This is a genomic window from Paraflavisolibacter caeni (genome assembly GCF_025628885.1).
Lineage (GTDB): Bacteria > Bacteroidota > Bacteroidia > Chitinophagales > Chitinophagaceae > Flavisolibacter > Flavisolibacter caeni.
This window is the reverse complement of sequence record NZ_JAOTIF010000008.1, coordinates 115,343-222,457: the sequence shown is the minus strand read 5'-3', so window position 1 is coordinate 222,457 and position 107,115 is coordinate 115,343. Positions and strand designations below refer to the sequence as shown.

Below are 107,115 nucleotides of genomic sequence, written 5' to 3'. Positions count from 1 at the left end.
CCTAAACAGGCTGGCATACAGCCGCCTAAAACACAAAATTAAAGTAAAAATCTCTTGACTTTTAACACAGAATCTCTATAAGATCACTGCAATGGGGTGGGAAAATGTTTGGAATGACGAATGAATCGAATTACGATTAGGACAAAGGGAGTAGAAAAGATGATAGATGATGGTCGATAGATGGTAGGTGAGAGATGATAGAAGGGATTTAAGGGAAAGCAGTTGCTTAATTTTAAAATTATTATACAGATGGAAACAACAAAATTCAGTATTCAGATCAACGCACCTAAGGAGAAGGTGTGGCAAACATTGTGGAGCGATGACACTTATCGCCAATGGACTGTAGTATTCCATGAAGGCTCGTATGCAAAGACAGACTGGAAGGAAGGCAGTAGTGTGCAGTTCCTGACGCCAGAAGGCGATGGTATGTATTCGCGCATTTCAAAACTGATTCCTAACACACAAATGACTTTTGAGCACCAGGGCGAGGTCAAAGGTGGAGTAGAACAACCTCAAAGTTCCTGGGCCGGTGCTAAGGAAAGTTATTATTTATCAGAAAACAATGGCGTTACGGAGCTTACTGTAGAAATGGATACAGTAGAAGAATTCATTCAGTATTTCAAAGACATTTTTCCTAAAGCATTGCAATTGATAAAGAGTCTATCTGAAGCCAAGTCTACGGCAAACGCCGGCTAAGCTTTTCATTGAAAGCAATGAAGGCTTGCAGGAACTGTGCATGGAGGACTTCAGGCCCTGTATAAAAAGGGATGGTTTTGGCGATTTCATTGGAGTGATCGATTCGGAGTAGAGAAAATTTAAAAATACGGGAGATGGATAAAGGTTCGATATTTGCTAATCGCAGATATTTAATAAATTCCATCCTTAATACCGTATATGAAAAGACTAGGCTATTTGCTTTCGTTTTGCGTGATCTGTTTTACTTCTTTGGCACAAAATCAATCAGAAATAGCAATCATTCCTCAACCTGTATCGCTCACCAGGAGTTCCGGGCAGTTTACCCTGCCGGAGGTGGTGGTGATTGAAGCGCCTGCAAGGCAGGATGTTAAAACCGTAGCTCCTTATTTGCAGGAAAGGCTGATAAAAGCTACCGGGCGGAAAGTGAATTTGAGTAGTACTTCGTCAGGTGCTTCTATAAGGCTTTTGCTGAACCAGCATCAGAATACTGCTATTGGCCAGGAAGGCTACCAGTTGTCTGTGACTCCACAGATCATCACGATCAAAGCAAATGCACCTGCTGGTCTTTTTTATGGCGTGCAAACCTTGATACAGTTATTCCCGAAAGAGATCGAAAGCGACAGTACCGTTCAAAATGTATCCTGGCAGGTGCCCTGCGTGGAAGTTACAGACTATCCGCGTTTTGGGTGGCGGGGTTTGATGTTTGATGTTGCCCGTCACTTCTTTACCAAAGACCAGGTGAAGGACTATATCGACCAGATGGTACGCTATAAATACAATCTTTTGCATTTCCATTTAACCGATGATCAGGGTTGGAGGATCGAGATCAAGGGGTTGCCCAAACTGACGGAGGTGGGTGCCTGGAATGTAAAGCGGGTGGGCTATTTCGGTACTTTTTCACCGCCTACACCTGATGAACCCCGAAACCAGGGTGGATTTTATACGCAGGAAGATATCAAAGAGCTGGTTCAATATGCTAAAGAGCGCTTTGTGAATATCCTCCCGGAAGTGGATGTGCCGGGGCATAGCCTGGCAGCCATTGCTTCTTACCCGGAACTGTCCTGTACGCCAGGTGCTGAAAAATACACAGTTAATTCAGGAGAAAACTTTATGGACTGGTCAAGAGGTCATCCGCCGATTGCGTTGATGGATAATACCTTGTGCCCTGCTAATGATAAAGTATATGATTTTTTAGACACGGTGATCACCCAGCTGACCCAGTTGTTTCCATTCGAATACATTCATATGGGAGGGGATGAATGTCCCAAGAATTACTGGGAAAAAAGCCCGCAGATCAAAGCCCTGATGCAGAAAGAAGGATTGAAAACCATGGACGAGGTGCAGAGTTATTTTACCAAAAAGGTGGTCAAGATGGTGATGTCGAAAGGGAAGAAGTTCATTGGGTGGGATGAGATCCTGCAAGGAGGTCTTGCGCCTGGAGCTGCCGTTATGAGCTGGAGGGGAATGAAAGGTGGCATTGAAGCCGCGAAGATGGGACATGAAGTGGTGATGAGTCCTACAGACTTCGCGTACCTGGATTATATGCAGGCTGACGCCATTATCGAGCCCCGTGTGTACGCATCACTCCGTTTGAACAAAGCCTACCAGTTTGAGCCTGTACCTGCAGGTGTGGATCCCAAATACATTAAAGGTGGGCAAGCCAACCTGTGGACGGAGCAGGTATACAATATGCGGATAGCCCAGTACATGACCTGGCCAAGGGGGATGGCCATTGCAGAAAGCTTATGGTCACCTAAGGAGAAGAAGAATTGGGATGACTTCTTCAGCCGGGTAGAGCAACATTTTCCACGGTTTGACGTAGCCGAAGTAAAGTATGCGCGTGCTGTTTATGATCCTATATTTAAAATCAGCCGGGATGCACAAAAGCAGTTGAAGATTGAGTTGATTACAGAGGCCCCGGGACTGGATATTTATTACAGCTTTGATAATTCATTTCCGGATCGTTTCTATCCTAAGTATGAGGAACCGTTGATTCTGCCCAAAGATGCAGTCATGCTTAAGGTGATCACTTATAAAGGCAACCAACCTGTTGGACGCATGATTGCCATGCCTGTTGATGAGATGAAGAAACGGGCTGATGGGAAGAAGTAATTAAATTTGGATGCACCCGCTAAATTAAAATCAATGAACAAACAAAACCGGCGAAATTTTTTAACTTCAACTGCTATGGCTACTACAGGACTAATGGCTTCTGCACTTCCAATAGATACACCCAAAGAGAAAAAGCAACTGCTGCACCACGTTTTCTTCTGGCTTAAGAATCCTGCTTCCCAGGAGGACCGGGACAAGCTCATTGCGGGTTTGCAAACCCTGAAGAAAATAGAAACGGTGCGCAGAATTCATATAGGTGTGCCAGCCTCCACAGAATTGCGCCCAGTGGTAGAGGCCAGCTACAGCGTTTCCGAGCTCCTGTTTTTTGACGACCTGGCCGGGCAGAAGACGTACCAGGATCATCCTATTCACCAGCAATTTGTTAAGGACTGCTCTCATCTGTGGGAGAAGGTGCTCGTGTATGACTCCATGGATGTGTAAGGAGGAGCAATAATGCATTACTGATCTATTTATCCGAAATAGGGAAAAATGCATTAACTTAATAGAGTCATACGAAAACCTGAAACGATTTGCTGCCATACTATTTCTAAGCCTGCTGCTCTTTAACTGGTTTGGATATAAACTGGTGCTGAGCTATCTGCAGCAAAAAGCTGATCTTCAGCTGGAGGCTCGTATTGACATCAATGACTACGATGAATCGCAGCTGGTCGAGGTCCGGGCGCCGCTTCAACTGCCTTATCAAATCACCTGGGATCAATTTGAACGTTGTTATGGTACCATTGAAATCGACGGTAAGTCCTATACGTATGTCGAAAGAAAGATGGTAGACGGCTACATGATCTTCAAATGCATTCCAAATACTGCCAAAGAGGTGATTAAAAGTACTGAGCATATCCTGGCAAAAGCAGTGCAGGGCGCGGGACATGAAAGTGAAAGAGCATCTTCTTTTGTCAAGGCCATGAAATGTTATATCGGTGACTTTGACCAGGAAAAGCAAACATCTGCACTTCAAGGGCTGAGTTCCCTCAAGCATACCTATTGGGAATTGAAAACTGCTTTTATGGAAAGCGGTTTTACTAGTTCCATTGATGAACCGCCGGAGTGAAATTTCCAACAAATCACATCCCCAGCCCCTAAAGGGGAGTTGCCCACGCACGCGTTATGGCGGGCAGGCAATTACCGGGCGTTTTCTTAATGCTGCTTCTACTCTTTAAAAGACCAGTCATGAAAAGAATGTTAACAGTCTTAGTCGTGATACCATTCATGCTCCTGCTTGTGCCTGCACGTAGCCATGCACAAACAGACCTGGATGCCATCATGATGAATAAATATCAATTCTGCAACGGTTTTATGTACAATTATGCTTCCTGGGATCATTACTGGGAAGGGACCTTCAAACGAGATAATAAAAACATGGGAACGGTAAGTACCCAATCGGTCATGTATATGGCCAATTATGGCATTACCGACCGCTTGAACATCATGGCAGGCGCTCCTTATGTATGGACAAAGGCTTCTGCCGGAACATTACACTCAATGAAAGGCGTGCAGGACCTGTCCCTGTTTGTAAAATGGAAACCTGTTACCTGGACCTTCGGGAAGAATAAAATCTCGCTATTTACCATAGGAGGCTTCTCTACTCCTTTGGCCGATTATGTTATTGATTTTTTACCCATGTCCATAGGACTGGGCTCCACGAATATTACGGCAAGAGGCATGGTCGATTACAAACACAAAAGATTTACCGCTACCGGTTCTGCGGCTTATGTATGGCGTAGTAATGTAAAGCTGGACAGGGATTCCTATTATGATACCGAGTTGCACCTCACCGATGAGATAAAGATGCCTAATGTGGCTAACTACCAATTGCGAACAGGCTACCGCGGAAGATACCTGATAGCGGAAGCGTTGCTAACCAACATGACGACACTGGGAGGCTTTGACATCACCAAAAACAACATGCCCTTTCCCAGCAACCGCATGAATGCAACGACTGTAGGTGTGAACCTGAAGTACACGGTGAAGCAACTGGCCAACCTGGATGTGTATGCCGGCGGTAATTATACAATAGCAGGGAGGAACGCGGGGCAGGCGACAGCCTATAATGCCGGCCTGTTCTATGCTTTTTACTTCTGCAAAAAGCCAAAATCCTGAACTTTTAAACATGAAGTCATGAAATCACTCTTCCTATATACGTTCATTATGGTTGCCGGATCCCTCTTGGTGACCTCCTGTTCTAAAAGCATTGATGAAAGAACCAACAATGCTCCTGCCTTAGCACCAGCTAATATGGATATCGATGCCGGAAGCTGGAAACCTGTTTTACTGGCAAGTGCCTCTGAATTTAATGTGCCGGCACCTGCACCCACTAATACGCCCGATTATGTAGCCCAGGTGAATGAAATCAAAGCCTGGCAGAAAGATCTGACCGGTGAGGAAAAAAGCCTCGTCAACTACTGGAGTGCCGGGGCTGTATTGCGTTGGAACGAAATCCTGCGCGAACTGGTGGCTAAATACAACCTGCCCCCGTATCAGAATCCTGATGGCACCTATCCCATTCCCAATGCCAGTAATCCGTTAGCCTATCCACAGTTCCCATTTGCCAATCCTCCCTATGCAGCCAGGGCGTATGCCTATTTCAGTGCAGCGCAATACGATGCCCTGGTAGCTGCCTGGTACTATAAAAAATTATACAACCGGCCAGCACCCTATAAGGTGGACGCTAATTTAAATGTATTGATTCCTAAGTCGGATCTGCCTTCCTATCCGTCAGAGGATGCTGTGATCGCCGGTGTAGCCACTGAAATGCTGAAGTTGCTATTTCCCGGTGAACAGGATTTTATCCAGCAAAAAGCAGATGAACATAAGCGATCACGGATCATTGCAGGGGCCAATGTACGTAGCGACCTGGAGGCAGGTGAAGCGCTGGGCAAGTTAGTGGCGCAAAAGTTTGTAGCCCGTGCCCGGACCGATAGGGCTGGAGCAGCCGTAGGAACGGCAGCTGTATGGGACCAGATGGAAAAGGATTGTATCGCCAAGGGTGAAGGTTACTGGATTAGCCAGGAAGTACCCAAGCGTCCGCCCATGTTGCCCTTGTTTGGCAAGGTGAGAACCTTCTTGTTCGATTCGTTGACTTTGGTGACCCAGATCCGTCCCGGTCCGCCGCCATCTACTTCCTCCCAGAAGTTCAAGGAAGAGACTGAAGAAGTATTGTATTATAGTGAACATCCCACCAGGGAAAGGATGCGGATCATTCATTTCTGGGCTGATGGTGTGAGTACGGTCACGCCACCGGGTCACTGGAACAGTATTGCCGCGGAAGATTTCATCAAAGAAAATTTAAGTGAGGTGCGTTGGGCCAGGAATTTTGCATTGCTGAATATGGCGATGATGGATGCGGCTATAGTGTGTTGGGATGCCAAGTTCACGTATTATAATCCCAGGCCTTCACAGGTGGATCCACGGATCAAAACATTAACGGGTTTACCCAATTTCCCATCCTATGTATCCGGGCATTCCACTTTCAGTGCTGCTGCGGCCACTATTTTAGGACATATCCTCCCTTCCAGGGCCACTGATTACGCCCAGATGGCCGAGGAAGCCAAGATGTCGCGCCTGTATGGAGCCATTCACTTCAGGAGTGATTGCGAGGTAGGGTATACCTGTGGTCAGAAGGTTGGTGACTTTGCCATACAAAGGGCGAAGGCTGATGGAGCGGAGTAAGTTCAGTTGTCATTCATTATACTGCTTCCATTACTTCTGCTACAGGTAAATATATTTCGAACAGTGAACCTTCACCGGGCTGGCTGGATGCCAGAATATGGCCGCCATGAACCTGAACGATCTTTTTACAGATAGCCAGTCCAAGTCCGGTGCCTGGGTATTCATTTTGTGTATGCAGGCGCTGGAATAATTCGAATATCTTATCTGCGTACTGTTGCTCAAAGCCAATGCCGTTGTCTTTGAAGCAGATGTGATGATATTCTGTACCCGGCTGCAAGCCTAAGTCGGTATCTTTGCCAGCTAATACTTTATGGCTGGTAATGTTGATCACAGGGGTATTACCGAGGCTACAGTATTTCATGGCATTGCCAATGAGATTCTGAAACAACTGCTGCAATTTGAAAGCAACGCCCTGCACAACAGGTAGTTCACCGGCTATAATGGTGGCACCTTTTTCATTGATGGCATTTTTCAGTGAAGACGTAGCGGCTGTTAAAACCCTATTGAGGTCTACCAGTTCCTGTAATTCGCTTTCCATCTCGACCCTTGAGAAGGCAAGCAGGTCTTTAATCAGATTGCGCATACGGGCGGCAGCCAGTTGCATTCTTTTCACGCTGTTTTTGCCCTGTTCTGATAATCCCGGCTCTGATTCTTCCAGGAAGTTGGCAAAGGTTTGAATTTTACGCAGCGGCTCCTGCAGGTCATGGCTGGCCACATAGTTGAAGGAGGTGAGTTCTTCATTGCTCTGCAGCAGTTGTTTATTCTTTAATTTCAACTCTGTATTGACTTCTTCCAGTATTTTGGCAGCCCTTTTCCTTTCTGTAATGTCGTGCGAAACTATGAGCAACCCTGTAACCTTGCCTTCATTGTCCCTTAAAGGAGTATGGCTGGTTTCTGCGGTAGTGCCACTCCTGTTATCTATATACTCAATTCTATAAGAAGGGTGTCCTTTGAGACCTTGTTGGATCAACCTGAAATTTGGATGCTTTTCCACTTCAGGAAAAACTTCCAGCAGCTTTTTACCGATGACATCTTCTCTTTGCAGGCCAAGCGTATTTTCAATGGTTTTGTTCCAGATCATGTAGCGCATATCGGTGTCGACAGCGGAAATAAGGTTATCGGTATTTTCAATGATCGATTCCATTAAAGCGGTCCGTTGTTCCAGTTCCTGTTTCAGCATTTCTTCTTCGGTAACATCCAGGATGCTGCCATAAATCACCGTTTGGCCTTTTTCGTTCCGGACAGGGATGGCTGAAGCTTTTATATACCGTATGGCGCCATCTTTCCTGATGATCCTGCAGCGGACAGGAGCAATAACACCGGTAATAACATTTCTATGAACGGCTTCAATTGTCTTTAGCTTGTCTTCCGGATGCAGAAATTCAAAAAAGAGTTCAAGGGAAGGTGTCACACTGCCCGGTTCAACACCAAACAGGCGATATAGATTGTCAGATATAGTAGCGTCACCCGTTTGCACGTTGCGGCGGTAAGAACCAAGATTTCCAGCCTGTTCGGCCTGCTCGAACCTGATGTTGTGATCCTGCAGGAGTTCAGTGGCCTGTTTTAGTTCTGTAATGTCGTGAACGATGAGCAGCATTCCTTCAAAATTGCCCTGGCTATCTCTTAGGGGAATAAAGCTGATCTCCCCGGTTCGCTGGTCTTTCAGGAAGCCGAGCTGTTGCCTGATGGTTTCTTTTCCTTCCAGTGCTTCTTTTATCAGGCTTAATTTGACATCCCCGATATAGGGGAAAACTTCTGTCACCTTTTTTCCCAGCACCTCGCTTCTTGTTGTTCCAAAAGCTTTTTCGTATGACTTGTTGAATAGTGTAACCCTTAATTCTGTATCCAGCACCAGGATCAAATCCTCATTATGCTCCACCACCTGTTCCGTTAAATAAGCACGTTTTTTTGCTTCCTGTTTTAAAAGGTATTCTTCGGTGATGTCCTGGGTGGTACCAGTTATGATCTCTTCACCCTTTTCATTTTTACTGAACCAGGTAATGCATTGAAAATACCTGCGCTCACCATTTTTGCAGGTAGCCCAGAACTGGCAGGTACAAGTACTGATACCCTGGACGCGGCACTGCTCTATCTTTTGCAGGGCGTTGTCACGGTCTTCTTTGTCCATCAATTCTAAAACGTAGCAGGTGTCGGTTTTAAAACTGCCTGGTTCATAACCAAACAAGCGATACAGGTTATCGGAGCGATCTATGTATTGGGTTGCCAGGTTCCATTCCCAGGAGGCTATGTGCGCACTATGCTCTGCATTTTCCAGGAGAGCGCCAGCCTTCTTTGCTTCCTTCCCGGCCAGCTGACCCTCCTGATTAGAAAGGTTTAGCTGCTTATCCAGTTTCATAATTGCAAACAAGATGATGAGCAGGGCTGCTGTGGTTAATAGGATAGCGTAGAAGGGAGTGGTGAACACATAGTGTTTATTCGTTGTGATATGCTGTTTCAGCAGTTGCTTCTCTATGTTCTCCATGATCTGCAAGCGGTCTTTCACTGCATCCATCACCTGTTTCCCGGTTAGAAGGTCTGTTGTCAGGCTAGGACCAAAGGGAGCAACTTTATTGCCATAGTTAGCCCTCAGCGTCTGAAGCAAATCAAGCCTTTTGTTTACCAGGTTATTCAGGGTATCTGCCTGTTTTAACTGTACGGGGTTGTCGCTCACCAGCGCCCGCAGGGTGTCGAGGTGTTTCATGACACGCTCTTTGTTCATGTTGCTATTGTCGAGGAAGGAAGAGTCTTTGGACAGCAGGAAGCCACGCTGGTCGACTTCGACGTCTTTGAGCTTTGAAAGGGTTTCGGATAAAGACAGCCGCACCACGTTGGTTTGGTTTACCCAGTTTGCAGCCTGGTTCATATAGCTTATTCTTTTTATCAAAAGAAAAGTCAGGCTGCACAGCAACAATAGGGCAACGGCAAAAAGTACCTTAAGGGGTTGCTTTTTGATGGAAAACACTGTAGTCGGTTTCATATGGATCTTCACCAAATCTTTATCATGTTATTAAATAAATAAGCAGTTTTGGTACGATCTGTTTTAAGAGAGGAAATAATAACCCTAGCCAAAAACAAACGTTCGTGGTCTTTTCAAGCAGGGTAGCATGATGATTCGGAGACTGGATTTTCTTTTGTCGGACGGCAATTTGAAATGCCATACTTTGACTCCATTATGAAGATGAAGAAAATACTAATGTTTCGCGAGATTTTACGACGGGTGTGGGCATTCTCCAGTTGAACAGGGGTGTTTGGGCGGCAACCATTGCCAGTTTCCTTTTATTTTGCAGGCTTATCTAATACTGCTGCTTATGCATTATAGGAACTATTTTGTAGCCATCTTATTGTTCAGTTTATTCATTCAAAAGGTAAGTGCCCAGGATCTTACCGCGGTCATCGGTGCCATGCCGCAGGAAATAGCTGCTTATGATGGCATGATTGAAAACAGGCATGAAGTAAACGTAGGCGGTATTCAATTCATCAAGGGGTATATCAAGAAAAGGAATGTGGTTTTTGTCGTATCAGGTATTGGTAAGGTCAATGCCGCAATGACCTGTACGATGTTGTTGCAGCATTTCAAGCCGTCGAGGGTGTTGTTTACAGGTGTGGCAGGGAGTATTGACCAGGATATCCATATTGGTGACATCGTGATTGCTGACAGCGTAGTGCAACATGATTTCGGCACTTTGACTGATGGTAATGCATTCCAGTACTGGGGTGCCCAGAATCCTATAGATCAAAGTAAGAACCCGGTTTTCTTTAAGGCTGACTCTTTGTTGTTAAGCACGGCAAAGTTACAGTCTGCCAGCATTATGCTCGAACCTATCGTCATTCAACAGTTGTCGAGGGCGCCTGTTATTACCAACGGAATCGTTGCCACCGGTGATCAATTTATTTCTTCTGTTCAAAAGAAGCTGGAGCTCAAAAAGACACTCCATGCACAAGCTGTTGAAATGGAAGGAGGGGCTGTTGCCCAGGTATGTCATCAGCAGAAAGTGCCCTTTTTGATCATCAGGAGTATCAGTGACCTGGCGGGTAGTGATGCGGAGGTAAACTTCAGCCAGTTTTTACAGATTGCTTCTAAAAATGCAGCCAAATTTGTTGGGTGTATCATTGAGGCTTTGCCTAAAGCCAGTCATCAGCAAGCCAAGGATTATTATAAGACGGAACTCTATTTTGGAATGAGCTATGATGGCAAAACAGTTACGGAACAACAATGGCAACAATTCTTAAGCCGTTATATTACGCCTAAGTTTCCTGATGGCCTGACTGTCATTGATGGTTATGGGCAGTGGTATAGTGAAAAGCAAAAGAGAATTGTACGTGAACGGTCAAAGGTTGTTGTTATTTATCACCAGGACGATCCAGGCTTTGAAACTTCCATACAATTTATCACGGGGAGTTACTGCAAGCAGTTTCACCAGGAGTCGGTGATGAGAGTGGATTCAAAGACAGAGAAGGTGACTTTTTGAACGCAGGTTATCATTACTTCATCCATACCCTTTTCAAAAACCTTAACCAGTTGTTGTGCATAATGTTTTCAATGTCTGTTTGTGCATAACCTCTTTTAGTTAATAACTGCGGTAGCTTTTGCAGGTCGGCTATAGTTTCGAGGTCATAAGGACATTGTTCTTTGCCAAAGGCACCATCGAGGTCTGATCCGATACCTATATGCAGAGCATTGCCAGCCAGCTGGCAGATATGGTCAATGTGATCGATCAGTATTTCGAGCTTACAGTTCATGGCCTCAGGTGTTGATTGCCCTCTGATCCAGTTGGGCACCATCATCCAGGCATCCAATGCGCCACCAATGACAGCATCGCGGTTGATCAGTTCTTTGATCTGTTCATCACTAAACTGGCGGTTATGGTTTACTATGGACCGTACATTGTTGTGACTGGCCCATACAGGTCCGTTAAAATGATCCAGTGCTTCCCAAAAACTGTCATCGCACAAATGTGTCACATCCAGGATGATGTTCAACCGTTCCATTTCCCGGAGCAACGCTTTTCCTCTTGCGCCCATGAATCCATGCGCGTCTGTGCCTTGAGCATAACGGCCGGGGCCATAGTGTGCAGGACCTATCGCACGTAATCCATATTGCCAGGCTTTTTCTACGTATGACAAGTCGATCAATGAATCGGCACCTTCCAGGCTCTGGATATATCCAACGGGCTTTTCTTCATTGGGTTCACCATTCATCCACAAAGCCAGGTGTTTTTCCAGCGTTTGCAGATCTGTTATTGCGACCATTTCTCCCTTTGCTTCCATTACCTTATACCAGGCTAATTGCCCTTGTGTCTGTGCCCAGGCCTGCTCCGCCGAATGCCAGCCAGGCAAAGGATTGTCCGGTGCTACATAGCGGGCAATTTGTGTTGCCACTACCAATCCCACATTGCCTTTGCGTAATTCAGGCAGTGAAACAGTAGCCTTACCACGATCCGGTTTATCGGTCAGCCCTGCTTCACGGGCATTGATCTCGTTGACAGGTTTGCTCAAGTCCCTGTTCCATTCCATAGCATTCATGGCCAGGTCCAGGTGGGCATCGATAATAAACATAGGGTTATTTATGGCTTAGAATAAAATTTTACGGTTCCTGGAAATAATGGGCCACTCGTTTGTGACGCTTCCATTCTCCACTACCAAACCCTTTTCATAGAGTGCACAGGTAGGACAAATATGATAGGGCAGGCCATACAATACGTCTCCAACCTTGTAGTGATGCCCTTTTTCTGCCTGCAGTACCAGGTGTTCTTCACTTTGGCTAATTACCTTGAGATCCGGAGCATTGAGAAAGGAAACACGATTACCCAATGGATTCTCGGCTGCGATAGACTTATGCCCGAGGTCAGTACACAACATTGTTTCAGAAGGCAGGGAAATGATGCGCGTCAATACCAATGCTGCAGTCTGGAATGGTTGTTCTGAAAGCTTTTGTGTATAGCCGTCGTCCCAGAAAATAAAAGTGCCTGGACTGCATTCCACTTTTTTCCTTTGCGCATGGATCGGAAACGTTGGTGAGCCTCCTGCGATGATGATGGGTTTTTCAAGACCGGCTTTCATCAGTTGTTTTTTCAGTTCTTCAACCAGTGCATAGGCCTCATCGCACTGCTGTTTTCTTTTTTCAAAATCTTTATCACCAATATGCCCATCGTATACATGCAGACCTATGGGCGTAATCCCTTCCAAATAGGAGCAAACAGTATACAAGTCGATTGCTTTGTCCGGAATCACTCCGGTCCGGTTCATGCCTACGTTCACATCTAGATAAACCGGGATGTCAAGATTGGCCTCAACTGCCCGTTCGGAGAGCTGCTGTGCCACCTTATAATCATCAACCAGGCAGGAAAACCTGGTTGCAGGAAAAGTGATGACCAGGGATATGAATCGTTCTATTTTGGGACCAACAGGCTGATATGCCAGCAACACATCCGGGGCTTCAATATCAGCAAGCATTTCTGCTTCGGCTATGGTGGCGCATTTGAATTTGCGGATGCCAGCTTCCATTAACAACAATGAGGCTTCTTTTGTCTTGTGAGTTTTGACGTGCGGACGCAATCTTGCCACATCATCGATCATGCCTTTGATCTGTGCAATGTTATTTTGCACGCGATCCAGGTAGATGAGCAGCGCCGGTGAATCAAATTCGCTGATATTGTTGATGGTGTACCAGTTTGGGTTTTCAGTCATGAAGATATTGTATATGAAACCTCTAATGTAATTCAAATAGTGCTTCTATTTCAACAGGGATGTTGTCGGGCAGTGATCCCACACCAACAGAACTTCTCACGCCTATGCCATCGCTGCCCCAGATGTGTGCAAACAGCTCGCTGCATCCATTGATGACATAAGGGTGTTTTTCAAACTCCTGTACACAGTTGACCATGCCCAAAACCTTGATCACCCGTTTTACCCGGTCAAGGCTCCCAAGCTGTGCTTTGATGGTTGCCAACATGGCCAGTCCCACTTGCCGTGCAGCTCTTTTCCCATCTTCCTGATCCATATCCTTTCCTATGCGGCCCTTGATGAGACTTTTGTCGTTGAGTAAGGGACCATGACCCGATAAATACAAATGATTGCCCACGACCAGGCAGGGCTTGTATACACCCACGGGCGTAGGTGCAGGCGGAAGTGTAAAGTTCAATTGTGCTAAACGTTGTTCAGGTGTATGCTGTTCCATCTTGTTGAATGATTTACCTAAAATTATTCAAAGTTGAGGAGGAAATGCTATTCTATGTAAGCCCCCTTCAGATACATGGTTGGCCATACTCATATTGCAGCATTCCTATGCTACTCATTTGCTGGAATCAAGAACAAACATTCCTGCCATATAGAGCCCCTTTGGACATGCTGCCACTGTAAGAAGATTATTTTCCTTGTTTTCAAATGAGCACTACGGATGAGCTCATGCAAATTGGACAACAAAAGAAACGAAACAAAAAACTCTGAAAAACTATAAAAGGCAGTCAGTTAAAGAGGTTTTTTAAAATTCAGTTGCATTGATCAGCTCGGTTCGTAAATTTATCTACTGTTGTGCGTCATCTAAAGAAACTTCATGGGACTATTTAACTTTTGTAAGAAGAGAAAGACTGTGGTTCACGAACCCTCAGTTCCCAAGCCACCAGTTGATGAACAAAACTGGACTGGTAAAGATTTTGAGTTCCTCATCACAGGTGTCACTGATATTTCACCTGATGTCTACGACAACATTATGACGCCTAACTCCCTTACTTGGTCAAAAATCCTATGTGACGAGTGGCCATATTATCAAGTTGGAGAAGATGAGTATAGCTATTCATGGGAACTACCAGGTATTCAAATGACCTTTAGTGACGACTTTCCATATGACAAGGCGAAAGCCGTAGCCGATGAAGTCATCAGCAACCTGAGAGCAGCAGGACAGGACGCAGAGCTAATCATATTAGATAAACAACAACTCTACCACTTCGAATGAGTGTACACGAACGCACAACGCAGGTTTTTCTGCACTGGCTACTAATTACCGATAACCTGCTTTGGAATCACTTTAAAGCACCATATCTTTAACCTGGCAGTAGTACCACTGACTTTCGCCAGTGACAAAACACCTAAAATCGTTACAGGCAATTTAAAATGACACCATCCGTACAACAATATAATCTTGAGAAGAGCATATGGACAGAGGCCGACTTCAAAGTTATGGGCTGGCATGATGCTGCCATTCATGCGATTTCGTTTCAGTGGAACAATGGCGAGTGGACTGGTGATTTTCTTTTAGACATTGACTATATTTTCAAGTGGGTAGATCCCGTGAAAGGCAAGGGGCACTTTTCTTACTGGATAGCTCCGTGTACATTAATTTTTAAAAAAGCATTTAAACTGGACGTAAACATCAAGACGGATCTTTTCGGCATTGATGCACAACAGATAGTTGAAGTGGTACTTGCTGATACAACGCAAAATCAAGAAGGTACTATAACTTATCAATGGGCAATTGAACTAACGGCGGGTCATATAAAACTGACTTCTGAAGGCTTTACTCAGATAGTTAGACAATTACCTATCCACACGGACTTTCTATTGCTGACGCAGGAACAACGGGGAGGCGTTTCTTTTTCTGAACAGCCTTGTAAGTTGGACGACTAAACAGCCTGTAACAAGTCAGTTTTGCCAAAGCAGGGTATCAGTATTATCTTTAAACCATAAAATACTATTCAGCGTTTTGCAATAGTAAGGAATAATAACCCAGACTACCCTGCCTTAGCAAAGCTGCAAGAACCGAAACCGTCAGCTACAACAATAACAAGATTCTCTATGCGATTTATCCTTTCTGTACTATTCCTTTTAGGATCGTTCATTTCTTTGGGACAAAAACCTTCCTTTAGCAAACCGAGTATAAACTTAGATATAGATTCATTATTCGAAGCAAGGAAAAAAGAAGCAATAGGCAAACCTTTTCCTGTTTTTAAAGCCACGAATGAAACTGAAAAGATCAACAATGAAATCCTCAAGGGAAAAGTAGTTTTAATCAATTTTTGGTTTGAAGGCTGTCCTCCTTGCATGGCTGAGATGGATGCCCTCAATGAACTGTATCAAAGACTGAAGAACAACAAGGACTTTGAATTTATTTCTTTTACAATGGATCAAGCAGATGCCATAAAAAGAGTACGGCAGAAGTTTAAACTTCAGTTCAAGGTATTTCACTTGAAAGATGAAGAATGCAACCGGCTAAATCAAGCCTTTGGCTATCCCACCAGTATTGTATTAGACAGAAGTGGCAAGATAACATACCTGGTTAGTGGTGGCGCTACCGATAAAGACAAAGCAAGGGAGTTTATACTGACCAAACTGCTTTCTGAAATCACTAAGGTGTTATAGCTGCAGCCAACTTTAAGCTTTCCAAAATGGCAGAAATCTGCAGGTTTCGACAACGTGGAGCATTACTCAGAAAATGGGATTTATATTAAGGCAAATAAATAAACAATGCCAAAACATTGCAAACTCAAACCAACTCACAAGAAATGATAGCCACAGTAGAAACTTTAAAGGAAATCCTTGATGCATTCAATCGCCATGACCTAGACGCTATTATGGAATTCTTTTCCGATGACTGCTCCTTTGATATGCCAAGGGGCACTGAACCATGGGGACAACGCTTCATCGGCAAAGCACAGGTGCGTGAGGCTCTTGCCGGACGCTTCAAAGGTATTCCGGATGTTCATTATGGTGAAGACCGTCATTGGATATCCGCAGATGGCAATATGGGGGTGTCAGAATGGACATTGACAGGAACAACAACTTCAGGGGTTAGCTTGAAAGTGCGAGGTTGTGATCTTTGGGAGTTTCGAAACGGCAAAATCACACGAAAGAATTCCTATTGGAAAATAGTCGATCAACCTACATCGAAATGATTAAAGAACATTTAATAAAGCGTTGTAATGAATGAACACTACTCATCTTCGTGGCTCGACAAACAAATAGGCCGTACGCAACAAACAGTTTTCTACAATAGCGATTGAAGAATAGTGGCTGAAATATAGTACTCCTATTTAAACTTTCAATAAATTTAAACTACTGGTACACAGACTGCCACTCTTGTAAGCAAACAGTGAATTCCTCAATAAGGGAAGCAATTATCATTACGGCTTTTAATAAATTAAAATTCACAACATGAAAATCTCCTATCCACATATTATTGAAAATTGCCTCGGCGAAAAAATCATTTTCCATGCTGTGCAAAAAGAACCAGGCGGCGACAAAGTCATTGTGGAGAATTTAGTTACACCAGGGCACGGGCCTCTCATGCATACGCATTTCCTTCAGGATGAGGAATTAACAGTTATAAAAGGCAAAATAGGGTATCAAATTCTTGGACAAGAGGCACAATACGCAGGAGGGGGTGAAACTGTTTTGTTCAGGCGGGGGACTCCTCATCGTTTTTGGAATGCAGGAGAAGAAATCCTTAATTGCAAAGGGTGGATTAAGCCGGCCAATACGATTGTATTCTTTCTTTCGGCAATTTACGCAGCACAGAACAAGTCAGGAAAAGCACAGCCAGAAACATTTGATGGCGCTTATCTTTTGACACGTTATGCCAAAGAATATGACCTAACCGAAATTCCTATGTTGGTTAAAAGAACAGTAATTCCGCTGACTTATTTGCTCGGACGTATTTTAGGAAAATACAAGCATTTCAAAGACGCACCCGAACCCCTAACCCAATAGGAGTTCATACGGCTAACAAAATATGGTTCTAGAAGCTTTAATTGCCAGTGCCAAAATTATGCGCGATGCGAAATAAATTTTTGCGCTAAGTAGACTAGGATTTGTTTTATTTTTTTTGCATTTTTATTAAATAAATTAATAACAAAAAAATTAACCATGCCAACTGTAGTAGTCCGACACAAAGTAGGCGATTTTGAAACATGGCTGAAAGGCCATGAAGACAGGGTAAAGATTTTTGCTCCTGCCGTATCAAGCTTTAAAACATTTCAGGATCAGGATGATCCTGAATCGGTGGTTTTGGTTTTAGAAGTAACAGATATGGAAAAGCTTGGAGCTATCATGAATGATCCAAATGTACAGGAGGCGAAGGACCGGCACACAGTAAAGGAACCCATCCTTCTTTCAACGGAGGTAGCTGTCTAACCGTATTGCCTTTCGTTTAAAAATCAGAGCATGGGCATGATGTGTGCACCAGCTGTGTTCATTAATCCCTAAATCGTTTCAAACGCTTTAGGGATTTTCATTAAAAAGCGATACTGATCCACCTTGACATTAAAAGTTCAGCTGTAGTATATATCATCAACTTTTTATCTTTACTCAGCATTAGTCAGCCGAGTCTCAGGGGCTCGGACGCCTGAAATGCAAAGTAAGCTCTTCACCGTTGTGCCTCATGCTTTGGCGACTGTGCAAATGATAAAGTTCACTGCGAGAAAATAAACAGAGACAAATCATGTTTGAAGGAAATCCATTTGTTGTTCAAGGTTTTGAAATACCTTCTGACAGCCCCCTCTTTTTAACAATCCTCTCAATACATATTTTAGCCGCATTGACCTGTGTAGTGGCCGGACTGATGGCAATGCTTGCAAAAAAACAAATCGGACTCCATCCAAAAGCTGGGACTGTTTATTTCTGGTCTCTGTTAGTTGTTTTCATAACTGCAACTATTATTGCGGCAGTTCGGTGGAGGGAAGATTATCACTTATTTATTTTAGGTTTTATTTCTTTCAGTTCGGCATTTATTGGCAGAAAAGCCCGAAGGAATCAATGGGAAAAGTGGAGTATTATTCATATCACAGAAATGGGAGTTTCTTATATTTTATTACTAACTGCTTTTTATGTTGACAATGGAAAGTTTTTACCAATATGGAAAAATTTTCATCCCTTGATTTATTGGTTATTGCCAGCAGTAATTGGAATCCCAATTATTATCAGGACTGTATTTACGCATCCTTTATCAAGAAAATATTTTGATAGAAATTAAAACATTGTAAACTTAAATTCAGACCACGATGTGAAAACTTAGCACGAACGCAACATCAACGTGGGAACAATCTACGCAACATATTAGAATAATAATTTCAGGGGGAAACTTGTTTAATTTTGGTTATCCTTAAAGTTCAGATATGATAAACGTGCTGGATTTTATATGGAAAACAGACCTGTATAAAAAATTTCAGGTGGATGAGCTGCTTTTTGTGGAATTCAAATGTCCTGCCGACGATTACACAAGCGGTATCTGGTGGCATAACAATTTTTTTGCTTTTGTACTGGCAGGAGAAACCTTGCTGAAAACGCCACAGCATGAGCATACGCTTAAACCGGGCGATTGCTTTTTTGCTAAAAAAGGCTCAGTTCTTTCCTTAAGTGAAACCCAGGAAGACTTTTGCGAACTGTTGATTTTTGTACCGGATGATTTTATCAAATCCGTCATTCACAAATACAAAATTACCTTACCCAAAGACCCTACCCCTAACAAGCCAGATACCATAATTCCCCTTGTAGCCGATGATGTACTATTGATTTATTTTCAATCCCTGCTTAGTTATTTCTCTATGCCGTCCCCGCCACCAATCGCCCTTCTCAAACTAAAGTTCGAGGAGCTGATTGTGCATATTGTTTCCAGCCATCATTACAGCTCTCTGAAGTACTATTTCGATGAACTCTGTGCAAGGGCAAAGCCATCCATCAAAGAGATTATGGAAGCAAATTTTTTTAGTAATCTTTCTTTAAATGAATTTTCCCGCTTGTGTGCCCGAAGCCTCTCCGGTTTCAAGCGGGAGTTTATGGAACTGTTTCATACCACCCCTGGCAAATGGCTGCTGGAAAAGCGCCTTGAATACAGCAAGTATTTATTGGAAACCACCAATTTAACGATTGATGAAGTGTGCGTGGAAAGCGGATTTGAAAACCGTTCACATTTTATCCGTGTATTTAAAAACAAATTCAGTCTTACGCCCGGCAAATTTATCCTGCAGAATAAACTTCAACATTAATAAACAAATCGCTGAACGTTACAGTATCGCTTTTTGCCTTTTCAGCAACTTCATCTCACATGGCCCGTTCTAATTTTGTTTTGGAATAACAACAGTCATGAGGCGCCTCTTTGAATAATTCTTTTAACCATTAAATCATTAAATTATGGAAGCTGTAAAGGAAGTTGATCCCAGTAAAGAAGAATTAAGGCAAGCCTGGGGCCAAATTGCTGAAGGCTACGACCAGTTTGTTACAGATACTGAAATATGGCTGGCTAATGAAGCACTGAAACGTGTGGGTTTGCAAGCAGATCACGCCTTTCTGGATGTTGCTGCCGGCTGTGGCGGTTTAAGTTTACCGGCTGCTCGTCTGGGAGCAAAAGTGCTGGCGACTGACTGGTCACCGGAAATGATCAGACTTTTTGAAAGGCGTGTTCGTGAGGAAGGCCTTTCGAATGCAAAAGGGCAGGTAATGGATGGACATCAGCTGGAATTGGAAAATAACCTGTTTGATGTTACAGGTTCGCAATTCGGAGTGATGCTCTTCCCCGACTTGCTAAAAGCGCTGAAGGAAATGGTAAGAGTGACAAAACCCGGTGGCAGGATACTTTTAATTGCTTATGGTTCGCCGGAAAAAATTGATTTTCTGAATTGTTTTATTAAGGCAGTACATTCAGTTTCGCCACATTTTGAAGGATTACCTACCGATCCTCCGCCATTGGAATTTCAAGTGGCAGATCCTGCTGTATTATATCAGCGGTTGGCGGATGCAGGATTGAAAGACATTCAAGTAGAAACTGTCACAGAAAAGCTGGAATTTAGCTCTGGGCAGCAGTTATGGGATTGGACCCTAAACGGCAATCCGATCGTAGGGCATGTTCTCGCTGAATTGAATGTCACCAATGAACAGACCGAAACCATTAAAGAAAAATTAGAACAAATGATTCGTGAGCGGGCCGGTGCAAATGGTACGGCAATACTGACTGACCCGGTAAATATTGGCTTTGGAACAAAATACGGACATAATGAACCATAAACTGTCCATTTAAAAGCCTGATTTATCCATTTTAGATTGCTTTCAATTAGTTCATTTTTGTTCTGTCAATTATGATTCATAACTATAAAACAGAAAGAAATGAATACGGTGCATTTTAAGACAATACAGGTTGACGGCGTTGATGTTTTTTACCGCGAAGCCGGCGATCAAAATAAGCCAGCCATGCTCCTGCTTCATGGTTTTCCTTCATCCTCACACATGTACAGGAATCTGATCAATGATCTTTCAGGCGATTTTCATTTGTTAGCTCCTGATTATCCAGGCTTTGGGCAAAGCAGTGCGCCATCACCATCCGATTATACTTACAGTTTCGATAACCTGGCTTTGACCATTAGCCATTTTATTGATGCGCTGGAATTAAAGAAATTCGTTTTGTACATGCAAGATTACGGCGGTCCCGTAGGCTTTCGTATCGCTTCACAAAGACCTGAATTGATACAGGCGTTGATCGTGCAGAATGCGAACGCTTATACTGAAGGATTGGGAGATGCCTTGAATCCGCTTGTGGCCTACATTCAAAACCCAAATGCAGAAACAGAAAAGGGTGCCAGGAATTATTTATCACCAGACACTGTCAAATGGTTATATACAGATGGCACTGAAGATCATTCAAAAATCAGCCCGGATGGGTATACGATAGACCAATATTATTTAGCGCGTACGGGCAATGATGAAATACAACTGGCGCTTTTCAGGAATTATGGAACCAATTTGCCGTTGTATCATACCTGGCAAAGTTATTTTAGAAAGCACCAGCCGCCTACCTTGGTGATATCCGGTAAGAATGACAAGCTTTTTTTGGCAGTTGGAGCTGAAGCTTTCAAAAAAGATATAAAGGATGCACAGATAAGTTTGTTGAATGGTGGTCATTTTGTGTTGGAGGAAAAACATACCGAAGCAGCTTCAATTATTAAATCATTTCTCTTTAAAAATGGTGTCGGGTACGATCCGGGACACACGGTTACATCTGATGCATTCGGGAACATGTCTCCGGAAGTGAAACTAAAAGAAGCTTAGTGACAGTGCCGGTAATAAATAGCGCTATAATAGTCCACCAGAAGAAAGGTTTGCTTTTCAAATGCTTAAATTAGAGTAAAACTTACGCAAATGGCAGATCAGAATTCATTCACCTTGGTGAATGAGCAAAACGGAAACCTGGCATTTAAATTATTTTTCTTTGAGGACAATAGTTACTTCGACCATTTGCAACGGAATAATTACTACTCTCTCATCTGGATAAAAGAGGGCGCAGGGAAGTTGAAAACCGGTTTCTCTGAATACAATTTTGAGCAAAACTCTTTGTTTTCGTTTGCTCCTTACCAACCATTCCTGTTTTCATCCAAGTTCATAAAGGGGGTTGCTATTTACTTTCATTCAGACTTTTTTTGCATCCATAAACATCAGACAGAAGTAACCTGCAATGGTGTTCTTTTTAACAATATTTATGACATACCATTTTTTTCGGTGGATGAACATTTAGAAGCTACCTTAAACGGGGTTATAGAACAAATTAAGTCAGAAATTCAGAACCCTGGGATCGCACAATATGAATTATTAATCTCCTTCATGAAGATCTTTCTGATCGCTGCATCCCGTTCAAAAAGCCAGCAACAGCCACATACCCTGCAATTGAAACAGGTCAAAAAAGAACCTTTTATTTTACAAGACCTGAAAGATGCGATCGAGAAGGAATTTAAATCGAAACACGCGCCAAGGGATTATGCCGTTTTATTGAACATTTCGCTTAATGCATTAACTAAGATCACAAAAACACATTTTAATAAGAATCTTACCAATTTAATTACTGAACGAATTATTATCGAAGCCAAAAGAGAGTTGTATCTGACGAATAAATCAGTAAAAGAGCTAGCCTATGAATTAGGCTATGAAGATGAATATTATTTCAGCCGCTTTTTTAAAAAGAATGCCAGTATCTCACCACAGATGTATAGAGAGACCGTAGGTTTTGGAAAAGCTGAAATTAATTAAATCTTACAATTCCCTTCTGAATAGCAAACAGAACCAATCCTACCCTGCTTTTTACATTGAGCTTCTCAAAAAGCTGGTCCCTGTATCCATCTATGGTACGCGGGCTTAAAAACATTTGTTCCGCAATTTCCTTATAGGTCATTTCTGTACAGGCGAGTTTTAAAAATGTGATTTCTTTTTCATTGAGGCTTAACAGCAGTCGGTGGTCATTTGCATCGTCTTCATCCATTTCCTGGATGCTATGCACGAGCTTTCCCGTTACTGTTTCCGAGTAATAAAAGCCTTTTGTCACCACCGCATCTATAGCGGCCTTTAATTCTGAAGGCTCACTTTCTTTTAAAATATATCCTTTAGCCCCATTCCGTAACATACGTATGATTGCATTATCATCATCATACATACTTAAGGCCAACACTTTAACAGATGGATAATTCTTTTTGAGCCATAGGGTTGCTTCAAAACCATCCATTTCCGGCATGTTGATATCCATCAAAACAATGTGTGGTAAATCGTCCTTGTTCAACTTGTTGACCAATTGTTTACCATTGTCACATTCTAAATGAATATCAAATCCCTGGATGCTGATCAGGTTCGCCAGTCCTTTACGTAAAAGAACGTGATCATCTACAAGGGCTACTTTTATGTTATTCATACAATGCGTTTTTGATAGGAACCGTTAACTTGATGCATGTCTGATTAGCCTTGCTATAGTGAACCTGCAATTTGGCGTTGATTAATTCAGCTCTTTGGTGTAATGGCAATCTCTTTAGAGAAAAGCTATCATCAGGCATATTCCATTGTGTCCGTTCGATGGGTTTTCCTGCATGCTTTACTATAAAAGTTACACCATTTTTCTCATAAGCAACAGTTACTGAAATGGGGTGTCGCTTATGCTTTTTTATAAGGCCAAAAAGCATTTCCTGCAGCATACGGAATACGATCAATTCTATGCCCGCAGGCAGTGAGCAAGGTTCACCCATTACTTCAATTGCAGAACTTTCCTGATCACTGTTTAATAACTTTAACTCATGTTCAAGAAGCCGGATCATTCCTGAATTGAATAATAATTCTGTTTCAGGATGAAAGCTTTTACACATATTCTTTAGATCCTGGATTACCCTGCCTACTAAATGACTTGGTTCAGTTGCCTTTTCCTTTGCCACATCGTTATTATGCGTTAGCAAACTTAGTTGTAAGCGTACAAGGCTTAAAACCTGTCCAATATTTTGATAAACTTCCTCAACAATTTCATTGAGATAATGGTCCCTAATATCATACCTCGCCAAAAGCACTTCATATTGGTATCGTAACTCTTTATATTGATTTGAACTGACCATGATGCAATTTAGTATGGCTGCTCAAAAGCAAAAACCGTGAAAACACCTGTTTATTCAAGAGTTTTGCGGTTTAGAATCTTCAAAAGAGACCAAGGCTCATCAGCGATTTACTCCTTTTGAAAAAGTTGTACGGGTAGTATAATTACATTAAATTCATATGTATAAAACAGCACAATTTTTATTCGCTCTTTTATTATAGTTGATAAGAAAGGCTCTGAGCTTTTGTATGTAATGATCCACCTGATGAAGCGTCTTGTAATCCTTCCCTTTTACATTGACCTTAAAAAGGTGTTTTATGAAAAAGCTAACACACATTTCCTTTCTTTTTTTCATGTTGAGTCTTCTAGTAATCGATATAAAAGCTCAGGATTGCTCTAATTGCGGGAATGGATGTACTAGTGAAATTGTAAATACAAAAAAAATATCATTTAGTAAGAAAGCTCCTGCTCCATGGGCTATCGATGGAAGAATTTCAGATTGGGAAGAAATATTAGGTTCAAGGAGTGAAGATGATGTTTTAAAACCTTTCGAATTACCTAGTGGAACTGCTTTTAACTGGGCCCTTGATGCCGATAATGAGGAAGAGTTGACTACAGAGTGTTCATCTGATTTTTCTTCTCATATTTTTGATGATCCCTTTCCTAAGCCAGACCAAAATATAAGACTAACTGCTTTTACACATGATGATTTCAACGTGTTCTTTTATTTCCGCCGGCTTGCTCATAGTAATTCCATCAATAGTTTCTATTATTTCTGTGATGTGAATGCTGATGGCTATATGAATGAAGGGGAGCCTGTTTTCCATGCTGCACTTAAGGAAAACAACAGTCTGTCTTTAACTTTAAGCCGTTATTTGCCTGATATTCATCGCAATTTCATTAAAGGCAAGGGAAATCCTTTAGCAATTGTCCAGGAAGATAGCAATGGAATTCGTAGTGGCGGACCCATTGTCCAAAACTATCCTATGCCTGGAAGACTAGAAAAAGTGTTTGATTCAAAGAACGTTCCTCATAAGGAACGCTTAAAAAAGAATGAAACATTTGCCGCTGCCTTTACTGAAGATGGCTATGGCGTAGAGCTTGCTGTCCCATGGCAGTATTTAAAATTATGGATTGTTGATCATAAGAAAAAGAAGCAAATAGAAAAGTTAGAAGACGAATTAGAAAATCTATCAAACAATCAACAATGGCTGAATTCATGGCTTGATCCGTTTGTAGATCAACTTGAGGACATATTTGTGGATCGGTGGAAGAAGACTAAGTCCCTAAAGGCCGGAGAGATTTTTTTCTATAAATTGTCCTTGAAGCGAGGTGGTGGAAAATATACAGATAACGATGTGGCAGATAATGTAGGCAACCCCTGTGATGGAGTTGGGAAGTCTGGAGATGTAGCCTTTGACACAAGCATTTCCACTCCGGTCTTCATTCCCGATTCTGGTTATAGGTTTAAACTAAGCTATACAAACCGAACCAATGCAACTGAAACATTTGATATCACTGGTATTGTCTTCAATGAAATAAAATTTGATCATGAACTACCGCCTAATGACGAGGAAGAAGATATTTCAATCAAGATTTATTCAGATAGAAATTGTAATGGCATACCAGAGCAAAATGATTCGATGGTAACTGTGCCCCTTGGAGGCTCAGTGCCATCTGTGTGTTCGGTAAATACGTTTGCCAACATCCAAACAGAAACGGAACCGAATGCTAAGGCCTGTTTTATCATAGATATTTTGCCGCGTGATCACGCAATGATTGTGAGTGGTGGGGTGAATTTTCAACCTACTGTTAATTTTATACCTGCAGACCCTTGTATCTTTTGCAGTGCCGGTAGGACTATTAAACAGATAGGCATCATGAGATCAAGTTTTTCTTCATTGTTTTTATTTACTAATAATGGTCTGATCAATAAAGCAGAGCAGCATTCTAATCCATCGCAGGTATTAGTATATCCTAATCCTAACAGAGGTTCGGCCATGGTATACTTACCTGCCAAAGAAGGTGCTGCTACTATTGTTCTTGAAGACTATTCAGGAAGGAACCTGCAGCAATGGAAGAACTATGCATCTACAAACCTTCAGATCAACAACCTGAGGCCCGGCTTTTATCTGTTACGCGTATACTATCCTGGTAAAGTGGAAACTAAAAAGATTGTCGTTCAGTAAACTATGAGAAAGCTCATTGCTATTCTTTCAATTTTAAGTAGTGTCTTTATCCTTAAGGCTCAAAGCCAAACTATTGATAGCCTGCAAAGAGTTTTGAAAATCACTACTGTTGATACGACGCGTGTGTTTACTCTTTTAAGGATTTGTCTTGAATATTATTATGTTGTTCCAGATAGTGCCATGTTGTTTGCTCAACAAGCATATCATTTAGCTGAAGAAAAAGAATTCCCATTAGGAGCAGCCCAATCCCTTGCTATTATTGGCGATTTGTTTTTTGAAAAAGGTAACTATGTAAAAGCACTTGAAACCCATGTAAAGGCCCTGGAGATATACGAAAGAATTAAAAGTCCGCTGGGTATGGCAGCCTGTTACAATAATATGGCAATGGTATACCAGGAACAGGAAGATGACCGCAATGCAGTCCGTTATTATCTTAAAGCAAAGGATATTTTCCAGGCTAAGAACAAGAAAGACGATCTCGTAAAAACCTTTATCAACCTGGGTTTTAATTATGAAAAAATGAACCTGTTAGACTCGGCACTATTTTACCAGAATAAAGCCTACGAGTTGGGACTCCAGGTAAAGAATACCGGTGATATTGCTGCCGCCCTTGTAAATCTTGGTGATATTCATCACCGATTGCATCAAGATGAAGTCGCACTAGACCATTATAGAAGGAGCATTCCTTTGGCGTTACAGGAGAATGACAAGCAACTACAGGCAAAAGCCAAATACGGAATCGCCAGAATTTATAAAGATGCTGATGCGACGGATTCGGCTATACTTTATGCAAAGCAATCATTAGCCTCTGCTGTGGATTGTTCTTTTTCCAAAGGGGTCGTGAATGCTGCTGATCTTTTGTCTCACCTCTATGAATCACAAAATAGAATGGATAGTGCTTACTGGTATTTTAAAAAATCGGTGAGCACAAAAGATACCTTATTCAATTCGGAGATCGTAAGAAAGGTACAGATCATCAATCAAAATGAGCAATTGCGTGAACAGGAGAAAAGGGCTGCACTGCAGCGTTACCGGAACAATTTAATCAAATATGCCATCTTAGGGGGCGTTCTTATATTGCTCATTGCAACGGGATTCTGGCTTCGTGTGAACCAATTGAAGAGAGAACAAATGATCAGGACCAAACTCTCCAAGGACCTGCATGATGATTTGGGAAGCACGCTCAATAGCATAAAAGTCTATACCAACCTTGCACTCATTAAAAAAGAAGACGTGCACCTGCTGAAAATAAAAGAGAGCACCCAGGAAGCCATCAGTGGTGTACGGGATATTATGTGGGTATTGGACGATCGTAAAGACGTTATATCCGATTTGCTGCAGCGCATCAGGCAGTTTGCTGTGCCTTTATGTGAGGCCAATGACATCAAATATATCCAGCAAATTCCTGAGGAAGTTTTATACTACAAGTTGGATCAAGAGGAAAAAAGAAGTTTATACTTGATCGTCAAGGAGGCCATCAACAATACGGTCAAGTATGCCAAGGCTTCTGAAGTCCATCTCACGATGGAGCTGTACCTAAAAGGAAAATTATGTATACAGATCAAGGATAATGGACAGGGTTTTGATGTAACAGAGCCTGGTGAGGGTAATGGATTGAAGAACATGAAGTACAGGGCTGAACGGATCGGATACTATTTCAATATCAACGCTGTTATTGGCCAGGGTACGATTATTGAGCTTAAAAAGCATTAATAAAGGATGATAAATTGTTGTTGGAATCTCCACTTGCACTACATTTTCAATCCTTCACCCTTATAAAACTCTAAAACCTTCATTTTAAATACATACTCGTACTGTGCTAACAGCTCTTGTGATTTTGCATTGTACCAATGGTTTTGAGCTGTAATGACGTCAAAAGTGCTCAACAGTCCTAATTCGTAGCGCTTCATTGCAGCATCAAAGGCTTTTTTGGCTGCCTCCTGGCTTTTCTTTTCAGCATTGAACTTTTGTAAGGAAGTAATGGCATCTGAAAACGCTTTGTAAATTTCCTGTTTCAATATCATGTCGTCCTGCTGTTGCTGCAATTCAACCGCCTTTATTTTTAATTTGGCTCGTTGAAAACTAGTGCGGGCCGAGCCGCCATTAAAGATGGGAATGGTCATACTTAAACCAAAGTTATTTCCAAAGTTGTTGGCTAACTGGGTACCGAACGGATCGGCATAGAAGCGGTATTGAGTTGAACGGACAGGAACAATTACTGAGTCTTTCGTGCGTTCTACAATGCCGATCCTGGTATAGCCATTTAGTTTATAGCCATTAGCCTCTGCTTTATTCCTGGCATTAGAATAACCTGTCTGTAAGTTTCCATATAATGATATGGACGGATACATAGTCGCTTTTGCTGCCTCTACATTTTTATGAGCAGCTTTTAACCGGAGCCTGTTTACTTGCTGTTGAGGGAAATTGTTCAAGGCCAACTGGTAAAGGGCTTCGGGCTGTAAATATGAAAGCGGCTCTAACTTTATGGAATCAACTGGCGGTGTTTGAATATCGAATGGCATGGCTGCGTCCAGGTTGAGCAATGCTTTCATGTATAGAAGTGACTTTATTTCAGCTTCTTTAGCAGTTATAAAACTGGCACTGTCCTGGGCGAGTTGTGCTTCCAACTGCACTGCATTCAGTTCTGGTAATAAGCCCGCCTTTATCAGCTTTCTTGTATTGGATAACTGCGCTATTCTTTGTTGGATCTGAACAATGTTGACTTTCACCTGTTGCTTATTCAATAAGGCCTGCAAATAGGCTCCTACCACATTTAAGGAAAGATCGTTTTTCAGTCTTTCTATAGATGCCTCTGAGGCTTCTGCCATATAACGGTCTGCTGCTATTGTATTACGCTTACTATAAAAGTTAAATACTTCTACGGAGCCTTGTAAACTAAAAGTAGAATAAAAAATACTTTGCGTGGTGAACTGATTCGTCGTGCGATCTATAGAACGGCCTGATGTTAATCCTGTTGAATTAGAAAAGTTCACTGAGGGATATTGTGACAGTTTGCTTTGCTGATAAATTAGTTGGTCATAACGAGCCTGTATCTCCTGTTGTTGAACAGAGGTATTATGATCAAGTGCGTATGCAGCACACTGCTTTAGATCCCACTGATCCTGGGCCATGCAAAGATGAAACGAGGCCGTCATGATCAACAGTAAATAAAAGTTATGTTTTTCCATATACCTATATTTTAAATAAGCATTATTAGTGGGGTATAGAGTGTATGATACCAGGGAATATCAGGAAGCTAAAGAGTAGCTGTTCTGTTGCCACAATTGATGATAATGGCCTTGTAACTGTATTAAGTCCAGGTGCGTTCCCATTTCGATCAGTTTGCCATGGCTCAGGACCAGGATAGTGTCGCATTTGCAAACAGTAGATAGCCGGTGTGCAATGATGATGATGGTTTTACCTTGCTGCTTAAAATGCTGTAAGGCTTGCTGAACTTTCTGTTCACTGATGACATCCAATGAGGAGGTAGCCTCATCCAGGACCAGTATTTCAGGATTACGGTACAATGCCCTGGCAATGGCTATCCGCTGACGTTGTCCACCTGATAGGTTAATGCCTTGTTCATTTAAAGAGGTGTGATATCCATTGGGTAATTTTTCTATAAAGTCAGTTATACCCAGCATATGGGAAAGCTCAATAATCCTTTTCATATCTGGTTCCATATCGCCCAAGGCAATATTTTCAATGATCGTACCGGCAAAAAGGTCAATGTGTTGAGGAACAATGCCTATCATACTTCGTAAACTATCATTTGATATTTGTTTGATGTCGATATTGCCAATATTGATCTTTCCTTTCTGTAAGGGATAAAGATTTTGAAATAAGGAAAGTAAGGTTGATTTGCCACTTCCACTTTCTCCTACAATAGCTGTAGCTTCTCCTTTCCGGATTTCCAGGTCCAACCCTTTAAAAACTTGTGTACTGGTGCCATACCGGAAATGAACATTGATGAATTGGATGTTGTCAACAAGTTCAGGGGTTAGCGTAAGCTTATGTTCATCTGATTCCTCCGTTTCTAAATCTATGATCTCAAACAAGCGATCGGCAGCGATCAAAGCATCCTGGATGCTGCGATTGGCAGTAATAAGGGAAGACGCGGGACCTGTAAAATATCCTATCAAAGCATAAAAGGAAAGTAGTTCGCCCGGAGAAAGTTCGTGGTTGATCACAAAATAGCTACCACTCCAAAGAATAATTATGGTAAATAAACGTGTGATCAATTCCAGGCTTGTTCCTGAGTACACGGATAAGATACTTGATTTATAAACTGTTCTCAGTAGACTAACAAAACGGTTTTCTATTTTTGAGTTTGCATATTGTTCCAGACCAAAACGCTTGATGGTACCCACAGCATTTAAACTTTCTACTAAATGGGTGCCTAATTCGGCTCCATCTTCCATTAACTTTCGACCCCATTTTCTGTTGATTCGCCTGGACATCCTGTAAATGGCCAGGTAAAATGGAATGATGGCAATGATAATAAAAGCCAACTTCCAGTAGTATAAAAACATAATGGCTATGGAGAATCCTATAATCAGGGTGTTCACTACTAAACTTACAGCTACCTCATTGATGACCACACGAATCTTTACAGCGTCATTGATCCGGCTCATGATTTCACCGACTTTCATGGTATCAAAAAAGCGTTGAGGCAAGGAGAGTAAATGTTTGTAGTATCCTAAGATCAGTTTGGCGTCAATGTTTTGTGCAGTCTGCAGGGCAAAAATTCTTTTAATCACTCCAATAATGAGCTGAAAAAATAACAAAGCAATCATGATCACACTCAATAAATTGAGTAATCGGATGTTGCCCTCCACCAGTACAAAGTCAATTAGCTTTTGAACATAAATGGAGCCGGACAAGCCTAAGAGCGTATAGACTAACGCTCCGAAAAAAGCTTGAAACATCATGCCTTTATGGGGTTGAACCAGTTGCCAGAACCGGTTGAAGTTGCTCGTTTTCCGGTTTCCTTTTTCAAAGCTTTCACCCGGTACAAGTAATACCAAAACACCCGTCCATTCTTCTTTGAATTCATCATGCGTTTTCTTATAAATACAACCATCTGCCGGGTCCATGATGATTATGTGACTATGTGTCGTATTATAGATGACCACATAGTGATAAAGACCATCTTTAAAAACTACATGCGCAATGGAGGGCTTAGGGATTTCAAATAAACTTTCGAAGGTGCCTTTTACTCCCCTTGCTTCAAAACCCAATTGTTCGACAGCTTCCAACATGCCTAGCACATTTGTGCCTCTTTTGTCCGTGCTAGCCAATTGCCTGATTTGGCTTACTGGTAAATGCAAATTATAAAAAGCTGCCACAGAAGCGATACAAGCAGCTCCACAATCTTTGATATCGCGCTGTCTGACTTTTATTCTTTTCGGTAGCATATGTATATTTTATATTCGTGAAGTGATGGAAAGAGATGCTCACTGTTCACTTGCTGATGGATTTGTCCAGTCGTCGATTTTATCAAAAAGCAACTGCCAGAGACTTCTTTGGGTAAGGATAAAACGGGCCTGGATGGTCAATCCTTTTTTTAACTGACCTGTGAAACCATTTTTTAAATGCAGTTGCTTTTGATCGAAGGAACAACGCACCTTAAATGTGGACTGATTGTTTACAAGCGTAAAATCATTATCTATTGATATTAGTTTGCCTGTAACTATGCCAAAATATTTATAATCAAACGCATCTATTTGGAACTTTACTTCCTGTCCCTTCCTGAGCAGTCCTGCATCTCTTGTGGGTATATAACATTCAGCTACCAGTTCAGTTTCCGGAGAAAGTGTGCCTAAGGTTTCACCTGCCTGCAGAAGGCCGCCTATATATTTAGCATTAATTCCTTGCAAGGTTCCTCTTACCGGCGCTTTCACCTCGTAGTATTTGGCGTCTTGTGTTAATTGCTGTTGTTGTGCCTGTAATTGGGAAAGTTCCAGCCGGTATTTCTCCAATTCCCCTTGCCATATACTTAACTGTTCTTGCCTGAATGCTTTTGTAGCAGCCTGCAATTTGTCATTCTCAATTTTTTTGTCCTTTAATTCGTTTGGAGCCATAACGCCTTCTGCAGTCAGCTGGGTATAATTTTTTAATTCGCTCTTTATTTTTTTAAGGGCTGTAATTTGTTCGGCTTGCTGGTATGAAAAGCGGCTAGCCTGTTGTTTGTAAATGGGGGAAATCAAAGTGCTGTAAATATGCTGTGTGACTGCATTATTTGAAGTAAGCAATTGAAGGTCGTGGATGAACTGCTGGCGATGAGCAATTTCAAAGTCGGTCTGCATCTTTTGATTACCCGTACTGTTATTTTTTATCCTTAGAATCACAGCCTCTTTGGGTACCACCTGGCCTTCTGCATAATCAATACTTTCTATAATGCCACTAACGGCTGCTTTGATTTCGGTACGTTCGTGTAATGGCCGGATGATTCCTGAAGCTTTTACAGCAATATCGAAGTAAAAGAATGGAAGCGCTGCCAAGCCTAGCATCAGCATGAATAGGATCACCCAATATATACTGAGCACATTTTTATTCAGGCGGCATAAATAAACTTCTTTGCAATTTGAGTCAAAAGGAAGAATCATATATCGATGTTGAATATTCCTGATATTTTGAAGCATAAGGTTTAGCTTATGACTGCTAAACCTTATTACCAGTCCATCATTTATCCGAGAGCATGGGACTGGATTTGGCCAGGGCGGCGGATCTGGAACGGGCGTTGGCGCTAGAGTAGAAAATTGTGCAAGACTAGTTATTGTATGCATCAGACAAGAAGAGCCAAGGATCAATGGAGTGTTTTGTTTCCGTCAACAAGCCGGAATCACTCAATTGAATTTGCAATAATGATTGAGCTTGACGTATATGCCAGATAAAGTATGTTCTACCCGGTTTCGCCGGTTGCATCATTTCTGGAAAAAGATCATTCAACAAGCCATTCCAGCAAGCTTGTACCAACTGTTCTTCAGCAGATAAGTTATCGCTTTCTTTTGAAGTCTCTTTTTCACACAATTCCCGCCGGGTTAAAGAGGTGCTGGTGACCAGCAGTATTTCGAGTTGATTGTTATCGTTTTTCATGATCATTGTTTTTAATCGACGATGTAAAACTACATTTGGCGGATGCCCCAAATCAAGGGTGAAAACACCTGTTTTCAGAGGGTGATTACCAGGTGTAAATAATGGTATAGATAATTAATTGGAGCCTGGTTTTGTAAGCAATAAGGCTTCACCATGAAGGCCAAGCCTTATTGTGTTCTCCTGATTGAATGTTTCAATCGCTTTACTGTGATTGCCGAGTCTAACACGAATACCCATCAATTTCTGGCTCCTGGGAAACAGGCTGAGGTTGAGGTTCAGGCTCAAAGCAACCGCTTTCAGAAGCACCAACTGCTGCTCCAGCTAAAAAACCGATTGCTGCTCCTACTCCTACTACTAATGGCGCTGCAACACCAAAAGCCGGGGCGACTTCAGCACCTGCTGCAGCGCCTGCTATAGCACCTGCAGTTGCATATCCTGCTGTTCCAGTAACGCATTGCGCATCAACATCGCCACCATAAGTTTCTTCCATCTGTGTTAGTGATAAAGCTGTAGTTGTTTTTTCTAATTGTGCGAATGCTTCAATTTGTTTCAGATTAATTGTTGACATAAATAAAAGTTTAATTATTGATGTACTCGTCTTTAGCATGTGCGCCAATGCGGGCTTACAGTACATTGCTCCCATGCGTTGATCTGACGCAATTATTTTAAGTTGTAGGATTGTTTATCGTTTATGCATCCAGGTATTCCGTTTTGGCGTATGAATACCGGAGTTTGGGTTTGTGATGTAAGCTTCTATAAAATTCAGACCTCTTTCAAAGCTATCATTCTCCAGGCATCTTGCCTTCAGGTTTTTTATATTTGATTTGAACGTGCTCTCCTGCAATACCTTTTCGATTTTACTGTCAATTTCCGCTTCCGTATCTTTTATCATGTTTCCCCTGACACCTAAACCATGATAAACGACTCGTGCTGCATTTCCTTCCTGATCAAGTTCAGGGTTTAACGGATACACCAGCATAGGGACTTCTTTTAAAATGCATTCCTGGATCGATTGCATGCCCCCCTGGTTGATCATTAAATCACATTTTGAAAGTATTTCCAGTTGAGACAGGTTTTGGTATAGATATATATTGGGTGCATTAAAGTTGAACCAGGCGGGATTGATATCTCTACCCGTAGATGCCAGTAAGAGATAATTTCTTTTTTTCAAGAATACGTTTAACAATTTAATCAGAAACATGATTCTTGTCATTTTATATTTTGAATCATAACTTCCAAATGAACAATACACAATTTTTTCAAAGCTATTCTTCTCAGACTTCAACAGAATTTCCGAAATATGATGGTCCATTGGTAGTTCATTTCTGGATAGGTTTACACAGGGACACATATAGAGTTGATTATTCTCAATTTCCCTGGGAAAGTCAAACTCCTGCAGGGAAAGTATGATCTCCGGCGCTATTTTTATTCCAAAATGTGTAACGCGGTTTTGATTGATGATTTCTTTCGGAGCGTAATTATTTCTTTGGAGGTATTTCTTTGTCAGTTCGAAGTTGGATGCTCCAAAGAACTTTATCCTGTCAATTAGTTTTGCATATTGGTTTTTGAGCAAACGACCTTGCCATAATAATGCTACTTGTATTCTACTCCATATATTGTTTTTCGGTATGAAGGAAGAAGTAAAAGGAGGGACCAGTGGCGCTTTATTTAGGCTCACTTTGGTAGTGAAAACCATGAACTTAATTTTCTTTTCGAGAAGAATAGGAAATAGTGCGCTTAATGAAACGTCCAAGATCATTAAGTCAGGTTTAAACTTGCTAATTGCTGCTTCTAAAGGCGAGCCATTTAAAAAATAGTTCTTGTACTGTTGATTGATCTTATACCTGAAAATCAATTTCTTTATCCAATTACCTTCCGGAGCTTTTTCATGTGTAGTAAAGTTTGCATGATTATAAAACTCGAAACCTTGCCTGATGATTGTTTCCTTGAAACTTTGATGCCCTAAATATATCACTCTATGGTTTCTATTCATTAGTTCCTGGGCGAGTTTATAAGTTGCATTGTAATGACTAGCAGTGTCAAGACATTTAAATATTATTGTGGACATAGCTTTAACATTAAGTTTCTACTACACATATTTCTTATTATCGGTGAAATGATTGGTATAAATTATCTGTATATCTTTTCATGATATACTGGATTAAAAAATCGTTGATTATTACTGTTGTTTGTATCAACGATGTAAAACTACATGTGACAGATGCCCCGTATCAAGGGTGAAAACACCTGTTTTTAGAAAGGGATATTCTGGTGTATAAATCAGCCGCTATTTATTTGGTATTCAGAGTGTCAATGATGAAAGGCCAACGTGGATACAGTATTATATCAATGAATAACGTAATAATTATACCTTATCCACATAAAAATATTGCTTGACTGGATCATCCTGGTTCGTAAATTAGTACTGTTAGGTTGTTCAATAAAAATTTGCCTCGATGCGAGTCCGGCTTTACTTAGTTGCTTTCGTGTTTTTATCTTTTATAAACATGCAGTCATTATTGTGTCAACAGAACAAGGATAGTACACTGCATAGCCATAAAAACACGAAGGACTCCATTTATATGATAAGGTTAGATACCTTACTGCATTTGCAATCATGGATCAGTGCCAACCAGATGAAGTACACTCTTGTTTATAACGAGGATTTCAAATTGGTTCTTGCACCAAATGAAACTAACAATTTGTCTTTCGGTTTCAGCTACCGTTATTTAGATCTCGGCCTGAGCTTTTCGCCGCAGTTTCTAAATGCAGACCAGGATAATGATCAAAAAGGAGCATCAGAACAATTCAGCTTCAGAACCGGGTTCGGTATTCACAGGTTCTATTTGAATTTTGACCTTAGTTCGGTAAAGGGCTTTTACTTAAAAAACAGTGTTGATTTTTCCAGGGGCAGTCTCCCTGATTCGCCTTATCTCGTTTATCCGGATCTCACCATTAAGAATTTCAGCACAATGGTAAGATATAATGCCAATCAAAAATTTTCTACGGCTGCGCTTGCTGGAGGAACTCAGGTACAGCGGCGATCGGCCTATACCATATTACCTTCTTTGCAATTTGCAACATTTAATTTTCATGATGATTCAAAAAATACCGGGGTACAAAACGAAAGTACATACAGTACGGATCTTAATGTATTGCTTCCGGTGGCGGGTACTCTTGTTATCTCGCCAAAATTTTCTGCAAGCCTGGTAGTTGGTCCCAGCTTCGGAGTGGATTTTTTTAAATCTGTTTCTATTGATGATTCTAACAAAGTAGTATTATCAAAAGGAACAAAATTCACGACAGGTTATAGTTTACAAACATCGATCAGCTATCATTCAAAGAGGTTTTTTGCCGGTTTCGAATCCCGGAACAGAAGTTATGGACATAAAATTGAAGATATTTCCAGGCTGATCAAACAATACTCCTATTTTCAGGTGTTCATCGGGTGGCGACTGACTGCTCCTCGCTTTGCAAAAAGATCTCTTGACTGGGTCAATAAGATATCTCCCATTAATTTTGATTAACGGAAGTTGGCTACATTCAATATCAAAGGCATCTCATATCTAATTGAGTAATAAGTGATATTCATTACTATTCAATAGGGAGTTTTGTCCGGACAGGGAAGAAGGTAGTTGCTGTACTATCCTGATAAAATTGTTTCTCATCAGGACAGGGCGGGGGTGGCAGATTGTTATGCTTGTTTTGCCGATAAAAGATGGGTATTTGTCGAAAGTGAGGTAAAATAGCCGGATGTCTGAATTAGTTTTACATCATCAAATCAAACACAAAGGCTTTGCAAAAAGCTTCTTTATAAACGACTTGGTTTCGTATGGTTAAGGGTGAAGCCCTGCTATTCCTAGCGGGGCACTTTTTTTTACTGCCGGTAAACAAACAATTTGCGCAGTTCTCTTTTGTCTTTTAAATCTGATGTATCACTAGGATTCTTTATTACCATTTGTTCTAAAGCCTTGTTCAACCTGGTTACGGCTGTATTACTCAATATCCAGTTCATCGGGAATTTCCTGGTATTTAAAGGAAGGTACAGGCTGATAAACGCTCCATTCAGTTCCTTTACGTATTGTTGTAAATAGTACTGAGCCACATTTGATCGGCCTGAACGTGTATTGTAAATGCCTCCCACTACTTCCATCACTTCACTGAATGCTTTTACACTTTTGCTTTTAATGGTTGTGTCGTCATCTCCAAAGTTGAACTGAAGGACATAAGGTTTAATGGGTTTATTATTTAGTTTCAAGGCTTTCATTACTTCCAACAAAGTTTCAGCACCTGTGTTTTCATAATAGCCGCCATCAATAAAATGTCTTCTTATCCTATTCTGTTTGTCATAGATGGCTGCACCCGGTGAAATCAAAGGAAAGCGCGTACTCAGGTTGATCGCTGTGCTATAAGCGATGTCTGTTTTTACCCGTCTCGATACATCTCTTTGTTTGCTTAAAGGTAAGCTATCGATGATGGTGTTGCTCCAGATGCATTGAAGTCCGGTTTCTACTTCTGTTGTATTGATAAAAACTGCTGGTAACCTATTATTTACAGTTTGATTAAACGATCCTGCCAATACGTTTTTCTCCTTGTCTATTTGGTGCCAGCCATCTTCCCAAGCTTCTTCCAGCGCAATGGCCCTGTCCAGCCGGTTGATGTGAAAAGGTATAAAGTAGTTGATGATCTCGCCAAAGACCAGCTTCCCGGTTACAGCTGCCAGAAAGTCTGTTTTGAAGAATGTTTCTGTTGCCGATGCAAAACTTACTGTGTCGCTATTGATTTTGCGGTTCAAGTAAACAGCATTGAAGAAGTTGGTTCCGAGAGTTCCGCCCGATACACCGCTGTAACAGTAGATGTATTTACTGAATGAAGGGTATTGGTCAGCGAGCTTGGCCAGGATCATGGCGGTAAATGCGCCAGTGCGCAGGGCTCCTCCTTCTGCGGCAATAAAAACTACGGGCACAGTGTCTTTTTTCAGACCATCGCGGTAAGTCCTGTCTGCTATATTTCTCCGAAGTGTGTCTGCCTGCAGGTAGTGAAACCAGTCATCAAAGTGTTGGGTGAGCTGGGGTCTTTTATCAACGGCAGCTTCATTTAATATTCTTACCTGGTGATCTTTATTGAAAAAGGTTGTGATCAGAAACATCACCATCAGAAAGAAACGAAAGGGGAATTTGGACTGGACTTTGTCCAGGTAATGAAGGCCTGTATATATGATCTGCCAGCAAGCAAAGGCCAGGCAAATCATGGCTGTAGCACCAAACAGCATGTATGCTTTGACTTCTACAATGAAGGCAAATGTGATGATGAATAGAAATGCCAGAACAGATAATACGAACAGTTGTCTGAACAAGCATTTATAGAAAGACCTGGGTATTTTAAACATCCAGATGTATAAATTGTTATCCTGGCGCGGGTTGTTATTATAAGCCAGGAATTCCTTTGGTAAAGTCATGCCATTGGGTAATGTTGTTTCACGAGGCAAGTCGGGCCCGTTGTATGCAGAACCCTCCATATTGGTGTATATATCCGGGATATCCACTCGTACGTCATTTAAAATGCCGTATAGTTTTCTTACCCATTGATCCTCCCTGGGGCTAATGGCCAGCCATTGAAGGCTTTGGTATTTTTGAGCCGCTTTCACTATGCCATTTCCTACATACAACCAGTATAAGAGTAATCCCAAGAAGCATAAAAGAAGAATGATCAATCCAAAAGCCAGGTTGATGGAAGGTGTATAAAAATCCTTGTGGTTAGAAAACCAGGCCTTACAAAAGGCCAGGATCATTAATACAAGAGGAAAAAACAGGGAAACACGGGCGATGACCTTTTGAAGATGCTTTCGATAGTCTACACGAACCTTTGCAAGAGATCTGCCTGAGTTGTCTGATAGGTAAATAATAAACCGTGAACAGAATTCTGCTGCAATGCTCCAGAAGAATAGTGTTACCAATAACCAAAACAGGGGGATTATCCTGAATTGGTTGGCTGCATCTTCAGCTATGGATAATAGAACATCAGTGCCTTGGTCTACGAATAGGAAGGCGAAGATGGCCAGTAAGTCGAAGAGTATTAGCAACCATAGGCCTCTTATTGTAATTGTTGTATCACTTACTTTTTGAAATAGGGTATATCTGAACTTCCCGGTAACAAGTTTATCAGCATCTGGCTTCATGCTCATAATGTGGTGTTTAAGGTTATTCCTTTGTTTGGGTTTGTTTAAATAGGGGAGGGGAAAATGAGAGGGTAAAGTGATTGTAAAATATAATAAATTTATAAGGTGTGCAAGGGGTGTGTATAATGTGTGAATTCACCTCTATCATTCGTAGATTCAGTATACATACAGTATACTTAAAGTAGGGCTAAAGTATTCCAACAGCATTCCTCCATTCCCTCTACTTACTCCATGCTGAATGGATACTTACTCCCTGTCTACTCCGTACATCAGCCGTACTTTAGCTATACTTAAGCCGTACCTAAGCCTAGGCTACTTCGACCATCCTTCGATCATCCTTCGACTATCCTTCGACCATCTTTCGACTATGCTTCGATCTGAATTGAGCAAATGCTCATAAATAAGGGGAAAACAACCTACAGGCAGAACGCCCAAAAAGCCCTGAACGGAGTCAGTGGAGCTGGGCCTAAAGGTACAAAACCAACCCCCACCTTCCAAGTTTTGAACCCCCTCATTGTACACTTCCCTTTATTCCTCATTCTACCCCCTTCTCTCTTTCCTCCAATTCACCATTCCTCATTCCCAAGTCCCTCCATACCCAGGGCCCTGTGCGCTGATGCTCTCCGCCTCAGGCGGACCGGGGGTGTGTATGATAACGATATTCAACAGATAATGATGTCATCTTCTGACCTATGCTTCTGAAAGTTGCATGATATTGGAAGTACGTATTTCAGAAAGTTGTTAGAACTTTAAAGAAGCTTTCAGCTTTTCATGATGTGATTTAGTAACCGTATCAAAAATGAAACCGTTGTATGAGTGAAGTAAAGAATCCTGGTATTATCATGAAAGTTCTTGACTGGGCTTATGAAAAGGCAATCAATGGAGCTGGATTGGTTGAATCGGCGTCCATGCTGGCAGGAGATTACCAGAAAATGAATAGTGATCGGGAAAAGGCCATTGACAGCCTTATTCAATGGCAAACGACAAAGTGTGCTACGGCCGGATTTATCACGGGGATTGGAGGCATGCTTACGTTGCCTATTGCTATCCCGGCAAATATTTCGAGTGTTCTTTTTATGCAACTGAGAATGGTGGCTGCTATTGCCATTATGAGGGGGTATAATCCCAAAAGCGACCAGGTGCAATCGCTTGCTTATATCTGCCTAACGGGGAGCGCCGCAACTGATCTTCTTAAAAGTGTTGGCATTCGAGTTGGACGACAAATTACTGAAAGTGCGATCCAAAAGATTAGCAGCAACACCATTGCGCAGATCAATGAAAAAGTGGGTTTTCGTTTATTGTCAAAGTTTGGTAGTGAAGGCCTGATCAATCTTAGCAAAGCAGTTCCACTTATCGGCGGCGTGGTCAGCGGGGCTGTTGATGCCGCTTCTACCAAGGTTATTGGAAAGACCGCTAAACATACGTTTGCTTATTAGTGGATGAAGTTTGTCCATTTCACTGATAGGTTGATGACCCGGCCTTCAATAAGGCCCCAGATGGGAAGAAAATCGGGATTGGTTATGTTTCCGGCATATAAGGGTTCATTCTTTCCTTGTCTTTCATCGAAGAGGTTTTCACCGTTGAGTACGAGGCTCAGGTGTTTCCCCAGGTTTCTTTGGATCATGGCGGCCCAGAACCAATAGTCGGGGGCTTTTTTAGTGGGCTCGATGTACTGGTTGCCTACCCATGCGGATTCGAGACCCATGCGCCATTTGCCGTCTATTTCGTAGGCGAGGGTAGAACCGAACTTGTCCTGGGGAGCAAACAGGATGTAGTTGTTTTTGTCGTTGGTGTAGCGGGCAATGGTATGGTTGTAGCCTGCATAGAGTTCGAGAGCGCCATAGGCCAGCAGGACATAGGTGTCGGTACCAGTGCTCTTTGAATTAAAGGGCTGGTTGGTGAGGCTATACTTGCCATTGGATTGCAGGACCGGTAAAACGGTGTTGCCGATGTGGGTATAATAGAGCGCCTGGTTGATGGTGAACTCCCAGTCGTTCCACTTTGTGTGGTAGTTAATGTCGCAGTTGATACCCTTGCTCCTTTCTGCTTCCAGGTTGTTCACTGAGGGATTCATTTCGCTTAGATCAACCTGTTCGCTTTGCTGGGTAAAGACATTGGGGACCTTATAACCAGCGCCGGCACTCAGGCGGATGGATAGTTCGTGAATAGGTTTGTAGGCAAAGGCAATACGGGGGAGGGCAAACCAGCCCCACTCGCTGTGGTAATCGGCCCGAATGCCGCCTTCGGCTATGAATTTGTCGGTGATGTGCCAATCGTCCTGTACAAATACACCGATGGTGTTGTAGTTATAATCAACGAACTGTGATGTGTCCTCCTTTTTCTTTGTAAAGCTTTCTGTGAGGTAATTGATACCTGCCACCAGGTCGTTGGAGCCGATCTTCTGGTTGTAGGAGGCTTCAGTGTAGGTATTGAACTGCTGCCCGTGTAAAGAGAAATCAGGCTCCGTATTGTCCAGGTTGAACAGGCTGCCTGCGCTTTTGATCACCAAATTGCCGTTGTTGGAGAACCGGTTGTTGTATTGCAGGTCCATACTGTGGCGGTTACTCTTTGCCGTTTCTGTATATTGGTGTTCGTTGGTTTTTTCATGTTCCAACACGTACATATCGCCGCCCTTCCTGTCTTCTATAGTGCCATTGTAGCCTATGGTCAGCGTTTGCCGGTCGGTGGGATAGATAAAGAATTTAGGGTGCAGGTTGTATTGCCTGAGCCTGGGCACGTCGCTAAAGCCGTCATCGTTGACATCATTGGCATCCTGGATGGTGGTGCCGGCAAAGAGGGTGAGACCGGTCTTCTTCCACCTTTGCGCGTAGTATAAGTTTGCATTGTTTTCCTTTAGCGTTGAGCGATTTAGCAGGGCCGTTAGTTCCGGTTGTTGTTTGGGTGTTTTGGAAATGAAGTTGATCAATCCCGCTATGGCACCGCCGCCGTACAAGGTAGATGCAGAACCCTTTATGATCTCCACCTGTTTCAGGTCAAGGGGCGGAATGGAGAGGATACCGAAGTTGGTATTGAGCCCTTCATAAACAGGCAGGCCGTCTCTCAGGAGTTGGGTATACCTTCCATCAAGGCCCTGGAGTCTTACAATGCTACTACCGGTAACAGAGGAAGTGTTTTGTATGTGGATGACGGACAGGTCGCCCAGGAGGCTTGCCATATTGCCAGGCTTGATGCCAGATTCTTCCGCCAGTTCTTCCGTGCCGAGGACTTCCACGCGCAGGGGGAGGTCTGCAATTCGGTTGTTGGTGCGGGTGGAATTGATGATCACCTGTTCTTCTTCCTTAACGGCAGGTTGCAGTTCGATGAAGAGGGTATCGCTATAGGGCAGTGAGAGGGAGAAGGAGGTGTCCTGGAAGCCTACATAAGATAGACGGGTTTGATAATTGCCTGCGGGCAGGTTGTTGATGGTGGCTACGCCATTGGCGTTGGCTGCTTTGGTTATTTTCAGTTGCGGGACACTTATGGTAGCGCCTGCTAAGGGTTGATGGGTATCGGAGGAGGTTACTTTGGTTATCAGGGTATTTTGGGCCCAGGTGGATTGGGTGCATAGGAGCACGAGGATTGCTAATAATTTTTTCATGTTACAAGGTTAAGAGCAAAGAGCGCACCATTGTGTTTGACTTATTGAAGGAAATGCAAAGGTAGAGGTTAGATGTGTATACAATTGAACTGTAGTGATTAATTTCAGGATCACATAAGACCAACGAATATGAAGCTTGAATTACATATTTCCCATAGCAACCAAAACAATATCTGCGTTACCTGTGGTACCCGTTATGCCACTGCTAAAAGCAGTACTGATGCCTGCCCTGTTTGTAATGATGACCGGCAATACATTGGTGACCAGGGACAACAGTGGACCAGTTATGAGCAGCTTGCTAAGGTTTATGCGATCCGCTTCAGTAAACTGCATGATAACCTGTATGACCTGCGCATGATGCCATCCTTTGCGATTGGTCAAAGGGCGCACCTGGTGATTGCTTCATCGGGAAACATTTTGTGGGATTGCCTTCCTTATATCAACGCAGAAACTGTGGCTTATATCAATGCTCTTGGCGGATTGAAGGCCATTGTCATTTCGCATCCGCATTATTACGGATTGATGGTGGAGTGGGCCGGGGTATTTGACTGTCCCGTGTACCTGCATGCCAATGATGGGGAGTGGGTAATGGATCATGACCCGCATATACAACTGTGGGAAGGTGCTGAGCTCACCTTATGGGATGGCGTCCGGATTGTTCATACAGCTGGTCATTTTCCAGGCAGTGTTGTTCTGCATATCCCTAATGGAGCAGGTACCCTGCTTACTGGTGATACCATTTATGTGTCCAGGGACCGGAAGCAAGTGAGCGCGATGTACAGTTATCCCAATATGATCCCTTTGAGCAAAAGTGCTATTGAACACCTGGTGGAGCAGGTGAAGCCATTAGTGTTTGACCGTTTGTATGGAGCATTTGAATTCATGAATATCCATGAGGGTGCAAAGGATATTGTTGACCGGTCGTTCAACAGGTATCTGCAGATATTGGAAGGATAATGGATCTGTATAAAAATTGTTTACAATGCATTAGTGATGATGCTGTTGTGCGCTGGTTACATCAGCATTTGTGCTTTGTCCATTAGAAAGTTTGGTCATTGCCTGTTTCAATTCCAGTAGTTCATTCTTCAGTTCATTAATCACTTGTTGTTGCTCCTGCACGGCTTTCACCAGTAAAGGGATGATCGCTGTATAGTTGATTGATTTTATTTCTTCTGCATTGCGTTCGCCATTGCTGCTGTCCCTGGTCTCTTCGGTTGATGTGATTACTAATTCAGGGATTACTTGTTCGAGTTCCTGTGCGATAAAACCATATTGCTTTTTGCCAGACAAATTAAGCTTGTTGTACTCATTGGTTTTAAAGAAGTATGTCCTGGGTTTCAGTTTATTGATGATGTCCATGGCATTGGACATGTCAGCAATGTTATTTTTCAGCTTAAGGTCAGAGGCTTGCCAGACACCCCCACTGGCTAAGGCATTACCATAAACCGTGAATTTATAAGTATCCGAACAGTTGCTGAAACGCGCGATATCGCAAAAGCTGGCGAAATCATTTGTGGAAGCACTTATATAAAGATAACTGCCGGCGCTGGAATGTTCCAATCTATAGTCCGGAGCTGAGGCGCCAGGTTTGAGAAATTCCAGGTAACGAGGTGAAGTTGAAGATGTCAATCTTTGATCTCCTGCAAGTTCGAATGTTCTGAATGGTGTGGCTGTACCAATGCCTACACTTCCAACTACATACAAACCATTGGCCGGGCCTGCAGTAAAGCTGCCAATGGATGTACTGCCATTGCCATTGACTATGAGTTTGGTGCCGCCTGCAATCTGTGCCCTGAAAGGACTGACGCCTGAAGCACTGTTGACGGTGAATTTGGAAGGGGTGCCGGTGGAACCGATGGCCCAGTTACCGCCATTGGTGATGCGGCCGCGTTCAACACCACTGGTTTCAAATAGAAGGGAATGACTGGAGTTGGTACCGATGGTTCCATTGGCAGAAAGAGTATTGCCTCCGTTGACCCAGCTTTGAGCCTTTGGGTTCATAGTGGCAACGGTAGTACTTAACAGAAAGAATAGTAAGGTGTTTCTCATGGCAAGTGCTTTTAAAGTGAAGAATTACTTTATGGGCTATATGGTCTTTCAGCGTGAATTGATATAGTTGCAGAGGGTAGCGTATAAAAGCGATACATCCTTAGGTGGGAGCGGTATAGGAGATATGTTCCTCTAAGGTAGAAACATTTTATTGCCAGGCAAAGCATATAAGGTAGAGGTTGGTAGTATTATTGCTTGTACATACCTATGGATTTCTTTTTCATCACTTATATTGTTTTGTTGCTCATCATTTGTTTTTTGGTGATGGTGGCACAACGATTAAAGATATCTTATCCCATTGTGCTGGTGCTGGGTGGATTGCTGTTGAGCCTGGTGCCGTCTGTAGGGGTAATAGAAATTAAGCCGGAGCTTATTTTCCTCATCATACTACCTCCTATTTTGTATGAAGCTGCCTGGCAAACTTCCTGGAAGGATTTCTGGAAGTGGCGGCGTATCATATTTAGCTATGCATTTTTTATCGTGATCCTTACGGCCAGTGTTGTGGCCTTTGTGACGAGCAGTCTTATTCCCGGGTTTACACTGGCTCTCGGCTTTTTGCTGGGTGGCATTGTGTCGCCACCGGATGCTGTGTCGGCTACTTCTATCATGCGGGACCTGGACGTGCCCAAACGGATTTCGGCTGTTATTGAAGGTGAGAGTTTGCTGAATGATGCATCGAGTATTGTGGTGTTCCGGTATGCTTTGGCTGCTGTTGTCACCGGTACGTTTTCGTTCCAGGCTGCTGCCACCAATTTTTTGCTGGTGATTGTGATGGGTGCATTGATCGGACTTGCCGTTGCGCTGGTGTTTTATGCCATTCACCGCTGGATGCCGACAACGCCGAATGTAGATTTTGTGTTGACGTTTGTTTCTCCTTACATCATGTACATTGCTGCGGAGCATTTTCAGTTTTCCGGTGTGCTTGCCGTGGTTACCGGAGGTCTTTTCCTGGCGCAGCAGCGGCAAACCATCCTGAGCCCCATGAGCCGGATACGGGGCATCAGTGTGTGGTCGATCATCGGCTTTGTTTTGAATGGGCTGGTGTTCATGTTGATTGGGCTGCAGCTGCCCACTATTGTGCATCAATTGGGCAATATCAGTTTGTGGGCTGCCATCAAATACAGCCTGATTGTTGCGGCTGTCCTCATCGGGTCGCGGCTGTTGATTGCCCTGGGCACACCGATCTTTACCCAGTTTGTCAGCCGCTTTATCAAAACCGCTGATGCCAGTCCAGGTTACAGGGCGCCACTGGTATTAGGATGGGCCGGCATGCGTGGTGTGGTGTCGTTGGCGGCTGCTTTGTCCATACCGGTTTACATGGCCAATGGGGAGCCGTTCCCGCAGCGGAACCTTATTTTGTTCATTACGTTTTCAGTGATCCTGGTGACGTTGGTATTGCAAGGGCTGACACTGCCCCTGGTGATCCGGATGGCGGATCTCAAGGATCCAGACTATAAATTGCCGGAAAACGAACAGGACCTGCGGTTGCAGAGGGGCCTGGCCCGGTGTGCGTTGCAGAAGATCGAGCGCCGGTACAATGACCAGTTGGCTCAGAATGCTTTGATGCAGGCTTATTACGACCGGCTGCGAAACAGTCTTCACCTGTTGGAAAACAGCGATGTTATGATTGCCGAAAGTGAAAGCGACAATAACAATAGTGAACGTGCTGCTTTTGAAGTGATGCGTAAGGATATTATAGAGACGCAGCGGGAACTGTTGCAAAGAACCAATAAGCGTGCGGCGGTTTCGGATGATGTGATCAAAAAATACCTGCTGGCGCTGGACCTGGAAGAGGAGCAGCTGAATGGTCAGGTGAAGTTGTATTGAGGCGGCTCGCGGATGGAATGTGTCTTTGTCAACGGACCGTCAATGAAGCCATTAAAGTGAATACAAGCGCCAGCCGACCTAAAACCGAGAACAGGCCCAGAATGGCAAGTGTCCATGGATGTTGTATCAGGAAGTTGGTGTAATTTAGTATCTCTTTCCTTCCCCTTTTGAAAGTAGCTCCAGATCTGTGAAGATTTCTTCGCTTGCTATTTCACTTAAATGCTTGCAATATGAAAGACAATCTACTCCTGAAGAAGTGCTTGCTTCTAGTGTCTTTGTTTCATCTTTCTACTTTAGGCTTTTCACAGGTTACAGAGCAATGGGTGGCCAGGTATAATGGTCCGGCGAATGGTAGTGACCTTGCCCGGTCGCATTCCCTGGCTGTTGATGTTTCGGGGCATGTTTATGTAACCGGCGCCAGCGAAGGTGTTGGAACCAGTGTTGACTATGCTACGATCAAATATGATGCAGCGGGAAATGTAGTATGGATCAAAAGATATGATGGTCCCGGCAATAGTACGGATGCCGCCAATGCGCTTGTAACAGATGCTGCAGGCAATGTTTATGTTACGGGTTCAAGTATTGGCATTGGCACCAGTTCGGACTATGCTACGGTCAAGTATGATGCCCAGGGCAATGAAGTGTGGGTTAGGAGGTATAACGGACCGGGAAATGCAGACGATGTTGCGAATTCGCTGGCGGTAGACGTCAATGGCAACGTGTATGTAACAGGATGGAGTCCGGGTTTTGGAACCAATTATGATTATGCTACTATTAAATACGATGCAGCAGGTAATGAAGTGTGGGTAAAAAGATACAACGGACCTGTAAGTGATCTTGACGCGGCAACATTCCTGGCTGTGGATGGCTCCGGAAATGTTTATGTAACCGGGTATGGTTATGGTGATGGGACCTTTTTGGACTATGCCACGATCAAGTATGATGCAGCAGGAAATGAGGTATGGGTCAAAAGGTATCATGGCACAGGGAGTATTATGGACCAGGCGTTTGAAGTGGCTGTAGATGCCAAGGGAGATGTTTATGTTACTGGCATTAGTGATGGGCATGGATCTGATTTTGACTATGCTACGATCAAGTATGGAACTGATGGCACTGAATTGTGGGTCAAAAGATATAATGGAACAGGCAACAGTTATGATGCCCCCAATGCGCTGGATGTAGATGGCATGGGAAATGCATATGTGACAGGACAGAGTATTAACAGTAATGGTACCAGTGATTTTACCACTGTCAAATACGACGCTTTGGGGAATGAGGTATGGGTGAGGAGGTACAATAACTTGGGGAGTAGAATCAATGTAGCGAGTGCCCTTGATGTATCTGCCAATGGAAATGTGTATGTTTTTGGATATAGTAACGGCAGTGGAGGTGATCTGGACTTTGCTACTGTGAAGTACGATGCCGGCGGCAATGAAGTATGGGTCAAAAGATATAATGGTCCGGGGAATGCTTTTGAACAAGCGCATTCATTGGTTGTAGACGCTTCAGAAAATGTGTATGTTTTTGGATCGAGCAACGGCGTTGGGACAGGCCCTACTGATTATGCCACTATTAAATACACACAGAGTTCTGTTACCGATATTAGTTGCGGTCAAAATGGGGATAAGGTGATGGTGTGCCATAAAGGAAAGACATTGTGTATTGCGCAAAGTGCTGTTGAAGCACACCTGAAGCATGGAGACCAGTTGGGTGGTTGCAATGCTGCTCCTGGTTTGAACAGTATTACAGAAGGTGGTGGGGCATTGCAGATGCCGGAAGAAGTGGGTGAGCGCTTCCGGATTGTGGTAGCACCGAATCCATTCAATAGTAGTGCACGTCTGCAATATGAGTTGCCAGCTGGTGGAACTATTTCCATCAAGGTTTATGATGTTGTAGGCAGAGAAGTGGCTATGGTGGTGCAGGGAGAACGGAAAGCAGGTGTCTACAGTTCAGACCTGAATGCTGCCGGAGTTGCCAGGGGCGTGTATTATTACCGGGCATTGTTGACCACCGGGCAGAAGACGTTTATGCAGACGGGGAAAATGATGATAATCAAATGATAATGACGCACCTGATCTAATAGGTGTAATAAAAAATTAATTAAATTAGTAGGGTCTTACTTCCCTGACGAATGTTATTTCCTAGTCTATGAGGAATCTTTCTCTTTTATTGTCAGCCTAAAACCTGGGTCATGGGAACTTATTTATCTTATCAGAAGGCATTACTCCTGCTTTTTCTATGCCTGATTTCGTTTTTATGTTTTGCGCAGGTTAAGGAACAGTGGGCAAAGAAATACAACGGGCCGGGCAATAGTGGTGACGGGGCCTCTTCTATGGCAGTGGATGCCGCGGGGAATGTGTATGTAGCTGGCCTAAGCAATGGAGGTAAGACACTTGAGGACTATGTCATAATCAAATATAATGCGACAGGAAAGGAGCTATGGGTAAGGAGATATAATGGACCGGGGAATGGTTATGACAATCCATCTTTTATTGCCCTGGATCTTCAGGGCAATTTATACGTTACAGGAGTTAGCTTAGGTAGTGGAGGCGAATCTGACATGGATTATGCCACCATCAAGTTTGATGCTGCAGGCAATGAACAATGGGTAAAAAGATATAATGGGCCGGCGAATCAGTGGGATGAAGCAACCTCCTTAGCGGTAGACGGGTCGGGGAATGTGTATGTTTCGGGCATGAGCTGGAGCATTGAAAATAATTATGACATTGTTACCATCAAGTATGATCACAATGGCAACCAGTTATGGGTTAAAAGTTACAATGGACCGGGTAATGATATGGACAGGGCAAGTTCCATGGCTGTAGATGCTTTGGAAAATGTTTATGTGACAGGCAACAGTTCCCTGAACGGAGCATTGGACTTTGTAACCATTAAATACGATGTAAATGGTAAGGAGGCCTGGGTGAAGAGTTTCAGTGGTTCTTCAGATTCTTTTGATGCCGGACTTGTTATTGTTACAGATGCCTTTGGGAATGAGTATGTAACTGGTTATAGTATAGGCAGTGATACTGATTATGACTTTGTGACGATCAAATATGATCGTAATGGTCACCAGCTTTCGATTTGGAAGTTTGATGGGATAGACAATTCTATGGATATACCCGTTTCGCTTGCTGTTGATGCTTCAGGAAATGTTTATGTAGCTGGTACCAGCAGGAGTAAGGGAAGTGGTGATGATTTTCTTACGATCAAATACGATGCAAATGGTAATGCGGTATGGGCAAAAAAATATAATGGGCAGGAGAATGGTGCTGATAATGCCGCTTCGCTTTGTGTTGATATCTATGGCAATGTGTATGTGACGGGAACTACCCAGGTGGGCGCTGGTCCGTTTGATTATGATTATGCCACTGTTAAGTATGATGCCAATGGTAATGAGCGATGGGTGAAAAAGTTTAATGGATCACAGAAATTGAATGATGGGACAAAATGCATTGGTGTTGATGGGAATGGCAATGTGTATGTTACCGGGTACAGTGCTGTTAGTGATGGCAGTACTGACATTGTCACTATCAAATACGGGCAGACTTCTGCCTCCGATTTCAGTTGTGGGCCAAAAGGCGACAAAGTATTGGTATGTCATAAAGGAAAGACGCTGTGTGTTGCAAAGAGTGCTGTGGCTGCTCACCTGAAGCATGGCGACCAATTGGGCAATTGTAACGCTTCAACTTTCCTGAGCAATAAAACAGAAGATGCAGCGGGAGCTTCATTGGGGGAGCAGGAGGTGGGTGGTTTCCGGGTTTCCGTATCACCGAATCCATTCAGCACTAGTGCCCAAATGAAGTATGAATTGCCTTCGGCCGGAACGGTTTCTATCAAGGTGTATAATATGTCGGGTAAGGAAGTGGCTACGGTGGTGCAGGGGAAACGGAAGGCGGGCATGTATCGTACAGACCTGAGTGCTGCGGATCTTGGCAAGGGGGTGTATTATTACCGGGCGTTGTTGAGTACGGGGCAGAATACGAATACGCTGACGGGGAAATTCGTTGTGGCTCAATAATGCAACCGTTCCACCTGATGCTAAAGACCTAACTAAAGGAGTGTATTACTATCGTGCTCTGCTGACTACCAGGCAGAAGACCTATATACAAACGGGAAAAATGATCGTTATTAAATAAAGGTTTGTTTTCTGAGGAGTAAAGAGGTGGCTGAAGTTTCGGCCACCTCTTTTATAATCATATTACCTGGCGATGACCAGTTTCTTGCTGTCTGTTTGAGTGCCATTGATGTAAAGGGTATAGGTGTATGTTCCTGCGGTCCATGCAGCCGTGTTTACATTGAGTTGGCCATCCCCTTTATTGCTGATGGTGATGCTTTTGATGATAGCTCCTTTCATATCAGTAAAGACAATGTTGGCGGTGCGGCTATTCTGGGGAACATAATATTGAATCAATGCTGTGCCCTGTGCAGGATTGGGAATGCTGGCTTTTAGAAAGGCAGTGGTGAGATTATTTCCATTTAGGTTTAGTGTGTTCAATAGCCTGTCTACTGTTTCTTTCAAATCATTGATCTGCTGTTGCTGTTGTTCTATTTGTTGCTGATGTTCATCATTTAGTGTTTTAAGTTCCTGTACAGAAGCGACCAGGACTGGGATGAGTCCCTGGTAGTTGATGCCTTCGTATTTTATTTCAGGGCTTAGTTCTTTCCTTGTGTCCTTGTCCAATTCGGCGGGATGTACTGCCTGTTGTACTAGTTCAGGGAATACCTCTTTGACTTCATCGGCGATCAGGCCAATCTGCTTTCCTGTGGGCAGTTGCATGCTTTTGTAAGCTTCTTTATTAAACAAATAGGTGGCAGGTTTGAGTTTCATTAGTTGTTGGAGGGTATGTTCTAAAGGAACAATGTCTTGTTTGAATTTTCTATCGGACACAATATAATTGTAAGAGGTTGCCCAGACAGCTCCGTTGAAGTATCCTGCAGCGTTAAATGAACCACCAGAGGCAGTGCCATAAATGCCATAACGACCTCCGGTAGTACCATAAGCTGCAGCACTTACTCCATAAGCACTTCCGCTATAACTACCTGCTTCTGCAGTAGCAAATACTCCTACATCGCCACCCGTTGCTTGAATACCATATCCATAGCCAGGATTGTTCACTGAGCTGGCTATAATACCGAAACGATCCGAATTCCCAGTAAAGTTGTTAGTAACTCTAATGCCTGCAGACGAGCCTGGATTTAGGATATTCAGAGATGCGCCAGTCATTGCGGTACCGATGCCTACAGTGCCGGCTACGTACAATCCATTGGTTGGGCCTGCTGTAGTACTGCCAATGGATGTACTGCCATTGCTATTTACTATCAATTTAGTAGAACCATTGACCTGGGCTCTGAAAGGACTGACACCTGAAGCACTATTGACGGTGAATCTGGAGGTGGTGCCGGTGGAACCAATGGCCCAGTTGCCGCCATTGGTGATGCGGCCCCGTTCAACACCACTGGTTTCAAAGAGAAGGGAATGACTGGAGTTGGTGCCGATAGATCCATTTGCAGTAAGGGTATTGCCACCATTCACCCAGTTTTGGGCACATAGTTCCGTAATGCCGATACAAGCTGTGCTCAACAACAGCAATAGTTGTTTTTTCATGATTAGTTGTTTAGTATGAAGGATTGCTTCACAGGCAGTACGGCCCATCCACAGGGAGCAGAAAGGGGGCTGGTGTCGTGTACTGCTTTTTTAGGGAACGGTATAAGGAGAACTGTTCCTCTAAGGTAGATACATTTAGAAGACAATCCATGCTCTATAGCATCTTATCAACTGGTGCTGATGCGCTTACAAGCTGGTGCTGTTGAGATTGCTATCGGGCAGGCAGGAAGGGGGAGAAGATGATGGGTTCGTTTGTGACCGTTATTGCCTCAACTGGTAATTGTTGGGAGGCCGGGTCTGTTACTTTTATGAATTCAACTTCCGTAATGGCATTCCAAAGATTTGAACTATTGCCATGACATACAATGCGTATATACCGGGTGCTGACTGGTGCAATGGTATAGCTTTCAAATGTTGTGGTTTTGCCGCTACTTTGTCCACTGTAAACTGTTGTCCAATGGATACTGTCCTGAGACACTTGCAGATTAAAAGAGTGACTTCGCTCATCACCCCTGTACCATGCTATTTTCACATTATTAAGGGTGACTAAATCTGTAAAATAATACCTGATCCACTGATTGTTTCCATAAGCTGACCAGCGTGTGAGATAGTTACTATCCAAAGTATTTGCAGCAACATTGCTATCCTGGGCACTGCTTGCCAATACAGCGGTAATCGTCACTCTTTGCGGACTGGTAATACTTACCGGTGTATAGGGTTGAAGGGATATGGTGCGTCCATAAATCACTGCGGTTACATCTGTGTCTGTTTCCACGTTGGTAATTTCTCCCATATTCAACTGAATTATAAATCCCGTATTGGTGCTAAAAGTAGCTTCCGGTATTGCGTCATTATTAATGTCAATACTCGTTCCCTCCCCTCCTGCAGAGGTTCTTCCTATATACATATTTCCTATTACTTTGCCTAATACAGAAGTGAAATCATTGCCTGACCTGACAAAGCTTTTCCGTACAGTTTCTGCAGTCGGATCTGAGGCATTACGGGGATAAATAAAAGTTACATTGCTGGTAGTGCCAGAGACCATTCTTACAGGGCGCAGGTCTCCATAAGAGCTCCTTCTGGTTTGATCTGTAGTTGAAATGGTAGGTGATGAATGCAGGGCAATAAAATTCTGTTGATCTGAGGTGCTGCTGAAAGATGTACTTGCTACAAAAGATGTGATGCTAGTAATCAGTGTAGTGGCACCATCATATGTCAACAAGGGCCATGTATTACCAAAGCTGGTAGTGGAGGAAGTAAGAATAGAGAGAATGCCATCCGGTGTAATGGTAAAGTCATTGTTAAAGGTTGGGCCTGTTTTGCCAGCTTTTGGTTTATACTCCACGCGACAGCGGACCAGTAATGGATGCACGAATTGGGTGGAGAAAAAAGCTTCGTAGCGATCCGGCACACTGGCTAGCCGGATCCATGTTCCGTTTTCCAGGAAAGTAGGCGCAAAGGATACTCCCTGATTACTGGATGTTTCTCTTATACCATCGGAAGGGCCCAAACGTGAATCCCAGCCGGGCCTGGCAAAACGGACTACGCCTAATGTAGTCCAATAACGGTCATTTGTAATGGCAGTTGAACCTCTTAAACAAACTTCCATGTGCATGCCACCTGCATTAGCTACGGCCGTTGCAAATGAGTTATCACTTGCAATCGTGTATCCTCCTATTTCATTTGGGGTAGGTTGTTCTGAAATGTTGGTCTTATGCCTTAAGTAATTTTCAGCCATATGGTACATCATATTGCCATTATAGTTAGTGAAATAACTATAGCTGGCATATCCTATTCTGCTTGCAGGAGAAAAATGGTTTTTGGTTACATAGTAAGTTCCATCAGATCTTCTCCATCTTTGTACACTATTAAATGCAAGAGCAGCAGCATGGCGATACTGGCCTGCCAGCCTGGTGTTGCCTTCCAGGTTGGCTAATTCCGCCATGATCTCATAACCGTTGGCCAATAATATATCATTCCACGTGTGATTGCCACTACGGCCTCCTGCCACCCCTTGCCCTGAAGGGTCTTGCAGCAGCAAACTGGATTGAGTGCCCCTTTTTAGCAGCGTCAGCATTTCATTTTTGGATGCGCCATAATAACCATCCGCAATCATGTCCAATAAATTACTCCTGGCAACCGATTCATAAGGCCATGTATCCGGGTCACTGGTTTTATCATGATAAAAATTCCAGGTATTATTTGTGAACCTGCTTTTTTGTGTATTGATCCAGCTACTTTCAAGCCAGGAGATGGCATTGGTTTTATTGACATATCCATTCTGCGCGCGGTACCATTCACCTTTCATGGCATAGGTTCTCCAGTTGTTGGTGCTTCCGCGTAGTATATCCTGTATCGGTTTCGCCATACGACTTTTCCAGGTTTGTACTTGTGTGGCGGAGACAAAAGGTGTATAGAGCGGGATGGCACTCGCCAGCGGTGCCAGGAAGAATTCTCCATGATTGTCCGGGATTGATGAGGCTCCTTCTGCAACGTCGATGGTTGCTTTATTCATAGCAGCTACTCCTGCATTCAGTAAGTCTTTAGCTCTGCCTGCGGACAGCAAAGTGGCTACAGCATTGGCAAAGTAAGGAGTAGCATATTGGACTTCACGATTAGCATAAGGGTCAATAATGGCGCCACTGGAATTTTGAAAAGTAACACACTTACGGACAATACCCTCCACCCTGTCTAAGTAAGCAGTTCTTGAAATGTTTAATGGTTTCCATGGCCTTGCTGTCAGATGATAATTAATGGTAGGTAAGTTATTATTATAATTAACAATTAATGTGGAGTCGGCTTCAGACGATTGGGAATAGCCGATTTGTAAATAACAAAACGATACTACAAGAGTTGAAAAATGTGACTTCATCTGGTGTTATTTTCAGGGTTATGACTACCGTTTTATCCAACAATTGTAAAGAGCAAGGATGATGTTAGCAGAGGGTCCGAATGGAGTGAAGCAGGTGCAAATATATAGATAAATCAATGGGTAGAATTCTCAATATTAACGCTTAGGCGCAGTTGACCTGAAAATGTGATGGGTGTATTTTATTTTATCGGTCGTTCTTTCCCGTTAAATATTATTATAGAAAGAAGTAATGTGTTGCCATGTGATATATGAATATTTATACTTATTATAAAAAAGTTTGTTTTGTTTGATCATTGATTATAAATATCTAACTTTAACAAACACGTCCTTAATTTCCAATTTCCCTGAAATTGATCGAAATCCTATGATAGCCTGGAGAGCAGGCTAAAGTTTTAGCTTCCACTTTTTTAAACCGTATAAATATTCGCTATGTATAGTGCGTTTCTTGAAAATCAAGTACCTACAGCATATGGCTATGATGCAGAAAGATTGAAAGGGCTTCTATCAGCAGTGATTGTGCAAAACGTACAACCTGGTGTATGGGATTGGTTGCAGGAGAAAGCCGGTACTACTGCAAGTGTTGGCCAGTTCAATACTGCTTTTGTGCTTATACCAAGGAAAACCGGTAAGGCGGTGATTCAACTTACAGAAGAACAAAATCAAAATATACAGTCCACCAGGAAAGGTTTTTCTATCAAAGGGTGGACGATTGACCGGCTGGCCAGGGTTTGGCTGGTCCTCCAGCTGGATACCTCTGACCAGGACCGTTATTTCCGTATGATTGAGAACCTGTTCCTGGCTGCGGAAATGAATGAGCTGGTGGCCCTGTATTCTGCATTGCCTGTTTTGGCGTACCCTGAATTATGGAAAGCACGCTGTTCTGAAGGGATCAGGAGTAATATCGGGGATGTTCTGTTGGCCATTATCTGCAATAATCCATATCCATCCGAATATTTGAGTGATGCAGCCTGGAACCAGCTGGTGATGAAGGCTTTTTTTACAGAGAAGCCTATTCGCCAGATCTATGGGTTGGATCAAAGGGCGAATCAGGAGCTGGCCAAGATCTTAACGGATTATGCGCACGAGCGGTGGGCCGCTCACAGGCCAATACACCCCCAGTTGTGGCGTTGCGTGGGAAAGTTCATCAATGAAGATAATTTCAATGATATCAAACGTGTGGCAGGTTCTGCAGATGAAACAGAGCAGAAGGCGGCGTTGCTGGCATGCCATGACAGCGACTTTTTGCTTGCCAAAGAGTTGCTGGAGCAGCACCCGGAGGAGAAAGCGGCGATTGAGGGAGGAGTGTTGACGTGGGAGGGAATCGAGTGAATGAGAAATGGATGGGGCGTAAGAAGGATAAAAGAGGAGTGGTGGGGGATGATGGAGGAGAAATGATGGATGAATAAGCAGTAAGCTGTAATGAGCCAGTAATCATTAATTTAGTCACCTTAAATTATAAATAAACGATGTGTTGTAGCCATAATTTCAATGAAGAGGGATTGGCAGCTGGAAAACGTGAAACTTTTTCCATTGAGAGTGTTAAAGGCATGCAGTTCTTTGATCCGCATGTGCATATGACTTCCCGTACCACGGATGATTACCAGGCTATGGCGGATGCCGGTGTGGTAGCCATTATTGAACCCGCCTTCTGGTTGGGGCAGCCCCGTACCGGTATCGATACTTTCCGCGATTATTATAGCAGCCTGGTGGGCTGGGAGCGTTTCCGTTCTTCGCAGTTTGGAATCAAACACTATTGCACCATTGGCCTGAACTCCCGCGAAGCCAATAACGAGCCTTTGGCCGAGCAGGTGATGGAGATCCTGCCACTTTTTATTTACAAGGAAGGCGTAGTAGGGATTGGCGAAATTGGTTTTGATGACCAGACCGCGGCCGAAGAAAAATATTACCGTTTGCAGTTGGAGCTGGCCAAAGAAGCTGGTCTGCCAGTGCAGATCCATACACCGCACCGGGATAAGAAAAGGGGTACTACCCGCAGTATGGACATTGCTTTGGAACACGGTCTCGATCCTCACATGGTGATCGTGGATCATAACAATGAAGAAACCGTAAAGGAAGTATTGGACCGTGGATTCTGGGCTGCCTTTACCATCTATCCATTTACCAAGATGGGGAATGAGCGTATGGTGGAGATTGTGAAGCAATACGGTTCGGAACGCATCATGATCAATTCTGCCGCTGACTGGGGCATTTCAGATCCTTTGGCTGTACCCAAGACCGCAGCGCTCATGATAGAGAAAGGCATCAACTATGGAGACATCCGCCTGGTTACCTATCAGAATGCCATCACCGCATTCGGGCAGAGCGGGCAGATCAATGAGGCTGATTTTGCCGCCGTGAAAGAGATAGACCAGACGCAGAAGTTTGCAGGCAATACGGTGCTGAGGGGCGGCCAGCAACCAAGAGTAGATAAAAGTTCAATGATTATCCGATAAGATCGAGGATGCAAAAATTAGTAGGATTTCTCCGCTTGATGCGGTTGGCAAACGTGATTACGGCTGTTTCTGATATTATGGCCGGAATTGCCATTGCCGGGTATTTCAATACCATGGACGGACATATCAATTCATTCCAACCGGCGGCATTGTTGATCATTGCCACCGTTGGTCTGTATGGAGGCGGTGTGGTTTTCAATGATGTATTCGATGCGGAGCTGGACAAGGTGGAGCGGCCTGAGCGACCCATACCCAGCGGGTTGATCTCTAAAGGCGCGGCGGCTTTCTTTGCCTCTTTATTGATCATTATGGGCATTGCTGCTGCGGCCATGATCCATCCGGAAGGTTTATTTTCCGTATCAGGTTTGATCGCTGTGGCGATTGCAGTTGCAGCGATTGTGTACGACAAGTGGGGCAAACATTATGCGGTGTTGGGTCCTTTGAATATGGGATTGTGCAGAGGGTTGAATCTGTTGTTGGGCATGAGCATTTTGCCGGAGGTATTATCCCAATACTGGTATATCAGCCTGGTTCCTATCGTGTATATTGCGGCCATTACGATGATCAGCAGGGGGGAGGTGCATGGAAGCAGCAGGAGTACGTTGTATGGAGCCGTAGCCTTATACGGCATTGTGATTGCCAGCATCCTGGCAGTAGCTTTTACCAACAACAACCTCTGGTATGTGGTTTGCTTCCTGCTATTGTTAGCACTCATGATCTTTCCGCCGTTGCAGAAAGCTATTCGTGAACCTAAAGGACCCCTGATCGGTAAAGCGGTAAAAGCGGGTGTGATTGCACTAATTGTGATGAATGCAGCATGGGCTGCAGCTTTTGGAACCATTTATTATGCGTTGCTGATCTTATTGCTTTTGCCGGTTTCGATATGGCTGGCAAAGTTGTTTGCAGTAACCTGAAGATATTTTTTCTCATTCTGATACTATATTGTTAACGAGGACATGGATTTTATAGAACAATCATTTCGCGTACAGTTTACGTACAAGGTTTATTTCACAGAGCATTTGTTTGCTCCAGGCAATTCCCTTTTCAGGGATTTTTTATACAGCCAGAAGACTGATTTCAAGAAGAAGATCTTTTTTGTTATTGACGAAGGTGTGGCGGATTGTCATCCACAGCTGCAGGAGCAGATCAGGGATTATTTCAGGGATGAAACCGCTTTTAGTTTGGTCGAGAACATCCTAGTGGTACCAGGAGGTGAAAAGGCTAAGAATGAAGAGGACCTGTTTTATCAGATCGTGAAGGCGGTAGATGAATATGGCATTGACAGGCATTCGTATATAGCGGCGATAGGAGGAGGTTCTGTATTGGATATGGTAGGCTATGCGGCAGCTGTCAGTCACCGCGGTATCCGTCATATCAGGATCCCGACCACGGTACTCTCGCAAAATGATTCAGGAGTCGGTGTGAAGAATGGTGTGAATTATTCCGGTAAGAAGAATTTCCTGGGCACCTTTGCGCCACCTGTAGCCGTGTTCAACGACTTTGATTTTTTAACGACACTTACCGATGAAGACTGGCGTTCGGGTACGTCTGAAGCCGTTAAAGTGGCGCTGATCAAAGACAAGGCATTCTTTCACTGGCTGGAAGAAAATGCTCTTGCTTTGGCCATCAGGAATATGGAGGCGATGCAATACCTGATCAAGCGGTGTGCGCAATTGCATATGGAGCATATTGGTGGTGGTGATCCGTTTGAAATGGGTTCTTCGCGGCCACTGGATTTTGGTCACTGGAGTGCACACAAAACAGAGCAGCTATCCAATTTCACCATCAGGCATGGTGAAGCCGTGGCCATGGGCATTGCACTGGATAGTGCTTATTCATACCTGTTCGGACGTTTGGAAGAAGAAGCGTTCCGCAGGATTATCGATGTATTATTGAACCTCGGGTTTGAAGTCACCCACCCGCTGATGGAGGTCAGGGATGATGAAAGCCCCGTGCTGCAAGGATTGAATGAATTCAGGGAACACCTGGGTGGAAGATTAACGATCATGTTGCTGGAGGAGATCGGAAGAGGAGTGGAAGTACATGAACTGGACGTACCTATTCTACGCCAGGCTAGTGATTGGCTAAAAGATTACACCAATATAAAACTAAGAACATGAAGACGCCATACGGACACCTAACTTATTGCAGCAACATTCATGCTGGGGAAAGCTGGAAGGATCATTTTGCACAACTGAAGAAATACATTCCGCACATCAAACAAGAAGCTTCGCCACACCAACCCTTTGGTATAGGGCTGCGCCTGTCGAATATTGCCAGCCTGGAACTGGAATGGGAGGAAAACATGGAAGCTTTCAAACAATGGCTACAGCAGGAGGATTGCTATGTGTTTACGATGAATGGCTTTCCATATGGCAGCTTCCATCATACGAGGGTCAAAGACCAGGTGCATGCACCGGACTGGACCAATTATGACCGCTTTCAGTATACCTTACGGATGGCATGGCTCTTAGCTGAATTATTACCTGAAGGCATGGATGGCGGTATCTCCACCTCGCCATTGTCGTACCAGTTCTGGCATGAACCAGAACAAATGGATGAAGTGTTTGTAAAGGCTACGAAGCATATTTTAGGAGTGGTAGAAGAGCTGATCCAGATCAAAGATGTGACCGGTAAAATGATCCACCTGGATATAGAGCCGGAGCCCGATGGACTATTGGGAGAAAGCGAGGCCTTCTTTGAATGGTATACGCAGTACCTGCTGCCTATGGGTATCGATTATTTGCATGACCAGTTTGGTTACGGTGAAACACAGGCCGTTGCAGCCATTAAAGAACATGTGCAATTGTGCTATGACATTTGCCATTTTGCGGTTTGCTATGAAGACCATGCGGCCGTACTGGAAAAACTCCGAAAGCTTGGGATCAAGACCGGTAAGATCCAGATCAGTGCTGCACTGAAAGGGGCATTTTGCCAGGATCTTCAAATGAGAGGGGCCGTTGTTGACGCCTTTGAAGACATTAATGAATCGACTTACCTGCACCAGGTAGTTGCCATGCAAAAAGATGGCAGCCTGATCAGGTATCCTGATATCCCAATTGCCTTGAAGGATGCTGCTAATGAATTTACTACGGAGTGGCGGGCGCATTTTCACGTTCCCCTGTTTGTAGATCATTATGGTGTGCTTGGTTCTACGCAAAAGGATATTGAGCAAGTATTACAGCTACACCAGCAGCAACCGTTTACCACACATTTAGAAATTGAAACCTATACCTGGGAAGTATTGCCAGGTGATATGCGCTTACCTATAGAAGATTCTATTGTAAGAGAGCTGGAATGGGTACAAGGATTATTGAAACGAAAATCAACCAGCGCTGCTACTAACCAGGCTGCCAGCAACCAGACGTACCATGCATAAGACTGTTGTTATAGACATTGTAGGATTATCTTCTACTTTGATTGGTGAACACACTCCATTTCTGAAAAGCTATATTAGTAAAAGGGTGCTGCAAACCATTGAACCCATGTTGCCGGCGGTGACCACCTCGGTGCAGTCCACCTATCTTACTGGCCAATGGCCATCGCAACATGGTATTGTAGGCAATGGCTGGTATGATCATGAGGATTGCGAGGTTAAGTTCTGGAAGCAGTCTAACAAATTAGTGCAGGGAGAGAAAATATGGGAGCGGGCGAAGAAGCTCGATCCCCAGTTTACCACATCGAAGATGTTCTGGTGGTACAATATGTATTCCAGTGCGGAGTTTTCTGTAACACCGCGACCTAATTATTTAGCCGATGGCCGTAAGATGCCTGATTGCTATTCACATCCGGCAAGTTTAAGGGATGAATTGCAAAAAGAGCTGGGGCAGTTTCCTCTATTTAAGTTCTGGGGGCCGGGGGCTGATGTCACTTCCACGCAATGGATCGCTGATGCATCTGTATTTACAGACCGGAAGTACGATCCTACGCTGACCCTCATTTACTTGCCTCATTTGGATTATTGTCTGCAGAAGTATGGGCAGGATCTTTCCAGGATCAGCAAGGACCTCAACGAGATCGATAAGATTGTAGAGCAATTGGTGAACTATTATTCGGGTGTGGGTGCGAAGATCATCCTGTTGTCTGAATACGGGATTACCAATGTGAGCCGGCCTGTACATGTGAACAGGGTGTTGCGTGAACATGGATTGTTGGGGATCAGGGTAGAACGGGGATTAGAATTGCTGGATGCCGGTGCCTCGAAGGCCTTTTGCGTGGCGGATCACCAAGTGGCGCATGTTTATGTGAATGATGTTTCTGTTATGAGTAAGGTGCGAAAGATACTGGAAGATATTCCAGGTGTTGAACTGGTGTTGGATAAGGAGGCGCAGAAGGCGTATCATATTGATCATGAAAGGAGTGGTGATTTTGTGTTGATGGCTGATGAGCAGAGCTGGTTTACGTATTACTTCTGGATGGATGATGCCAAGGCTCCGGATTATGCAAGGGTGGTGGATATTCACAAAAAGCCGGGGTATGATCCTGTGGAGTTGTTTATGACCTCTAAGGGAAGGGCTGCTTATAAACTGCTACGTAAGAAACTGGGTTTCCGGTATGTGATGGATGTGATTCCGCTGGATGCTACGTTGGTGAAAGGATCGCATGGGAGGATTGTGAAGGAGGCTGGTTATAAGCCGGTGTTGATTACGGATGGAGGGTTTGGTGAAGGGATGTTGCAGGCGGTGGATGTGTATGATGTGATTTGGGAAAGTTTGGTGGGGAGGAAGGAATGAGGAGCGCACACCCCCAGCCCCTAAAGGGGAGCATCTGCGCACATGATCCTGGTTATGGATGGATTTTGAGATGGGAGTGACGAATGTTTTGAATGGCGGATGGCGAACGGGGGACAGGGAGATGGATGTCTGAAAATAGGAGTTGAGACAGGATTTTGGGTATGGGAAGGAAATGTAAATGCATCATCAAAAATGTAAAATATAAAACTGGGAAGGCTGGGAAGGAGTTGCTTGGAAGGGAGCAGCCTTTATCCTATACGGAAAAAAGAAAGGGATGTTTTGAGGCATCCCTTTCTTTTTAGATGGGGAGGTGTTATTTGACTACGTTCATTTTGCGGGTGGAGATGATTTTATAGTTTACAATTAGAGAGCAATTGTAAACACCATTGGCTAAAGAAGATGCATCAATGTTGATGATGCCGGAGCCAGAGGTGTTGATGGGTACCTGGCGGACGCTTCTGCCTAAGGCATCTGTAATCAGCAGGTGCACGTTACTCATTCCTTCGGGGACTGAATACTGAATATTTGCTGATCCTTTTACGGGATTGGGACTTACTTCGCCCAGTTGGGCACTGGTTAAAGAAGTATTGATGTTTTGGCCATTGGAAAGCATAGAGATGGCTTGTTTGAGCTCAGCCAGTTCATTCTTTAAGGCAACCAATTCATGTTTTTGCTGTTCTATTACCTTTTGTTGTTCCTGGATTGCTTTGACTGTTATAGGAATGAGTTCTGTGTAGTTTACAGCCTTAGTGGTTATTTTTTCTGCAGTTTCTCTTTGCGGTATGGGGGGCGCAGGTGTTTGTGTGCCTGGTGATGAAGATAATCCGGCATTAGATGCTGCTTGAATGGGTTTAGATATTTCATTTTCTACTTCCATGACAAGGTTGGGTAATACTTCTTCAAGGTCTTGTGCCAGGATGCCGTAGTGTTTTCCTTGTGGCAGATTTAAGTTTGAAAGCTTTCCATCATGGCGGAAGTCATAACTTTTGGGTTTCAGTTGTTCAATTACGCTCAGGGCATCTCCGAGTTCTTCAATGTTTGTCTTCAGGTTTTTATCGCTGGTTTGATAAACACCAAAAGCGTAAACGTTCCCGTCAAATACGCCTGCCCAGTTTTTATCGGCCCGGTCAGTCCTTGCCCTCAATCCGTAATAAGACGAGGAAATAAAGTAGCCACCTAATGAATTTGAGCTAATACCATATACCCCATAGCTGTTGGTACTTGTGCCGTAAACGCCATAGGTAGTACCAGAGCCCACAACACCATTATTACCAGAACCATATACTCCAGTGCTACCAGAACCATATACTCCATAGGTGCCACCAGAGCCATAAATTGCATAGGAACTACTAATACCATAAACACCATAATTATTGCCATTGCCAACAACACCCAAATAAGTACTGCTACCGTAAATGCCAGTGCCACCATTCGTGTTGTTTGCATATATCCCATTGCCGGTACCAGAGTTATTGACATAAATGCCGCCGGTACTACCAGAAGCTAATACATTTAGTTTATAACCACTAAGTGTGTTCGTGCCAATACCCATACTGCCAGTAATGTAAGTGTTGCCTGCTACATGCAACTTTTGGGCAGGGGCGGTGGTGCCGATACCTACATTGCCTGAAGTAGGATGAATATAGACCCGGACTGCATTGTTGGTAAAGAGCCGCAGGGGAATGGCATTGGTGGTGCCCAGTTTTGAAGTGGTGGAAGATGCGTTGGAGTTGCCCGCCAGACTCCAGTATGGAGAAGTGTTCTGGGCGCTTGAATGCTGCGTGCCTATCAGGATAGCCAGTACTACCAACGAGGTTAGATGTTTGCTCATGGTTGTCGCTTTAAAGTGATGAAATATTGTAGGGTATAGGCCATTCCACAAGGGGTAGGAAGCGTATAGGAGGATAGAAAACTACTTAGGTGGGAGGGATGTTTTATTTGACTACGTTCATTTTCCGGGTGTGTATGGTTTTATAGTTTACAATGAGGGAGCAATTGTAAACGCCACTTGCTAGAGAAGATGCATCTATGTTGACCACGCCAAAGCCGGAGGTGTTCAGGGGAATCTGGCGCACACTTCTGCCCAAAGCATCTGTAATCAGTAACTGAACTTTATTCATTCCTTCCGGTACTGAGTACTGAATAGTAGCAGATCCTCTAACTGGATTGGGACTTACTTCACCCAGTTGGGCACTGCTTAAAAAGGTATTGATGTCCTGGCCTCCAGAAAGCTTGTAAACCAATTGTTCCAGTTGCTCAATCCGTTGTTGCTGTTCCTGCATGGCTTTGACCATTATTGGAATCAATTCTGTATAGTTTACTGCTTTAATGGTTATTTTTTCTGCTGTTTCCCTTTGAGGTGCCGGTGTAGTAGGCGTTTGTGCATCGGGTGATGAAGGTAATACCGCATTAGATCCTGCTTGAATGGGCGTAGATAATTCATTTTCTACTTCCATGACGAGGTTTGGTAATACTTCTTCAAGTTCCTGAGCCAGGATTCCATAATGTTTTCCTTGTGGTAGATTTAAGTTTGCAAGCTTTCCATCATGACGGAATTCATAACTTTTGGGTTTCAGTTTTTCAATTACGCTCAAGGCATCTCCAAGGTCTTCTATATTAGTCTTCAGGTTTTTATCACTGGTTTGATAAGCACCGAAAGTGTAGACGTTCCCTTCAAATACGCCTGCCCAGTTTTTATCAGTTCGTTCTGTTTTTGCCCATAGGCCGTAGTTATTGGCCGAATGAAAATGGCCACCTTGGTAATTAATGCTATAGCCATAAACGCCTGTTCCATTTACGCTATAGCCATACACGCCATAAGTACTGCCAGAGCCATAAACACCATAAGAACTACCAGATCCAATAACTCCATAAGTACCGCCGGCTCCATAAACGCCAGTATAGCCAGTACCATAAACGCCATAATTATTAGTTGAATTACCTCGAACGCCATAAGTATTGCCAGAGCCGTAAACGCCAGTACCACCAGTGCCGTATACTCCATAAGTAGTACCAGCGCCGTAGACGGCATAAGTACTAGCTGTGCCGAAAACACCATAAGTATTGCCAGAGCCATATACGCCATATGAATTCCCACTGCCGGAAACACCCATAAAAGTACTGACCCCAGCAACACTAGTGCCGCCAGCAGTGCTGTTAACATAAAGCCCATAACTGGTACCAGGGTTATTGATAGAAATGCCGAGGGTACTACCAGAAGTTTGTACATTCAGTTTAGAGGTAAGCGTGTTCGTGCCAATACCTACATTACCTGTAATATAGGTGTTGCCTGCTACATGCAGTTTTTGAGCAGGGGAGGTGGTGCCGATACCTACGTTGCCTGAAGTGTTGATATAGACCCGGGTGGCATTATTGGTAAAGAGCCGCAGCGGAATGGCATTGGTGGTGCCCAGTTTGGAGGTGGTAGAAGATGCATTGGAGTTGCCCGCCAGGCTCCAGTAAGGAGAGGTGTTCTGGGCACTTGAATGCTGCGTACCTAACAAGATAGCCAGTGCTATCAACGAGGATAGATGTTTGCTCATGGTTATTGCTTTAAAGTGATGAAATATTGTAGGGTATGGGCTATTCCAAAAGGTGTAGGAAGCGTCTATGAGGATAGAAAACTGCTTAGGTGGGATAGGCTCAAAAGAAAAGTTCCACTAAGGTAAAACCATTTATAAAATATCACAGCAGGATCTCAATTATTGTATGCTCATTGGGATCAAGTAATGTACAGACACAACAGTTTACTGGATGCTGAGGTTCTTCTTCAATGGTTTTGTTTGATGGATTAAAGAAGCGTTTTCCGGAATACCAGTTGGAAACCATTGATGGATACTATGACCAGCATCAGGATTTTTGTTTTACCTGGTCATTGGAAATCTGTGGATGCCCTGAATATCTTTATTGAAACGGGTGTTCATGGAATCCTCCATCAACAAAGTGGGCTTCTGGTCAGGAGTTGTAGCATTTGCCGCCACGGTATCCTATTGCATTGTTCAGCTGTTGCAGCTTTATGGTGGGCTTACCTATCCCATGGATGAAAAGCTCATTTACGGAACTTCCCTTTGTATCGTGATTCCTTTTGTTTTGGAAATGCTGGCGTTACATTACACAGCACCTGATCACAAAAAGTTCTGGAGCCATGCTGCGCTGATCTTTACTACTTTATATGCTGTGTTTGTGACCGCCAATTACGTGGTGCAATTAGCGACGGTGATTCCGATGACCATGGGAGGGCAGTTGGATGAAGTGCGCCTGTTACAGCAAACGCCACATTCTTTATTCTGGGACTTTGATGCTTTAGGATACATCTTTATGGGTTTGGCCACAGCAGTTGCTATCCCGGTATTCAAGAAGCAGGGTTTTGAAAAATGGGTGAGACTTTCCTTCATTGCTCATGCCCTTGTGACTCCATTGATCAGTATTGTGTATTTCTATCCCACCTTTTCCTACAGGTTATTGGTGCTTGGTTTTCCCTGGGCCATTACAGCGCCTTTGTTTATGTTGCTGCTTGCTATTATGTTCCGGAAGAAGGACAAGAAGGAAAAAGGAATAGAGGATAACCTTGGAAGTGTACAAACGACGGCCAGAAAGACTTATATGAACTCAGTTACATCGGACGATTAAAAAGAAAGGAGCTGTTTAAAAAGGCAGCTTCTTTCTTTTTCCTTTTCATCTCATGTGAGTAGTTTATTAAATCTGTATACCTTATTAAGACTACTCTTTCCTATCATAACCCGCTCCCTCTCTAAACAAAGTGCTGGGGAAACCAGCAAGTTGTTATTCATCTTTAAAACTGCTTTTTATGAAATCAATAATTATAGCTTTATGCTTACTCTTCTGTTTACATACTTTTTCTCAGGCTATTTACTATGTAAACGACAATGCAACAGGAGCCAATAATGGTAGCTCCTGGACGAATGCTTTCACAAAACTGCAGGATGCCCTGGCAGTGGCGGTGAGCGGGGATCAGATCTGGGTAGCTGCCGGCATTTATTATCCCGATGAAGGAGGAGGATTGACCAATAACGACCGCACGCACTCCTTTCACCTGAAAAACGGTGTCGCTCTCTATGGTGGCTTTGTGGGTACCGAAACCCTGCTCAATACGCGCAACTGGCAGACCAATGTAACTACTTTGAGCGGAGATATTAGCCAGGATGTGAACGGCAACAATGCAAACAACTCCTTTCATGTGGTGCAAAGTGCTTCTGTTGGCAATACGGCTGTTTTGGATGGCTTTACCATTACTGGCGGTAATGCTAATGGTCTTACTTTGCCGGATAATCTTGGTGGAGGAATGTATAATAATGAATCTTCTCCCACACTTACTAATTGCAGCTTTTCAAAGAATAGTGCTGATAAAGGTGGAGGTGGAATGTATAACAATGAATCTTCTCCCACTCTTACTAATTGCAGCTTTTTAGAAAATTCCGCTTTTTTGACTGGCGGCGGCATGCATAATGAATTATCTTCTTCTCCCAGGCTCATCAATTGCAGCTTTTCAGGAAATATGGTTGATACCGACGGAGCAGGTGCTGGAATGTATAATAGTAGTTCTTCTCCCACACTCACTAATTGCAACTTTTCTGGAAATCGGGCTATTGATGCAATTGGTGCAGGAATGTTTAACAGTAGTTCTTCGCCTATTCTTATCAATTGCATCTTTTCAGAAAATGAGTCTTTACACTGGGGTGGAGGTATGTATAACTATAATTCCTCTCCTATACTCACCAATTGCAGCTTTGTAGGAAACAATGCAGCTTATGATGGAGGTGGAATGTATAACAGCAGTTCTTCCCCTGTTCTCACGAATTGCAGCTTTTGGGGAAATAGTGTTGAATTTGATGGAGGTGGAATGTATAACAGCGGTTCTTCGCCTACACTCACCAATTGTATCCTCTGGGAAAACATAAACGGCCAAATTTTTGGTAATGCTGTAGTTACCTATTCTATCGTGCAGGGTGGCTTTACCGGCACAGGTAACCTGGACCAGGATCCTTTGTTTGTGGATGCAACTAATGGGGATCTGCACCTGCAGGCGGGTTCTCCGGCGATTGATGCCGGATTGACCAGTGCCAATACGACAACTGTTGATCTGGAGGGCAAGCCTCGTGTGGTGAATGGGATTATTGACATGGGAGCTTATGAGTTCCAAGTTACTGCTGCTCCTGTAGTGATTACTTCTGTGACTGCCAATCCATCAACACTATGGCCTCCTAATCACAAGATGAAGGAAGTAGAGGTCACTACTGTAACTACCGGTGGCAGTGGCAGCACAAGTTGTCAAATTACAACTGTAAGCAGCAATGAATCACAAAACGGAGGTAGTAAAGATGATCTTTCTCCTGACTGGCAAATCATGGGTAATGACAAAGTGCTGTTGAGAGCAGAACGGGATGGTAAGGGTAGTGGACGGATTTATACCATTACGGTTACCTGCACCGATGCCATTGGTAGTAGCGATTCCAAGACCGTACAGGTGAAAGTGCCTCATGACCAGGGTAAGTTTGAGATTACCCAATCAGAGCGCAGTGAAAGCATAGGTGATATTTCTGGTGCGTTGCACATCACGGCATCACCCAATCCAAGCAGTAATGCCTTTAATTTAACTATCAGTGGTGGTGTAAATGAAAACATAACGTTAAGGGTGATGAATGCTTTGGGTAAAGTGATAGAACAAAGACAAAACATCAAATCCGGTCAAACATTGCAAATAGGACAGGGTTATGCTGCAGGTATGTACATTATCGAAATTTTGCAAGGCAGTGAACGGAGCACCATTAAAGTAGTGAAGCAGTAAGCTGCTGTGCAAAAAACTGCCTTTGAGGTATGTGAAGGGGTGAATTGTGAATGGGCAATTGGATACTGTAGTATATGAAAAAGGTGATACCTAGTGGTATCACCTTTTTCATTTTGGGAGGAAGAGGCGGGTTTATTTGACTACGGTCATTTTCCTGTTGTGTATGGTTTTATAGTTTACAAGGAGGGCGCAATTGTAGACACCGCTGGCTAAAGAAGATGCATCTATATTGATGACACCGGCACCGGTAGTGCTGATGGGTATCTGGCGGATGATCCTGCCCATAGCGTCTGTGATGACCAGTTGTACGTTGCCAGATCCTTCGGGTATTGAGTACTGGATCGTGGCTGATCCTCTTACGGGGTTGGGACTAACTTCGCCCAGTTGAGCGCTGCTTAAAAAGGTATTGATGTTCTGACCATTGGAAAGCATGGAGATTGCCTGTTTGATTTCGGCTAATTCATTCTTTAATGCATCCAATTCCTGTTTTTGCTGATCAATCACCTGTTGTTGTTCCTGAATCGCTTTGACTGCTATAGGAATGAGTTCTGTATAGTTTACTGCCTTGAGCGTGATCTCTTCGTTTTGTTCATTCCTCTTTTCCTTATAGAGTCTGTGTTGCGTTGTCTTTACCAGGCCTGGTAATACCTTTTCCAGATCCTGCGCCATAAACCCGTAGTGGTTTCCTTTGGGCAGGTTCATTTTGGCATATTTCCCGTCGTTGCGGAAGGTATAATATTTGGGTTTCAGTTGCCCGATAACGGCCAACGCTCCACCCACTTCTGAAATATCCTTCTTCAGGTTCTGGTCGCTGGTGGTGTATTGTGAAGTACTATACACTTCTCCATCGAAGAATCCGGCATAGTTATCAGCGCTGTAGCCGTAAACACCGACGCTGCTGCTGTTGAGACCAATCCCGTAAACACCATAAGTGGAACCTCTCCCGATTACGCCATATTCATTTCCTTCACCCCAAACGCCTATGTCGCCGCCGCCATAAACGCCCTGGCCATTTCTGTAGGTTGCATAGCCTTCAACGCCGCTATAATCGGCAGTTCCTTTGATGCCGACTTCTGTAGTGATTTCATAATCCAGATACGGGTCGCCTGTGACCACATTGGCCGTTACATCCAGTCCTACATAGTCTTTACTTTGAATTTGTGAATAACCCTGAAACAGCGTGTTGCCTACAACGTGCAGTTTTGATGTAGGAGAAGAGGTGCCAATGCCGATGTTGCCGGAGCTATGGATCTTCATGCGTTCAATATTGTTGGTCACGAAGCGCAGAGAGACATTGTTGGTTGTGCCTAACTTTTGTGATAGGGTAGCATTAGAGTTGCCGTTCAGGCTCCAGTAAGGAGAAGTGTTTTGTGCGTGCATGGACAAGGTTGTCAGCACACAAAAAAGTGTGGATAGTAAAGGTGTCCTCATGTTCAAATGTTTTATATGATCAAGCAATGAAATGTTTTCCCCCCGAATTCTACAAACACGCTATCAATGGATGTTTAGGAGTGATGTATTATGATTAAGTGTTAAAGATTTCTAAATAAATGTAGAGTATTATTTTGAAATTGCATTCACAACTCAGCATTTTTTTTAAAGATTTATTTTAAGGGGATAAATGCCTGGATCAGGCCACGGGCGTGACTTTTAGAAGATGAGGATGATTGGAAATAGTTATAGTAATTGTTATAGAAAAGAGGGCCAGAAGTGTAAGCTTCTGGCCCGTTACATTTCATGGGCATTTTGCATTTACCTGGCAATTACCAGCAACTTTCTATCGGCCTGTTTGCCATCGATGTAGAGACTGTAGATGTAGGTGCCTGCAGGAAGGGAAGAAGTGTTGATGGAGGTCTGTCCGGAGCCTTTATTCAATATGAACTTTTGAACCACATGGCCATTCAGGTTGGTCAGTATTAATTGTGCGGTACCGGCCTTCGCAGGTATATAATAGCGAATTAGTGTACTGCCTTGTGCAGGGTTGGGTATGTTTTGTTCCAGGTGGGCAGAAAGGCCTTCCAGTTGATTTTGTTTATCCTGATTGAGTTCTAAAGAACCAAGTGCCAGCCGTTGTGAAGGATCTGTAACGGTGATGTTGATGATGGAGGACGTAGTTGTCTTTCCTAAGTTGTCATAGGCTTTGGCTGTGACCTTATAGGTGCCGGGGGGAACATTATGCACCTGGCGGTAGTAGGGGGAAGCCCATTCTGTAAAGACTAGCGTAGAACCGTTGTAGAATTCTACTTTGTTGATGGTGCCATCCGGGTCTGAAGCCAAAGCCGTAATGTTGATGGTTGCAGGAGCGACGAAAGAGTTGTTGTTTGCAGGCGATACGATGTTTACTACTGGTGGCTGATTGTCTTTCAAAAGAGCAGCGGAAATAGTGGCGAAAGACTGTGGAAAGCTGGTGAAGCTACCTACCATATACAGCCTTTTGTTTCCTATAGCAATATCATTTATTTGAGAAAGGCCTTTATCAGTTCCCTGAAACGATGGATCTACAGAGCCATTCATCAAATACCTGCTCACATAGGGGCCGGCAGTTAAAATGATTCCACCGTTTTGAAAATCGATCAGCACTTTAGGATTGGCTCCTAACCTGAAATCAATAACACCAGACGCACCATAATACTCCGACATTGCAAAAGACTCGTCTAAGGAACCATCGGTTTTGAGCCTGGTAATACCGTGATAGACAGGAGAGGGCTCGTAACGGAGCTCTTGCCATTGCTCCACGGCAACCACGATCTTCCCATCTGGTTGTGTGGCTATAGCACCTTTTGCCTCCGGCCATCCGCTTAAGAATGTACTCCAGCGAGCTGCAGGAAGCGCTTTTCCCTCTTCACCAAAAGTTTTGTCTAAAGTTCCATTGCCGTTGTAGCGTGCAAGAGCTAGCTGAGTATTGTAGTCATACCCGAAAGCAGTTCCTGAGACAACTACCTTTCCATCTTCCTGGATGGCCACAGCTTTCGCAAAGTCTGCCGGCGATCCGAAATCGGTAGTTACATAGCCGTCGTTGCTATAGGTAAGGTCCAGTGTGCCATTGCTGTTGTAGCGTGTTACTGCGAAGTCATAATCACTAGCAGTTCCGCCATTGCCCGCCACGATGATCTTGCCATTGGCATGTATGGCCAGTGCCACGATCGAAGAGTTTTTGTGTTCGATCTTTCCACCATTTCCGAATGTGTGGTCCGGTGAACCATCCTGATTGTAACGCGCGATCAGAGGGGCCTTGGTGCTGTTGAAATAATCGCCGCCAGCCACGATGATCTTCCCGGTCGGCTGTATCGCAACAGTCTGTGCAGCGGAATCTACCGGCTGCATACCATCTTCACTAAAAGTCTTATCCAGTTCGCCTTTGCTGGTATAGCGGGTCAGGAGCTTGTCATTGTATTTGCCATTGAAGCTTTGTGCCAGGGCCAGCAGTTTGCCATCCTTTTGCAGGGCCGTGGATAAGAATGAAGCATAGCCTACCTGGTAAAAAATAATGGCCTTGCCATCCCCGTCCAGTGTTGGGTCTGGCGTTCCATTGCCGTAATAACGGGCAAGAACAAGGTCCTTATTGACGCCATTATGGATGTATCCTGTAATCCCTATCCTGTTGTCGGGCAGTAGTGTAAAACTGCTGGCCCCGTTGATACCCGGAACCAGCTTTCCATTTCCGGCAAAAGTGATCTCTGGTGTGCCTGTATTGCTGAAACGCAAAATGTTTAAAACAGGATTGTTACCTCCAGATGTTCCTGAAGCCAGGATCCTTCCATTGGACTGTAGGGCGACTGTGAATGCACCATCCGGAGATACAACCGTATTTGTGACCAGTTTTCCATCACCGCTAAAGCTTCGATCCGGAGTACCGTTGCTGTTGAAACGCCTTAGCGCCAATTTATAAGAGCTGCCTGTAAAAGCGGGACCAGCCACCAGGATCTTTTGATCCGGTTGTATTACCAGTGCATGTACCGGGAAGTCAACTTCCACATTGCCTTCTTCGCCCCATGAAGGATCGGGGTCGCCATTGCTCTTGAAGCGCGTAAGAAAGGCGCTATTATGGTCGCATACTACTATTTTACCATCGCTTTGAACGGCAATAGAGGTTGGGGATGTATAAGGGCCGACAGGATCGCTGGTGATATATCCCCCGGTACCGAAGCTGCCATCTGGAGTGCCATTGTTGTTGTAGCGGGCTATTACAAAATATGGACTGTCGAATGGATACTCCACAAGGGCATATCCACCCACCAGTATTTTCCCATTTGGTTGTATTGCTAAAGAAGTGGAGAGGAAGTCATGAGGTTCAGAAATATGGACTGTGCCAAAATCCGTATCCCGGGAACCATCCGTGTTGTAGCGAACGAGGAATGAGGCATTGAGCATGCTTATAAAATCATCCACATTCCACGCGATCACTACTTTCCCGTCTGGTTGCATTGCAACATCAACATAATAAGGATCTAAGATGGTAGGAAAGGAATAATTAAAGAGTAAGGGTTCGGAGTAGCCATTGGTTCCATAAGTTTTATCGACGGAGCCATCGGTATTATAGCGGCATAATACGAGTTTCCCTTCCAGTCCGGCAACCGAAATGATCCGTCCGTCGGGCTGGACGAACAGTTCGGTGCCTGATTCGTTGCCCAGGTTTCCTGCTTTAAACTGGGTTTTTAAGATGCCTTGTGTACCGAATGTAGGGTCGAGGTCACCGGCCTTCTGTGCTTGAATAGGAGGTAGAAGATGCGAGAGTAGCATGCAAAGTAGAAGTACCTTTTTCATGGTAAGCGTTTGTTGGTTAAGGGATAGTTTAAAGAATCAATAATGAGTTGTTGAACGTAGCTTTCCTAGTTTACAGGAAGTTAGTCATCAAGCGGGAGGGGGGATACAGTAAAAATAATAATTATATATTTGTATTTATTTAGTTTTATTTACATATATTTAATCTGCTTCGACAAAAGACTGGACAGACTGCTCCGCTTCGATTTGTATTTTCAACTTTTGCATTGGCATGTAATAAACGGGAATGATAGTGTTGGTGAAAGGACATTAGTGAAAGGTGGATTGGAATGGATGTGTGGGATTGATGGTTTCTCATCATAGATCAAATAAACCCAGTTTATGGAACAAAATACATTAGATATCGTTTTAGAATTAGAGCAAGCCGATTTGAAGGAAGAACGGAAAGTAGCCGATGAGGTAAAGTATAAAATATCGGATGACGTTAAAGAAGTAGACATTGTTTCTGATTCTTTGGAACCTGCAGGTTTTATAGAACCTGTCTCTGTTGCTATTACCATCACAATAACTTACCTAATCAAGAGGCTGGTAGATTTCTGGCTCAAGGATAAAGAAAGAGGGGTTCAAATTGATACCCGGGAAATTCCTCCTACTGTTTCAAGGCTAGCAGGGGTACCTGCCGGGTTTTTGGTGATCATCGATAAGAATGGTAATGTGATCACCCAAAAGGCAGAATATGAAAAGAGTGAGAACCTGACTGAACTTGTATCTAAAGCACTGAGCGGAAAATGAGAACACATTCTTTCGATTATATCACCGGCACTATGCGTGTGCCTGTTGCCGCACCCGAGTCGTGGAGCATTGATGGATTGGATGCCTTTTATAAGGATCCCAATCATCCCGAATGGGGAGGAACGATTTGCAGGATCCTATATCATGAAAGTATTCACTTCTGGCAGTTTTTCTCTTCTGGTTACCTCGCTAATTTGCTGGCAGAAGACTGGATCAGGGTCAAGAAGTTTGATGAAGAAAAAGTGATAACACCTACCAAAGGGCATATTGAAAAGCATTTTACAAAGGCAGATTCATATCCTTTTTCTGCTGCAGAACTTACAGAGTGTTGGGCCAGATATTGGGATGTTCATACGCGTAGTCCTCTGCAGATCATTCAAGAGGATGAAGTCCTTTCGCGTGATCCACAGGTTCAAAAGGCTTTGTCAACGATAGATCCCCGATATCCCACCAGGTATACCGGGGTTATGTTTGACACCTTTATGTCGGAAGGGAAAGATAGCAAAAGCTATGCACAGCCCTATCGATGGATGCTCGAGGTGTCAACAACTGGAAGCCGTTTTGTGAATTCCCTGTTTCCTGCCCTGGTGACTACTGCATTTGGCAGCCCGGACCCGGTGCGTGTTTTTTGCGAGACCTTTTACCTTATCGAACACAGTCCTCAATTGAAAAATGGGCTAATGGCTCATATGAATTCGAACATTCATTTTAACTGGTTTTATAACTGGGGCAACATCATTCATGTTGTCAACCAGTTGATGCATGAAGCCAAAATGCCTTTGTTTACAAGCGGGGTGGATGTGATTGAAAGAGGGCCCCTGAAGACCCATCCCATCTATCAACTCTATGCTAAGCGGATCAAGAAGCTGTTTGCGGGACTTTTACTATTTTCATTTGGAGCAGAATCACCCGGAGCGATCACTATCAAAGAGGAAGATTCGACCAAGTTTGTCGATTTCATGGAACGGGATGTCTATTCAAAGCATACCTGGATCGCATTTGGACTTCCGGGGCAACCCAACTACCGTGCTTACCTAGGGCATTACTTACCGCCGCCTTGTATTCATTTCTCCAACATGACCTATTATGCATATGAAACTCCCCAGTTATATGAAACAGATGATAAAAAGGAAGAATTTAAAACAGTAGAAGCATTCAAGCAGCTTATAGATGGATTGAATGAGCAAGTGAGGAAATATAAAAATGCCAAAAAGGCGATGGAGTTGGGGTTGCCGGTTGATACTTTTAACTGATGATAGATGATGGATGATAGATGAGGGATTAGTTGTTGGTGTTCTGCTTTAGTTTGGTAGAGAGGTCTCTTTCGAGAGTTTGGATTTTGGTTTCGATGGCTGCGAGTTGCTCTTCTTTTGTTTTGATCTCGGTAGGCTTTACTGTTTCTTTACCGCCGGTACTGGAGGCCGCTCTTAGCTCTTCCCTGTTGAGATACACCAGCTCTTCATATATGTTTCTATAGTTATACTCTAGCGTTCTGTTGTGTTCTTCGAAGGTGTTTATTTCATTGGTGGCTATCAATGAATCTTTCTTTAGTTTATAAATCATGCTGTCGATTCTTGCAAAGGCCTGTTCTATATGGACAGGAGGCCTGGGCTCATGATAAAACAGATATGCGGGCTGCTGATCAGGAGTTGTATAGGGGTAGGCCTTGAGGATGTTTTCATAGTTGATGTTGTAGGTCTTGTCCAGCCAGGTGTAAAATTCAGTGCTCAATTCGGCCATGCTTTTACTTGTTACTTTCTCTACCAACTCTGTATTGGAGATGCCTACTTCGAGGGAGTCTTTGCGTGTTTTGAGCCTGTTCTTATAGGCGTCTACTATGTCGTCCACTATGTCTTTGTCCTGCAGGTACAATAAAAACATGTTGGATAAGGCATAGTGTATAGAAGCCACACAGATGTTCTTTTTCTCACCACCTTCAAATTCATTCCAACGCATGTTGATCAGCTGTTCGAGGGTAGGGACTGTAATTTCTCCTTTGGCTAACTGGGTTAACAATTTGAAGTGATTGACTCTCCAGGTGTTTTTGGCTCCCAGGATATTGTTGCCATCCAATTTATAGACGGCATACATGGATGCTATTCCCTCATCGAGCCATGGGGGTACGTCGCCTACTTCTGTTCTTATGGTTAGGTGGAACAATTCGTGGTAGAGCGTGCCTAGGCCATTAGGATCGGCTATGCCCAAGAGTGAGAGATCGCCGAGGGTAGAATAGCCAATGATGTTTTGCGCCAAGACCACATCATGCACCAATATGGCTGCTTTCTGTAATTCCCTCTTGCCCGGAACCAGGTAAACGGTGAACAGCTTATCTGATGGCTTCAATTGATAGAAGCTTAAAAAGTACTGGTACGCGTTTTCCAACCTTTTACTTACCTGCTGCACATCATTTTTTGTGTACGCATTGCTTTTCAGTGACACTACAATAAAACGCCCGCTGGTATCTACATCATAATCATTTCCGACGATGGATTTGATTTTAGTTAGCGCTTCCTTTTTCCTGTCCAATTTGAACAAGCGTGATTCCAGTTCTTCCAATGTTTTTGTTGAGCTGTTGGAGCTTGGTTCTTTGTAATGGCATTCCATTGTAAAGCCGCCTTTGCCCATAACGCCGGCTTCCGGCAGCGGTGCATAATTGATGTAGATGATGCTGGACATTGTTGCGGGGCCTGGCTGCGTTGCAGGCCGGGCAGGTTGACCGCATACCTGCTTTTCAGATTGTATAAAGTCCCTTTGCTGTTTCTGTAACGGGTAGTGCTGGTCGATATAATCCAGCCATTCGACGGATTGGTCCCTTAAACCTTTCATGCAAAGGCTTTTGGCAATGAAATAGTCGATCACTGCATTTTTGCCATAGGGCATCTTCCGTATTTCCATTGCTTTTGAAAAAGCTTCGTTGTATTTACCCTGGTTCAAGAGCTGGATAAAGTACTGCCTGTCAATTTTTATTTGTGTGTATGCTGCAGTGCCTATGAGGATGCATAAACAAAGTATCGTGTGGTAACGTATCGTGTGGTAAAGTTTGATGTGGTGCATAACAAGGTGTTTAACATGAGTCAGGGATGGTGAGATGATCAGGGACGGGCTGCACGCATTTCTTCATCAGTAGCTATCCTGGTTGTGCCTGAATCCGGTTTTGCTTTTCCTGTATCGGTATGTGTTTCAAAGTTTGGAATGTTGGCTGAATCCAGTCTATTGTATGGTTGGCTAATTGAAGGGATTGCGAGGTTGCCTGCATTCAGGTACAAGGGCATGTCCTTTACATTGATCTCGGAGTGCTGTAGTATGGTGGCCAGCATTAGAACAGTACCGAGTACTCCAAAGATGACACCTGGTGAAGCTGATGCTATTTTCAGTTTGATGTTGTCGCTTACGGAGCCTTCGATGTCGCTGGGTTCTTCCTGGAGTTTTGAAATGATAAAGACGGCACCTACAATGGCCAGTATCATGCCGGTGAAGAATCCAAAGTACTTGGTCAGTACTCTTGACATCAACAGCACGCCGGCCTGGCTGTATCTTTTGCGCATGGACATGTCTTCCATCTTGGCTAGCGTATAGAACCTGATATAGTCGGCATTGTCCTGGTAGGAGATGGTTTTTCCTTCGCCATAAGACATATAGACGGGCTCCAGTTCTGAATCCTTGTATGAATTGATCTCCTTGTTGAACCTGTTGAGTTGAAGTGTTGCCAGGATGATAAAGACAATGATCAGGAAGGTGGGAACGATGGTCATCCACCATATCAGCCTGTTCTGCCAATCGTATAGGTGTTCGGTATTGCTTTTGGTTTTCGGGGTTTCATTTTGTTGATCAGTAGCCATGGTTGGATGAGTTGATTCATGAAGCTATGATGAGTATAACGAACAGATGTATAGCGCTATTTAAGTTACGATAATTTATGATGTAATAAAATTATTTGTTTTACCGATGGACGTTGTCAATGGGCCGCTTAAGCGATTTTTGGAGTTCAGCTATTCGGCTTTACTTAAAAATATTGTACCTTTTATCGGCATTATCAATACCCTTTCGATAAACTTTTCTTTTTTGGTCTCAAGCCCTGAAATTCATTACTCACTAAAAATTTCAGGTCATGAAAAAAATTATTCTACTTCTCTGCCTGATTGAGTTTTCCTTTTGTGTCCAAGGCCAAATATTGAAAAAGGTTACTGACCGTGCAAAGCAACAGACGAATCAAAAAGTTGATCAAGAAGTCAATAAGAAGGTAGATAAAACAGTAGATGATGCAGCAGGTGAGAAAAGTACAACAGATGAGAGGAATGCTAAAGCTGATCAAGGCGATCAAAAGAACAAACAAGATGCAAGCAGCAAAGATGTGAACAATGCGGCGGCCCCTACAACTATCAAGGCGTACAGCAAATATGATTTTGTGCCTGGTGAAAAGGTGATTGGCTTTGAAGATTTCTCCACCGGTAATATTGGCGATTTTCCTGCAGGCTGGAATACAACAGGTTCTGCTGAAATCGTGACCATTGAAGGTAAGCCGGGACGTTGGTTGTGGATCACTAAGCCGGGCGTCTTTGTTCCTGAGTTTACTACAAAATATCCCGAGGATTTCACCTTTGAATTTGACCTGTTGCATGGTGTACCCATCAGAGGGGCTTATTTTAGTTTGGCGATGGCCGAGTTGGAGAATGTTGAGCAACCTCAAAACTGGGGTCTCGCATCCAACCGGTTGACTCTCGGTTTGTACATCTCTAATTCGGACCAGGAGAAGGGGACAACTACTACAGAAATCAGGAAGAACTCTGAAAGTCAATCGTCCAACCAGAGTTATACAGACTTGCTAAGTGACAAATACAATCCTGTTCATATAGCTATCTGGCGCCAGAAGGAAAGGGTGCGGGTTTATTGTAACCAGGAAAAGATGTGGGATCTTCCCAAGGCGGTTGCAACGGATGCGAAATTAAATGCACTTGTCTTTTCGGCACAATATGCAGAGGAAGGTATACAACATTATATCGGCAACCTGCGGCTGGCTATTGGTGCACCGGATACCAGGAATAAAATGCTGACGCAAAACAAATGGGTGACGCATGGAATTTTGTTTGATGTGAACAGTGATAAGATCAAACCTGAATCTTACGGCACCTTGAAAGAGATTGCCAATGTGTTGAAAGAATCTCCTGACCTGAAAGTAAAAATAGTGGGACATACAGATGCTGATGGCAGTGATGCTGATAATCTCGATCTCTCCAAGCGCAGGGCCGCTGCTGTAAAGACCTCACTTGCCAGTGATTTTGGTATTGGTGATAGCCGTATGCAAACTGATGGAAAGGGTGAGGGCGAACCTATCGATAAGAATGATACGCCTGCTGGCAAGGCCAATAACCGGAGGGTAGAGTTTATTAAAATGTAATCTCAAGTGATTAGCTTCTAGTAAGAGGTAATGTCGGTAATGTCCGGGATGATCAAGTAACCTTCTTGTTCATTGCCTAGCCGCTCGTATTTACCTGACAGGTAAAAATAGCCTACCAACGCAGCCGTAATGGCATCCATTTCATCATGAGTGGTTCCTTTCCTATCGTAGGTTCCTTTGATCCCAAAAGCTTGTAAGCCTTTCACGAGGCCTTCCAAACTTTTTCTTTTTCTCGGAATGCCTAACATATCCTGTGTGATGCCCGGATAACTTTCAATGACCGTATATCCCAGCTTCCGAAATTCATTTGCCAGGTAGATTCCTCTTTGCGTTAATCTTTGCATGCTGCGGATCAAAGGAGGATAAGACCTCACACCTCTTTTGGCCATGATCCTTTCACATTCCCTGGTGATCCCATATTCCTTTCTTCCCGGATCGTCGTCAAGGACAGAAATTCTTCCAGCAGGCAGGGACAAAGGTGCATCAATTGAAATGACTGCAGGCTGCTGTTTGACCGTTTCTTCGATCAGTTCCTCATTGGATAAAACCCTTTTGGTTTGAGCGGTACCGTTGACCAGCAAGGCCCATCCTGAAGCTTTGGTTTCTGAACCGGTTAAATCAATACCCACAATTCTATGATCCCTTACAACTGGTAAATCATTCAAGGTTATCACCGGTCCTCCTTTTTCAGGAAATGTGTGTATCCTTCTATAGGATTCCTTTGGAGGCGTGTGTATCGGCATGTGGTGTTTTGTATGTGAAGAAATGCATTTTACCTGAATAGTCGTCATGCCATGGCTTGTTTTTTGAACACGGGTGATACAAATAGATATTTTATGACAATGGGGTTTATTGGCCTGGGTAACCAGGGGATTGTGATGGTTAATAACCTGATCGAAAGGAATGTTCCCTTGCATTTGTACAACCGCACAGCAGAAAAAATGCAGGCCTTTTCGGGAAAGGCTCAATTGCATGCCTCCGTTTCCTCCCTGGCCAAAGCATGCGACCTGATCATTTCCATTGTTTCGGATGACAAGGCTGTTGAGGCTATTTCCTTTGGCAATGAGGGCTTGATCGCACAAATGAAGCCGGGAAGCGTTCATGTTTGTATGAGTACCATTGCTCCGGATACAGCCAGCCGGCTGGAAGCTGCGCATAAAGAAAAAGGTATTGAATATTGTACAGCTACCATTATCGGCAGACCGGAGGCCACCAGGAACCGCAACCTGGTCACTTGCTTTTCGGGCACTACCGGATTGAAGGAACCAATCTTTGGTGTATTAAAGGACTTAGGTACTGCAAAGCTTTTTGAATTCGGGGACAGTGCTGCTACAGCGGCGGCTGTTAAAGTTTGCAACAACTTTATGATCGCTGCTGCCATGGAAGCCATGGGGGAAGCGTTTACTTTAGTGGAGAAGGCGGGAGGGAATGCTACTGCTTTTTATGACATGATCAGTGATAGTGTTTTTGCCTGTCCTATCTATAAAAACTATGGGAAGATCATTGTGGAGAAAAACTATAAGCAGGCCGGCTTTACTTCCCAACTGGGTTTGAAAGATATACGACTGGCCTTACAACTGGCGGAGGCGACCAATACTCCTTTGCCGCTGGCTGATTTGATCCGTAACCGTTTCCTTGTTAATCATAACCGGGGCCGAAAGGATTGGGATTGGGCTTCGTTTGTGGAGGTGATTAAGGAGGAAAACAAATAGGGGTGACCGTAGTAAAATGAGGAAGGGGTTCGTGTTGAAAAGGTAATCTGACTGCTGTTGCAGGTGGCAATTATTTTGATTTGTTTGCATATAAATCAAATAACAGTTATTTCTTTTATTTATTTTGGAGGTATCCCTGAGCATCAGAACTTTGTCTTATCATGTCTTATTAAAGTGACCTGGATTTGTGCGAACCATTAAAGCTATGCACCAGGCGATTTTAAACCTACCCTTGGAATCGCGCCATTACCACTGCCACCGGGATCGTAAAACCGTAATACTCTATCCAAACGCTCTATCCATAAAGGATGATCTGTGCCCCTGTAGCCTGTTTTAAATCGAAAAAATTGTTTTCATGAAAATCAATTTTATCAGAACGGTTTGCTTCCTGCTGCTTTTCAATTCCTGTAAAGAGAAGGATAAAGGACCTGCGCAGGTGGTGCCGACCGTAAACGTAGTAGAAGCGGGCCAGCTAACGGTGCCCGTGTATGCGGAATACGTAGGACAAACATTCGGGCAATCGGATGTGGAAATCCACTCAAGAGTGGAAGGCTGGGTGCAAAGTGTCCTATTCAAGGAAGGGTCTACTGTAAGCAAAGGCCAGTTGCTCTATGTAGTCCAGGATAATGAACTCAAAGACCGGGAGCGGGTAGCACAGGCGCGGCTTTCAGAGGCCAATATCTTACTCGTTAAAGCAAAATCTGACCTTGACCGGGTGAAACCTCTCGCGGAGATGAATGCTTTAAGCAAACGCGACCTGGATGCGGCACAAGCTGCTTATGACGCCCAAAGAGAGGCTGTTCATGCAGCACAAGCAGTGTTGAGTAATTCGCGCACCCAATTAAGCTATGCGAGAATCACAGCACCGATCACTGGCACCATTGGTGTTTCAAAAGTACAGGTAGGCGACTACGTTAAGAATATAGGGGAGACGCCGCTCAATACCATTTCGGCCGTAGGGTCCATGCGAGTGCGCTTTTCCGTTACAGAAAATGACTACCTGATGCACCGTCAAAAAGCGGGCGGTGAAGATCTAAGGAACGCCAATGTTGACCTGATCCTGAATGATGGCTCTGTTTTCCCGGAAAAGGCGAAGATTGATTTTGCCAACCGCGAAATTGACCCGGCCACAGGTTCCTTGTTGTTGCAGGCCGTAGTGGAAAATAAATCAAGATTATTGCGCCCCGGGCAATATGTGAAGGTGCGTGTGAAGACAGATGAAATACCTAATGCCGTATTGGTTCCCCAGCAGGCCATTAATCAAATGCAGAATATGCACATGGCTTTCGTGGTCAATGACAGCAGCAAGATCAATCCCAGGCCTGTTAAAACCGGTATGCGTGTTGGCAGCAACTGGGTGATCACAGAAGGTTTAAAACCGGGCGAAAAAGTGGCTCTTGTAGGGAATGCCATCATTAAACCCGGCATGGTCATCAAACCCGTGGTCACTGCCTATTCCTACGACTCTTCTTCGGCAAACTAAGCGGCAGCAGAAAAGCGAATTTAAAACTCTTCAATCTACCACATGAGTGAATTCTTCATCCGGCGGCCAATTTTTGCAATGGTGATATCCATTTTATTGGTGCTCCTTGGCGTGCTGGCCCTGCGGGGTATTCCCATTTCCCAATATCCCGAGATCACCCCACCAATGGTGCAGATCAATGCCTCCTACACCGGTGCCAATTCCGTGAACATGGAACAAACGGTGGCAACGCCTATCGAACAACAGGTGAATGGCGTAGAGCGCATGATCTATATGCGCTCTGTAAATGCCAATGACGGAACCACCCGCCTCGAAGTTTCTTTCGAAGTAGGCACCAACCTCGACAATGCCAACATGCTTACGCAAAACCGCGTATCACAGGCAGCGCCCTTCCTTCCCCCGGAAGTAACCGCACTGGGTGTAACCACCAAGAAGTCGCTCACCTTTCCGCTGATGCTGGTTTCGCTTTCTTCGCCTAACAGCACCTATAATTCCAAGTTCCTGAACAACTATGGTTTTATCAACGTGGTGGACGAACTCAAGCGCATCAATGGTGTGGGTGATGTGTTTGTATTCGGCGGATCGGAATATGCCATGCGCGTGTGGGTGAAGCCCGATCTCCTAGCAAAATATGAGATCACCGTGCAGCAAGTGATCCAGGCGTTAAAGGCGCAGAACGTGATCAGCCCGGGCGGGAGTATTGGAGGAGAACCGGCAGCCCCCGGAACGCAGAATACGTTTACCACCCTTCTCCAATCACGCCTCATCACTGAGCAGCAGTTCGCTGACATCATCCTCAAAGCAAACCCCGATGGCGCCCTGGTGCGGATGAAGGATATAGCCCGTATTGAACTTGGAACAGAGAACTATACCATGAACAGCCGTATCAATGGCTCGAGTGCTTCCACCATTGCCATCTACCAGATTCCCGGGTCCAATGCGCTTGCCGTCGCACAGGCGGTCCGTGATAAAATGGAGCAGCTGCAGGACCGTTTCCCGCCCGATATGAAGATGGATTTTTCGCTCGATACCACAGCGGCTGTTACAGCCGGTATCGATGAAATTGTGCACACCCTTATCGAAGCGGTGATCCTGGTGATCCTGGTGGTGTTCCTGTTTTTGCAGGACTGGAGGGCGACCTTAATTCCACTGCTCACTGTTCCCGTTTCGCTCATAGGTACTTTTATTGTATTTCCCCTGCTTGGGTTTTCCGTAAACGTGCTTTCGCTTCTTGGGCTCGTGTTAGCCATCGGGCTCGTGGTTGACGATGCCATTGTGGTGGTAGAAGCGGTTATACATAACATTGAGCATGGTATGGCGCCAAAGGAGGCGACCAGCAAAGCCATGAAAGAAGTGGGCGGACCGGTTGTTGCCATCGCTGTTATTCTTTCGGCCGTATTCGTTCCCATGGCCTTTACGGGCGGAATTACCGGAAGGTTGTACCAGCAGTTTGCGCTCACCATTGCGATTTCGGTGTGTTTCTCCGCTTTTAATGCCCTTACCTTAAGTCCGGCCTTGGCGGCCTTGTTGCTGAAACCCAAATCGGAGCAAAAAGGTTTACTTGCACGGTTTTTCGCCTGGTTCAACCGCGTGTTTGACCGCTTTACGAATGGCTATGTCGGTGTGGCCGGCTTCTTTGCCCGCAAACTGCTGGTCTCGCTTTTGATCCTTGGCGGTATTATTGCGGTGACCGTAGTCCTGGGAAAGAAGATCCCAGCGGGATTTGTGCCTGAAGAAGACCAGGGATACTTCATCATCAGCACTTTGCTTCCTGATGCTGCTTCCCTGGAGCGCACCGACAAAGTAACCACAAAGGTAGAGGGCATCCTTAAAAGCATTCCGGAAATAGAGTTATACACTACGGTAAACGGAAACAATCTTTTGAACAATACGGTAGCGCCTAATGCCGCCACATTTTTCATCACTTTAAAACCCTGGGAGGAACGGCATAAAACGGCCCTGGATGTTGTAGCGGAGGTCAATGCGCTTTGCATGAAAAATATTTCCGAAGCCACGGTGATCGCCGTGGGGCCGCCCCCGATCCTGGGTTTGGGAAATGGGGCAGGCTTTACTATGATGCTCCAGGATCGTGCAGGCAATTCACCCCAGTATCTTGCCCAGCAAGCGCAGCAGTTTATAGCGGCCGCCAGCCAGCGCCCGGAGATCGGGAGGATCTATACGCTGTTCCGCGCCAATGTGCCACAGAAAAGCATCCAGATAGACCGGGAGAAAGTCGACAAACTTGGGTTGGATCTTGCGCAGGTGAACAGCACGATCTCGACCCTGCTCGGCGGGTCCTTTGTCAACAACTTTAACCAGTTTGGCCGGCAATACAAAACCTATGTCATGGCGGATGCGGGTTTCCGCATGCGGGCAGAGGATCTTCAGCAATTTTATGTAACCAATGCAAGGGGTGAAACGATTCCAATAGGAACCATTGCACAAATTTCAGACACATCCGGTCCACAGTACACCAATCACTTCAACATTTACAGGGCTGCTGAAATCAATGGTGTGCCTGCTTCGGGATACAGTTCCGACCAGGCCCTGACAGCCCTGAAAGAAGTGGCCAAGGAGGTATTGCCCGCTGATGTGAGTTATCAATGGAGCAATATGTCGTACCAGGAAGAAGCCGCAGCGGGTACAGCGGGCAGGGCGTTCGTGATGGCGCTTTTATTTGTTTTTCTCATTCTTGCTGCGCAGTACGAGAGCTGGAAACTTCCTTTCAGTGTGCTGCTGGGGACTCCCTGGGCCGTGATGGGGGCCTTCCTGGGGCTGTTCATTGCAGGTCTTTTTTCACTTAGCTATGTGAACAACGTATTTGCACAAATCGGGTTGGTGATGCTCATTGGATTGAATGCAAAGAACGCCATCCTGATCATTGAGTTTGCCAAGATGAAGAAGGATGCCGGGGATCCAACCCTCGATGCATCGCTGGATGCAGCCAAGCTCCGCTTCCGGCCGATCCTTATGACATCGCTGGCCTTTATACTCGGTGTGTTGCCGTTGCTCACCGCAACCGGTGCGGGGGCTGAAGGAAGAAAAGTAATGGGTATGGCCGTATTTTCAGGCATGCTGGCTGCCACCATTATCGGCGTTTTGCTGATCCCAGCCTTCTTTGTTTTAATTGAAGGGAAGAAGAAAAAAGTACCTCCTCCCTCTATCCCAATCCTGTTGATTCTCTCGCTGGTTTCCTTATCATCCTGCCTGGTGGGAAAAAAATTCTCCTCACCGGAAGTTCCCTCAGGGATTGCATATAGGGATACGGTAACAACTGATACGTCATCGTTGGTAAAATGGTTTGACTTATACAAGGATACGGCCTTACAGACCATTATTGAAACAACGCTGGCCAATAACAAGGACCTGCTGACTGCTTCCGCAAGAATTGAAGAAGCCCGTGCCCAAACGGCCATCATTAAGGCCAACTTATATCCCCAAATCAATTATTCCTTAGAGGCCGGCGGCGGCCATGCGGGCTCCAGTGCCCAGGAAGCGGCCAAGGGTATCCAGGGCAGTTCATTCAATATTTTTGGCGTACTGAACTGGGAAGTGGATCTATGGGGCAGGTTAAGACATAACAGCCGGTCGGCAGTGGCGCAATTCCTATCGGAAGTGTCCAACCGAAATGCCTTACAAACCAGCCTTATTGCCGAAGCGGCCTCTCAATACTTTTTGTTGCGCGACCTGGATAACCGGCTTGTCATTGCCAACCAGACACTGGTTGGCAGAAAGGAAAATACAAGGATCATTTCCGACCGGTTTGACAAAGGTTATGTGGCTGAAATAGACAAGTTGCAGGCCATGCAACAAGAGTACATTATTGCCACCGCCATTCCGTCGTTGCAGCGTCAAATCGTTATCGTGGAAAATTCCCTTAGGCTTTTAATGGGCATGGGTCCCGGCACCGTTTCCAGGGGATACAGCAATTTTGACCAGTTGGTATCCCCCGCTATCCCGGTAGGTCTCCCTTCACAACTACTGCAAAGAAGGCCTGATATCATGGCTGCTGAAAAGTCCCTGGAAGCTCAGTTTGAACAGATTGGGGTGGCAGAGGCCAACCGTTTACCGGTTCTCAGTCTTACAGGAGTCCTGGGTTTTGCCAGCCCGGAGTTAAGCACTTTGATTCATAGCGATGGACTTGTGGCCAATGGCTTTGGAAGTATTTTCGGGCCGATTTTCAATTATAATCAAAGAAAAAATATTGTTGTAGCAGAACGCAGAAGGACCGATGCCGTATATCAACAATACCAGAAAACAGTTTTGGTTGCATTCGGGGAAGTAGACAATGCGCTTACCTTTTACAGGACCTACGCGGCAGAATACGAGTTGCGCAAAGCACAGGTAGAAGCTGCCAAGAAAGCCCTGGATCTGTCAACGGCCAGGTATGACAATGGATTCACCTCCTATGTAGAAGTGATCCTGATGCAGGATAATCTCTTTGATGCGCAAATTGAGGAATCGCAGGCGTTGCGGGGCAAGCTTAACGCGGTGGTAATGTTGTATAAATCATTGGGAGGAGGATGGTAGCTGATATTTCTTTTACACAGCATGAATCAATGGGTTTAATTGAGGTTGTTGGAATAAATGTTATTCAACCATAGGAGCGAGGTATGGTAATACCTTACACTAATTTCTTTGTCAAAGGGCAAAGGTTTTTCTTTTAACCGTTTTGTTACGAAGCTGTCTGCATTGCAGGCGCAGATCGTGGAAATGCCTTTGACAAATACCTGGAGGGGTACATAGTTATTAATAAAATCCTCGTTTTTTAATATTCTATCATCTGATTTCATAATGTATTGGTTAGGCAGATAGCTAAGTTACGAACTAAGTAAGGTATTTGCTAATAATATTATGTATATTTTTATTTTGAAGAGGTAAAAAATTGATTATAAATTTATTGTGAAAATATTGAATTGCTAAAAATATTGGAATATTTGCTTGTTTGCGGCTAAGTAATTTGGCTGAGTAGAAGGCCAGGAAAAAGGCAAGAAAGGAGGTCCTTATTTTGAATGTAACAGAGCTGTAAAGCTGGTGGGAAAGGCTGAGTTCACCAGCATGAACAAACGGAAAGATATGCGCGATGGCTGCGCATAAACATTTAAATGATTGGATGAATAAATATTTTTAAATTTATAATGTACTTCGTCTCCCTAGGAACAGCGCTTCTTTATTTATCATTTCACCTCGTAAACTTTGAAGCATGTTACAAATTGATATTACCGGAATTGATTTAAATGGCGGACTCGTACTAGAAGTGAATGGACATCCCAATAATGGCCATAGTGCTGTCCAAAGGGGGTGGGCTGTACACTGGAAAGTGAATGAAAGTTGTGATGTGGATTATATTGAAGACATTCAACAGAAAGACATCAGCGGGACTACTGATATTTTTTCTTCTAATCCCCCTCGTTCGCAGAACCCCCAAAGGAAAACCTGGATAGGAATCGTAAACGGTACTGCTGCTGATTATTCTGTATATGCTTATGCTATCAAGTGGGTAAAAAAAGGTAGCACAGATATAAAAACATTCGATCCTTTAATTTCTGTCAAGCCCACATCCTATGGAGGTAATTTGTTTTTCCTAGCCATTGGCGTTGTTTCTGGTGTTCTTGCCGGCTTTTTTTGTTTCTCGAAGAAGAAGAAGAAAAAAAGCTGGTTTTAGTGTTGCCGTAGTTCGCAGTAAAAGACCCTGATACGATCCTAATTCCCCTTAAACCATCAACATGTTCTATAGAAAAGCGCATACTATTTTTCTTGGCTGTTTTTGGTTTATGATCTCCAGCGTTTTTGCACAGGAACAGAAAGTAGCAGATAGTTTGGCTGTTATTTACCAGCATAATACCTTGACAGGCAAAGCGAAGTTTGAATTACTCAGAGATCTATCTTTCAACGAGGTCAGGGATTTAAAAAAGGGTTTACAATATGCGGAGGAACTGATCCACTTATCGGAACAAACCGGGAATCAAACATTCCTGCGTGTAGGTTATTTCCTAAAGGGGACAAAGCTCAGATTTTTTGGACAACTGGATGAGGCGCTGGAGGCCTACATCAAAAGTGCTGAAATAGCCAGGAAGACAAATAATTTAAAGGCTGAAGGAGAGACTTACGGCGCCATTGCTGATATCTACACTGTCGCCAACAATCACCCCAATGCGATGCATTACTACCACAAGGCCATTACTACTTTGCGACAGTCTAAGGGTGATTCCATTAGCCTGGCTTCTTATCTTTCCAATGCTGGTGATGCATACCTCAAAGCAAAGAAATATGATTCTGCTCTTTCGTATTTCAATGAGGCAAAGGTAATTTTTGATCAAGCCCATTATCAAAGTGGTATCGGCTATAGCCTAGGTGGTATTGGTATGGTTTACGCTAACCTAGGTCAGAATCAGCTTGCCGAAAAAAATATCAATGAAGCGATCGGTATACTGGAGCAGGCACAGGATTATTACCCTATCTGTATTTATCTCATTTCCATGGCCGATGTGTATATGACTAAGGGGGATCACCAGACGGCGTTGAATTATACCTTGAGAAGCCTCCGCCTGGCAGAACAGCATGGATTGAAGGAGCAGGTGGCCAGCGCGAGTCTTAAATTGTCGGAGCTGTATGAACGTGCAGGCAACACCAGCGAGGCTTTCCTCTATTATAAAAAACATATCGCCTACAGGGACAGTATCAACAACCTCAATACGGTGCAAAGACTGGCTGACTTGCGCACGAACTACGAGGTCTCTCAAAAGCAGCGAGAGGTGGATATGCTGAACCAGCAAAAGCGGAATAGACAAAAACTAAATATTGCCCTGGGTGTTATACTTGGCCTGACCATCATCATTATCGGTATCCTGTTGAAGAACAACCGGGATAAACAAAAAGCTTATCAAATCCTGGATTTGCAAAAGCAGGAAACAGACCGGCATAGAGTCCAGGCGGAGCAAACGCTTGACGAATTGCAACTGACGCAAAGACAACTGATCCAATCAGCCAAAATGGCTTCGTTGGGAGAGCTTACAGCAGGCATCGCGCATGAGATCCAAAACCCGCTCAACTTCGTGAACAACTTCTCTGAAGTGAGTGTTGAGCTGCTGGAAGAATTAAGGGAACTCACTGCGCACCCATTAACAGATGCAGACAAGGCTAAGGCAGATGAAATCATCAAATCTATAGCTGATAGTCTTGGAAAAATAGGTTATCACGGGAAAAGGGCGGATTCTATTATCAAGGGCATGTTGCAACATTCCAGGGCCAGCACCGGCAAAAAGGAACCTACAGACATCAATGCTTTGGCTGAAGAGTGCCTGCGCTTAAGCTATCATGGACTCAGGGCTAAAGACAAGGCGTTCAATGCCAATTATACGACGGATTTTGATGAAAGCATTGGCAAGATGGATGTTGTGCCCCAGGATATAGGAAGGGTATTATTGAACTTATACAACAATGCTTTTTATGCCGTGAATGAGAAGAAGAAACAGGGGGATGTTGCTTATGTGCCCCTTGTTTCCGTCAGCACTAAAAGAGTTGGCCGTAAAGTGGAGTTGTCTGTAAAAGATAATGGCACGGGCATTTCGCAGGGGGCGATGGAGAAAATATTTCAACCCTTTTTCACGACAAAGCCAACGGGTCATGGAACGGGACTTGGGTTATCGTTAAGTTATGATATCGTCAAGGCACATGGAGGGGAATTGAAGGTGAACACACAGGAAGGGGCGTTTACGGAGTTTGTGATTCAGTTGCCGGGGAAGTGAGGGGATTTCGGATTTCGGAAATTAGGGAGTTTGAGGTTTGGAGTTTGGGGGTTTGGGTGGGATGTGGTGTTATGAAAAGATTCTTCCTGAGATTGGTTTTCTTGTCTGCATTTTTTCAGAACAACATAAAAACCTAAGTTTATGAACAACAACAAACGTTCTCCCAGGCGCTTTTCTTTGCATCCTGTTTTGCAAAACATCACACTTACGCTGTGCTTCCTTGTTATGCTTTCTTCAGCAGGTTTTGGACAAGGCAATGATGAAGAAAGTATTAAGCAAATCGCGGAGAAGTCCTTTAATGAAATGCTGAACCGGCAGGCTGACAAATGGAAGGCAAACTGGAAGCAGGATGATAAAGCCAGGATTGCCGTTACAGCTTCCGGCTTTCATGCCGAGGCGTTGGGATGGGATAGTATCGTAAAGCTTGTGGCTACATTCCCTCCGCCGGAGAACCCTGATCAATTACGTATCAGTACTCCAAACATAGTTGTTCGTACCGATGGCAATATGGCAACAGCAGATTACATTACTACTGTTGTTTCACCCAGTACGGATTCAGCTGGTATGCGCTGGCATACCTTCAGTTCGTTTGTTAAAGACGGTAATGATTGGAAGGTTACCTCACAGCTATTTACCAACCTGAGCAGTTTTAATGCGAATAGCGCTAAAGCTATTGAAGATAATATTAATAGTGCAGGCTACCAGTTGATGAATGCCAACAGGCTCAATGATGCCATTGAGCTCTTTAAACTCAATGTACAGTTTTTCCCCAAGGCCTGGAATCCTTATGATAGCTTAGGTGAGGCCTATGCTAAGGCGGGTAAAAAAGACCTGGCTATTAAGAATTACGAGATGTCTATTAAACTGAATCCAAAGAATGATAATGGGAAGAAGATGTTGGAGAAGATTAAGCAGAATAAACCGTTGTGATGAGTGATGGGTAATGACGAGTTATGAATGACGAATAGGGAGAGAAGATAATAGATGATGGATGATAGAGGATGGATGAGATATTTAGGCGGCTGTCTCATTGTTTATTGTAAAGGTGAGTTTATATATGAGACAGCCGCCTGGTTTTCCATTCTTTGGGGCGCTTTATGGTTCTTCGTTAATTGTCCGTGGTTTGCCTGAGGAGCTGGTCTTCGAAGACTTCAATGGCGCGGTTGAATTCTTTTTCCCGCAATTTATCTGCCGGCGGGTTGACTAAAAAGCGTTGCAGCTTACGGTGGTACATTTTATCCAGGCAGAGGGCGAATAAATAGGCTTTTGTCAGTGGGCTGCCTGCAGGTTGCAGCCGTAGTGCCATATATTTTTTGACCAGTTGCACTGCGTGGTTGGGATACTTGATGAAAAGCTGGTGTAGCTGCTCCTCCGATATATTCTTCCCAGAGCCTGCCTGCTCAATGAGTTGTTCTAATGTCTCAAGATCTTGTTGCTTTTGCAAGTTTTTTTCCTGTTGCATATACATTCTTTTGACGGTGAGGGAAAGGCAACAGGGTGATGGGGATAAAGAGATGTCGAGTGGGAAAATGAGATGCTGATACAAATATAAAGAATTGCGTGTAAAACTTTTGTGAATGATGTGGTATCATTTTTTAACGATAGGTAAGGGGTGAATACTCTTGATCCTTTGTAAGTGTTATTGCTGGTGTTTTAAAAGAATTAGATTTTGGTTAATATGGCCCTTTTTCTTGTTGTAATTACTTTGTATTGACAACAAACCAGTAATCCAATGAAATTCAACTCCACTTATGAGTTCCTGGTGTTTTTAAGAAAGGAAGGGATCTTAACTGCCTTTAGTTATGATCTGAATTATAAAAGTGTTGCTTTAGCTTTATACGGTAAACGCGATTATAAAGGAAAAAAGGTTCTTGATGAATTGCTTCCCAAAGAAACCTACAATAAATTGGAAGATGTGCTCACTGAATACTGTTCAGGGGAAGTTGACCCAGATGGTGAATTCACTTCGTTTGATTACGATATCGTATTGAATGATGATGGCACTATTGAGTTTCAATCGGAATGTGATGTCAATTCATTATTCCCTGAGGAAATGCCTGCGTGTGAGTGGCTTGACTGTAGGGAAGCGGATGACATCATGAAAAAATATGATGACCTTATTCCTCCTGAAGGTCTTGATGACCGGGATGATTTTGAGTCGGAATATGAAATCCTGGTGGAGCATTTAAGCATTGAGGATAGTACAGAGGAAGAAATCATTGAAAAGATTACAGTACGGAGGTATCATGAAAGCACAAAGAAGTGGGATACTATTGAGCGTAATGAACTGAAAAAAGAGCTTTTTGATTTCTTATGCAAAGCACTTCATGAGGGGACACTTGAAAGTGGATCCCGGAATTGTATCAGCATTGATTATAGAGGGTATGTTCGAAATGATTATACCTGTTTGCGTATCGAAGATGACTTTGATATCCGTAGCGTGTTTGAAGATGAAGTGGCGTATGAAATTCCAAGGGAAAGGCTGCAAGTATTATTAAACTAGGAGGGATCTATTTCAGTATCATTAGAACAAGTGTTGGATTGTAAGGCCAACGCTTATCTATAAAAATATTGCTTTTTCATGGTTAAAAGGGTGAAGCCCTGCCAGTCGTGGCGGGGCAATTTTTTTGTGGTTCCTGATGATACGACTATCTCCATTCCTATTTCAAAAGGACCAGGGTCAGGTGCGGAGTTTTTCTATGACGGTGTTGGGGCAGAGGCCGGTGTATTGGCAGAATTCTTCGATGGTGATGAACTGGTGATCTTGCTTGCTGAGGGTTTCTTTTATTTTCTTTAGGAGGTCGCGGCCATAGCGTTCGCTTTTGCCTGTTACTATTTGAATGTCTTTGGGGTAAATACAGATGCGTTCCATTTCTACTTTTTTACAGCTTTACTTGCTTACTTGCATTTGATTTTTATTTGTTGTTGGTCTATTCGTTTTTGATGTTTTACTGGTGTTTTCGTTCTGATCGTTTTCATACACTCCTCATGCACTATCTATGCTCCATCTATGCACCATCTATACACCAAGCATACACTTAGAGTAGAGGGGAGGAGGATGAGTGATGGAGATTTCGGATTTCGGGAGGGAGGAAGTTTATGACGGTTGTGTATTGCTGTTGGGTTGTGTTTGTTGTTAGTGTGTGGTGGCATAGGAGTGAGGATTTGGTAAAGACGGCAATACTGGCGGCGGTGGGAGCGGTGGTGAGTTTCGTGGTGTCGCAGGTGTTGAAGGCGGTAGTGCGTTACCTGAAGAAGTGGGTGTAGGGAACCATTGGTGTTGGTAGATGTTGGTGCACGTGTATAAATAATGATCCCCTCCGGCAGGAGGGGATCATTATTTAATAAGGCTATCCAGACGGTTTACAGTTTTTCATAGGAATATATTTAGCCTTAGGTTAGTCGTCTTCAAAAAATGGATACGGATTTAAAACGGGCTTACACTCAATCGAACAACTAGTTGTGTTTTCATAGGGATCATTGGATTTAGTTGTTTCAAAAGGATACTGGTCGTTTCAGTAGGATATTGGATTCCGTTGTTTCAATAGGATATTGGATCATTGGAGACACAAAGCTAGGTCTGAATATTAGCCCCGGAGGTCGAGAATCGTTCAATTGGGGTGGGAAAAGGCCGAAATGCCGATTCCTGGAGGTGGAAGCTTTAATCGTAAACTGTTGTTATTCAATAGGTTAGTGGTTTTACTTAGTTTTTTATGCAAGAGGTTGTAGGGGATAACTCTGAGGGAGTGAATGGTCAATGGTGAATGGTGAGTGGTGGAGGGGATAAGGAAACACTGCATGTGGCGATCGTGGATAATGTGGCGAGGCATCATGATGAGGATGTGCATTACATGAGCGTATAATCCTTAAATAATAGCATAGTCCATTTATTGCGTAGTATAATCTATTGCTATCTCAAAAGTGGGGGGGTATTTTTACAGCTTTTTAACACATTAGCCGTTTGCGGATTGAGATCCAGACTATTGCTTGCCAGGATGTAACAATGGAGTTCTGCTGTTTGATTGGACTGAGTATAGGCATAATTAATCAAAAGTTGGATTACATAACCTATGGCCGTGTTTTTTTGTGAATTAATTACTTATACTTTTTAAGCTTCTTATGACGCTTTCGGGGAACGACGATGTAATGCTTGTTGAAAATGACGATGACTGTTTACGACTTCTCAAAAAAAATGATAGTGCGGCATGGCAATACCTGATCCGCATCTACTTTCCTGTGTTATGCCGTTTTGCCCAAAAAATATTAAAGACCGACGTAGATGCTGAAGATATCGTTTCTGATGTATTTGTGAAAGTATGGCAGAAAAGTGCTGATTTTGCTGATTTTCAACAAGTCAAAAAATACCTGTTTGTTGCTACCCGAAACAGCTGCCTGAATCAATTGAGAAGCAGGCAACGGGAAAAAACAAGGCACAAGGAGTTTACCAGCGCATACGAGCAGCAGGATGATCCTTTTTACAAAGAAATCATGTATGCCGAACTGCTGGCAGAGATCCGCAGGGAAATTGACGGCTTACCCCGGAAAATGCGGGAAATATTTATCCTGGCTTATTTCAAAAAAATGACGAACGAGGAAATAGCCAATCACCTGCAATTGTCCAACCAAACGGTGCGCAATCAAAAAGCCACCGCCCTCGCTATGCTTCGAAAAAAGCTGAACCACAAGACTTTATACTCTATTCTTCTTTTATCCTGGGGTTTACAGGACCTGTTTTAAAAAAAAGAAAAAAAATTCCTAGTACAAATGGTTTGTCGCGGTGTTTATAGCTTATAAGTAAACACTGATGGAACAAAACAGGGTTGATGAAATCATATATATAACGGGCCTGATCAAGAAAAGCTGGATCGGCGGACTTTCAGAAGCGGAACAGGCTGAATTGGATGACTGGAAGAACCGCAGTGAAGCAAACCATCAGCTTGCAGAGGAAATCAATGCGGCAGACATTGCTCATGATTTGTTGGCATTAGAGCAATATGATGTTACTAGTGCGAAAGAGCGCATCTTTTCAAAAATACAAGGATTAAATGTTGAACCGGTTCAAGCCGCCACGCCGGTGGTTCGTATTTTCCAGCTTAAGGCCATGCGATGGGCTGCTGCGGCTATTTTATTTTTTGCCATTGCCGGTACAGGCTGGTATCTATCGAGCAATAGAACGCCAGCAAGTGCGCCCGTGCAAATCAGCAGGGCCGTGAAAGTAGTGCCGGGAGGAAACAGGGCCATACTGACACTTTCTGATGGCAGCCAGGTAATATTGGATAGCGTTGCCAATGGGGTGATCGGCAAAGAGGAAAACGTACAAGTGATCAAATTACAGGATGGCAAGCTGGCTTATAATGACGGTTCCCCATCAGCGGCCCCTGATTCAAAACCTGTATATAACACCATATCTACTCCGCGTGGGGGGCAGTACCAGGTAACGCTACCGGATGGCACTGCGGTCTGGCTTAATTCGGCTTCTTCTATCACGTTTCCTACCAGTTTTACAGGCGACGAACGCACCGTAACCATAACCGGAGAGGCTTATTTTGAAGTGGCTCATCAAGTTCAAGCAGGCGGCAAAAGGGTTCCCTTTGTTGTGGACGCCATGGGAAATAAGACTACCGTATTGGGCACTCATTTTAATATCAATGCCTATGCTGACGAAGGCCCTGTGCGCACCACACTAATAGAAGGCTCTGTGCAAGTGAGCAGTGGTGCCGTTTCGGCGGTGCTCCGGCCGGGCGAGCAATCCCGTTTAGGCAAGAATAGTTATGCTATCACCCAACCGGACCTGGAAGAAGTACTGGCCTGGAAAAATGGGAAATTCCTTTTCCGTAAGACTGATGCCAAAGCCATCATGCGCCAAATATCCCGTTGGTATGATGTAGACATCCATTATAAGGGAGACTTGTCGGGAATTCTATTTTCCGGAAGCATATCCAAAAAAGACAATATTGAAAAGCTGGTAGAAATTTTAGAATTAGACGGGCGGATACATTTTGAACTGAAGGGCAGGGACATGACCGTCATGTCGAAATAGATGCGTTGCCATTACTGATCGAAGAGTTTACATAAACCCTCTTATTCACTTAAAAACGATTGCTTATGCCCTTGTAAATGAAAAAACTACGAAGAGGTAGTTTAAAAAAAAGAGAATCCTGCGGGGGCAAGATTCTCTGAGGTTTTGACTACCGATGTTCTGCTTCTGTTCAAAAAAGAAAAACTCTAGTAATCCAAAAACTTATCAAAAGTATGTATGAAAATGCTAAAGGCAATGCCTTTCGGCCAGGAAACGATTTGCCAGCCAAAATGATGCTTTATATGAAAATGTCTGTTTTTTTCTTGTTTGCAGCCTGTTTGCAGGTAAGTGCCAAAACTTACTCCCAGAAGGTTTCTATTTGTGGTAAAAACATGTCACTTGAGGCTGTTTTTGACGTTGTCAAAAACCAAACCGGATATGATGTGCTTTATAACCCTGAACTGCTCAAAAAAACGAAGCCTGTAACTGTTTCGGTAAAAAATGTTGACTTAGCGTCGGCGCTCAATATTTGCTTTAAGGAGCAGCCGGTGAACTTCGATATCCGGTATAACACCATTGTTGTGAATACCAAACCAGAAGCCAAACCAGAAACTCCTGAAAAAAGTAGTTCACCCGAGGTGATTGCTGAAGTTGGTCCCATCAAAGGGGTTGTAAAAGATGCAGACGGTAAACCGCTGGCTGGAGCAAGTGTGATGGTCAAGGGTTCCACCAAGGGCACGGTAACCAATGATCAAGGAGAGTTCGTTATCAGTGTTCCTGAAAATGCATCAACGTTGGTTGTTTCTTATATAGGAATGGAAAATTCCGAAGTGAGTATTAAAGGAAAATCCAATTTGAATATCACCATGTTGATCTCTGCTGCCCAACAGCAGGATATTGTGGTAGTAGGTTATACCATCCAAAAGAAAGCACTATTATCCAGTGCTGTAGCCACTACAAAATTTAGTGAGTCCATGAACGAATTGCCTGTTAGTGGTGCTGCGGAACTTTTAGCAGGAAAGTTAGCCGGTGTTTCGGTTAATACACCCAGGGGCATACCAGGTGCTCAGGCCAGTGTTTCTATCCGCACCAACTCTTCATGGAACAGCCAGCCTGTTTTATATGTAATTGACGGTGTGATTTACAACGGCGGAAGTAACACTAATGGACAACAGGCTTTCCAAAATCTTAGTGCAGGTGAAATTGAATCAGTAACTGTACTTAAAGATGCTGCTGCAGCAGCTGTTTATGGAGCTCGTGCAGCCGGTGGCGTATTGGTTGTTACCACCAAAAGAGGTGCTTCAGGAAAACCGACTTTTAATTTTACAACCAGCTATTCAGGTGATTATCGCCAGGGAGAAGTTAAGTTAACTAGCCTGGCTGAAACCGGAGCGCTTATTAATCAAGCGTATGCTAATACTGGAACTCCACCTGTATCAGGTGATGCCTGGGCTCCTGAAGAGTTAGAATGGGCAAAAACGCATAATTATGATGCCTTAGATAAGATTTGGAGAACCCCATTTATTGCAAACCATAACTTAACTGTCCAGGGTGGTTCTGACAGAGTAAAGTATTTTGGTTCTGTAAATTATTTTGATCAGGGTGGTTTTATGAAATCAACAGACTATAAAAGATGGAATGTTCGATTAAATGTTACTGCCGACGTCACTAACAACCTTCAATTATATGCTGGCTTTTCTATGGCTAACGCCTATACATCTGCAACACCTGTAGAAGGAACAGATGGAACCTATACCAAATTGAGGGTGTCATTCAACCGTTTTCCGATGATATCGGATCAGGGAGACAGATACTTAACATCAGGTTGGGCTTACGGAAATCCGGCTGCTGAAGTAGATGGCATACTCGGCTATCAACATACCTATTTCCAGGACCCCCAGGGTACTTTTGCACTCACATACAAACTTCCCTGGGTTAAAGGTTTAAGTGTAAAAGGTACTTATTCGGCTGATTGGTCAAATACGCGATATAAAGGATTTGATAAGCGTGGTACTTTTTGGTACCCCATTTTTTCCGGTCCCAATAGTCATATCGTAAATTCAGATAATAGTGTTCTGACTAGTTCTTACACTAGTACTAATTTTTGGGGCTTATCTGGAAGAGCGAACTGGGGATACAACAGGCAGACCAACTTACAGGCTACTTACGACCGTACTTTTGGACAACACTCTGTAAATGCAGCGTTGGTTTATGAAAAGGCGAATTGGGGGCAAAGTGGTTTTAGTGCCAGTGCACAAGGATTTCCTGTGTATCAAACTGACCAATGGTGGGCAACCAACAGAGATGCCATCAATGCATCAACTGGTGCAGGTGGTGTAACGGATGCTGATAATGGCCGTGCTTCATTTGTTGGACAGATGAACTATTCTTATGCAGGTAAATACCTGGCATCATTCTCTGTTCGTCAAGATGGATCTATGCAGTTTGCTCCAGACAAAAGATGGGGTACATTCCCAGCAGGTTCAGTTGGCTGGATTCTATCAAAAGAAAAGTTCTTAGCGAATAACAAAACTATTACCAATTTAAAACTAAGAGCATCTACAGGTATTACAGGTAATGATGCTGTAGGTGGCTGGCAATGGCAACAAAGCTATGCAACAGGAAGCACTTACTTTTTGGGGGCACCTTCTGCCTCAGCGGCTGTAGGCGTTAGATATGGTGCTTTGGTTAATCCTGATTTAACCTGGGAAAAGACGCTGAATTATAACATTGGTGTTGATTATGAATTGATCAATCATCTTTCAGGTAGTATCGATGTTTGGCAATCACATACCTATGACGTCCTGGGTTCAAGACAAAACTCTATGCCAACCACCTTTAGTTTAACAAAGCCTAGTGAAAACTATGGTATTGTAGATGCCCAAGGTATTGATTTAAATGTGGGTTGGAAACAAAAAAGCGGCCATGTTAACTGGTATGCAAACCTAACAGGTTCCTACGGATGGAACGAAGTGAAGAAAGCAGATTATGCTACCAGCAATTTGCCATGGCAAGTTCCTGTAGGTAAAGATCGAAGCTATATTGCAGGTTATGGGGCTTACATCATCAGAACACAGGAGCAGCTTGATGCATTCAAAAAAGATAATCCTAACTATGTTAATCCAGGTAACGGTAATGATAAAATACGCTTAGGGTCGATGGTGTATGAAGATATCAGTGGACCCAATGGTGTTAAGGACGGAGTCATTAATAATTATGACCAAAAGGTTCTTTATAATAATGCCAATCCTATCGTATATGGTCTCAACTTAGGTGGTGAGTGGAAGGGAATTTCTATTGACGCCACATTTAGCGGTTTAGCTAAATATGTTAGAAACTATTATTCAGTTGCCGACTATTATATTGGTAACCAAGCATTCCAGAACATGAATAAAGTATGGATGACAGACTCATGGACACCTGAAAATCCTAATGCCAAGTTGCCAATGGTGGTGATCAGAGATCTCAGATCCTATAGTATCAGCAATACTAATTATTGGTACCAGGATGCAAGCTTCATTAGACTGAAAAATCTGAATGTTGCCTATAATCATTCGTTCAAAAAACCATTGGGCAATGCCATCCAGGGATTCAGATTCTTTGTTTCAGGTACTAACTTATTCTACCTGTCCAAATTCAAATGGTTTGATCCTGAGAATGGCGGTGGATGGAGTGGTGTTACTTATCCAATCATGAGGACTTTCAGTGTAGGTGCTAATGTTAAATTTTAAAAACGATTAAATTGATTTTCATGTATAAATTATTAAAATTTCGATCTAAAATAGCCTTCATGGTTTATTTTATGATCCTATGCTTAGGCTTTACTGCCTGCAAGCCGGAACTTGATTTTCAGAATGTAAACGGCCTTAATCCTGACAATGTATGGAATGATAAGAACATGATTAACGCTTATTTGAATGATATCTATGCCAACTCAATGCCGGGTTGGAACTTTGGATCAGACAATAGCGATGAGTCAATGTCATCAAATGGTCCTGCTCTGTCGGCTTTTTGCAAAGGTATCAATATCAATGTTTCCGGTGTAGGTGTGGGTTTTAGCTATGGCAACATAGACAAGATTAATTTTATGTTGGATAAGTTGCCTACAGTTTCTTCAACAGTGCTCACCCCAACAGCTAACGACCAAATGCAAGGTCAAGGCCTTTTCTGGAGAGCATGGCATTATTGGAATTTGGTAAAAACTGTGGGCGGTGTTCCTCTTATCAGGAAGCCTCAAAATGCAGCCGATGTAAATTCTTTGTTTGTAAAAAGAAGTGCTACTTCAAAATGTATGGATAGTATCCTTGCAGATTTGGATAAGGCAATTTCTATTTTGCCAAGAAGATGGAGCAGCGGACCTGATTACGGACGTATTGACAAATGTGCTGCCCTGGCATTCAAAGGAAGAATCCTGATGTGGTATGCAAGCCCTTTGTTTAACACTACTAACGACCCGGCTCGTTGGCAAAAAGCTTATGATGCCTGTAAAGCTGCCTATGATACTTGTGTAGTAGCAGGATATGGTCTTTTCCCAACATACAACCAAATCTGGCAAACTAAAGGAACGGGGAATACTGAGGCGATCATGTACAACAACTATTATTATCCAGACCATGCCTATAGTATGAATACGCTTATGGGACCGGGTATGTCGCAAGGTAACGCCTGTCAATGCATGCCAACGGTATGGCAGCTTCTCTCTTTCCCAAGAAAAGACGGTACGTCTATGGAAATGGGCACAGCTACCGGAGTAGATACAGCACGGTTAAGAACAGATGCAACCTATAATGCTACTGTATTAACCGATATCGTTAAGAATATGGATCCGCGTTTTTATGCATCTGTTTCTGTACCGGGTATGCCTTATCCTTCTTTAACCTTGCCAGGAGGTCAAAATTTTTGGACTGCATTCGGATATAATAGTAGTGGAAAATTGTATGAAATGGCATCGGTTCAAACGGCGGGAAGTCCTGGTGCGTATTCGATTTATGGATGTTTTTATCCTCTGAAAGCGGTTACTCCGGGTACTGACCAGGTAACATCTCAACAAAAGGGAGGAAATAACTTTATAGAAATCCGTTTTGCAGAAGTGTTGATGAATCTTGCAGAATGTGCTAATGAGCTTAACTCAGGTGGGCACAATTACCAGGAAGCATTGACCTTGCTTGCTGCTCTTCGTCAAAGAGGTGGTATTACCAAAGGTGGTGGTACCTACGGCTATGGTCTTGATGTGTATTCAACTCAAGCATCTGTACGTAATTTAATGATGAGTGAGCGCCTTGCTGAATTCTGCCAGGAAAGTAAAAGATGGGATAATCTTCGCAGGTTGAAGCGTTTTGACATATTGAACGCTAAACAAAATTTATCTAACCTTTTTGTTGTTCATAACACTTCAAATGCTCCATTAACAAAGAAAACCGATTTTGACTGGACTCAAAATATCCAAACAGATGCAGTGCGTGCTAACTTCCATTTAGAATTTAAAAAAGAAGTTACTAACAATCCTGTTAACGTCTATAACCTGCCAAACGCTAACTGGTTCTATCCAATAGCATTGAATGATTGGCAAAAGAACTTCGCTAGTGATCCTGCTCAACAAAACAATGAATGGGGCGGAACATTCGATCCGTTAAAATAGTTTCACATAAATGGTAATTAAACATTGTTTTAGAATCGTAGGGGCTTTTCCAGGCCCCTACTTATTTCATTACTTATTTGATTTATGTCATATTAAAGAGATTATTTGTTATGCAGATCATCTATGAGCATTTCACTTTCCCACCCGATCAATCTTTTACGATCAGATCGGAAATGTTAGCAATAAAAAAATATGCTTCCCTGCGATCTCATGAAAACTTTGAGATCGCATTCATCGAAAACTGCAGTGGCAAACGCTTTATAGGCGACCGCATACAGGAATTTGAAGGACCTGAATTGGTGTTGCTGGGCAGTTACCTGCCGCATTGCTGGCAGATTGATAAAGCCACGGATCCCAAGGTGCAGCCGCAGGCTACTGTCATCCATTTTTTCCCGGATTTCCTGGGGCAACAATTACTGGAAAGACCGGAGGCCAAACCTTTGAATGAGCTGTTTGCGAAAGCTTCCAAAGGGATTTTCTTTTCGGGTGATACCGTAACAAGGGCTAAACAGTTGATGAAGGAAATGCTGTATGAAACTGGCTTAAAAAGGGCATCGCTGATGTTGCAATTGCTGGAAGAATTGGCGCAATCCGATACCAGCCAGATATTATCCTCCTCTTCTTTCAAAAATATTGAGTATTCGAGTGAAGCACAGAGGCTCAATAAGGTATTTGACTATATCTTCAACAACTTTAAAGAGGAGATCAGTTTGCAGGAAGTAGCCGGCATCCTGCCCATGGCACCAGCTGCATTCTGCCGTTTTTTTAAGGCCAGGACCAACCGCACCTTAATCGATTTTGTCAAGGAAGTAAGGATTGGCCATGCGGCTAAGTTGTTAATGGAAGGCAAACATAATGTAACGGAGGCCTGCTACCATAGCGGGTATAACAACATCTCCAATTTTAATAAATACTTCAAGGAAATAAATGGCCTGACACCAAGGGCATTCAAAAAACAATTCACCGGTTCAAAACAGGAATCACTATTACAAAATATTGGATATTAAAAAATAACTAAGCAGGCTCAAAGAGCAGAACTTTTCTCATGTGACAGCATTCGTTAAAAACCAAAAGGGGCTTTTCCAGGCCCCTACTTATTTTAAACACCTGTAGTAACTGCAAAGAAATTTGTTGAAGGCTATGACAAAGACAACAATTGCAGTCATACGGCCTTTACGGATCTTACCACCTCCTTTGCCATTGAATAAGCAGTCTAATCCTTCACTTAAAGAAATTAGACTGCTTGCTGTTTATAAGAAAAATAAGGGAATGGGTTATCACCAGGTACTTACTTGCATTCAACGCTTGAATTGTCTACTTCTGATGTGACTTCACCATTGGCATTAATTGTGGTGTGTATTGTCTGATGAACCAAGTAGTTGTTACCGGGGCCTTGACCTATAATTCTAAAGTTATTGATACTCGTAAAAGAAACTTGTTCATTTTGCAATGAGCCTTTAAAGATATCTTGTGTCACTCCTGTTGCCTGGTATTTTTTTCCCGAAATACCGATACCTGTTATTCCTTGTGGTTGGAAATGTTCCTTTACAATAATGTTATTGCCGTTAATCGTAACGTGCATTTGTAAGTGCAGTGTGCCTTCTAAAGTAACAAGGTCTCCTGCACATGGAATGGGAACTTCTATACTAACATCTATGAATTCATTTGTGGTGAACGCGATAGCAGGGGGTGGCGCTTTTAAGGTTAATAATGGTCTTTCAGAACCGGGTGTTGTAAATGAAACACTAACAACTGCCATCAAAAGAATGCAGAGAAAAGATAACTTACTCATGTTGACCTCCTTTGGTTTTTGGTTTATAATTAAGGGATTTTGCCGGTGGGATTTAATAGACTATTTCAATAAAATACGGCTGGACGTTTTATAAGGTGGGGAGGTAAAAGCATTCTAAATATAGAGAAGATTTTTAGTTCATGGAAATATTTATTTATGAGTTTTAAGGAAAACATTTTACCTGGCGATAACCAGTTTGTTGCTGTCTGTTGGAGCGTCGTTGATATTGTTCCTGGTTATTAGTGCTTCCAGTTTTGTAAGCCGCTGTTCTAATTGTTTATTGTTGCTTTTTAAGGCATTTACTTCTTCTTTGAGTTGTTTGTTCATGGCGTTCAATTCCTGTACGGCTTTGACCAGGGGTACTACAAATTCAGCATATCTGAGGCCATAGAAATCTGCTTCGTTTTTGGGCTTGTCTAGGCCGCTAAATTCATAGTGCAGCTTTTGGGCTATCTCCTCTACTTCCTGGGCCATAAAGCCTGTATGAATGACTTTGGCACTGGCAGCTTGGGATGCCATCTCTTCGGCTAATGGTGCCGGTTTTTTCTCGCTGCTTTCATTGGTCGCTGACATGCTAGCAGCCAGAGCCTGATCCATGGCTGCTATATCAACAGTGTAGGTAACCGGTCTTAACTGGGCAATAAACGCCAGTCCCGGTACATCTTCCTTTACATTGCTTTTATACCTGCTATCTGAGAGTTTGGACCAGCTGGCATAACCCCCGATAGAAGTAACCGCGCTATTGCCGATACGCACCTGGTTGGAGGCTGTAGTTGTAGCTGAACGCCCCAAGGCTGTCGTGTTGGAAAGGCCGGAGGAGGAGGGACCAGCACCTTCCCCTATTGCCGTATTATAAGAGCCGGTGGTGTTACTGTATAAAGCAGTCCAACCCAAAGCTGTATTATCATGGCCGGAAGTATTATAGCGTAAAGCCTGGTAACCAAAAGCTGTATTGTAAGAGGCGGTATTGTCTCGTAAAGCATTATAACCACTGGCTGTATTGTAAGAACTGCTTGCGTTGGAGAACAAGGCATTGGTGCCTGTAGCCGTATTGTAAAGCCCGGTTTTATTGGAATATAATGTCCAGGCACCAATGGCCGTATTGGAATTGGCGGTGGTGTTTTTGTATAAAGCTGCATACCCAAAGGCGCTGTTGTAAGTGCCGGTGGTATTGGCGTTTAGCGCGTAGGCTCCATACTTTGTATTCGATTGTGCGATTACCGTATTTAGGTTGATTGTTATCACTATCAAGAAGAGCAGGATTGCTAACCGGAGAAAGGATTGCTTTGTCATAATCAAGGTGTTAGTGTGTACAGATGGGGTGTCAGTCAGCAAAACATAGAGTGGAAGGAGCAAGGTACCAACTTTTACCTGGATGCAGCCTGAACGGGACCTTACACTCAGCAACATCTTCCAGGCTGCTACTTTCTATGTGATTTTCGGAAATATATTTCTGGTTTTCATTTGCGATTACAAGAAAAAGGGTATTTTTAGTGCGAATCAGCAATATATTTCCGATGGGACTTGAAGAAATGGGAGTCATATTGAAAGAGAGACGCCAGTTTTTAAAACTGAGACAAGAGGACGTGGCTGAAATCTCGGGCGTGACCATTCGGTCGCTGCATTCCATTGAACAAGGTACAGGAAATCCTTCCTTTGAGACCCTCGCAAAGATTGCTTCCGTTTTGGGAATGGAACTGAAAATAGAAGTTAAACAATTGGACCATGGCTAAGGGTGCGGTTTATATCAACGGTGAGCTGGCTGGAATCCTGGAAAAGAAAGCAGATAGTACCTATGAGTTCAGGTACGAGGATCATTATTTCGTTCATGAAGCATTTCCTCCTGTTAGTTTAACCTTACCAAAGAGCCAACAGGTTTACCAGAGTAAAGACTTATTCCCTTTTTTCTTTGGTCTGCTTGCAGAGGGGGTGAATAAAGACATACAATGCCGGTTGTTGCGCATTGATGAAGATGATGATTTTACGCGGCTGTTGAAGACTGCAGGCGAGGATACCATTGGTGCAGTCACTATCAAAGAAATGCAATGAGTTGTCCAGGATGTTATAAAAAAGGAACAGGACGTTTTTGTAGGCGTTGCCGCCATGAACTATTCGATGGGGCTCGCATTGCTGCTGTCCTGCCCTTTGAAACACCTAATGATAGTAATCTTGCCCAGTACCAGGAAAGAACAAAACGTTTATCGATTTCGGGTGTACAGTTGAAGTATTCATTACGGCTAGAAGAAGGTCAATTCGTGCTTACTGACAGGAATGGTGCTTATATACTCAAACCAATACCTCCTTTGCCATTGTCCTTAATAGACCAGGCTCCGGAGAATGAGCACCTAACCATGCAGATCGCACGCCAGGTGTATGGCATGAGCACAGCTTTCAATGCACTCCTGCGCTTCAAGGATGGAGCTCCTGCTTATATTACCAGGCGATTTGATATCGTAACAGACAAGGGTATTCGATACCTGCAGGAAGATTTTGCGCAATTGAGTGGCAGGACCCGGAAAAGCCATGGTGAAAACTTTAAGTATGAGGGTAGTTATGAAGAAATTGGTATACTTATCCGGAAGTATATAGCCGCAGCTG

At 43.6% G+C, this 107,115-nt stretch carries 82 protein-coding genes (1 of these 82 running past the window's edge); 54 read left to right on the top strand and 28 right to left on the bottom strand.

Annotated elements, in window-relative coordinates; genetic code table 11:
• Positions 1–249: 249 nt before the first annotated feature.
• From OCK74_RS12700 to OCK74_RS12675, 6 genes are all read left to right on the top strand, one after another.
• Entirely contained in the window at positions 250–696 is a 447-nt protein-coding gene (locus tag OCK74_RS12700; protein WP_279297424.1) for an SRPBCC family protein, read from the top strand.
• Between the two features lie 198 nt (positions 697–894).
• The gene (locus tag OCK74_RS12695) at positions 895–2,808 is read left to right on the top strand and encodes a beta-N-acetylhexosaminidase (protein ID WP_279297423.1); all 1,914 of its coding nucleotides are present in this window, start codon (positions 895–897) and stop codon (positions 2,806–2,808) included.
• 33 nt (positions 2,809–2,841) lie between these two features.
• A complete protein-coding gene (locus tag OCK74_RS12690) occupies positions 2,842–3,249 on the top strand; it encodes a Dabb family protein (RefSeq protein WP_279297422.1) in 408 nt (135 codons plus the stop codon).
• A gap of 145 nt (positions 3,250–3,394) precedes the next feature.
• The gene (locus tag OCK74_RS12685; RefSeq protein ID WP_279297421.1) at positions 3,395–3,874 is read left to right on the top strand and encodes a hypothetical protein; all 480 of its coding nucleotides are present in this window, start codon (positions 3,395–3,397) and stop codon (positions 3,872–3,874) included.
• A gap of 119 nt (positions 3,875–3,993) precedes the next feature.
• On the top strand, positions 3,994–4,923 hold the full coding sequence (locus OCK74_RS12680; protein WP_279297420.1) for a hypothetical protein: 930 nt from the start codon (positions 3,994–3,996) through the stop codon (positions 4,921–4,923).
• Positions 4,924–4,941: 18 nt separating this feature from the next.
• Positions 4,942–6,492 (top strand): vanadium-dependent haloperoxidase, encoded by a 1,551-nt coding sequence (locus tag OCK74_RS12675; protein WP_279297419.1) that lies wholly within the window; start codon positions 4,942–4,944, stop codon positions 6,490–6,492.
• Between the two features lie 16 nt (positions 6,493–6,508).
• Here OCK74_RS12675 and OCK74_RS12670 read toward each other — a convergent pair whose 3' ends face one another.
• The gene (locus OCK74_RS12670) at positions 6,509–9,469 is read right to left on the bottom strand and encodes a PAS domain S-box protein (protein ID WP_279297418.1); all 2,961 of its coding nucleotides are present in this window, start codon (positions 9,467–9,469) and stop codon (positions 6,509–6,511) included.
• Positions 9,470–9,800: 331 nt separating this feature from the next.
• On the opposite strand from OCK74_RS12670, the gene OCK74_RS12665 reads away from it, so the two are divergent.
• Positions 9,801–10,961, top strand: a complete 1,161-nt coding sequence (locus tag OCK74_RS12665; protein WP_279297417.1) for a 5'-methylthioadenosine/adenosylhomocysteine nucleosidase — start codon at positions 9,801–9,803, stop codon at positions 10,959–10,961.
• 13 nt (positions 10,962–10,974) lie between these two features.
• On the opposite strand, the gene OCK74_RS12660 is transcribed toward OCK74_RS12665, so the two are convergent.
• From OCK74_RS12660 to OCK74_RS12650, 3 genes are read right to left on the bottom strand one after another with little or no spacing between them, the layout of a single operon-like run.
• On the bottom strand, positions 10,975–12,048 hold the full coding sequence (locus OCK74_RS12660) for a dipeptidase (protein ID WP_279297416.1): 1,074 nt from the start codon (positions 12,046–12,048) through the stop codon (positions 10,975–10,977).
• Between the two features lie 15 nt (positions 12,049–12,063).
• On the bottom strand, positions 12,064–13,179 hold the full coding sequence (locus tag OCK74_RS12655; RefSeq protein ID WP_279297415.1) for a D-TA family PLP-dependent enzyme: 1,116 nt from the start codon (positions 13,177–13,179) through the stop codon (positions 12,064–12,066).
• 22 nt (positions 13,180–13,201) lie between these two features.
• A complete protein-coding gene (locus OCK74_RS12650; protein WP_279297414.1) occupies positions 13,202–13,669 on the bottom strand; it encodes a RidA family protein in 468 nt (155 codons plus the stop codon).
• A 375-nt stretch (positions 13,670–14,044) separates the two neighbouring features.
• On the opposite strand from OCK74_RS12650, the gene OCK74_RS12645 reads away from it, so the two are divergent.
• The 11 genes from OCK74_RS12645 to OCK74_RS12595 all read left to right on the top strand — a co-directional run bounded on the left by OCK74_RS12645 (position 14,045) and on the right by OCK74_RS12595 (position 22,491).
• On the top strand, positions 14,045–14,443 hold the full coding sequence (locus OCK74_RS12645; RefSeq protein WP_279297413.1) for a hypothetical protein: 399 nt from the start codon (positions 14,045–14,047) through the stop codon (positions 14,441–14,443).
• 158 nt (positions 14,444–14,601) lie between these two features.
• Positions 14,602–15,114, top strand: coding sequence for a hypothetical protein (locus OCK74_RS12640; RefSeq protein ID WP_279297412.1), 513 nt, complete (start codon positions 14,602–14,604; stop codon positions 15,112–15,114).
• Positions 15,115–15,282: 168 nt separating this feature from the next.
• Positions 15,283–15,846 carry a TlpA family protein disulfide reductase gene (locus OCK74_RS12635; RefSeq protein WP_279297411.1) on the top strand — a complete coding sequence of 188 codons (564 nt, stop codon included), beginning with the start codon at positions 15,283–15,285 and terminating at the stop codon, positions 15,844–15,846.
• Between the two features lie 143 nt (positions 15,847–15,989).
• Positions 15,990–16,379 carry a nuclear transport factor 2 family protein gene (locus OCK74_RS12630; protein WP_279297410.1) on the top strand — a complete coding sequence of 130 codons (390 nt, stop codon included), beginning with the start codon at positions 15,990–15,992 and terminating at the stop codon, positions 16,377–16,379.
• A 259-nt stretch (positions 16,380–16,638) separates the two neighbouring features.
• Positions 16,639–17,193, top strand: coding sequence for a cupin domain-containing protein (locus OCK74_RS12625; RefSeq protein ID WP_279297409.1), 555 nt, complete (start codon positions 16,639–16,641; stop codon positions 17,191–17,193).
• Between the two features lie 156 nt (positions 17,194–17,349).
• Positions 17,350–17,616 (top strand): hypothetical protein, encoded by a 267-nt coding sequence (locus OCK74_RS12620; RefSeq protein WP_279297408.1) that lies wholly within the window; start codon positions 17,350–17,352, stop codon positions 17,614–17,616.
• A 307-nt stretch (positions 17,617–17,923) separates the two neighbouring features.
• Positions 17,924–18,454 carry a hypothetical protein gene (locus tag OCK74_RS12615; protein ID WP_279297407.1) on the top strand — a complete coding sequence of 177 codons (531 nt, stop codon included), beginning with the start codon at positions 17,924–17,926 and terminating at the stop codon, positions 18,452–18,454.
• Between the two features lie 142 nt (positions 18,455–18,596).
• Positions 18,597–19,466: a helix-turn-helix domain-containing protein gene (locus tag OCK74_RS12610; RefSeq protein WP_279297406.1), complete on the top strand. Its 870-nt coding sequence runs from the start codon at positions 18,597–18,599 to the stop codon at positions 19,464–19,466.
• A gap of 145 nt (positions 19,467–19,611) precedes the next feature.
• Positions 19,612–20,481 (top strand): class I SAM-dependent methyltransferase, encoded by an 870-nt coding sequence (locus OCK74_RS12605; protein WP_279297405.1) that lies wholly within the window; start codon positions 19,612–19,614, stop codon positions 20,479–20,481.
• A 99-nt stretch (positions 20,482–20,580) separates the two neighbouring features.
• Positions 20,581–21,519: an alpha/beta fold hydrolase gene (locus OCK74_RS12600; RefSeq protein ID WP_279297404.1), complete on the top strand. Its 939-nt coding sequence runs from the start codon at positions 20,581–20,583 to the stop codon at positions 21,517–21,519.
• A 90-nt stretch (positions 21,520–21,609) separates the two neighbouring features.
• Entirely contained in the window at positions 21,610–22,491 is an 882-nt protein-coding gene (locus tag OCK74_RS12595) for a helix-turn-helix domain-containing protein (RefSeq protein WP_279297403.1), read from the top strand.
• On the opposite strand, the gene OCK74_RS12590 is transcribed toward OCK74_RS12595, so the two are convergent.
• On the bottom strand, positions 22,484–23,143 hold the full coding sequence (locus OCK74_RS12590) for a response regulator transcription factor (protein WP_279297402.1): 660 nt from the start codon (positions 23,141–23,143) through the stop codon (positions 22,484–22,486). The two genes, OCK74_RS12595 and OCK74_RS12590, sit on opposite strands and share 8 nt — an antisense overlap.
• The gene (locus tag OCK74_RS12585; protein ID WP_279297401.1) at positions 23,136–23,828 is read right to left on the bottom strand and encodes a sensor histidine kinase; all 693 of its coding nucleotides are present in this window, start codon (positions 23,826–23,828) and stop codon (positions 23,136–23,138) included. Before OCK74_RS12585 ends, OCK74_RS12590 begins: the two co-directional genes overlap by 8 nt.
• Positions 23,829–24,123: 295 nt before the next feature.
• Between OCK74_RS12585 and OCK74_RS12580 the strand changes: the two genes are divergently transcribed.
• Together OCK74_RS12580 and OCK74_RS12575 are read left to right on the top strand one after the other, a co-directional pair.
• Positions 24,124–25,995, top strand: a complete 1,872-nt coding sequence (locus OCK74_RS12580) for a T9SS type A sorting domain-containing protein (RefSeq protein ID WP_279297400.1) — start codon at positions 24,124–24,126, stop codon at positions 25,993–25,995.
• Between the two features lie 3 nt (positions 25,996–25,998).
• Positions 25,999–27,708: a tetratricopeptide repeat-containing sensor histidine kinase gene (locus OCK74_RS12575; protein ID WP_279297399.1), complete on the top strand. Its 1,710-nt coding sequence runs from the start codon at positions 25,999–26,001 to the stop codon at positions 27,706–27,708.
• A 38-nt stretch (positions 27,709–27,746) separates the two neighbouring features.
• Here the strand turns inward: OCK74_RS12575 and OCK74_RS12570 are convergent, their stop codons facing one another.
• The 6 genes from OCK74_RS12570 to OCK74_RS12545 form a co-directional block, all read right to left on the bottom strand.
• Positions 27,747–29,183, bottom strand: a complete 1,437-nt coding sequence (locus OCK74_RS12570; RefSeq protein WP_279297398.1) for a TolC family protein — start codon at positions 29,181–29,183, stop codon at positions 27,747–27,749.
• Positions 29,184–29,243: 60 nt separating this feature from the next.
• On the bottom strand, positions 29,244–31,412 hold the full coding sequence (locus OCK74_RS12565) for a peptidase domain-containing ABC transporter (RefSeq protein ID WP_279297397.1): 2,169 nt from the start codon (positions 31,410–31,412) through the stop codon (positions 29,244–29,246).
• A 39-nt stretch (positions 31,413–31,451) separates the two neighbouring features.
• On the bottom strand, positions 31,452–32,603 hold the full coding sequence (locus tag OCK74_RS12560; protein WP_279297396.1) for an HlyD family secretion protein: 1,152 nt from the start codon (positions 32,601–32,603) through the stop codon (positions 31,452–31,454).
• 163 nt (positions 32,604–32,766) lie between these two features.
• Complete coding sequence (locus tag OCK74_RS12555) at positions 32,767–33,093, bottom strand: hypothetical protein (RefSeq protein WP_279297395.1); 327 nt, start codon at positions 33,091–33,093, stop codon at positions 32,767–32,769.
• Positions 33,094–33,313: 220 nt separating this feature from the next.
• On the bottom strand, positions 33,314–33,661 hold the full coding sequence (locus OCK74_RS12550; RefSeq protein WP_279297394.1) for a hypothetical protein: 348 nt from the start codon (positions 33,659–33,661) through the stop codon (positions 33,314–33,316).
• A 114-nt stretch (positions 33,662–33,775) separates the two neighbouring features.
• Positions 33,776–35,161, bottom strand: coding sequence for a glycosyltransferase (locus tag OCK74_RS12545; RefSeq protein ID WP_279297393.1), 1,386 nt, complete (start codon positions 35,159–35,161; stop codon positions 33,776–33,778).
• A 439-nt stretch (positions 35,162–35,600) separates the two neighbouring features.
• Here OCK74_RS12545 and OCK74_RS12540 point away from each other — a divergent pair, with 439 nt between their 5' ends.
• A complete protein-coding gene (locus OCK74_RS12540) occupies positions 35,601–36,620 on the top strand; it encodes a DUF4421 family protein (protein ID WP_279297392.1) in 1,020 nt (339 codons plus the stop codon).
• Positions 36,621–36,970: 350 nt separating this feature from the next.
• On the opposite strand, the gene OCK74_RS12535 is transcribed toward OCK74_RS12540, so the two are convergent.
• The gene (locus OCK74_RS12535; protein ID WP_279297391.1) at positions 36,971–39,277 is read right to left on the bottom strand and encodes a hypothetical protein; all 2,307 of its coding nucleotides are present in this window, start codon (positions 39,275–39,277) and stop codon (positions 36,971–36,973) included.
• An 806-nt stretch (positions 39,278–40,083) separates the two neighbouring features.
• On the opposite strand from OCK74_RS12535, the gene OCK74_RS12530 reads away from it, so the two are divergent.
• Positions 40,084–40,707 (top strand): EcsC family protein, encoded by a 624-nt coding sequence (locus OCK74_RS12530; protein WP_279297390.1) that lies wholly within the window; start codon positions 40,084–40,086, stop codon positions 40,705–40,707.
• Here the strand turns inward: OCK74_RS12530 and OCK74_RS12525 are convergent.
• A complete protein-coding gene (locus OCK74_RS12525; protein WP_279297389.1) occupies positions 40,704–42,869 on the bottom strand; it encodes a TonB-dependent receptor in 2,166 nt (721 codons plus the stop codon). The genes OCK74_RS12530 and OCK74_RS12525 overlap by 4 nt on opposite strands.
• A 129-nt stretch (positions 42,870–42,998) precedes the next feature.
• Between OCK74_RS12525 and OCK74_RS12520 the strand changes: the two genes are divergently transcribed.
• Positions 42,999–43,826 (top strand): MBL fold metallo-hydrolase, encoded by an 828-nt coding sequence (locus OCK74_RS12520; protein WP_279297388.1) that lies wholly within the window; start codon positions 42,999–43,001, stop codon positions 43,824–43,826.
• Positions 43,827–43,856: 30 nt separating this feature from the next.
• Here OCK74_RS12520 and OCK74_RS12515 read toward each other — a convergent pair whose 3' ends face one another.
• The gene (locus tag OCK74_RS12515; protein WP_279297387.1) at positions 43,857–44,918 is read right to left on the bottom strand and encodes a tail fiber domain-containing protein; all 1,062 of its coding nucleotides are present in this window, start codon (positions 44,916–44,918) and stop codon (positions 43,857–43,859) included.
• 207 nt (positions 44,919–45,125) lie between these two features.
• Between OCK74_RS12515 and OCK74_RS12510 the strand changes: the two genes are divergently transcribed.
• The 3 genes from OCK74_RS12510 to OCK74_RS12500 all read left to right on the top strand — a co-directional run bounded on the left by OCK74_RS12510 (position 45,126) and on the right by OCK74_RS12500 (position 50,766).
• Positions 45,126–46,745, top strand: a complete 1,620-nt coding sequence (locus tag OCK74_RS12510; protein WP_279297386.1) for a Na+/H+ antiporter — start codon at positions 45,126–45,128, stop codon at positions 46,743–46,745.
• A gap of 230 nt (positions 46,746–46,975) precedes the next feature.
• Positions 46,976–48,805 (top strand): SBBP repeat-containing protein, encoded by a 1,830-nt coding sequence (locus OCK74_RS12505; RefSeq protein WP_279297385.1) that lies wholly within the window; start codon positions 46,976–46,978, stop codon positions 48,803–48,805.
• 131 nt (positions 48,806–48,936) lie between these two features.
• Positions 48,937–50,766, top strand: coding sequence for an SBBP repeat-containing protein (locus OCK74_RS12500; RefSeq protein WP_279297384.1), 1,830 nt, complete (start codon positions 48,937–48,939; stop codon positions 50,764–50,766).
• A gap of 180 nt (positions 50,767–50,946) precedes the next feature.
• Here OCK74_RS12500 and OCK74_RS12495 read toward each other — a convergent pair whose 3' ends face one another.
• A complete protein-coding gene (locus OCK74_RS12495; protein ID WP_279297383.1) occupies positions 50,947–52,353 on the bottom strand; it encodes a tail fiber domain-containing protein in 1,407 nt (468 codons plus the stop codon).
• Positions 52,354–52,564: 211 nt separating this feature from the next.
• The gene (locus OCK74_RS12490) at positions 52,565–55,225 is read right to left on the bottom strand and encodes a discoidin domain-containing protein (protein WP_279297382.1); all 2,661 of its coding nucleotides are present in this window, start codon (positions 55,223–55,225) and stop codon (positions 52,565–52,567) included.
• Between the two features lie 429 nt (positions 55,226–55,654).
• Here OCK74_RS12490 and OCK74_RS12485 point away from each other — a divergent pair, with 429 nt between their 5' ends.
• From OCK74_RS12485 to OCK74_RS12460, 6 genes are all read left to right on the top strand, one after another.
• Complete coding sequence (locus OCK74_RS12485) at positions 55,655–56,554, top strand: EboA domain-containing protein (protein WP_279297381.1); 900 nt, start codon at positions 55,655–55,657, stop codon at positions 56,552–56,554.
• Positions 56,555–56,724: 170 nt separating this feature from the next.
• Positions 56,725–57,678: a TatD family hydrolase gene (locus tag OCK74_RS12480; RefSeq protein WP_279297380.1), complete on the top strand. Its 954-nt coding sequence runs from the start codon at positions 56,725–56,727 to the stop codon at positions 57,676–57,678.
• Positions 57,679–57,686: 8 nt separating this feature from the next.
• Positions 57,687–58,592: a UbiA-like protein EboC gene (gene eboC, locus OCK74_RS12475; RefSeq protein ID WP_279297379.1), complete on the top strand. Its 906-nt coding sequence runs from the start codon at positions 57,687–57,689 to the stop codon at positions 58,590–58,592.
• Positions 58,593–58,634: 42 nt separating this feature from the next.
• Complete coding sequence (locus OCK74_RS12470) at positions 58,635–59,798, top strand: 3-dehydroquinate synthase (protein WP_279297378.1); 1,164 nt, start codon at positions 58,635–58,637, stop codon at positions 59,796–59,798.
• Positions 59,795–61,057 carry a metabolite traffic protein EboE gene (gene eboE / locus OCK74_RS12465; RefSeq protein WP_279297377.1) on the top strand — a complete coding sequence of 421 codons (1,263 nt, stop codon included), beginning with the start codon at positions 59,795–59,797 and terminating at the stop codon, positions 61,055–61,057. The genes OCK74_RS12470 and eboE overlap by 4 nt, the downstream gene beginning before the upstream one ends.
• A complete protein-coding gene (locus OCK74_RS12460) occupies positions 61,050–62,411 on the top strand; it encodes an alkaline phosphatase family protein (protein WP_279297376.1) in 1,362 nt (453 codons plus the stop codon). Before eboE ends, OCK74_RS12460 begins: the two co-directional genes overlap by 8 nt.
• 313 nt (positions 62,412–62,724) lie before the next feature.
• On the opposite strand, the gene OCK74_RS12455 is transcribed toward OCK74_RS12460, so the two are convergent.
• Together OCK74_RS12455 and OCK74_RS12450 are read right to left on the bottom strand one after the other, a co-directional pair.
• Complete coding sequence (locus OCK74_RS12455; protein ID WP_279297375.1) at positions 62,725–64,242, bottom strand: tail fiber domain-containing protein; 1,518 nt, start codon at positions 64,240–64,242, stop codon at positions 62,725–62,727.
• A gap of 103 nt (positions 64,243–64,345) precedes the next feature.
• On the bottom strand, positions 64,346–65,953 hold the full coding sequence (locus OCK74_RS12450; RefSeq protein WP_279297374.1) for a tail fiber domain-containing protein: 1,608 nt from the start codon (positions 65,951–65,953) through the stop codon (positions 64,346–64,348).
• Between the two features lie 379 nt (positions 65,954–66,332).
• On the opposite strand from OCK74_RS12450, the gene OCK74_RS12445 reads away from it, so the two are divergent.
• Complete coding sequence (locus OCK74_RS12445; RefSeq protein WP_279297373.1) at positions 66,333–67,040, top strand: hypothetical protein; 708 nt, start codon at positions 66,333–66,335, stop codon at positions 67,038–67,040.
• Between the two features lie 178 nt (positions 67,041–67,218).
• Positions 67,219–69,216, top strand: a complete 1,998-nt coding sequence (locus OCK74_RS12440) for a choice-of-anchor Q domain-containing protein (protein ID WP_279297372.1) — start codon at positions 67,219–67,221, stop codon at positions 69,214–69,216.
• A 132-nt stretch (positions 69,217–69,348) separates the two neighbouring features.
• On the opposite strand, the gene OCK74_RS12435 is transcribed toward OCK74_RS12440, so the two are convergent.
• Both OCK74_RS12435 and OCK74_RS12430 read right to left on the bottom strand, forming a co-directional pair.
• Positions 69,349–70,647: a tail fiber domain-containing protein gene (locus OCK74_RS12435; protein WP_279297371.1), complete on the bottom strand. Its 1,299-nt coding sequence runs from the start codon at positions 70,645–70,647 to the stop codon at positions 69,349–69,351.
• A 321-nt stretch (positions 70,648–70,968) separates the two neighbouring features.
• On the bottom strand, positions 70,969–73,980 hold the full coding sequence (locus OCK74_RS12430; RefSeq protein WP_279297370.1) for an Ig-like domain-containing protein: 3,012 nt from the start codon (positions 73,978–73,980) through the stop codon (positions 70,969–70,971).
• A 339-nt stretch (positions 73,981–74,319) separates the two neighbouring features.
• Between OCK74_RS12430 and OCK74_RS12425 the strand changes: the two genes are divergently transcribed.
• Positions 74,320–74,730, top strand: coding sequence for a hypothetical protein (locus OCK74_RS12425; RefSeq protein ID WP_279297369.1), 411 nt, complete (start codon positions 74,320–74,322; stop codon positions 74,728–74,730).
• The gene (locus tag OCK74_RS12420; protein WP_279297368.1) at positions 74,727–75,983 is read left to right on the top strand and encodes a hypothetical protein; all 1,257 of its coding nucleotides are present in this window, start codon (positions 74,727–74,729) and stop codon (positions 75,981–75,983) included. Before OCK74_RS12425 ends, OCK74_RS12420 begins: the two co-directional genes overlap by 4 nt.
• A 28-nt stretch (positions 75,984–76,011) precedes the next feature.
• Here the strand turns inward: OCK74_RS12420 and OCK74_RS12415 are convergent, their stop codons facing one another.
• Positions 76,012–77,784, bottom strand: coding sequence for a hypothetical protein (locus OCK74_RS12415; RefSeq protein ID WP_279297367.1), 1,773 nt, complete (start codon positions 77,782–77,784; stop codon positions 76,012–76,014).
• Between the two features lie 38 nt (positions 77,785–77,822).
• The gene (locus OCK74_RS12410) at positions 77,823–78,569 is read right to left on the bottom strand and encodes a DMT family transporter (RefSeq protein ID WP_279297366.1); all 747 of its coding nucleotides are present in this window, start codon (positions 78,567–78,569) and stop codon (positions 77,823–77,825) included.
• 269 nt (positions 78,570–78,838) lie between these two features.
• Between OCK74_RS12410 and OCK74_RS12405 the strand changes: the two genes are divergently transcribed.
• Positions 78,839–80,125, top strand: a complete 1,287-nt coding sequence (locus tag OCK74_RS12405) for an OmpA family protein (protein ID WP_279297365.1) — start codon at positions 78,839–78,841, stop codon at positions 80,123–80,125.
• Positions 80,126–80,142: 17 nt separating this feature from the next.
• Here the strand turns inward: OCK74_RS12405 and OCK74_RS12400 are convergent, their stop codons facing one another.
• Complete coding sequence (locus OCK74_RS12400) at positions 80,143–80,916, bottom strand: DUF429 domain-containing protein (RefSeq protein WP_279297364.1); 774 nt, start codon at positions 80,914–80,916, stop codon at positions 80,143–80,145.
• 45 nt (positions 80,917–80,961) lie between these two features.
• On the opposite strand from OCK74_RS12400, the gene OCK74_RS12395 reads away from it, so the two are divergent.
• From OCK74_RS12395 to OCK74_RS12385, 3 genes are all read left to right on the top strand, one after another.
• A complete protein-coding gene (locus OCK74_RS12395; protein WP_279297363.1) occupies positions 80,962–81,837 on the top strand; it encodes an NAD(P)-dependent oxidoreductase in 876 nt (291 codons plus the stop codon).
• 355 nt (positions 81,838–82,192) lie between these two features.
• Positions 82,193–83,320, top strand: coding sequence for an efflux RND transporter periplasmic adaptor subunit (locus OCK74_RS12390; protein WP_279297362.1), 1,128 nt, complete (start codon positions 82,193–82,195; stop codon positions 83,318–83,320).
• A gap of 42 nt (positions 83,321–83,362) precedes the next feature.
• Positions 83,363–87,850: a multidrug efflux RND transporter permease subunit gene (locus tag OCK74_RS12385; RefSeq protein ID WP_279297361.1), complete on the top strand. Its 4,488-nt coding sequence runs from the start codon at positions 83,363–83,365 to the stop codon at positions 87,848–87,850.
• 35 nt (positions 87,851–87,885) lie between these two features.
• Here the strand turns inward: OCK74_RS12385 and OCK74_RS12380 are convergent, their stop codons facing one another.
• Entirely contained in the window at positions 87,886–88,113 is a 228-nt protein-coding gene (locus OCK74_RS12380; RefSeq protein ID WP_279297360.1) for a hypothetical protein, read from the bottom strand.
• 410 nt (positions 88,114–88,523) lie between these two features.
• On the opposite strand from OCK74_RS12380, the gene OCK74_RS12375 reads away from it, so the two are divergent.
• The 3 genes from OCK74_RS12375 (at position 88,524) to OCK74_RS12365 (ending at position 91,998) form a co-directional block, all read left to right on the top strand.
• Positions 88,524–88,985 (top strand): hypothetical protein, encoded by a 462-nt coding sequence (locus OCK74_RS12375; protein ID WP_279297359.1) that lies wholly within the window; start codon positions 88,524–88,526, stop codon positions 88,983–88,985.
• A 61-nt stretch (positions 88,986–89,046) separates the two neighbouring features.
• On the top strand, positions 89,047–91,068 hold the full coding sequence (locus OCK74_RS12370) for a tetratricopeptide repeat protein (protein ID WP_279297358.1): 2,022 nt from the start codon (positions 89,047–89,049) through the stop codon (positions 91,066–91,068).
• 141 nt (positions 91,069–91,209) lie between these two features.
• A complete protein-coding gene (locus OCK74_RS12365; protein ID WP_279297357.1) occupies positions 91,210–91,998 on the top strand; it encodes a tetratricopeptide repeat protein in 789 nt (262 codons plus the stop codon).
• A 178-nt stretch (positions 91,999–92,176) separates the two neighbouring features.
• Here OCK74_RS12365 and OCK74_RS12360 read toward each other — a convergent pair whose 3' ends face one another.
• Positions 92,177–92,530: a hypothetical protein gene (locus OCK74_RS12360; protein WP_279297356.1), complete on the bottom strand. Its 354-nt coding sequence runs from the start codon at positions 92,528–92,530 to the stop codon at positions 92,177–92,179.
• A 270-nt stretch (positions 92,531–92,800) separates the two neighbouring features.
• On the opposite strand from OCK74_RS12360, the gene OCK74_RS12355 reads away from it, so the two are divergent.
• From OCK74_RS12355 to OCK74_RS12320, 8 genes are all read left to right on the top strand, one after another.
• Positions 92,801–93,571 carry a hypothetical protein gene (locus OCK74_RS12355; protein ID WP_279297355.1) on the top strand — a complete coding sequence of 257 codons (771 nt, stop codon included), beginning with the start codon at positions 92,801–92,803 and terminating at the stop codon, positions 93,569–93,571.
• 78 nt (positions 93,572–93,649) lie between these two features.
• Positions 93,650–93,865 (top strand): hypothetical protein, encoded by a 216-nt coding sequence (locus OCK74_RS12350; RefSeq protein ID WP_279297354.1) that lies wholly within the window; start codon positions 93,650–93,652, stop codon positions 93,863–93,865.
• Positions 93,866–94,176: 311 nt separating this feature from the next.
• Positions 94,177–94,335 (top strand): hypothetical protein, encoded by a 159-nt coding sequence (locus tag OCK74_RS12345; RefSeq protein WP_279297353.1) that lies wholly within the window; start codon positions 94,177–94,179, stop codon positions 94,333–94,335.
• Between the two features lie 852 nt (positions 94,336–95,187).
• On the top strand, positions 95,188–95,805 hold the full coding sequence (locus tag OCK74_RS12340) for an RNA polymerase sigma factor (protein ID WP_279297352.1): 618 nt from the start codon (positions 95,188–95,190) through the stop codon (positions 95,803–95,805).
• A gap of 67 nt (positions 95,806–95,872) precedes the next feature.
• A complete protein-coding gene (locus OCK74_RS12335) occupies positions 95,873–97,108 on the top strand; it encodes a FecR family protein (protein WP_279297351.1) in 1,236 nt (411 codons plus the stop codon).
• Between the two features lie 212 nt (positions 97,109–97,320).
• Entirely contained in the window at positions 97,321–100,818 is a 3,498-nt protein-coding gene (locus OCK74_RS12330) for a SusC/RagA family TonB-linked outer membrane protein (protein WP_279297350.1), read from the top strand.
• A gap of 20 nt (positions 100,819–100,838) precedes the next feature.
• The gene (locus OCK74_RS12325; protein ID WP_279297349.1) at positions 100,839–102,725 is read left to right on the top strand and encodes a RagB/SusD family nutrient uptake outer membrane protein; all 1,887 of its coding nucleotides are present in this window, start codon (positions 100,839–100,841) and stop codon (positions 102,723–102,725) included.
• Positions 102,726–102,835: 110 nt separating this feature from the next.
• Entirely contained in the window at positions 102,836–103,732 is an 897-nt protein-coding gene (locus tag OCK74_RS12320) for an AraC family transcriptional regulator (RefSeq protein WP_279297348.1), read from the top strand.
• A 281-nt stretch (positions 103,733–104,013) separates the two neighbouring features.
• Here the strand turns inward: OCK74_RS12320 and OCK74_RS12315 are convergent, their stop codons facing one another.
• The gene (locus tag OCK74_RS12315) at positions 104,014–104,517 is read right to left on the bottom strand and encodes a hypothetical protein (RefSeq protein WP_279297347.1); all 504 of its coding nucleotides are present in this window, start codon (positions 104,515–104,517) and stop codon (positions 104,014–104,016) included.
• A 177-nt stretch (positions 104,518–104,694) separates the two neighbouring features.
• A complete protein-coding gene (locus OCK74_RS12310) occupies positions 104,695–105,810 on the bottom strand; it encodes a tail fiber domain-containing protein (RefSeq protein ID WP_279297346.1) in 1,116 nt (371 codons plus the stop codon).
• A 200-nt stretch (positions 105,811–106,010) separates the two neighbouring features.
• Between OCK74_RS12310 and OCK74_RS12305 the strand changes: the two genes are divergently transcribed.
• The 3 genes in view from OCK74_RS12305 to OCK74_RS12295 are tightly spaced (each overlapping or abutting the next) and all read left to right on the top strand, a layout consistent with a single transcriptional unit that may run on beyond the window.
• Positions 106,011–106,250 carry a helix-turn-helix domain-containing protein gene (locus tag OCK74_RS12305; protein WP_279297345.1) on the top strand — a complete coding sequence of 80 codons (240 nt, stop codon included), beginning with the start codon at positions 106,011–106,013 and terminating at the stop codon, positions 106,248–106,250.
• Entirely contained in the window at positions 106,243–106,566 is a 324-nt protein-coding gene (locus OCK74_RS12300; protein WP_279297344.1) for a HipA N-terminal domain-containing protein, read from the top strand. Before OCK74_RS12305 ends, OCK74_RS12300 begins: the two co-directional genes overlap by 8 nt.
• Positions 106,563–107,115, top strand: partial view of a type II toxin-antitoxin system HipA family toxin gene (locus OCK74_RS12295; protein ID WP_279297343.1) — the 5' portion only. It continues 440 nt past the right edge of the window; only the first 553 of its 993 coding nucleotides appear in the window; the start codon lies at positions 106,563–106,565; its stop codon lies beyond the right edge, outside the window. Before OCK74_RS12300 ends, OCK74_RS12295 begins: the two co-directional genes overlap by 4 nt.

Coding starts and splice junctions, on each gene's coding strand:
- OCK74_RS12700 (WP_279297424.1), top strand. CDS start 250: ATGGAAACAACAAAATTCAGTATTCAGATCAACGCACCTAAGGAGAAG.
- OCK74_RS12695 (WP_279297423.1), top strand. CDS start 895: ATGAAAAGACTAGGCTATTTGCTTTCGTTTTGCGTGATCTGTTTTACT.
- OCK74_RS12690 (WP_279297422.1), top strand. CDS start 2,842: ATGAACAAACAAAACCGGCGAAATTTTTTAACTTCAACTGCTATGGCT.
- OCK74_RS12680 (WP_279297420.1), top strand. CDS start 3,994: ATGAAAAGAATGTTAACAGTCTTAGTCGTGATACCATTCATGCTCCTG.
- OCK74_RS12675 (WP_279297419.1), top strand. CDS start 4,942: ATGAAATCACTCTTCCTATATACGTTCATTATGGTTGCCGGATCCCTC.
- OCK74_RS12670 (WP_279297418.1), bottom strand. CDS start 9,469: ATGAAACCGACTACAGTGTTTTCCATCAAAAAGCAACCCCTTAAGGTA.
- OCK74_RS12665 (WP_279297417.1), top strand. CDS start 9,801: ATGCATTATAGGAACTATTTTGTAGCCATCTTATTGTTCAGTTTATTC.
- OCK74_RS12660 (WP_279297416.1), bottom strand. CDS start 12,048: ATGTTTATTATCGATGCCCACCTGGACCTGGCCATGAATGCTATGGAA.
- OCK74_RS12655 (WP_279297415.1), bottom strand. CDS start 13,179: ATGACTGAAAACCCAAACTGGTACACCATCAACAATATCAGCGAATTT.
- OCK74_RS12650 (WP_279297414.1), bottom strand. CDS start 13,669: ATGGAACAGCATACACCTGAACAACGTTTAGCACAATTGAACTTTACA.
- OCK74_RS12645 (WP_279297413.1), top strand. CDS start 14,045: ATGGGACTATTTAACTTTTGTAAGAAGAGAAAGACTGTGGTTCACGAA.
- OCK74_RS12640 (WP_279297412.1), top strand. CDS start 14,602: ATGACACCATCCGTACAACAATATAATCTTGAGAAGAGCATATGGACA.
- OCK74_RS12635 (WP_279297411.1), top strand. CDS start 15,283: ATGCGATTTATCCTTTCTGTACTATTCCTTTTAGGATCGTTCATTTCT.
- OCK74_RS12630 (WP_279297410.1), top strand. CDS start 15,990: ATGATAGCCACAGTAGAAACTTTAAAGGAAATCCTTGATGCATTCAAT.
- OCK74_RS12625 (WP_279297409.1), top strand. CDS start 16,639: ATGAAAATCTCCTATCCACATATTATTGAAAATTGCCTCGGCGAAAAA.
- OCK74_RS12620 (WP_279297408.1), top strand. CDS start 17,350: ATGCCAACTGTAGTAGTCCGACACAAAGTAGGCGATTTTGAAACATGG.
- OCK74_RS12615 (WP_279297407.1), top strand. CDS start 17,924: ATGTTTGAAGGAAATCCATTTGTTGTTCAAGGTTTTGAAATACCTTCT.
- OCK74_RS12610 (WP_279297406.1), top strand. CDS start 18,597: ATGATAAACGTGCTGGATTTTATATGGAAAACAGACCTGTATAAAAAA.
- OCK74_RS12605 (WP_279297405.1), top strand. CDS start 19,612: ATGGAAGCTGTAAAGGAAGTTGATCCCAGTAAAGAAGAATTAAGGCAA.
- OCK74_RS12600 (WP_279297404.1), top strand. CDS start 20,581: ATGAATACGGTGCATTTTAAGACAATACAGGTTGACGGCGTTGATGTT.
- OCK74_RS12595 (WP_279297403.1), top strand. CDS start 21,610: ATGGCAGATCAGAATTCATTCACCTTGGTGAATGAGCAAAACGGAAAC.
- OCK74_RS12590 (WP_279297402.1), bottom strand. CDS start 23,143: ATGAATAACATAAAAGTAGCCCTTGTAGATGATCACGTTCTTTTACGT.
- OCK74_RS12585 (WP_279297401.1), bottom strand. CDS start 23,828: ATGGTCAGTTCAAATCAATATAAAGAGTTACGATACCAATATGAAGTG.
- OCK74_RS12580 (WP_279297400.1), top strand. CDS start 24,124: ATGAAAAAGCTAACACACATTTCCTTTCTTTTTTTCATGTTGAGTCTT.
- OCK74_RS12575 (WP_279297399.1), top strand. CDS start 25,999: ATGAGAAAGCTCATTGCTATTCTTTCAATTTTAAGTAGTGTCTTTATC.
- OCK74_RS12570 (WP_279297398.1), bottom strand. CDS start 29,183: ATGGAAAAACATAACTTTTATTTACTGTTGATCATGACGGCCTCGTTT.
- OCK74_RS12565 (WP_279297397.1), bottom strand. CDS start 31,412: ATGCTACCGAAAAGAATAAAAGTCAGACAGCGCGATATCAAAGATTGT.
- OCK74_RS12560 (WP_279297396.1), bottom strand. CDS start 32,603: ATGATTCTTCCTTTTGACTCAAATTGCAAAGAAGTTTATTTATGCCGC.
- OCK74_RS12555 (WP_279297395.1), bottom strand. CDS start 33,093: ATGAAAAACGATAACAATCAACTCGAAATACTGCTGGTCACCAGCACC.
- OCK74_RS12550 (WP_279297394.1), bottom strand. CDS start 33,661: ATGTCAACAATTAATCTGAAACAAATTGAAGCATTCGCACAATTAGAA.
- OCK74_RS12545 (WP_279297393.1), bottom strand. CDS start 35,161: ATGTCCACAATAATATTTAAATGTCTTGACACTGCTAGTCATTACAAT.
- OCK74_RS12540 (WP_279297392.1), top strand. CDS start 35,601: ATGCAGTCATTATTGTGTCAACAGAACAAGGATAGTACACTGCATAGC.
- OCK74_RS12535 (WP_279297391.1), bottom strand. CDS start 39,277: ATGAGCATGAAGCCAGATGCTGATAAACTTGTTACCGGGAAGTTCAGA.
- OCK74_RS12530 (WP_279297390.1), top strand. CDS start 40,084: ATGAGTGAAGTAAAGAATCCTGGTATTATCATGAAAGTTCTTGACTGG.
- OCK74_RS12525 (WP_279297389.1), bottom strand. CDS start 42,869: ATGAAAAAATTATTAGCAATCCTCGTGCTCCTATGCACCCAATCCACC.
- OCK74_RS12520 (WP_279297388.1), top strand. CDS start 42,999: ATGAAGCTTGAATTACATATTTCCCATAGCAACCAAAACAATATCTGC.
- OCK74_RS12515 (WP_279297387.1), bottom strand. CDS start 44,918: ATGAGAAACACCTTACTATTCTTTCTGTTAAGTACTACCGTTGCCACT.
- OCK74_RS12510 (WP_279297386.1), top strand. CDS start 45,126: ATGGATTTCTTTTTCATCACTTATATTGTTTTGTTGCTCATCATTTGT.
- OCK74_RS12505 (WP_279297385.1), top strand. CDS start 46,976: ATGAAAGACAATCTACTCCTGAAGAAGTGCTTGCTTCTAGTGTCTTTG.
- OCK74_RS12500 (WP_279297384.1), top strand. CDS start 48,937: ATGGGAACTTATTTATCTTATCAGAAGGCATTACTCCTGCTTTTTCTA.
- OCK74_RS12495 (WP_279297383.1), bottom strand. CDS start 52,353: ATGAAAAAACAACTATTGCTGTTGTTGAGCACAGCTTGTATCGGCATT.
- OCK74_RS12490 (WP_279297382.1), bottom strand. CDS start 55,225: ATGAAGTCACATTTTTCAACTCTTGTAGTATCGTTTTGTTATTTACAA.
- OCK74_RS12485 (WP_279297381.1), top strand. CDS start 55,655: ATGTATAGTGCGTTTCTTGAAAATCAAGTACCTACAGCATATGGCTAT.
- eboC (WP_279297379.1), top strand. CDS start 57,687: ATGCAAAAATTAGTAGGATTTCTCCGCTTGATGCGGTTGGCAAACGTG.
- OCK74_RS12470 (WP_279297378.1), top strand. CDS start 58,635: ATGGATTTTATAGAACAATCATTTCGCGTACAGTTTACGTACAAGGTT.
- eboE (WP_279297377.1), top strand. CDS start 59,795: ATGAAGACGCCATACGGACACCTAACTTATTGCAGCAACATTCATGCT.
- OCK74_RS12460 (WP_279297376.1), top strand. CDS start 61,050: ATGCATAAGACTGTTGTTATAGACATTGTAGGATTATCTTCTACTTTG.
- OCK74_RS12455 (WP_279297375.1), bottom strand. CDS start 64,242: ATGAGCAAACATCTAACCTCGTTGGTAGTACTGGCTATCCTGATAGGC.
- OCK74_RS12450 (WP_279297374.1), bottom strand. CDS start 65,953: ATGAGCAAACATCTATCCTCGTTGATAGCACTGGCTATCTTGTTAGGT.
- OCK74_RS12445 (WP_279297373.1), top strand. CDS start 66,333: ATGGAATCCTCCATCAACAAAGTGGGCTTCTGGTCAGGAGTTGTAGCA.
- OCK74_RS12440 (WP_279297372.1), top strand. CDS start 67,219: ATGAAATCAATAATTATAGCTTTATGCTTACTCTTCTGTTTACATACT.
- OCK74_RS12435 (WP_279297371.1), bottom strand. CDS start 70,647: ATGAGGACACCTTTACTATCCACACTTTTTTGTGTGCTGACAACCTTG.
- OCK74_RS12430 (WP_279297370.1), bottom strand. CDS start 73,980: ATGAAAAAGGTACTTCTACTTTGCATGCTACTCTCGCATCTTCTACCT.
- OCK74_RS12425 (WP_279297369.1), top strand. CDS start 74,320: ATGGAACAAAATACATTAGATATCGTTTTAGAATTAGAGCAAGCCGAT.
- OCK74_RS12420 (WP_279297368.1), top strand. CDS start 74,727: ATGAGAACACATTCTTTCGATTATATCACCGGCACTATGCGTGTGCCT.
- OCK74_RS12415 (WP_279297367.1), bottom strand. CDS start 77,784: ATGCACCACATCAAACTTTACCACACGATACGTTACCACACGATACTT.
- OCK74_RS12410 (WP_279297366.1), bottom strand. CDS start 78,569: ATGGCTACTGATCAACAAAATGAAACCCCGAAAACCAAAAGCAATACC.
- OCK74_RS12405 (WP_279297365.1), top strand. CDS start 78,839: ATGAAAAAAATTATTCTACTTCTCTGCCTGATTGAGTTTTCCTTTTGT.
- OCK74_RS12400 (WP_279297364.1), bottom strand. CDS start 80,916: ATGACGACTATTCAGGTAAAATGCATTTCTTCACATACAAAACACCAC.
- OCK74_RS12395 (WP_279297363.1), top strand. CDS start 80,962: ATGACAATGGGGTTTATTGGCCTGGGTAACCAGGGGATTGTGATGGTT.
- OCK74_RS12390 (WP_279297362.1), top strand. CDS start 82,193: ATGAAAATCAATTTTATCAGAACGGTTTGCTTCCTGCTGCTTTTCAAT.
- OCK74_RS12385 (WP_279297361.1), top strand. CDS start 83,363: ATGAGTGAATTCTTCATCCGGCGGCCAATTTTTGCAATGGTGATATCC.
- OCK74_RS12380 (WP_279297360.1), bottom strand. CDS start 88,113: ATGAAATCAGATGATAGAATATTAAAAAACGAGGATTTTATTAATAAC.
- OCK74_RS12375 (WP_279297359.1), top strand. CDS start 88,524: ATGTTACAAATTGATATTACCGGAATTGATTTAAATGGCGGACTCGTA.
- OCK74_RS12370 (WP_279297358.1), top strand. CDS start 89,047: ATGTTCTATAGAAAAGCGCATACTATTTTTCTTGGCTGTTTTTGGTTT.
- OCK74_RS12365 (WP_279297357.1), top strand. CDS start 91,210: ATGAACAACAACAAACGTTCTCCCAGGCGCTTTTCTTTGCATCCTGTT.
- OCK74_RS12360 (WP_279297356.1), bottom strand. CDS start 92,530: ATGCAACAGGAAAAAAACTTGCAAAAGCAACAAGATCTTGAGACATTA.
- OCK74_RS12355 (WP_279297355.1), top strand. CDS start 92,801: ATGAAATTCAACTCCACTTATGAGTTCCTGGTGTTTTTAAGAAAGGAA.
- OCK74_RS12350 (WP_279297354.1), top strand. CDS start 93,650: ATGGTTAAAAGGGTGAAGCCCTGCCAGTCGTGGCGGGGCAATTTTTTT.
- OCK74_RS12340 (WP_279297352.1), top strand. CDS start 95,188: ATGACGCTTTCGGGGAACGACGATGTAATGCTTGTTGAAAATGACGAT.
- OCK74_RS12335 (WP_279297351.1), top strand. CDS start 95,873: ATGGAACAAAACAGGGTTGATGAAATCATATATATAACGGGCCTGATC.
- OCK74_RS12330 (WP_279297350.1), top strand. CDS start 97,321: ATGTATGAAAATGCTAAAGGCAATGCCTTTCGGCCAGGAAACGATTTG.
- OCK74_RS12325 (WP_279297349.1), top strand. CDS start 100,839: ATGTATAAATTATTAAAATTTCGATCTAAAATAGCCTTCATGGTTTAT.
- OCK74_RS12320 (WP_279297348.1), top strand. CDS start 102,836: ATGCAGATCATCTATGAGCATTTCACTTTCCCACCCGATCAATCTTTT.
- OCK74_RS12315 (WP_279297347.1), bottom strand. CDS start 104,517: ATGAGTAAGTTATCTTTTCTCTGCATTCTTTTGATGGCAGTTGTTAGT.
- OCK74_RS12310 (WP_279297346.1), bottom strand. CDS start 105,810: ATGACAAAGCAATCCTTTCTCCGGTTAGCAATCCTGCTCTTCTTGATA.
- OCK74_RS12300 (WP_279297344.1), top strand. CDS start 106,243: ATGGCTAAGGGTGCGGTTTATATCAACGGTGAGCTGGCTGGAATCCTG.